Origin of the sequence: Chitinophaga solisilvae (assembly GCF_009928525.1) — a bacterium.
Lineage (GTDB): Bacteria > Bacteroidota > Bacteroidia > Chitinophagales > Chitinophagaceae > Chitinophaga > Chitinophaga solisilvae.
On sequence record NZ_JAABOK010000004.1, the window covers coordinates 230,686 to 346,028 of the forward strand.

Annotated in this window: 76 protein-coding genes (2 of these 76 only partly in view); 48 read left to right on the forward strand and 28 right to left on the reverse strand. The window is 50.5% G+C overall.

The features are described from left to right. The 3 genes in view from GWG06_RS09690 to GWG06_RS09700 are tightly spaced (at most 57 nt apart) and all read left to right on the forward strand, a layout consistent with a single transcriptional unit that may run on beyond the window. Nucleotides 1-2,295 carry the 3' portion of a PAS domain S-box protein gene (locus tag GWG06_RS09690; RefSeq protein WP_160712874.1) on the forward strand. 288 nt of this gene lie to the left of the window's left edge, so 2,295 of the gene's 2,583 nt are visible here — the last part of the coding sequence; its start codon lies off the left edge, out of view; its stop codon occupies nucleotides 2,293-2,295. 57 nt (nucleotides 2,296-2,352) lie between these two features. Next, entirely contained in the window at nucleotides 2,353-2,832 is a 480-nt protein-coding gene (locus GWG06_RS09695) for an inorganic diphosphatase (protein ID WP_127041265.1), read from the forward strand. Next, on the forward strand, nucleotides 2,829-3,320 hold the full coding sequence (locus GWG06_RS09700) for a DUF421 domain-containing protein (protein WP_160712876.1): 492 nt from the start codon (nucleotides 2,829-2,831) through the stop codon (nucleotides 3,318-3,320). Before GWG06_RS09695 ends, GWG06_RS09700 begins: the two co-directional genes overlap by 4 nt. Here the strand turns inward: GWG06_RS09700 and GWG06_RS09705 are convergent. The 7 genes from GWG06_RS09705 to GWG06_RS09735 form a co-directional block, all read right to left on the reverse strand. Further along, the gene (locus GWG06_RS09705) at nucleotides 3,313-3,723 is read right to left on the reverse strand and encodes a response regulator (RefSeq protein WP_127041261.1); all 411 of its coding nucleotides are present in this window, start codon (nucleotides 3,721-3,723) and stop codon (nucleotides 3,313-3,315) included. The two genes, GWG06_RS09700 and GWG06_RS09705, sit on opposite strands and share 8 nt — an antisense overlap. A gap of 251 nt (nucleotides 3,724-3,974) precedes the next feature. Next, entirely contained in the window at nucleotides 3,975-6,179 is a 2,205-nt protein-coding gene (locus GWG06_RS09710; RefSeq protein ID WP_127038440.1) for a glycosyl hydrolase family 8, read from the reverse strand. 400 nt (nucleotides 6,180-6,579) lie between these two features. Next, nucleotides 6,580-7,533 (reverse strand): endo-beta-N-acetylglucosaminidase H, encoded by a 954-nt coding sequence (locus GWG06_RS09715; protein ID WP_202182984.1) that lies wholly within the window; start codon nucleotides 7,531-7,533, stop codon nucleotides 6,580-6,582. A 283-nt stretch (nucleotides 7,534-7,816) separates the two neighbouring features. Then, the gene (locus GWG06_RS09720; protein WP_235938255.1) at nucleotides 7,817-9,448 is read right to left on the reverse strand and encodes a SusD/RagB family nutrient-binding outer membrane lipoprotein; all 1,632 of its coding nucleotides are present in this window, start codon (nucleotides 9,446-9,448) and stop codon (nucleotides 7,817-7,819) included. Nucleotides 9,449-9,477: 29 nt separating this feature from the next. Beyond that, a complete protein-coding gene (locus tag GWG06_RS09725) occupies nucleotides 9,478-12,768 on the reverse strand; it encodes a SusC/RagA family TonB-linked outer membrane protein (protein WP_160712878.1) in 3,291 nt (1,096 codons plus the stop codon). Nucleotides 12,769-13,019: 251 nt separating this feature from the next. Then, complete coding sequence (locus GWG06_RS09730; protein ID WP_160712880.1) at nucleotides 13,020-14,207, reverse strand: FecR family protein; 1,188 nt, start codon at nucleotides 14,205-14,207, stop codon at nucleotides 13,020-13,022. Between the two features lie 226 nt (nucleotides 14,208-14,433). Continuing rightward, the gene (locus tag GWG06_RS09735; RefSeq protein WP_160712882.1) at nucleotides 14,434-14,790 is read right to left on the reverse strand and encodes a winged helix-turn-helix transcriptional regulator; all 357 of its coding nucleotides are present in this window, start codon (nucleotides 14,788-14,790) and stop codon (nucleotides 14,434-14,436) included. Nucleotides 14,791-14,873: 83 nt separating this feature from the next. On the opposite strand from GWG06_RS09735, the gene GWG06_RS09740 reads away from it, so the two are divergent. Further along, nucleotides 14,874-15,686, forward strand: a complete 813-nt coding sequence (locus tag GWG06_RS09740) for an alpha/beta fold hydrolase (RefSeq protein ID WP_160712884.1) — start codon at nucleotides 14,874-14,876, stop codon at nucleotides 15,684-15,686. Nucleotides 15,687-15,778: 92 nt separating this feature from the next. Here the strand turns inward: GWG06_RS09740 and GWG06_RS09745 are convergent, their stop codons facing one another. Next, nucleotides 15,779-16,345 (reverse strand): RNA polymerase sigma factor, encoded by a 567-nt coding sequence (locus GWG06_RS09745; protein ID WP_160712886.1) that lies wholly within the window; start codon nucleotides 16,343-16,345, stop codon nucleotides 15,779-15,781. A 133-nt stretch (nucleotides 16,346-16,478) separates the two neighbouring features. Here GWG06_RS09745 and GWG06_RS09750 point away from each other — a divergent pair, with 133 nt between their 5' ends. The 3 genes from GWG06_RS09750 to GWG06_RS09760 all read left to right on the forward strand — a co-directional run bounded on the left by GWG06_RS09750 (nucleotide 16,479) and on the right by GWG06_RS09760 (nucleotide 18,774). Continuing rightward, on the forward strand, nucleotides 16,479-17,276 hold the full coding sequence (locus tag GWG06_RS09750) for a HipA family kinase (protein ID WP_127038419.1): 798 nt from the start codon (nucleotides 16,479-16,481) through the stop codon (nucleotides 17,274-17,276). Continuing rightward, nucleotides 17,254-17,637: a DUF3037 domain-containing protein gene (locus GWG06_RS09755; RefSeq protein ID WP_127038418.1), complete on the forward strand. Its 384-nt coding sequence runs from the start codon at nucleotides 17,254-17,256 to the stop codon at nucleotides 17,635-17,637. Before GWG06_RS09750 ends, GWG06_RS09755 begins: the two co-directional genes overlap by 23 nt. Before the next feature lie 138 nt (nucleotides 17,638-17,775). Next, nucleotides 17,776-18,774, forward strand: coding sequence for a helix-turn-helix transcriptional regulator (locus GWG06_RS09760; RefSeq protein ID WP_160712888.1), 999 nt, complete (start codon nucleotides 17,776-17,778; stop codon nucleotides 18,772-18,774). Between the two features lie 3 nt (nucleotides 18,775-18,777). On the opposite strand, the gene GWG06_RS09765 is transcribed toward GWG06_RS09760, so the two are convergent. From GWG06_RS09765 to GWG06_RS09775, 3 genes are read right to left on the reverse strand one after another with little or no spacing between them, the layout of a single operon-like run. Next, nucleotides 18,778-20,082 (reverse strand): lysine N(6)-hydroxylase/L-ornithine N(5)-oxygenase family protein, encoded by a 1,305-nt coding sequence (locus tag GWG06_RS09765; RefSeq protein ID WP_160712890.1) that lies wholly within the window; start codon nucleotides 20,080-20,082, stop codon nucleotides 18,778-18,780. Further along, nucleotides 20,067-21,101: a heparan-alpha-glucosaminide N-acetyltransferase domain-containing protein gene (locus GWG06_RS09770; protein WP_160712892.1), complete on the reverse strand. Its 1,035-nt coding sequence runs from the start codon at nucleotides 21,099-21,101 to the stop codon at nucleotides 20,067-20,069. Before GWG06_RS09770 ends, GWG06_RS09765 begins: the two co-directional genes overlap by 16 nt. A 21-nt stretch (nucleotides 21,102-21,122) precedes the next feature. Next, a complete protein-coding gene (locus GWG06_RS09775) occupies nucleotides 21,123-21,743 on the reverse strand; it encodes a GNAT family N-acetyltransferase (RefSeq protein ID WP_160712894.1) in 621 nt (206 codons plus the stop codon). Between the two features lie 616 nt (nucleotides 21,744-22,359). On the opposite strand from GWG06_RS09775, the gene GWG06_RS09780 reads away from it, so the two are divergent. The 7 genes from GWG06_RS09780 (at nucleotide 22,360) to GWG06_RS09810 (ending at nucleotide 33,955) form a co-directional block, all read left to right on the forward strand. Then, entirely contained in the window at nucleotides 22,360-23,166 is an 807-nt protein-coding gene (locus GWG06_RS09780) for a helix-turn-helix transcriptional regulator (RefSeq protein ID WP_160712896.1), read from the forward strand. Nucleotides 23,167-23,291: 125 nt separating this feature from the next. Next, nucleotides 23,292-23,894, forward strand: coding sequence for an RNA polymerase sigma factor (locus tag GWG06_RS09785; protein ID WP_158631462.1), 603 nt, complete (start codon nucleotides 23,292-23,294; stop codon nucleotides 23,892-23,894). A 60-nt stretch (nucleotides 23,895-23,954) separates the two neighbouring features. Next, a complete protein-coding gene (locus GWG06_RS09790) occupies nucleotides 23,955-25,109 on the forward strand; it encodes a FecR family protein (protein WP_160712898.1) in 1,155 nt (384 codons plus the stop codon). 473 nt (nucleotides 25,110-25,582) lie between these two features. Then, entirely contained in the window at nucleotides 25,583-28,828 is a 3,246-nt protein-coding gene (locus GWG06_RS09795) for a TonB-dependent receptor (protein ID WP_160712900.1), read from the forward strand. A 30-nt stretch (nucleotides 28,829-28,858) separates the two neighbouring features. Continuing rightward, nucleotides 28,859-30,442 (forward strand): RagB/SusD family nutrient uptake outer membrane protein, encoded by a 1,584-nt coding sequence (locus GWG06_RS09800; RefSeq protein WP_160712902.1) that lies wholly within the window; start codon nucleotides 28,859-28,861, stop codon nucleotides 30,440-30,442. Nucleotides 30,443-30,446: 4 nt separating this feature from the next. Continuing rightward, on the forward strand, nucleotides 30,447-32,507 hold the full coding sequence (locus GWG06_RS09805; protein WP_160712904.1) for a glycoside hydrolase family 2 protein: 2,061 nt from the start codon (nucleotides 30,447-30,449) through the stop codon (nucleotides 32,505-32,507). A gap of 11 nt (nucleotides 32,508-32,518) precedes the next feature. After that, the gene (locus tag GWG06_RS09810; protein WP_160712906.1) at nucleotides 32,519-33,955 is read left to right on the forward strand and encodes an alpha-L-fucosidase; all 1,437 of its coding nucleotides are present in this window, start codon (nucleotides 32,519-32,521) and stop codon (nucleotides 33,953-33,955) included. Between the two features lie 132 nt (nucleotides 33,956-34,087). On the opposite strand, the gene GWG06_RS09815 is transcribed toward GWG06_RS09810, so the two are convergent. Continuing rightward, nucleotides 34,088-35,083, reverse strand: a complete 996-nt coding sequence (locus GWG06_RS09815; RefSeq protein ID WP_160712908.1) for a S1C family serine protease — start codon at nucleotides 35,081-35,083, stop codon at nucleotides 34,088-34,090. A gap of 104 nt (nucleotides 35,084-35,187) precedes the next feature. Then, on the reverse strand, nucleotides 35,188-35,610 hold the full coding sequence (locus GWG06_RS09820) for a VOC family protein (RefSeq protein ID WP_127041453.1): 423 nt from the start codon (nucleotides 35,608-35,610) through the stop codon (nucleotides 35,188-35,190). A 136-nt stretch (nucleotides 35,611-35,746) separates the two neighbouring features. On the opposite strand from GWG06_RS09820, the gene GWG06_RS09825 reads away from it, so the two are divergent. Then, complete coding sequence (locus GWG06_RS09825; RefSeq protein WP_160712910.1) at nucleotides 35,747-38,218, forward strand: YfhO family protein; 2,472 nt, start codon at nucleotides 35,747-35,749, stop codon at nucleotides 38,216-38,218. 32 nt (nucleotides 38,219-38,250) lie between these two features. Further along, nucleotides 38,251-39,228: a hypothetical protein gene (locus GWG06_RS09830; protein ID WP_160712912.1), complete on the forward strand. Its 978-nt coding sequence runs from the start codon at nucleotides 38,251-38,253 to the stop codon at nucleotides 39,226-39,228. 118 nt (nucleotides 39,229-39,346) lie between these two features. On the opposite strand, the gene GWG06_RS09835 is transcribed toward GWG06_RS09830, so the two are convergent. Beyond that, complete coding sequence (locus GWG06_RS09835; protein WP_160712914.1) at nucleotides 39,347-40,279, reverse strand: FliH/SctL family protein; 933 nt, start codon at nucleotides 40,277-40,279, stop codon at nucleotides 39,347-39,349. 62 nt (nucleotides 40,280-40,341) lie between these two features. Further along, the gene (locus tag GWG06_RS09840; RefSeq protein ID WP_160712916.1) at nucleotides 40,342-41,277 is read right to left on the reverse strand and encodes a hypothetical protein; all 936 of its coding nucleotides are present in this window, start codon (nucleotides 41,275-41,277) and stop codon (nucleotides 40,342-40,344) included. Nucleotides 41,278-41,395: 118 nt separating this feature from the next. Here GWG06_RS09840 and GWG06_RS09845 point away from each other — a divergent pair, with 118 nt between their 5' ends. Continuing rightward, complete coding sequence (locus GWG06_RS09845; RefSeq protein ID WP_160712918.1) at nucleotides 41,396-42,352, forward strand: hypothetical protein; 957 nt, start codon at nucleotides 41,396-41,398, stop codon at nucleotides 42,350-42,352. Between the two features lie 117 nt (nucleotides 42,353-42,469). Here GWG06_RS09845 and GWG06_RS09850 read toward each other — a convergent pair whose 3' ends face one another. Beyond that, nucleotides 42,470-43,351, reverse strand: a complete 882-nt coding sequence (locus GWG06_RS09850) for an SDR family oxidoreductase (protein ID WP_160712920.1) — start codon at nucleotides 43,349-43,351, stop codon at nucleotides 42,470-42,472. 187 nt (nucleotides 43,352-43,538) lie between these two features. Beyond that, a complete protein-coding gene (locus GWG06_RS09855; protein ID WP_160712922.1) occupies nucleotides 43,539-46,655 on the reverse strand; it encodes a lantibiotic dehydratase in 3,117 nt (1,038 codons plus the stop codon). A 430-nt stretch (nucleotides 46,656-47,085) separates the two neighbouring features. Here GWG06_RS09855 and GWG06_RS09860 point away from each other — a divergent pair, with 430 nt between their 5' ends. The 4 genes from GWG06_RS09860 to GWG06_RS09875 all read left to right on the forward strand — a co-directional run bounded on the left by GWG06_RS09860 (nucleotide 47,086) and on the right by GWG06_RS09875 (nucleotide 50,677). Then, on the forward strand, nucleotides 47,086-47,256 hold the full coding sequence (locus GWG06_RS09860; RefSeq protein WP_158631549.1) for a hypothetical protein: 171 nt from the start codon (nucleotides 47,086-47,088) through the stop codon (nucleotides 47,254-47,256). A 162-nt stretch (nucleotides 47,257-47,418) separates the two neighbouring features. Next, nucleotides 47,419-48,630: a lanthionine synthetase C family protein gene (locus tag GWG06_RS09865; RefSeq protein ID WP_160712924.1), complete on the forward strand. Its 1,212-nt coding sequence runs from the start codon at nucleotides 47,419-47,421 to the stop codon at nucleotides 48,628-48,630. A 127-nt stretch (nucleotides 48,631-48,757) separates the two neighbouring features. After that, nucleotides 48,758-49,396, forward strand: coding sequence for a response regulator (locus tag GWG06_RS09870; protein WP_202182985.1), 639 nt, complete (start codon nucleotides 48,758-48,760; stop codon nucleotides 49,394-49,396). A gap of 438 nt (nucleotides 49,397-49,834) precedes the next feature. Continuing rightward, nucleotides 49,835-50,677: a hypothetical protein gene (locus GWG06_RS09875; protein WP_160712926.1), complete on the forward strand. Its 843-nt coding sequence runs from the start codon at nucleotides 49,835-49,837 to the stop codon at nucleotides 50,675-50,677. A 171-nt stretch (nucleotides 50,678-50,848) separates the two neighbouring features. Here the strand turns inward: GWG06_RS09875 and GWG06_RS09880 are convergent, their stop codons facing one another. After that, complete coding sequence (locus tag GWG06_RS09880) at nucleotides 50,849-51,169, reverse strand: winged helix-turn-helix transcriptional regulator (RefSeq protein WP_160712928.1); 321 nt, start codon at nucleotides 51,167-51,169, stop codon at nucleotides 50,849-50,851. 137 nt (nucleotides 51,170-51,306) lie between these two features. Here GWG06_RS09880 and GWG06_RS09885 point away from each other — a divergent pair, with 137 nt between their 5' ends. The 21 genes from GWG06_RS09885 (at nucleotide 51,307) to GWG06_RS09985 (ending at nucleotide 84,568) form a co-directional block, all read left to right on the forward strand. After that, nucleotides 51,307-52,209, forward strand: coding sequence for an SDR family oxidoreductase (locus tag GWG06_RS09885; protein ID WP_160712930.1), 903 nt, complete (start codon nucleotides 51,307-51,309; stop codon nucleotides 52,207-52,209). A gap of 25 nt (nucleotides 52,210-52,234) precedes the next feature. Further along, nucleotides 52,235-52,975 (forward strand): DsbA family protein, encoded by a 741-nt coding sequence (locus GWG06_RS09890; RefSeq protein WP_160712932.1) that lies wholly within the window; start codon nucleotides 52,235-52,237, stop codon nucleotides 52,973-52,975. Nucleotides 52,976-53,133: 158 nt separating this feature from the next. Continuing rightward, nucleotides 53,134-56,394 carry a cytochrome b5 domain-containing protein gene (locus GWG06_RS09895; protein WP_160712934.1) on the forward strand — a complete coding sequence of 1,087 codons (3,261 nt, stop codon included), beginning with the start codon at nucleotides 53,134-53,136 and terminating at the stop codon, nucleotides 56,392-56,394. 38 nt (nucleotides 56,395-56,432) lie between these two features. Continuing rightward, complete coding sequence (locus tag GWG06_RS09900; RefSeq protein WP_160712936.1) at nucleotides 56,433-57,836, forward strand: anthranilate synthase component I family protein; 1,404 nt, start codon at nucleotides 56,433-56,435, stop codon at nucleotides 57,834-57,836. A gap of 10 nt (nucleotides 57,837-57,846) precedes the next feature. Continuing rightward, a complete protein-coding gene (locus tag GWG06_RS09905) occupies nucleotides 57,847-58,494 on the forward strand; it encodes an anthranilate synthase component II (RefSeq protein ID WP_160712938.1) in 648 nt (215 codons plus the stop codon). A 21-nt stretch (nucleotides 58,495-58,515) separates the two neighbouring features. Next, nucleotides 58,516-59,511 (forward strand): anthranilate phosphoribosyltransferase, encoded by a 996-nt coding sequence (gene trpD, locus GWG06_RS09910; protein ID WP_160712940.1) that lies wholly within the window; start codon nucleotides 58,516-58,518, stop codon nucleotides 59,509-59,511. Next, nucleotides 59,508-60,326, forward strand: coding sequence for an indole-3-glycerol phosphate synthase TrpC (trpC, locus tag GWG06_RS09915; RefSeq protein ID WP_160712942.1), 819 nt, complete (start codon nucleotides 59,508-59,510; stop codon nucleotides 60,324-60,326). Before trpD ends, trpC begins: the two co-directional genes overlap by 4 nt. After that, a complete protein-coding gene (gene trpB, locus GWG06_RS09920) occupies nucleotides 60,323-61,507 on the forward strand; it encodes a tryptophan synthase subunit beta (protein ID WP_127035088.1) in 1,185 nt (394 codons plus the stop codon). The genes trpC and trpB overlap by 4 nt, the downstream gene beginning before the upstream one ends. 25 nt (nucleotides 61,508-61,532) lie before the next feature. Then, a complete protein-coding gene (trpA, locus tag GWG06_RS09925) occupies nucleotides 61,533-62,351 on the forward strand; it encodes a tryptophan synthase subunit alpha (RefSeq protein ID WP_160712944.1) in 819 nt (272 codons plus the stop codon). Nucleotides 62,352-62,432: 81 nt separating this feature from the next. Continuing rightward, on the forward strand, nucleotides 62,433-64,358 hold the full coding sequence (locus GWG06_RS09930; RefSeq protein WP_127035086.1) for a hypothetical protein: 1,926 nt from the start codon (nucleotides 62,433-62,435) through the stop codon (nucleotides 64,356-64,358). A gap of 36 nt (nucleotides 64,359-64,394) precedes the next feature. Beyond that, nucleotides 64,395-65,423: a ferritin-like domain-containing protein gene (locus GWG06_RS09935; protein WP_160712946.1), complete on the forward strand. Its 1,029-nt coding sequence runs from the start codon at nucleotides 64,395-64,397 to the stop codon at nucleotides 65,421-65,423. 21 nt (nucleotides 65,424-65,444) lie between these two features. Then, entirely contained in the window at nucleotides 65,445-68,474 is a 3,030-nt protein-coding gene (locus tag GWG06_RS09940; protein ID WP_160712948.1) for a DPP IV N-terminal domain-containing protein, read from the forward strand. A gap of 39 nt (nucleotides 68,475-68,513) precedes the next feature. Continuing rightward, a complete protein-coding gene (locus tag GWG06_RS09945) occupies nucleotides 68,514-69,794 on the forward strand; it encodes a TlpA family protein disulfide reductase (protein ID WP_160712950.1) in 1,281 nt (426 codons plus the stop codon). Between the two features lie 35 nt (nucleotides 69,795-69,829). Beyond that, nucleotides 69,830-72,778 carry a SusC/RagA family TonB-linked outer membrane protein gene (locus GWG06_RS09950; RefSeq protein WP_160712952.1) on the forward strand — a complete coding sequence of 983 codons (2,949 nt, stop codon included), beginning with the start codon at nucleotides 69,830-69,832 and terminating at the stop codon, nucleotides 72,776-72,778. A gap of 9 nt (nucleotides 72,779-72,787) precedes the next feature. Beyond that, entirely contained in the window at nucleotides 72,788-74,098 is a 1,311-nt protein-coding gene (locus GWG06_RS09955) for a RagB/SusD family nutrient uptake outer membrane protein (protein WP_160712954.1), read from the forward strand. Between the two features lie 3 nt (nucleotides 74,099-74,101). After that, entirely contained in the window at nucleotides 74,102-75,370 is a 1,269-nt protein-coding gene (locus GWG06_RS09960; protein WP_160712956.1) for an NAD(P)/FAD-dependent oxidoreductase, read from the forward strand. A 202-nt stretch (nucleotides 75,371-75,572) separates the two neighbouring features. Then, nucleotides 75,573-76,169, forward strand: coding sequence for an RNA polymerase sigma factor (locus GWG06_RS09965; RefSeq protein ID WP_160712958.1), 597 nt, complete (start codon nucleotides 75,573-75,575; stop codon nucleotides 76,167-76,169). A gap of 129 nt (nucleotides 76,170-76,298) precedes the next feature. Continuing rightward, the gene (locus tag GWG06_RS09970; RefSeq protein ID WP_160712960.1) at nucleotides 76,299-77,333 is read left to right on the forward strand and encodes a FecR family protein; all 1,035 of its coding nucleotides are present in this window, start codon (nucleotides 76,299-76,301) and stop codon (nucleotides 77,331-77,333) included. A 32-nt stretch (nucleotides 77,334-77,365) separates the two neighbouring features. After that, nucleotides 77,366-80,794, forward strand: a complete 3,429-nt coding sequence (locus GWG06_RS09975; protein WP_160712962.1) for a SusC/RagA family TonB-linked outer membrane protein — start codon at nucleotides 77,366-77,368, stop codon at nucleotides 80,792-80,794. A gap of 17 nt (nucleotides 80,795-80,811) precedes the next feature. Beyond that, nucleotides 80,812-82,473 (forward strand): RagB/SusD family nutrient uptake outer membrane protein, encoded by a 1,662-nt coding sequence (locus GWG06_RS09980; protein WP_160712964.1) that lies wholly within the window; start codon nucleotides 80,812-80,814, stop codon nucleotides 82,471-82,473. Between the two features lies 1 nt (nucleotide 82,474). Next, nucleotides 82,475-84,568: a S9 family peptidase gene (locus GWG06_RS09985; protein ID WP_160712966.1), complete on the forward strand. Its 2,094-nt coding sequence runs from the start codon at nucleotides 82,475-82,477 to the stop codon at nucleotides 84,566-84,568. Between the two features lie 716 nt (nucleotides 84,569-85,284). Here GWG06_RS09985 and GWG06_RS09990 read toward each other — a convergent pair. The 7 genes from GWG06_RS09990 to GWG06_RS10020 all read right to left on the reverse strand — a co-directional run bounded on the left by GWG06_RS09990 (nucleotide 85,285) and on the right by GWG06_RS10020 (nucleotide 95,832). Further along, nucleotides 85,285-87,180, reverse strand: coding sequence for a phytanoyl-CoA dioxygenase family protein (locus tag GWG06_RS09990; RefSeq protein WP_160712968.1), 1,896 nt, complete (start codon nucleotides 87,178-87,180; stop codon nucleotides 85,285-85,287). Between the two features lie 4 nt (nucleotides 87,181-87,184). Next, nucleotides 87,185-88,234: a hypothetical protein gene (locus tag GWG06_RS09995; protein ID WP_160712970.1), complete on the reverse strand. Its 1,050-nt coding sequence runs from the start codon at nucleotides 88,232-88,234 to the stop codon at nucleotides 87,185-87,187. 76 nt (nucleotides 88,235-88,310) lie between these two features. Further along, the gene (locus GWG06_RS10000; RefSeq protein WP_160712972.1) at nucleotides 88,311-88,520 is read right to left on the reverse strand and encodes a Nif11 family protein; all 210 of its coding nucleotides are present in this window, start codon (nucleotides 88,518-88,520) and stop codon (nucleotides 88,311-88,313) included. A 72-nt stretch (nucleotides 88,521-88,592) separates the two neighbouring features. Continuing rightward, entirely contained in the window at nucleotides 88,593-92,738 is a 4,146-nt protein-coding gene (locus GWG06_RS10005) for a hypothetical protein (RefSeq protein ID WP_160712974.1), read from the reverse strand. A gap of 36 nt (nucleotides 92,739-92,774) precedes the next feature. Beyond that, the gene (locus tag GWG06_RS10010) at nucleotides 92,775-93,800 is read right to left on the reverse strand and encodes a hypothetical protein (protein ID WP_160712976.1); all 1,026 of its coding nucleotides are present in this window, start codon (nucleotides 93,798-93,800) and stop codon (nucleotides 92,775-92,777) included. Between the two features lie 79 nt (nucleotides 93,801-93,879). Next, nucleotides 93,880-94,914 carry a hypothetical protein gene (locus GWG06_RS10015; protein ID WP_160712978.1) on the reverse strand — a complete coding sequence of 345 codons (1,035 nt, stop codon included), beginning with the start codon at nucleotides 94,912-94,914 and terminating at the stop codon, nucleotides 93,880-93,882. 267 nt (nucleotides 94,915-95,181) lie between these two features. Then, the gene (locus GWG06_RS10020) at nucleotides 95,182-95,832 is read right to left on the reverse strand and encodes a hypothetical protein (RefSeq protein ID WP_160712980.1); all 651 of its coding nucleotides are present in this window, start codon (nucleotides 95,830-95,832) and stop codon (nucleotides 95,182-95,184) included. A gap of 397 nt (nucleotides 95,833-96,229) precedes the next feature. Between GWG06_RS10020 and GWG06_RS10025 the strand changes: the two genes are divergently transcribed. Further along, the gene (locus GWG06_RS10025) at nucleotides 96,230-97,342 is read left to right on the forward strand and encodes a terpene synthase family protein (protein ID WP_160712982.1); all 1,113 of its coding nucleotides are present in this window, start codon (nucleotides 96,230-96,232) and stop codon (nucleotides 97,340-97,342) included. Nucleotides 97,343-97,377: 35 nt separating this feature from the next. On the opposite strand, the gene GWG06_RS10030 is transcribed toward GWG06_RS10025, so the two are convergent. Both GWG06_RS10030 and GWG06_RS10035 read right to left on the reverse strand, forming a co-directional pair. Further along, complete coding sequence (locus GWG06_RS10030; RefSeq protein ID WP_158631327.1) at nucleotides 97,378-99,009, reverse strand: hybrid sensor histidine kinase/response regulator; 1,632 nt, start codon at nucleotides 99,007-99,009, stop codon at nucleotides 97,378-97,380. Nucleotides 99,010-99,318: 309 nt separating this feature from the next. After that, on the reverse strand, nucleotides 99,319-99,900 hold the full coding sequence (locus GWG06_RS10035; RefSeq protein WP_127035046.1) for a Crp/Fnr family transcriptional regulator: 582 nt from the start codon (nucleotides 99,898-99,900) through the stop codon (nucleotides 99,319-99,321). A 96-nt stretch (nucleotides 99,901-99,996) separates the two neighbouring features. On the opposite strand from GWG06_RS10035, the gene GWG06_RS10040 reads away from it, so the two are divergent. The 5 genes from GWG06_RS10040 (at nucleotide 99,997) to GWG06_RS10060 (ending at nucleotide 112,436) form a co-directional block, all read left to right on the forward strand. Further along, nucleotides 99,997-100,929 carry a SphA family protein gene (locus tag GWG06_RS10040; RefSeq protein ID WP_127035044.1) on the forward strand — a complete coding sequence of 311 codons (933 nt, stop codon included), beginning with the start codon at nucleotides 99,997-99,999 and terminating at the stop codon, nucleotides 100,927-100,929. A 3-nt stretch (nucleotides 100,930-100,932) separates the two neighbouring features. After that, the gene (locus GWG06_RS10045) at nucleotides 100,933-101,229 is read left to right on the forward strand and encodes a hypothetical protein (protein WP_160712984.1); all 297 of its coding nucleotides are present in this window, start codon (nucleotides 100,933-100,935) and stop codon (nucleotides 101,227-101,229) included. Between the two features lie 357 nt (nucleotides 101,230-101,586). Further along, nucleotides 101,587-102,165 (forward strand): hypothetical protein, encoded by a 579-nt coding sequence (locus tag GWG06_RS10050; RefSeq protein WP_127035040.1) that lies wholly within the window; start codon nucleotides 101,587-101,589, stop codon nucleotides 102,163-102,165. 333 nt (nucleotides 102,166-102,498) lie between these two features. Then, entirely contained in the window at nucleotides 102,499-111,888 is a 9,390-nt protein-coding gene (locus tag GWG06_RS10055; RefSeq protein ID WP_160712986.1) for a non-ribosomal peptide synthetase, read from the forward strand. A gap of 221 nt (nucleotides 111,889-112,109) precedes the next feature. Beyond that, on the forward strand, nucleotides 112,110-112,436 hold the full coding sequence (locus GWG06_RS10060) for a YegP family protein (RefSeq protein WP_127035036.1): 327 nt from the start codon (nucleotides 112,110-112,112) through the stop codon (nucleotides 112,434-112,436). Between the two features lie 159 nt (nucleotides 112,437-112,595). On the opposite strand, the gene GWG06_RS10065 is transcribed toward GWG06_RS10060, so the two are convergent. Then, nucleotides 112,596-115,343 carry the end of a non-ribosomal peptide synthetase gene (locus GWG06_RS10065; protein ID WP_160712988.1) on the reverse strand. The gene runs 8,046 nt beyond the window's last position, so 2,748 of the gene's 10,794 nt are visible here — the last part of the coding sequence; the start codon falls outside the window, past its right edge; it ends in the stop codon at nucleotides 112,596-112,598.

The following is a 115,343-nucleotide window of genomic DNA, read 5'->3' on the forward strand; positions in this document are numbered from 1 at the left end:
GAACAACTGCATTCCCTGCTGGAAACCCCGCCGGAGCAACAGATTCCTTTCTCTGCCAGGGCTCTGCTATCCCTGACACAGCAATATGAACAGTACTTTACTTTCACCGCAACGCCGGTTCCCGGCGAGCAGGGAACAACTGCCGGCATGTTGTGTACGCTGACAGATATAACTGCAGAAATCTTATCAGAACGGCAGCTGGAAACGCTTGATGCCTTGTCGGCCGCCGGTTTCAGCAGTTCAGCATTAGATGGACTGTATACCTCCTTCATGGAGGCCTTGCATAAAAACCAGTTTGATTTTCCTTTTGCCTTTTACTATGCCGTTGAAAAGAACGGTAACCTGACCGGCTATACCGCAGCGGCATTGTCAGAAGCGATGTTCCCGCGTACGGCCGCACTGCAGGATGCCAGCCTGCAATGGGCGGTAAAGGAGGCGCTGGAAAAAAATGATATTGTCATCACTACCCAGCTGCAGCAGAAATGCGGATGGCTGCCGGCCGGTGCGTGGCCGCAGCCGCCGGATGCGGCATTCATTGTGCCCGTAGCGGCTGCCGGTACCGGTAAGACTTACGGCGTGCTGATAACCGGTATGCATCCCTGGCAGCGGCCCGACGGGCGTTTTCAACGTTTCCTCCGGCTGGTGGCTGGTCGTATCGGCGCGGGCATCTCGGGAATGAAAAATTATGAAGAAAGTGAACGGTGGCCCGCCAGTATACATAATGAAGAAGAACATTTCCGGCACCTGCTGCATGGCCTGCCCGCGGCCATTTATACCTGTGATAAGGATGGCAGGGTGATGTTATATAATGAAGCCGCCGTTAAACTCTGGGGCAGAGAACCGGTGTCAGGAAAGGATATGTGGTGCGGATCCCTGAGATTATATGCACCTGACGGTGTTACCATAATGCCACCGGAAGCCAGCCCGATGGCCGTAGCTATTAAAACCAGCCATGCGGTCAGGGGGGCAGAAATCATCGTGGAAAGACCGGATGGCAGCCGCAGAAATGTACAGCCATACCCCGATCCGATCCTCGATGCGCAAGGGCAGGTAACAGGTGCGGTGAATATGCTGATAGATATTACCGACTTGAAAGTAGCCGAGGAGCAGCTGGTGCGGCTTGCCTCCATTGTGACTTATTCAGATGATGCCATCATCAGTAAAACGCTGGAAGGATTTATTACCAGCTGGAATCCGGCAGCAGAAAGGCTTTTCGGCTATACGAGCGAAGAGATGATCGGGCAGCATATCACGAAACTGATACCGCCGGACCGCCTGGATGAAGAACCTGCCATTATGGAACGGCTGAAGGCCGGCGAAAATGTGGATCATTTTGAAACCAGGCGTATCACCAAAGACGGGCAGATGCTGGATATATCGCTGACCATCTCACCGCTGAAAAATGCCGCCGGCAGAATCATCGGGGCATCCAAGATAGCCAGAGATATTACTGAACAGCGCAAGCTGTTCAACGCCCTGCAGGAGAGCGAAGCCAGGTATATGCAGGTAGCCATGGAAATGGAAGCGATCGTGAACCAGCGCACCCGGGAGCTGACGGAAGCCAACTACTCACTGGAGAAATCAAACCGGGAACTGGAACAATTTGCCTTTGTTACCAGCCATGACCTGCAGGAACCTTTGCGTAAGATACATACCTTTGCAGGATTGCTCTGCGATTCAGAAGAAGATAAACTGAGCGAAGTTTCAAAAATATATGTGGAGAAGATGATGCTGAGCGCCAAACGTATGTCGCAGCTCATTCATGATCTGCTCAACTTTTCCAGGCTCAACAGGACGGAAGACGTTTTCAGACCCACCAACCTGAATGCCTTGCTGGAAGAGGTCCTCAGCGATTTTGAAATCACCATCGCCCAGAAAGGGGCTGTCATAGAGGTAGGGGAACTGCCTGTAATAGATGCCATACCGCTGCAGATGAACCAGCTGTTGTATAATCTGCTGGGGAATGCGCTGAAGTTTACTGCCTGCGACCGCACGCCGCATATCAGTATCAGCGCGCGGCCGCTGGGAGCAGAGGATTTCATCGCTTATCCCGAACTGGATACCTCCGGTAATTATGTGGAGATACAGGTGAAAGACAACGGTATCGGCTTTAACCAGATGTATGAAGACAAAATCTTCCAGATATTCCAGCGGCTCAATACGCGCAGTGCCTATGAAGGCACGGGCATAGGGCTGGCCCTTTGCAATAAAATAGCGCTGAACCACAAAGGATGCATCCGCGGTATCGGTCAGCCGGAAGAAGGCGCCACCTTTCTGGTGCTATTACCCGTATAGGCGTCCCCGTTATGGCTCCTTATTTATCTCCCTATATCAAACAGATAAATAGTAACCATGATTATTAAAGAGTTGAATGTTGTCATTGAAACGCCGAAGGGCAGTACAGAAAAATATGATTTTGATCCGGAGACCCGCTTTTTTGTATTAAGCAAGTTATTACCGGCCGGTATGATGTTTCCCTATGATTTCGGTTTTATACCCGGTACCCGCGGGGAAGACGGAGATCCGCTGGATGTGCTGGTACTGTCTGAATTCAGGAGCTTCCCCGGCTGCATGATGAAATGCAGGCTGATAGGCGCTATCAGAGCCACGCAGAAGGAAAGGGGACATGATCCCGTGCGGAACGACCGCTACATTGCGGTACCATTTGCATCCAGGCAGTACAAGGAGATGGATGTGGCGCCGGATAGCCTGGTGCGGGAGCTGGAGCAGTTTTTTATCACCTACAATGAGCTGCAGGGCAGGCACTTCAAACCGATGGGCTATATTGATGCTGCGCCTGCCTACGAACAGATCCGCTTCATTGAAAAATGACCTGGGTAACCACCATATGGGGAGAAGGAGAACAGCTGGACATCCTGCAGATGTCAGTAAGGGCCTTCGTAATGTTTTTTATCATGCTGGCACTGATACGCCTGGGCGGGATGAGGATCTTCGGGAAGAAATCCGCTTTTGACACGATCGTCATTATTATGCTGGGAGCTATTCTGGCAAGGGGAGTGGTAGGCGCCTCGCCCTTTTTCTCTACTGTTGCAGCGGCTACTGTGCTGGTGGTCACAGACCGTTTCCTGGCATGGCTCTCAGAAAGAAACAAAACGATTAATAACCTGCTGAAAGGTAAGCATCTGCTGTTGTATAAAGACGGACATATCATCCGGAGGAACATGCGGAAGGCATCGCTCAGTCAGTCAGATCTCCTGGAAAGCCTGCGGCTGGAAACAAAGTGTGCAGATTTCGATAAAGTAGATAAAGTATATATGGAAACAAACGGACGTCTTAGTTTTATTATGAAGGCTACCTGAGAAAATATTTCTGCCATTTTTCCTCCAGTACATCTTTGAGAATATTACACAATGCTTCGAAAGAATCCGGTTTGGTAACGAAGAGCCTTGCTCCCAGATTGATGGAGTCCTGCATGTCTTCCACGAGGTCGGAAGTACTCATGACAATAATTTTGGTTAACCCCCGGTGAATAATTTTACGCAATTCCTGTAAGCACTCCCGGCCATTCATGGCAGGCATGTTCAGATCAAGAAAAATAAAATCCGGGCTGATAATTTTTTTATTGAAGAGCAGGTCAATCGCTTCAGTACCACTTTCACAAAGGTGTGTATGTATTTCGGGAGAAATTGTTTTCATGGCTTCGCTGAAGAAAGTCCTGTCATCTGCATCATCGTCAATCACTAAGACAGTTTGTGGTTTCATGTAAATATGGTTAAATAAGGTTTGCAAAGAATCCCGGCTTTCCGTTCTGAGTTAGTATCTTTTTTTCAAGGACTTATAAATATCGGTAAATAAAAGGGTAATGTCAAATAGGATAATATTTAATATTTATTATTTTATTATTTGGTTATTTGAGATTTTGCGCCCCATCATGATTTTTCTTCTACTGATAAGTTCAGTAGTACATCATGATGGGGCACAAAATCTCAAATAACCAAATAATAAAATGTTTTTTATTCTTTCACGATACGTTTGATGACCACGTTGCCCTGTTGTACCAGTTTCAGGATGTATACGCCTCCGGGGTGTCTGCCGGCCTGGAAGGTGGCCTGGTGGGTACCTGCGGAGAGCTGGCCGTTGGCCAGAATAGCAATGGGTTGGCCGGAAACGTTGTATACGGTGAGGCTGCCGGGGCCGGAGCGTTGTACGTTATAGGTGATCGTAAGGTTGTCGCGGAACGGGTTCGGGAAAGCGTTAACGGAAAGAGTGTTTGCTTTGGCGGGAGCGTCGTCCACGGCATTGAGGCCGGCTGTTCTGGCCAGCTGGGTGGTTGTTTTCACTTTCACTTCCGTATAGCTGTTCCAGGCGTTGACGTTGTTGCCATGTCCGAGAATTCGTACATACTTGGCCGTTACACCTGTGAAGTTAAAGGATTCGAAGGCATTGGAAGTACCGCTGCTTTGTTTGCCGGTAGCGACATTTGTCCAGCTGGCGCCATCCTGGCTGATCTGTATATCGAACGACGCTTTGCGGGTATCTCCTTTATAGAAGGCGATATCAACACCGGTAACTGTCTGGGCGGAGCCGAGGCAGAACCTGAGCCATTGTTCGCCGCTGGCAGACCAGCGGGTGTTGAGGTCATTATCGAGTACGTTGGCAGCTACGTTGCCGTCGTCACCGCTGGCATCTACCGGAGTGCAGCCGGGGGCGGCAGCTACGGAGATGTTGACAGCTGCTGAAGTAGTGGCCGCGTTGCCATTATCGGTAGCTTTTGCGGTGAGGGAGTAGGAACCGGCCGCAACGTTGTTCCAGGTATAGCTGTAGGGGCTGGTGGTATCTTCTCCGAGTTTAGTGGCGCCGTTGAAGAATTCCACCTTCTTTACGGTGCCGTCGCTGTCAGCCGCTGTAGCGTTGATAGTTACGGTAGCAGGTGCAGTGAAGGAAGCATTAGCGGCAGGGGAGGTGATGCTGACAGTGGGTGGGTTGTTTACCGGGCCACCGCCGGCGCCCGGAATCCACCAGTTACCGGAGATGAAGAGCTGGCATAACAGGCCGTAAGAGTCGCTGTAATAGCCGCTTTTGGCGGATTTAAGATAATTCCAGCCGCTGTTCAGGAAAGCCTGGTTGCCGCTGTTGACAACCGAAGCTGCCACGAAAGGTCCGATGAATACGGCTTCCTGGCCGGAGCCGGTATTACCGCCGTTGAGTTTGTAGCCATCGATGATCGCAGTAGGATTGCTGTTTGTTTTTGTTTTCACCCAGTTCACCAGCTTGTTGCAGACGTTGAGTGCGGGCGTACTGCCGTACATGGCGTAGTCCATTACAATCCTGAGCGGCACGCGGCAGGCGTTGTAGTTGTATTCATCTGTTTCCGGGAATTCTTCCAGGTAGTTGCGGGGTGCGGGTTTTGGCGGATTGGCCACCACGAAGTCAGAAATAAGACCGGTAGAAGAGGAGTAGGAAGCCGTAAACTGGCTGTATACATTATACAGGTTGTTGATCAGGGATGTCCAGGTGTTATCATTGGTTTCCTGGGCGAAGGCGCGCATATGGTCCATCATCCAGTCGGAAGGTCTTGTATTGAGCGCGCTTTTGGAATCGTTGTCGCTGAGATTGAGCCTGTTGGTAGTGGTGACATTGCTGGATTTAATGGCAGCGATCACTTTTTTGGCTTCACTGAGATAGTTGATGGTGCCGCCGGACCCCCATTGGTAGTGGGCCAGGAGGAGAGAATAGGCGATGTCCATATCGCCGTCGGTGGCAGAGTCAAAGTGTCCCTGTGCGCTGGAGGCATCAGCTACCACCCATCCCATCAGGTTACTGTTTACACTGCTGTGGTAGGCCCTGAATGTTTTGAAGAGGCCATCGAAAATTGTTCTGGCGTTGGGATCGTGGCCGGCCATGAGGGCAACGATGACCATGCCGTAGCCTTGTCCTTCGGAGGAGCCTAACGGCGTATAGCCGTCAGCTTTACCGGTGATGTCGCCCTTTACGTAGTAGCCTCCGGGCAGGGAGGAGAGATTGTTTTTCAGGTACTGGGATTTCCAGTAATCATAATAGCTGGCTACACTGGTGTTCATGGCCGCCTGCGTAACGTTGCTGGGCTTGATACATCCGGGATAGCTGATAGCTTGCGGGAAAGGTTTGTTCTGTGCCTTTACTGCAAAACTGCAAACGTTTGCAATAAAAACCAGTAGTAGGGAATAACGTTTGATCATACGGGTTTTGTTTAAGGGGTGAAATATATATTTAGGAAAGCGGTCATTCGGGTTATCATACGCGCTGCAGAACTATAGGTCATCAATCGATTGCGATTGCGGTGCTCACACTCAGAATAAATTCAGGTATTAAGATAAGATGAATTTGCAAAATTTTCAATGGGTATTCCAGTCTAAAAGAGCAAGTATTTGATAATTAATCTCTTCAAAAAACAAATTTTGATAAAATCTGATAGAAATTTTGGGATTTTTTGATTTTCGGATATAAAAATGTGTAAATGCTGCAAAATCCGCAAATAATTTCCAGGCACGGCTGCTGCATTTATACTCCCCATATCCGAAAATCAAAAAATCCCAAAATCAGGCAATCAAATAATAAAATGATAAAATAACAAAATGGTTACGGGGTGTAGGTTACATTGCTGCCGTACAGAATGCTGGATACACCGGAGAAGTAGCTGGCTTTGTTGGTGCTGGTGAGGTTATACCAGAGGTAGATGCCGTAGCCGTTGTTCTTGGTCTGCGTAGCCAGTGATTTGGCGGTAGTCAGGCTGGTGCTTTGTATATCTACCGCAGCAGGGCCGAGGTTGGATTTAGGCAGACCGGCCACATTCGGAACGGAGTAGCTGCCATAGATAGCATTCCAGCTGTAGTTAACAAAATCGCCTGCTTTCTTACCTCCCCAGGAAAGGCGGGAAGCGGCAGGGCCATAGTAATAGAAGGAAATAATTTTGCTGGGCATCAGCTTACGCAGTTCATCCAGCAGCATTACAAAGGAGCTGTCATTCGGCTGGCCGGTGCCGTTATTGCCGTATTCTGCATATTCATCATCGAAGTCTATACCATCCAGTCCGTAGTAGTTGGCGGTATCGGCGAGCTGCTGTGCAAACGCCCTTGCAGACGCTCTGCTGGTAAAGTTACAGAACCCTGCGCCCTGGTGGTTTCCCAGGATGGAGAGCAGCACTTTCATGCCTTTGTTCTGCAGTGGTACAATCTGTGTGGCTTTGTTCACCAGCACGCTGGTTACCTGTGGGTTGTTGTACAGCACTGCTTTTTGCGTAGCGGTATTGTAGTTGATGTTCGCCGCAAAAATGATGGCAATATCAAAGAGCTGTTGTCCGCCGGTGGTTAGCGTGTATTTACCTGTATTGAGCAGGCTGTTACTGTTTACTTCCACGTAGCAGACGGATTTACCGCCGCTTTTGGTAACGGATTCGGTGGCTGCATCGGCTTTAGCGGGAACATCTTCTTTTTGCCGGGCCGTTTCCTTTTTGCAGGAAGCATGAAGGAGCAGCATGATGCATACGGTCAGCATAGCGGCAAGGGGCCGCATGCGATGGAATTGTGGTTTCATACCGGAATTTTTAAAGGTTTGAAATGGGTTGACTGTTTCCCCTGGTTAACGGTATTACAATGATGGTTCAGATCCTGGTTGAAGGGGCTAATGCCGGGCTAATGTGGAATCTTATCATTTTATTATTTTATTATTTGAGATTTTATTTTTGCAATATTTCTTTCGCGGAAATAAAACCTCAAATAATAAAATAATAAAATATCCCTGTTTTATGATTACCTGTTTATTTCAGTATAAGCTGTCTCGCAGCAACAAAATCTCAAATAACCAAATAATAAAATAATCACGGTTTGTCCCACCACAGCCGGGTTGCAGGGCTGTCGCCGCCAGCGCCGAGCAGTTGCACAGCTTTGGCTACTTCAGCGCTGTTGGTGTTGTATTCGTTCTGTGGGAACGGGAGTCTTCTGATCTGGATTTTAGAATCGATTACGTTATTACTGAAGTTATTGGCAACCGGAAACAGTTTCGGGTAGCCGGTACGGCGGAATTCAGTCCAGGCTTCCTGTCCTTCCGGGAACATGGCGAGCCATTTCTGGGTGATGATACGTTCCAGTTTTACCTGTGTCTGATCGCTTTCCATCCATTTGATGGTGATGTCTGACGGTGCTTTGATGGTATCGGTGATGTTGTTCGGATCAACGTAGTATTCCGGTTTGTTGGTGCTGTTGTTAGCGTATGCGCCATCAGCTACGTGCCACTGGTCCAGGGAGGTGTTGATACCGTTTTCATACATGGCCTGTGCGGCGCCTGCATTTTTCCAGCCGTAGAGAGCAGCTTCTGCGCGGAGGAAATAAACTTCCGCAGCGGTCATCAGCTGCACGGGTGAGTTGAGTGTAAATACGTCCTCTCTCCAGTTGATCGCGGAGAAGCCGTTGTATTTTTCTGTCAGTGATTTATCGGTTACGATACCGAGGCGGATGCCCAGGTATTTTCCGGGATAGGCTGTGGAAGGGCTGATATACTTTTGGGTACGCGGATCCTTGTAGCCGGTAAGGTAAACCTGCAGGGAGGCGTTGATAAGGATATCGTTCCAGTTTTTAGCGATGAAGATGAGCGGATTCGTATAGCCGGCCCCGATAACCTTTACATTCATGTTACCGTCGTTACCGGTGATCAGTCCGCCGTTGGCAGGGTCCATGGCTTTTTCTGCCTGGAGCTGTGCGGTGGTGCGGTCTGCTTTTACAATATGCATGGCCAGCCGGAGGCGGAGGGAGTTGGCATATTGCAGCCACTGTGTGAAGTTGCCGTTGTATACCAGGTCGAAATCCGCGAATTTAAACGGCAGCTGCTTACCGCTGCTGATGAAGGTACGGAGTGCTGCGGTGGCCTCATCCAGTTCCTTGAAGAAAGACATGTAAATGTCCTGCTGGCTGTCGTATACGGAGAAGGCCTTGTCCAGTCCGGCGCGGCTGTACGGAACAGGGCCGTAAATGTCTGTCACACGGTGCATGGCAGAGATTTTTACAATCTGTGCTACTGCCCATACTGCGGGGAAGTCTTTGGGAATATTGGACTGTCCCAGTTTAAACAGCTGTCCCATTACGTTCAGGTAACCTACTTTAAAGGCTTCCTGGTTCCAGCCGGACACCATCAGGTAATTCTGGTTATTTCGCCCGCTGCCGAAAGAGTTGGCAGAGGCGAAATAACCGGAATAGCAATCAGCATTCAGATTCTGTTGTACCTGGAAGGAGTTGGGATCACCTCCTCCGGAAAAGTTGTAAATGGCCATCTGTGCGGTTTTGAGATAGCCGAGTATGTTGAAGTCAGGTTGCAGTTCGGCATCAGTGATACCTGTTCTGTCAGTATTATATAGTTCGAAATTCTTCGTGCAGGCGCTCAAGCCGAGTGCCAGCGCAGCGGCCAGGAGCGGTTTGCGGCATTTGTTACTGAGCATTTTTATATAAGAATGTTCCATGTTTATCGATTTAGCAGAATAACAAAAAGTTAGAAAGTGGCATTCAGTGTAAGTCCGTAGCTGCGGGTAGCAGGCGGCATGAATATATCTGCGCCGGAAAGGTCGTTGGCGGTAGACATAGACAGTTCCGGATCAAACGGCGCTTTCTTGTAGAAATAGATCAGGTTGCGGCCGGTCAGGGACAGGCGCAGTGCTTTGACCACGTTATTGTTCATCGGGAAGGTATAACCCAGTGACAACTCACGTAAACGCACGGTAGTGGCGCTGTACATATATTCACTGGAGATGCCTTCACGACCGCCAACTACAGCATACCAGTTCTTCGGATCAACGGAGGTAACAGCTTTGTTATCGGGGCTAATACCGTTTACCGGAATACCGCCTGCATCGCGCGCATCGCCGCTGGCTTTGGAAACGCCGTACTGGTCCATCAGGGCCTGGGTCACAGACATTACCTGTCCGCCGAATCTGCCGTCAATCAGGAATGACAAGGTGAAACCGCCCAGGGCGAAGTTGTTGTTCCATCCCATCTGCCATTTTGAATTGGAGTTGCCCAGGTATACATAATCGCCGCCCTGCCGGTTGATGTTGCCTTTATCATCTACCATAACACGGCCTTGTGCATCTTTCTGCAGCGTAGTGCCGTAGATATCGCCATAGGAACCACCCACTTTGAATTTGGAAATGAAGTTGGTTCCGGATGCTCCACTCAGTATGAACTCAGGATTGGAAGCAGACAGCTCCACGATACGGTTGTCATTTACGGAATAGTTGATACCGGTGTTCCACTGTAGTTTACGGTGTCTGAATACATCAAAGCGTACAATGGCTTCCACTCCCTTGTTCTGGATATTACCGGCATTGATGTAATAGTATTCCCAGAAGCTGGCCCATGGAGCCACTACTTTCATAGTCTGGTTTAAGGTATTGATTTTATAGAAAGTGATATCTGCAGTCAGCCTGTTGTCGAGGAAACGCCATTCTGTACCGAATTCCAGCGATTTGCTTTTTTCCGGTTTCAGCTCAGTGAACGGACCGGTGTTATTCTTCTGGAAGTTGGTGCCTACGAATGTATTGTTGGCCGGGTTGGTTCTGTAAGGATCAGGAGAATTACCTACTTCCGCATAGGAACCTCTTACTTTCGCAAAAGAAACAAATGCAGGGAATTTAATCATCTGGCTGAGGATCGCATTTGCTCCTACAGAGGAATAGAAATAGCTGCCGTTGGGCGTATAGGACAGGTTGGAGGACCAGTCGTTGCGCGCTGTCAGATCCAGGAAGATCATGTCTTTCCAGGAAGCGGTGGCACTACCGAAGGCTGACTGGAACTGCCCGTGATCTTCCGGCAATGCGCCGGTATTGGCCGGGTTCATGGTACTGAAGTTCTGCAGTGTGAAAATGTTGGGGAATTTCAGTCCGTCTTGTCCGGAGCCGAATTTTTCACCATTGGTTTTAATATCACGGATACTTCCTCCCAATATACCTGTCAGGCGGAAATCCTTATCAACCGGGATATTGAAGTTGGCCAACAGGTCACCGTACTGTTGCGTAATGACGCTGTTTCTTTTGGAATAGGCGCCATTGGGGGGCGTCAGTACCTTGTAGGTGCCGGCATAAAGTTTTTGTTCGTAAATGTCGTTGATGCGGTCAATGCTACCTCTGGCCTGGATATTCAGCCAGGAATTTACTTCATATTTCAGTCTGGCATTCAGGAGTATCCTGTTACGGGAGAGAGAGTTGGTGTTGCGGTTAACGATCCACCAGGGGTTCTGCTGAATATCTTCCAGGAATCCCCAGTTCTGTACCGGCAGGAAGTTACGGGCCGGATCAGGAATTTCAAACTGATCTTTATAGGGCTGAATGTCTACGCCGCGGGGGAAGAGATACAAACCTATCAGCGGGTTGAAATACAATCCTGATAAAGGAGTATTGTCAATCGTCTGCGTCATGTAGTTGACATCTCCTTCAGCGGTGAGTTTATTATTCAGGAAATGTCCTGTTTCCTTGAAGTTGATATTATGACGTCCCAGTTTATTATTCGGCTGGATGCCTTTGCCGCTGGTATTGGCGTATGAGAAGTAGGTCTGCATCTGCTCAGTACCGCCGGAGAGGCTGATGGCGTTGGTCCAGGTCTGGCCGGTCTGAAAATAGTTATTCAGGTTGTTAGCCGCCGGTGTGCTGAGTTTAGCTCCCCAGCTCTGTGCGCTGTTGGGGGCTGTCTGGCCGTAGGTGTTCTGAAATTCAGGTTTGTAGGCTGCCTGCGTCAGGTTTAGTCCGGACGAGAAATTGATCTGTGTTTTCCCTGTCTTACCGCTTTTGGTGGTGATGAGGATAACGCCGTTGGCGCCCTGGCTGCCATAGAGAGCAGCGGCGGAAGCGCCTTTCAGGACGGAGATGCTTTCAATATCTTCCGGGTTCATATTGGAGATAGGATCGCCGCCGTCGTAGGCATTGGTACCGCCATAGGCGCTGTTAGGCTGATTGGTGATGGCATTGTTCATAGGAACGCCATCAATCACATACAGGGCCTGGTTGCTGCCAAGCGCTGATTTACTGCCACGGAGAACAACTTTTGCAGAACCGCCGATACCGGAGGCACTGGGGGAGATGGAAAGGCCGGCTACTTTACCGCTGAGGGTATTGATCAGGTTGGGGTCTTTGGCTTTCACCAGTTCACCGCCACCGATCTGCTGCATCGCGTAGGTAATTGCTTTTTCTGATTTTTTGATACCCAGCGCTGTTACTACCACGCCGGTGAGCTGGCTGTTGGATTGGGTAAGTTGTACGCTGATATTGGTATTTCCGCCTACAGGTACTTCCTTGTTATCATAGCCGAGATAGCTGAACACGAGCATGTCTTTGCTGTCGGCCTGAATGGTAAAGGCCCCTTTTTCATTGGTAAGGGTGCCGCGGGTAGTGCCTTTTACCTGCACGCTCACATTGAACAGCGGGAGGTTGTCTGCGCCGGTAACGATACCCTGCACCGTGGCAGCGGGGCGCCGGGTGGTGCTGATACTGGTTTCAGCCGGTTTCGGGCTGATAACGATTATTTTGTTGACAATCTCAAAGTTCAGCGATTTATCTTTCAGACATTTACTGAGTACGTCTGTAAGGGAGGCATTACTGACATTCACATTGACATGACCTGCGCGCTGGAGTAATTTTTCATCGTACACGAATTCATAACCTGTTTGTTTACTGATATTATCAAAAACATCGTACAAGGCCAGGCGCTTACCTTTCAGGGTAACGTTCTGGGAGTAGGATTTGGCGCTCAGGTGAAGGGAGACGGCCAGCATTAAAATGGCAGTTAATTTCATAACCAACAGTAATTTTCGTTGCAAGGGCCCGCGTACCGCGCGCGCTTTGCCGGAAGTAAGTTGTTGCATACTTTTGTGTTCGTGGCTTTAAAAGTTCAGTTTTCTAATGTCTAAGAGAATTGGTAGCCATTTTGCTGCCGGGTCCTGACTGCAATCGGGGCCCGGCTTTTTACTACCTGCATAGTTGGTTGCCTACGTCTGGTTCATAACTGGAATCGCTTTAATTGTTACATAAATACATCACAGGTATATCATGGAGCTACTGCTTTTACGGTGACAGTTTTACCATTCACATCAAATTTTACGCGCTGGGTGGTTTCCAGTGCTTTCAGCAGGGCATCTGCATTTTCGCGGCGGGAGATGACCCCGGTGAGGTCCACGTCCGACAGGTTGCCTTCATAGACCACATCGATATCATACCAGCGTGCCAGCTGCCGCATAATGGCCCTGATATTGGTATTGCGGAACCTGAACCGGCCTTCCTTCCAGGCGAGGGTCTGTTCTATATCAGCTGAGGACACTTCAAAGTCGCTGTCTGCATCGGTCAGGCTGGCCTGGAAGCCGGGTTTCAGCAGGGTCTGTGCCTGCGGGGTGCTGAGTTTCACCGCTCCGTCTACCAGGGTGGTACGGATGCTCTGTTCATCCTGATAGGCCATTACATTGAAGCTGGTACCCAGTACAGCAATATCTGCTGCTTTGTTACCGGCGGCTTTAACCTTTACGAGGAAAGGCATGGCGGCATTTTTTGCGATCTCGAAATAAACTTCCCCGGTGATCTCCACTTTTCGTTCACTGCCTTTAAACGCTGCCGGGAAACGGATGCTGCTGGCGGCATTCAGCCATACGCGGCTGCCGTCGGCCAGGGTGAGCTGGTATTGCCCGCCATGGGGAGTTGCTACAGTATTATAGGTCAGAGGTGTGTGATCATCGCCGCCTTTATAGGTAAGTGCGCCATTGCTGTTCACGATCTGTGCGCCGCCCTGTGTTGCCAGCGCTCCGCTGTTACTGCTGTCCAGCGATATTGCGCTGTTATCTGCCAGTATCAGTACCGCTTTGCTGGAACCGGGAGCGAGCGGATTACGGGGAACCTGTACTACCGCTGTTGCAGGCGTATCCCTGCGCAACACCAGCATGGTAATACCACCGGCAATGCCCAGCGCTACCACTGCGGCAGCGGCATAACGCCACCGGCTGCGCGCCTGTATTTTCGGATATACCGGAGTTTCCTGCGCCAGGATATGCTGCAATAACGCCTCCATATCCTCCCGCTGCCACCCGGCATCCGGCGCACTGTTACGCAGGCTGTCCAGTATATCTTCCCGGATCTCTTCCTCAAAATGCCCTTCTTCCACCACCCGCTGTAACAGCTGCAGCCCCTCTGCATTCAATGTGCCTTGCTTATATTGTTCAAGCAGTGTTCTGATTTCAGTTGCTGTCATGTACGTGGACAATTAACATGGAATAATACAGGTAAAGACGAACGGAGAGGGTGGAGGGAGTATTCGGGAGGGAAATTTTTTTTTAATTGCGAATTACGAATTACGAATTGCGAATGAAAGCGGAGAGCCGGGCGGAGATTATAATAACGCAGGGTGGATTCCATCCGGTATAATGACCGGTGGATGGGAGTATAATAATGCAGTATAATAATGGGGGGATATTATGTTATTTCCATTCCTTGTTTCCCCATACATGCAGCTGCCGTAATATCTGAACCAGGGCCGTTGCTTTATCGGTAGGTCTGTAAATGGTTTGTGGCGGTACTGTTTCGGGGATATGTTCCTTCACCAGTATTCCTTCACTTACCATTTCCGACAATCGTTTACCCAATATCTGATCTGACAGGGACGGGAATTTTTCTTTCAGCCGGCTGAACTGATTCACACCGATGGTTATGTTGCAGAGAATTTCCATTTTCCACCGGGCACTGATCGTCCTCAATATATCGTTCACATCATGGGCCTCCGCCAATAACCGGCGGTTATGGGCATTTGATGAACTTGCTTTAATCCTGCTTGACATATCTCTGATTTAATGACTCACTTTCGGGTGATATATAGGTCACCGTATAAGGCAAAGGTAAATTTGCAAAAAAGTATTTCAAAATGGATTACAGAAAAATCAGACAGGCGCTTATATGGACGCTGTTATCCCTGCTGGTATTCCAGGGAAGTTATGCACAGGCAACATCAGAAAAGAACAAGCCGCCGGTATATGTGCTGGTACATGGCGCCTGGCACGGCGGCTGGTGCTGGCAGCAGGTAAGTACTATCCTGCGTGGAAGCGGAGCCGTCGTATATACACCTACGCTCAGCGGTCAGGGAGAACACAAAAATGTAATCACCGCGGACATCAATCTGGAAACACATATTTCAGACATCGTTAACCTGATAGAAATGGAGGACCTGCACGATGTGATACTGGTAGGCCACAGTTATGCCGGCGCCGTTATCGGGGGTGTTGCGGACAGGATACCGGGCAGGCTGCGTAAACTGGTGTTTCTGGATCCGGTACTGGTAAAAAGCGGACAGAGTGTATTATCGGCCATCAATGCGCCAGCCATAACAGCGGAGGTTACACAGTCTGCAGCCATGAACGGCGGACTGACCATTCCCGCATGGCCCGTTCCGATATACGGTGTAAAGGATTCCGCAAATACCCGCTGGATGCGCCCCAGGCTTACAGGACAGCCTTTCCGGACGTTTACCCAGCAACTGACCTTACAACATCCCTACGGTAATCATCTGCCCCTCATCTTTATTGCCTGCACAGCAGAAATCAATCCTGCATTTGCACACTTCGCCAAAAGCGCTAAAAACAATAAGGATTGGGAATACCATGAACTGGTTACCGGGCATGATGCCATGATACTGGTTCCCAAGGAAACCGCCGCTTTGCTGGAAACCTTTGCAGATTAATACACTATTATTAAGAAGGCCTTGAAATCCGGAGTTGAAGGCTTTATGTAAAGTGTTATCAGTATGGGGGCATTCGCCATTCGTAATTCCTGCTAAAGCAACCAATTCTGAATGCTCTCCCGTATAAACGCTCTTACTGATTGCATGGCCAGCTGCATTTGTTTTTTTACCGTGTGGATGGAAATATTAAGCTGGTGAGAGATTTCTTCGTTGGTAAGCCCTTCCTTGCGGGCGAGGTAGATTTTTTTGCGGCCAGGGGGGAGGGCAGCAATGGCTTTATCCAGCAGTTGCGCGTAAAGCCGCTCCTGTACAGGGTGATCGGTATCGTTTGGGTGAACCGGTTCCTGCGTCTTCAGGTAGGAGAAAACCTTTTGTTTTACCAGTTGTTTTTTGAAACCATCGTATATATAGTTACGGGTGAGGATAAAGAGGTAGTCGGACAGATCTGCTATATCAGTGAGAGATGTTCTTTTGAGCCACAGCTTCATGAATATTTCCTGTACGGTTTCACGGGCGGCATTTTCATCTTTGAGATACAGCATGGCAACATTATACACCTGTTTGCTGTAGGTGTAAAAGATACGCGTGTAGGCGGCCTCGTTACCGCCGGCAACTTGTCTTAGCAGCTCTCGTTCATCTGGCAAGGATAAGAATGGCAATGCCTCTCGGTTTAAATACCTGCTCAATATAATAAACTTCGGCGGAACTGCTGCATAAGTCCTGCAAATAGCCGCTGATCCTGATTTCTGGAAAAAATGATCTATATTTCAAGCCATCTTTGAAAGAATATTTATGCAGAATAATCACGTACAACTCAGGACCGTCCGGGTGATGCGCTACGTTACTCCCCTGCGGGAAGGCGGATCGCTGCCGGCCATTGCAGAAGCGGATGACGGCTTCCTGTATGTTTTGAAATTCCGTGGAGCCGGTCAGGGCGTAAAAGCGCTGATAGCAGAGCTGATAGGTGGCGAGATTGCCAGGGCGCTCGGATTGAAGGTGCCGGAAATTGTGTTCGCGGAGCTGGACAGCGATTTCGGGCGCACAGAGGGCGATGAAGAAATTCAGGACCTGCTGAAAGCCAGCGTAGGACTCAATCTGGCGCTACACTACCTGCAGGGCGCCATCACCTACGATCCGGTGGTGACTACCATTGATGAAACGCTGGCATCAAAAATAGTATGGCTGGATTGCCTGCTGACTAATGTAGACCGTACCGTGCGTAATACCAATATGCTGATGTGGCATCAGGAGCTGTGGCTGATAGATCATGGCGCCTCGCTGTACTTCCATCACTCGTGGCAGAACTGGGAAGAGCAGGCGGTGCGCCCGTTTGCACAGGTGAAAGACCATGTGCTGCTGCCCCAGGCAACAAGGCTGGAAGAAACAGATGCCGCTTTCCGCGCCATCCTGACACCGGAACGTATACAGTCAATCGTGGACCTGGTGCCCGACGAATGGCTGGCAGCCGGTGCGGAAGATATTCCGCCGGCAGAAAAAAGAGCGGTCTACGCACAGTTTTTAAATACCAGGATTGCATCATCAGAAATTTTTGTAAAAGCAGCAGTATATGCCGGAAAATCACTTATATGAGTATGCAGTCATCCGCGTAGTGCCGCGGGTGGAGCGGGAAGAGTTTCTCAATGTAGGTGTGATTCTCTATTGCAGGAAACATCGTTATTTACAGGTAATATATACGCTGGACGAGCAGCGGCTCCGCGCCCTGTATGCGGAAATCAATATCCCTGCGCTGGCAGCTTCACTGGAAGCGATCGCCAAAATATGCCGTGGCGGCGCTGCCGGAGGCCCTATCGGGCTGCTGGATGTAGCCTCCCGCTTCCGCTGGCTGACCGCCACCAGAAGCACCGTTATCCAGACATCAAAAACGCATGCCGGCTTCAGCTGTAATGTGGAAGAAACCCTGACACGCCTTCATCAGCAGCTGGTAGGCTGATATAACATACCTGACCAATGATGCAGCGAAGATTAACCATATGGTAATCCCGCTGCATTTTTTTATCCCGCAGGCGGCAGTATTGCAGTGCTGTAGCAGCCCTCCGCCGTATTTTCGTGTCAGTATTCCACCACCGTTATGAGTTTACTGCTGACTACAGAAAGTAAGGAGCAGATCATTTGTTGCAATCATCTTCCGGAACCATTCGCACAACTGAGTATTAGCGATGCTGAAGTATATGCTGCTTCAGGAGATTACGGCACTTTAATTTTTCAGGAAATCCCGGGCGAACATTTCAGTATATGGTATTCTGCCTATATCATGCAACAAACCACCTGCCTGTATGGCTCCGGCGATATTCAGAGCCTGGAGCTTCATTTTACATTGCTGGACGAGCAAGTGTGCCTGCTGGATGGCCTGGGAAAAGTGGTAGTGCCCGCCTGGCGCTATAACCTTACCTATCTTCCGTTCATAGATAACAGGGCTTCTTTCCGGGAGGGCAGCATCTGCACTAGTTTCGACATACATTTTTCGATGGATTACCTGCTGGGGCTGTTGCCCTTTATGCCTGCGCTGGGGCCTTTTCTGGAGCAGGCAGATAAAGGTATTGCCTGTTCCCTGCACCCGGAGGCGGCAGTGGCTTCTTCCCGGATGATTGCTATCATCAACAAAATATTGTACAGCGATTATACCGGTATCATGAAACGCGTATACCTGGAAAACAAGGTGCAGGAGTTGCTGACGCTGGCGTTGGAACGGATTACATTTGAGGCATTCATCCCCGCCGGCCTGAACCTCCATCCGGGAGATATTGAAAGATTACAGGAAGCGCGCGACTGGCTGCTGAAAAATATGGATGACCCCTGTACGTTGCGGGAGCTGGCGCAGAAAGTTTTTATGAATGAATTCAAACTGAAGAAAGGATTCCGTCAGCTGTTCGGTACCTCTGTATTCGATTTCCTGCTGGAAGCCCGTATGGAAAAGGCTTACCAGCTGCTGTTCTCCACGGATACGCCGGTACGGGAAATCGCGATGATGACCGGTTATAAAAGTATCCCGGCGTTTACGGCTGCATTCAGAAGCCGTTACGGCGAACCGCCGGGTATCCTGCGGGTAAAGAGAGTCCGCAGGTGGTGATTATTATTCCGGCTTGCCGAAATGCTGGAATACAGGATTGTCCTCTGTTTTATAATACGTATAACCGAGCACGTTATTGATGATGACAGCGTTACGATGTGGCCCCAGCCCCAGGTCAGGCGCCGAAAAGCCATGGGTGTGCAGCTCTGCATTCTGTACAAATACTTCTCCTGCCGGCCGGCTGACAGCATAATTTTCCCCGACAATGTAACGTGCTTGTTCATCCGTCATAATCCTTTCCCGTACCGGCTGCAGAAATGCCGGTAGCGTATAGGCGTAGCCGGTAGCCAGTATACAGGCGGCGGTATCATGATGAAAATATTGCTGTTGTTCTGTCTGATGAAAATATAAACGGCAGGCATCCTGTTGCAGTTCCATATTTTCCAGGGAGCAGGCGGTGCGGACAGCAGGTTGCCATACGCCTGCAACACTACGCTGATACAATGTTTCATAGATGGCGTGCAGCAACTCGCGGTTAATACCTTTATATAGCAGCGCCTGTTCGGGCAGTATTTTTTTCTTTTGTTCTTCCGGCAGATGATAAAAGTAACGGATATAGGCGGGGGAGGTCAATTCAAAAGAGAAAGCGCCGGTATCCATTGGATGTATCCTGCCGGAGCGGGTGAACCAGTGCAGGCCACGGGGAAACCGGCCGGGGTATTGCAGCAGGTCATAAAATATTTCAGCGGCGCTTTGTCCCGACCCGATGAGCGTAACATCCGGCTTTTGCAGCAACCCTTCTTTTTCAAAGAGGTAGCGGCCGGAGTGAAAGTAGCGGGAAGTATTCTCTGCCGCCGGCAGGAAGTCCGGTATGGAAGGAACAGATCCTGTTCCCAGCACCAGTTTCCGGGCATAGAGGAGAAGCCGTCGGTGATCGCGGTGACGCAGGGTATGTATGGTATAGCAAGCCAGCTGCGTATTCCAGGTAACGTCCGTGACTTCATGACCAAAGCGCAGGTTACCAAGTTGCGCAGCTACCCAGCAGCAATAGTCGTTGTATTCCCGGCGGCTGATATAATTATTTTCCCGGATGGCGAAACGTATAATGCGGCCCATAGCTTTCAGGTAACAGAGGAAACTGAAGCTGCTGGCAGGATTGGTAAGTGTTACCAGGTCAGCATAGAAGGGTACCTGCACGGTGGTGAAGTCCATCATCAGCCCCGGATGCCAGCTGAAGCAGGGTTTGCTGTCCAGGAATATGCAGGACAGGCTGGCAACGGGTTGCGCCAGGGCTGCCAGTCCCAGGTTGAAAGGCCCTATGCCGATACCGGCCAGGTCATAGATTCGCGGAGCTAGGTAGCTTTCCATCGTATTCTTTTTAAAAGCAGTAACACACCCATCACCAGCAAAGTCATCATTATCATGCTGAGCCATGTCTGCCAGCCATTCAGCTGCCGGTAGCCGGCCACGGGCAGCATCCAGAAAATCAGCGTCCACTGCAGGAGATAGATAGAAGTAATATTTTTACTGAGCCAGCCCAGGAGGTGAAAGAACGGATGGGCGGGTATCCATCTCACAGCGAGGTGCCAGCCATAAAGCCAGCAGAGCACAAAGCCGGCATAATACAAGGTACCGCCCTGTGCTGCCCGGTAAAAATCTCCACGGTGATATTCCGGATGCCGGGCACTGATGACCATTCCGGCGATCATCAGCAGCAGTCCCGCATTCCTGCACCAGATAAAGGCTTTCGCCGGATGATGCTGCAGGTAATATCCCACGGTAAGGCCCAGCAGGGGATAGGTAAGCCATGGAAATACGGGGAAGAATACACGCGAATCATTTCCCCACAGCAATGCCAGCAAATAGTCCGATACCGGATCCTCACTGCGGATGCCCCATAGCAGCGGCGCGGTGAGCGCCACCGCAAACGCCAGTATTGCTGCCATATAAGCGTAGTGCGGTAGCCGGTATACCAGGGAAAGTACAACCAGTGAGATAGCTGCCAGGTGGAGTATATCACCCATCAGCAGAAAATGCCATACCGCTGCGGAGCCGGAAGGAATGCCAAAGTCAGCCAGCAATGCCGGTGGCATACTGCCGGCAGCAACCGGCACCAGGAACTTCAGCGTGTTGAGCAGGTAGCCCAGCATCAGCAGTATCGCGGCCCTGCGGCAGGCGGAACGGATATGACGCTGCGAAGAAAATACAAAGGAGACGCCCATGGCAGTCATAAAAACGGGGGCTCCCGGCGCTTCCGACAGGAACGTAAAGAGCCGCCCGGTGGCAGCCGAAAATACTGCCGGTTCACTGTATAACAGTAACGTATGTACGGCGGTCATAATGAACACAGTAAAACCGCGCGCCATGTCGATTGCCGGAATTCTCATCGGAACTGCTTGTCGTCGGGGTTATATGTGCTGTAAAGTCTCTCTGGTACAGTAATACAGGTTAGCCCTTTTATAGGACATCGTAACAGCCTGCTGCCATACAAATCCTGCTTTCTGTACCAGGCGGTTGGCCCGTTCATTTTCAATATCCGGTTCGCCTATAATGCGTCTGATCTCCGGAAAGGAGAACATGAATTCCAGGCAGGCGGTAAATACACTGATTGTCAGTCCGCTGATCGTGCTCCGCTTCGGCGCCATCAGCAGGTGGATACCATAATCGCCTGGCTGAGCTTCATAGCAGCGGCTGATTTCATCGTATTGCGCCTGGTATATTTCTATCTGGCTGACGGGATGATCGTTCAGCAGGCAGAGGTAAGAGGTGGCAATATCTCCGGACTGAATACGGGTGTAAATATCGGAGAGTTGTTCTCTGCTCATGTTCATCTGCCAGAAACGGCGGGCATAGGGCAGGTTCACCCAGTGATGAATAAGCGGCAGATCGGTAGCCAGGCATAGGGGCCGCAGGGAAACAGTAAAACCCTTCGCAGGAAACTCTTTAAAAAAAAACGCTGGTTCGGGAGTATTACCGGTAACGGGCTGGCATATGGATGAACGGGCTATAGGGGATTTCAACGTTCGCATAGCAGCTTCTCTTTTAATGGTTATACCGGAAATGTAGCGCTTTCTTCCTTTATGGATTTATGAAAAAGGGAGTAATATTTTATGTGAGCGGGAGTGTAACAGGGAAATTTTTTTTAATAGTTCTTTAGTCACAATTTAATTATCCTTATTTCATACGTTTATGCCTGCAATTACATCTAACTTGTAATTCATTGGATAGGTATTGTTTTATAACCCAGATTATTAAAATAGGTTATTTTGAGTAAATGGGAACGCCTCCTGTTCAGGAGGGGTAGCTGAACTTGCCGCAACGCGATTGTGGCAAGTTCTTTTTATGGCAGGTCTGATTATAGACAGCTGGTTTATAAATGAAAGTCGGTGGTTACGTTAGCCAAATCCCTGCGTGCCAGCCGGTACTATATCCTGTAGCAGCTGTTTATACGTGGAATTAACGCCAACGACTATACGATTGTTGTATCCGGCTTCAGATTGCGAGCGATAAGGATTTATCAAGGCGCTGGCAGTGGAAGCGGATAGATGAATTATTGCGTATATTAGATGAAAATTACGCATGCGGAGCGGAGATGTTGGAAAGCGAGAAGCGTAGGTTTTTATTCAGGAAGATTTGTGTGAATATATGTACCAGCTCGAAAAAGGGAACTATTTTGGGGTACTGCAGCAGGTATTGCAGGAAAGGAATATTATCCTGACGGATATTGACTATGTACATGACCAGGTGGACTGGCATTACCATGCCAATCCCTATTTTACCTACCTGATTGCCGGCGGCCTGTTTGAGGCCAACCGGAAAGAGGATTACTACCTGACCCCCGGTAAGCTGGTATACCATAACTGGCAGGATGCTCATTATAACCGCAAGCAACCGGGCTATGCCAGAGGGTTTCATGTGGAGGTAGAACAATGCTGGTTTGAAAGGCATATGCTACCGCTGCATATTGTGGAAGGCAGTTTACAACTGGAGCACCCGGAACAAAAAACATTGTTTGATAAAATATACCTGGAAACTAAAATCTGCGATCAGCATAGTTTTATTACAATAGAGATGTTGCTGGTACAGCTGCTGGATAATATGCAGCATGGCGGGAAGCATGCTGACCGCCATCCTGCGTGGGTGAAAACAATCCGGGAAATATTGCACGAAGCGCCGGCAGACAGCTACTCGCTATTATCGCTGGCCGGAGCAGCACAGGTGCATCCGGTACATCTTTCCAGGGAGTTCCCCCGGTATTTTTCCACCACACTCGGCGATTACCTGCGGAGAATAAAGGTTACCGCCGCGACTGTCCTGCTGAAGGATAATGCCCTGACGCTTACAGACATCAGCTACCGTTGCGGCTTCGCGGATCAGAGTCATTTTATCCGCTGCTTCCGCCGCTACTACCAGATGGCCCCGTTACAATACCGCCGGCTGATGGGATGTTAGGTATATTCCGGCAATACCGGAATGGACGCACACGGCAACCGGAAACTATTATAACACAATTTCCTCCGGCGATCTGTGGATTTGTTATTATATTAGTCGCCGGGAACGAAAATCTGGAACGCACTGTGAATTTATCTGAGGACAGGATACTTTTTTCGCGGATCGCAGGTGGTGATGAAGCAGCATTCCGTACACTGTATCATCGTTACAATGCGGTGCTGCGGGGATCTGTGAGAAAACTGCTCAAAACCGGTGAGGCAGCGGAAGAAGTATTGCAGGAAGTTTTTCTCAAAGTCTGGATACAGCGGGAAACACTGGAAGAAATAGAAAATCCCGCCGGATGGATGTACACCATAGCTGCCAACCTTTCGCTTTCCCAGCTGCGGAAACATGCACGCGAGAAAATCCGCCGGGAGATTTCCGCTACAGAAGATATACAGGATCATCACGACTTCTCCGAAGGCTTTTACGCCAAAGAACTACAGGGGCTTATCCGGCTGGCCGTTGATAAACTGCCCGCTTCCCGCAGGGAAGTATTTATGCTGAATACCCAGGAAGGAAAATCCCGCCGCGAAATAGCCCAGGCGCTGGATATTTCAGAACATACCGTCAAAAATCAACTCGTTACCGCCCGCAAATTTATCCGGGAATATCTGGAAAAGCATACTGGTCATAGTTTTCCGCTCATTATTGTCATGATGCTGCTGAATTATTCAAAAATTTTTTAAGGGCGCATAGTACAGTGAACAAATTCTGGCGTCTATCATGCTAAAGCCTAATCCGAGAACGTGGAAGCAAAAGAATATTACAGGTTTTTACTGCAACGATATTATGATGGTACTGCTACTGAGGCAGAGACGGAAGAGCTGTTTGCAGAACTGCGGAAGGAAGCGGATGAAGACACGTGGACGGAACTGATCAGCGAACTGCATAGCCAGGCTCCTGCTGATCCGGCATATAATGCCGCAGCCTATGAGCAGGATTTAGCGCGGATATTGCAGCCGCAGCAACAGCCGCCGTTGCGGATATGGTGGCGTTATGCCGCAGCTGCCGCAGCAACAGCCGCATTGCTGATAGGAGGAATATGGTATTTCACGCGGCCGGTACGTCAGGCGGAAACCACTCCTGCAGGCGGTTTTGCAGATGTAAAGCCAGGCACCAGCGGTGCGGTACTCACCCTGGCCGACGGTTCGCAGATAGTGCTGGATAGCCTGCAGAACGGCGTAGTTACGCAACAGCAGGGAACTACCGTGCTGCTGCAGAATGGCCAGCTGGCCTATCAGGCTTCCGGCAACAGCGCGGCCGGTAATAATACCATGACCACGCCGAGAGGCCGCCGGTTCAGGCTACAACTGCCGGATGGCACCCTCGTATGGCTCAATGCTGCCAGCGCCATCAGCTTCCCGACCGCTTTTTCCCGTACGGAAAGAAAAGTGAGGCTGACAGGGGAAGCCTACTTTGAAGTGACACCGGATAAGGCTGCGCCTTTCATTGTAACACTGAACAACCAGACTGCAGTGCAGGTGCTGGGCACGCATTTCAATATCAGCGCGTATCCCGACGAACCGCAAATCCGTACCACCCTGATGGAAGGAGCCGTGAAGGTAAAACTGCAGCAACAGGAACAGGTGCTGAAACCCGGTCAACAGCTGCAGATAAATAATGCCGGCGGACCAATGCAATTGCAGCAACACGTAGATACCTCCGCTGTTATCGGATGGAAAAACGGTATCCTGCATTTCGACAATAAAAAACTAACAGAAGTCATCAATATGATTGCCCGCTGGTATGATATTGAAGTCGTCTATAAAACAGTGCCGGCGGACATTTCCTTTGTAGGGGAAACCGGTAGTGACGTAAATCTGTCTTCCGTATTAAATTTTCTAAAAGAATCCGGTATTCATTTCAGGATGGAAGGGAAGACGCTTGTTGTTGGGGAGTGAATGGTGAATTAGGAATTACGAATTACGAATTGCGAATTACGAATGGGAGTGGAGATGGGAGCGGAGATCAAATCAGGGAGCGGAATCGGGGGAGGTGAAGGAAAATTATTTGGCGGATAAACTATTAGTAAGATATAAACAGTAACAACTTTTTAACAGTGGACTTTAATGAACGTAATGAACTGTCAACCGATGAAATGTAGACCGGTAGACGTTATGAACAAAAGTGAACAGTAATTTCAGATAAAAATTTATTGTATTGCCTGTAATAAAAACCGAAGGTGCTTCGACCCACCTCCGGTTACATTGTTCCGGCTATGCAAAAGTAAGCGACAACTAGATACACCATTTTTTACAAGCCAAACTGATACAAAGCTATGCAAAAAAATGCTCTTTGTAACCGCCCCCTTTATGTACCTATGTTAAGTAAGGTTCGTAACAGGAGCTGGTTTCCAACCAAAATGCTGTTAGTAATGAAATTGACATTTTTCTTTCTTACTGCTGTTTTTCTCCAGGTGCAGGCTGCCGGATATGCCCAGCTGATAACCTGGTCAGGTAAAAATGTTTCCGTGGAAAAAGTATTTTCAGTAATACGTAAACAGTCAGGATACCTGGTAGTAGCCAGCCGCGAGGTACTGGAAAAGTCACGCCCCATAACGCTGCAGGTGGAAAATGTGGACGTCGGTACCTTCCTGGATATGGCGCTGAAAGATCAGCCATTGAAGTATGTAATTGAGAACAAATCTATTTTTATATCCCCCAAAGCCTTGCCAGCCGCGCCATCACAACAGCTGGTGGCGGTGGCAGGCATAGATGTGAAAGGTAAAATCACGGATGAAACAGGCGGTCCGCTGCCCGGTGCATCTATCCGCGTGAAAGGTACTTCACAGGGCGTAAGCGCCGGTACAGACGGTACCTATACCCTGCATATCAATGGCGAGGGGCCACAGGTACTCATCATTTCCTACCTCGGAATGACGCCGCAGGAAATAACCGTTACCGGCAATACCACACTGAACATCACCCTGAAACCCGCTGTGGAACAGCAGAGTGAAGTAGTGGTAGTCGGTTACGGCAGCAAAAAGAGAAGCGATGTAACCGGTTCTATCTCATCTGTTCCGAAAGAAAGACTGAAAAACCTGCCTGTTACCAATGTGCTGCAAGCCTTGCAGGGTGCAGTAGTAGGCGTGAATATCGTCAGCAACAGCAGTAAACCCGGCAGTTCTCCGGCTTTCTATTTGCGCGGACTAAAATCCATCACGGCCAGCAACGCACCGCTTATCGTACTGGACGGTATTCCCTTCAGCGGTAGTTACAATGATATCAACCCTAATGATATTGCTTCCATCGATGTACTGAAAGATGTCTCTGCATCCGCTATCTACGGCGCCCGTGGCGCGAATGGCGTTATCATGGTTACTACCAAAAGAGGTAAAACCGGCAAGCCCGTAATATCCTATAATGCTTACGGCGGACCAGAATTTCAATCGAATGTAATGAAGCAGATGAACGGGGAACAATACCGTACCAAGAACCACTGGTATAATATTCAGGCAGGAAGACCTACCGCGCCGGACCTTCCTTATCTGTCTGAACAGCAGAACTTTGCCAACGGTGTTCCGGAAGTGGACTGGCAGAAGGAAATCAGCCAGCAGGGCTATATCCAGAGCCATGAGCTGAGCATCTCCGGAGGTACGGACAACGTGAAATATTATATATCGGGTACCTATCTCAAGCAGAACGGCACCATCAGGGGATTTCAGTATAACAGGGCCAGTATCCGCGCCAATATGGATGCTAACGTTACTTCCTGGATGAAAACAGGCGTGAACCTGTTCCTCGTCAATAACAACGAAGATGGCGGCCGCGCCACCCTTTTCGATGCCAACGCCCTTAGCCCGTACGGCACCCTGTCTAACGCGAAGGGGGACTACGAAGTATACCCCATTGCACCGCAAACACTGTATACCAGCCCGCTGGTAAACACCTACAACCCCGGCCTGAACCGCAATAAAAATATGACCGCCAGCGGTTATGCGGAAATAGCACCCGGTTTCCTGAAAGGACTGAAATACCGCGTGAATGGTTCCTATTCCTTCCGGCCTAAACGCACCAGCGATTACTACGGCCGCAAATCCGGCGATATGCTGGGTTCCGCAGAAGTCTACAACGAAGAGAACAGGCAATGGATCGTGGAAAACCTGCTGAGCTATGCCACGCATATCAAAAAGCACGGACTGGATTTCACCGCACTCTACAGCGCCCAGAAAGAAGAACGCTTCACCACAAGGCTGAAAGCAAACACCTTTGTGAATGATAATCTCGACTTTAATAACCTGAATGCCGCACAGGTTCAGAAAACAGAATCTGAATATACCGGTAACAGCCTCCTGTCACAGATGTTCAGGGCTAACTATACCTACGACAGCAGGTACCTGTTTACCGCCACTATCCGCCGCGATGGCTACTCCGGTTTCGGTGCAGACGATAAATACGGCGTCTTCCCTTCCATTGCTGCCGGCTGGAATATTCACAATGAAAAATTTATGCAGCACATCCCGCAGATCACACAGCTGAAGCTGCGCGCTTCATACGGCAAATCGGGCAATCAGGCTGTAGACGCCTATCAGACGCTTACCCGTCTCAAAGCGGCCCAATACATCTATGACGGTACTACCGGCATCGGCTTAATTCCCGATAAGCTGGGCAACGCCAGACTGAAATGGGAAACCACGAAGGGATTGAATATCGGCATCGATTTCGGATTGTGGAACAACCGCCTGAGCGGCAGTGTGGAAGCCTATTCCACCAATACCTACGACCTGCTGCTGAAACGTAAGATACCAGCTATCTCCGGCTACACAGAAGTGTATGACAACATCGGAAAAACCGCCAACAAAGGGCTTGAGATCATGTTGAACAGCCGCAATATTGAATCGGATAAATTCACGTGGCAGACATCCTTCAATATCTCTTTCAACAAAAACAAAGTAGTATCCCTCTATGGCGACAATAAAGATGATATCGGCAACAACCTGTTCATCGGCCGTCCTTTGCTGGGTGTCTATGATTACACCATGACCGGTATCTGGCAGGTAGGAGAGGATTCCAAAATTGATCCGGGTGCAAAGCCAGGCTACATCAAGTTTGCAGACACCGACGGCAACGGTAAGATTGATGCCAGCGACCGCAGCTACCTCGGTACGCAGTTGCCAAAATATCTGGCGGGCCTGACAAATACTTTCACGTATAAAAATTTCTCGCTGAATATCTTCATTCAGAATGTACATGGTTCGCTGCGTCCGAACAATATACTGGACAACCGCGATCAGGCAGGTGTTATCAACCTGCCTGCAGATGTGCCTTACTGGACATCGGAGAATAAGATCAATACTAACCCGGCGTTGTTTTATACCAACCCCAAGAACTATAAATATGCGCAGGATGCCTCTTTCATCCGTATCAAAGATGTTACACTCAGCTACAATTTTGATAAAGCCATGTTACAGCGATATAAGATTTCCAACCTGATGATGTATGTGAGCGGCCGTAACCTGGCCACCTTTACAAAATGGCAGGGCTGGGATCCTGAAACAGCGCCGTCTTCCATCACTTCCAGCACAACGCGCCTGAGCAACGGACAGGGAGCGGGGCAGCAGAGTTCTGATTTTTATCCGCTGACAGCTACCATCGTTTTCGGGGTAAATATCAGCCTGTAATTTTTTGACAGAAAGAAAAATGATATTGCAATGAAGAAGATCAAACATATATATAGTCTGATGCTGGCAACGCTTGTCATCGCCGGCGCTGCCTCCTGCAGCAGGAGTTTTCTGGATGAAGAACTGAAATCCAGCTATGCACCGGATAATACCCTTGTAGATGAACTGGGGTTTGAAGCTGCCAGCACCGGTATGCTCACCATCATGCGTAATGATTACAGCAATACGCAGGGATTGCTGGCTACCTTTTATGTAGGTACAGACATGGCCATCACCGGCCAGCCCAACTCACTGCAGGCGCCGTATGAAGATTACCGCAACCTGAATCCGCAGACAGGCAGTCTGCTGAGCATGTGGACCTGGGGCTATAAGCTGATCAATGCCGCCAACTATATCATCAGTGCCGCCAATAATCCCAAGGTACTGCTGACACCGGAGCAGCGTAATTTCTATATGGCAGAAGCATCTTTCTTCCGGGCATATGCCTATAATCATCTGTCGCTTTTGTTTGGCGGCGTACCGCTTGTTACTGAGCCGGTAACCGTACCACGCACGGATTATACACGCGCCGGAGAAGAGGAGGTCATCAGCCTGATGATAAAGGATTTACAGCTCGCCGAAAAATATCTGCCTGATCCGGCCAATGTAAAAAAACAGGGAAGGATCAATAAATATGTGGCCACACAGCTGCTGGCAGAAGTGATGCTCCGCGCCAAACGCTACCCTGAAGCGGAAGCTGCAGCCAACCGTATTATTGACAGTAAGTTCTTTACACTGGTAACGGCACGTTACGGGGTGAAAGCTACTGCGCCCGGCGATCCGTTTGCCGATATGTTTATCTATGGCAACATGCGCCGCAGTCAGGGCAATACAGAAGCGCTCTGGGTAATAGAACAGCAGTATAATGTTATTGGCGGCGCCGCAGATTTTGACCAGCACCGCCGCGAATGGGGGCCTTTCTATGTGAATGTTTCCGGTATGAAAATCGCAGACTCCCTGGGTGGCCGCGGTATCGGAAGAATCAGGCCAACCAACTGGTGGACGTATGAACTTTACGAAAAGGATGATATGCGCAATTCCCGTTTCAACATCCGCCGCAATTATTATTACAACGATCCGGCTTCTCCTAAATACGGCCAGCCGGTAATAGTAAAGGATTTCGATACCTTACAGAACATCTACGCCCATACTACCAAGTGGTATGAGTTCCAGCCCCAGGACCTGCAGGGCGCGCAATCCTACAAGGACAGGATACAGATGCGACTGGGAGAAACCTACCTGCTGCTGGCAGAAGCACAGCTGTTACAGGGTAAAACAGGAGAGGCAGCCGCCAGTATCAACGTTATCCGTAACAGAGCCAAAGCCGCGCCGGTACAGGCTGCAGATGTTACAATAGATTATATTCTCGATGAAAGAGCCCGGGAACTGACAGCAGAAGAACTGAGAAGACTGACGCTGGTGAGAACGAAAAAACTGGTGGAGCGTGTAAGAAAATACAATCCGAAAGTAGCGCCTACCATCAGCGATTTCAATAACTTACTGCCCGTTCCGCAATCGGAAATTGATGTAAACAAAGACGCCGAGCTGAAACAGAATCCCGGCTACATAAAATAACCGCATGAAAAGAAATTTCGTTTTGTCCGCCCTCGCCATGCTCCTGTTTTCACAGGGGCATGCGCAGGAGGGTAGAAAAATTCTTCCGTTTAACGATGGCTGGTCTTTCAGAAAAGGACCGCTGACTGCTGACAGCAATCTTACTGACACCAGCTGGGAACAGGTTACGGTGCCGCATACCTGGAATAGCAAGGATATGCAGGAAGGAAAAAATTTTTATGCCGGAGAAGCCTGTTACCGGAAAACATTTACCGTAGATCCGCAGCTCAAGGGAAAGCGGTTGTTCCTGCGTTTTGAAGGCGTGGGATCTGTCGCCGGATTGTACGTGAATAACCGTTTCATCGGGGAGCATAAGGGTTCCTATGCTGCTTTCTGTTATGAAATCACCCATTCCGTGAAGTATGGAGAAGCGAATACCATTGTGGTGAAAGCGAATAACAGTCAGCGGGAAGATGTGATTCCCATCAATCATTTTCTCTTCGGCATCTTCGGCGGTATTTACCGGCCGGTGCAGCTGATCGTTACCAATGATATTAATATCACTACCACCGACTACGCTTCTCCCGGTATTTATATCCGGCAACGGGAGGTGAGTGATAGGAAAGCGGTAGTGACCGTGACAGCGAAGATAGAGAACAAACAGGCGCATCACCGCGATATTGTGGTGAAGACGGTTATCAGGGACCATCAGGGTAAACTGGTGAACCAGGTTTCAGGAAAAGTGAAGGTAAGTCCGCAGGGCATCAATAAGGTGGAGCAGCAGCTGACAGTCAGTCTGCCGCATTTATGGAACGGGCAGCGGGATCCTTATCTCTATTCCCTGACCACCAGTATCCTTACTGACGGCAAGGAAACCGATGCCGTGACGCAGCCGCTGGGTATCCGCCGTTTTGAAGCGGTAGCCGGCAAAGGCTTCTTCCTTAACGGTAAAGCCTATACGATGCACGGCGTTACGCGGCATCAGGAGTGGCAGGATTATGGCAACGCGCTGAGCAATGAGCAGCATCGTGCCGACCTCGCGCTGATCCGTGAAATGGGCGCTACCACCATCCGCTTTGCACATTATCAGCAGTCGGACTACATGTATGCGCTCTGCGACAGTACCGGATTTGTGATCTGGGCAGAAATCCCTTTTGTGAATGCCTCCTCCGGCAAAGAAGGGGAGAATGCGCGCCAGCAGATGACGGAGCTGATCCGGCAGAACTTCAACCATCCTTCCGTTTATGTGTGGGGCCTGCACAACGAAGTATATGCCAAAACACCTGATGAACATGTTGCCGTACTTTCGCGGCAGCTGAATGATATTGCCAAAACTGAAGATCCGGACAGGTATACCGTTGCTGTCAGCGGTTACGGAGAAATGAACCGGCCTGCCAACCTGGCCGCAGATATACAGGGTATGAACCGCTACTATGGCTGGTATGAAGGACATATCGGGGATCTGGAAGACTGGGCTTCCGGCCTGGAGAAAAAGTATCCTGACTATAAAGTGATGCTGACAGAATATGGCGCAGATGGAAATATCAATCAGCATGCAGATTCCCTGTCGGAAAATTTTGATCCTGTGAGCGGACAGTTTTTCCCGGAAACATATCAGACGGCCACGCATGTAAAGCAGTGGTCCATCATAGAAAAGCACCCGTATATTCTGGCTTCCTATCTCTGGAACACCTTTGAATTTGCCGTGCCGATGTGGAACCGCGGTGGTGTTAATGCGCGCAACCTGAAAGGACTGATAACCTACGACCGCAAACAGAAGAAGGATGCCTTCTACTGGTACAAGGCCAACTGGAATCCGGAGCCGCTGATATACATTGCGGAGCGCCGTAATAACATACGCCGGTCGGCAAAGGTACAGGTAGAAGTATTCAGTAACCTGTTGCAGGTAACGCTTAGCGTTAACGGCAGCGCGCCGGTGTCCGGCCATGCCGGCGCTAACCGCTGTGATTTCCTTTTTGATAACATCCTGCTGAAGCCGGGCAGCAATACCATCACGGCAACGGGTACACGTAACGGTAAAACCTTTACCGATACCATCACCTGGCAGCTGCAGGCAGCAGAATAAAAAATACTATCATGATATTTAACAAGAAGAGCAGGATATTCATTACCGGCGTTAGCCTGTTATTTTCCCTGCAGGCAGCCGCTGCAGCGGCCCCGCCGGAAGATACCGTATCGCTGCAGCATGGCGCACACCGCAGCGGTAACCGTACCGACGCGGACATGGAACGCTGGCGCTCCCACCGCCTCGGACAATTCATTCACTGGGGACTATACGCTATTCCGGGCGGAGAGTGGAACGGCAAAGTGTACAATGGCGCAGCAGAGTGGATACGCTCCTGGAAGGAAATGCCGCACGAAGCATATGATAACCTGTACAAACAATTCAATCCTGCCGGCTATAACCCGCAGCAATGGGCACGCCAGGCAAAGGATATGGGCGCCAGGTACATGATTATTACCACCAAACATCATGATGGCTTCTGTTTGTGGCCCAGCAAATACAGCAAATATACCGTGGCCTCCACGCCCTGGAAGAAAGATATCATAGGCCCCATGGTGGAAGCCTATAATAAAGAAGGCATCGATGTGGTATTGTATTTCTCCATCATAGACTGGAACCATCCGGACTGGCGTACGTCTTTAAAAACTAAGGAAGATACTGTTGCCTACGGCCGTTTTAAAGTGTTTGTGAAAAATCAGCTGAAAGAACTACTGACTAAATACCCCACCGTAAAAGGTTTCTGGTTTGACGGCACCTGGGACGAGTCCTGGAAAACAGATGGCGCATTCAGCGACGAGCTGGAGCAATATCTGCAATCCCTGCATCCGGGGCTGATTATCGGCAGCCGCCTCCGCGCAGATGAGAAAGGCTCCCGTCATTTCGACTCCAACGGCCGGCTCATGGGCGACTATGAGCAGGGCTGGGAACGCAAGCTGCCGGAGAAAATCGAAGATGTACACCATAACGACTGGGAAGGGGTGATGACAATACCGGAAAATCAATGGGGATACCATGCCCGCTGGACCGGCCATATCAAAACCGCCAATGAGCTGATAGAAATGCTCGCGAGGTCTGCATCCCTCGGCGGGAACTTCGTCATCAACTTCGGACCTAAAGCCGATGGCGCCTACCGCGCAGAAGAACAGCAACTCGCCGCACAGATTGGTCAGTGGATGAAAACCAATGGAGCGGCCATTTATGGCGGCGGCTACGCCGGCCTGGAAAAGCAGGACTGGGGCTACTATATCCGCAAAGGCAATACCGACACGGTTTATATGGTTGTCTGCAACATCCCCGTATCCGGCTACCTCCGTGTAAAAATACCACCGCAGCAATCCCTGCAGTCCGCCACCGGACTGGAAAGCGGCCAGCCAATACCCACCACGCAAACCGGCAGAAATGAATACCTGCTGCAGCTGGAAAATAAAAAATATGATGCCCCCGTAGTGATACAGCTGGAGGTGAAGAAAGGTAAGGAGAGAGGGGAGTTTGAGAAGGCGCGGACCTAATACTATTTAGTTATTTTATTATTTGAGATTTGGTCATTTAAAATGCAGCGGAGATCTAAGCAAACTTATATATGCTTAGATCTCCGCTGCATTTTAAATGACCAAATCTCAAATAATAAAATAACTAAATGTCTAGGTGTGGGTCTCCCCCGGAATCACCATCACCGTTGTCTTGTGGCCACCGCGCAGCACTTCCAGGGCTACCCTGCGGCCTATTTGTTTTTCGGTGAGAAGCTGGTGCATGTCGTCTACGGTGGCGGTGGGCTGCTGATCGAAGGAGATGATGATGTCTCCGATATGCAGTTCGCTGTTGTAGAAGTTACCGTCCGGAATGATTTCAAAGACGTATACGCCGGTGGGAGTGTTGATTTTGTTGGCAGCCATCATGCGGGTGGTGAGTTGTACGGGCTGGGCGGCGATGCCAAGCTGGGCTCTGCGCACTTTACCGTGCAGGATCAGCTGTCCGGCGATCTGGGCGGCGAGATTAGCGGAAATAGCGAAGCAGAGTCCCTGTGCGGAAGGGATCATCGCGGTATTTACGCCGATTATCTGCCCGTGCGAATTAACGAGCGGGCCGCCGCTGTTGCCTGGATTAAGGGCGGCATCTGTTTGTATGACATTGTCTATCAACCTGCCGTTGCTGGCGCGGAGAGTACGGCCCAACGCACTGACCACGCCGGCTGTAACCGTATATTGTAAGCCCATAGGGTTACCGATGGCGATAGCAATCTGTCCTACCAGCAGGGCAGACGAATCGGCGAAAGACATAGCCTTTAGTCCGGATTCATCAATTTTCAGCACGGCGATATCCGTGGAAGGATCTGTTCCTTTTATTTCTGCTTTCACTTTCCTGCCATCCACAAAGGATACCTTTATTTGTTCGGCGCCTTCCACCACGTGGTTGTTGGTGATGATAAAGCCATCAGAAGAAATGATGAATCCCGACCCGCTGCCGGACTGTGTTTTCCGTTGCGGCTGCCGGCTGTCATTCACTTTACGCTGTACCTCTATGTGTACAACCGACTCTGCAACCGTACCTGCCACCCCGGCAACGGTTTGCGAGTATGCATCCAGTAAACTGGCATCATTTACCGGATGATGTGCCAGAAATGATATTGAGTTTTCCATGCCCGTGGTAGCTCAAATATATTTCCAGTTTATTTTAATGTCGTTTTGACAAGCCACGCCTGTTTTTTCTGTCAATTCCGGCAGTGCAGCTGCCATCCGGTCGTTTATTTATCCGCTTTGCCGTTGTGATAATAGAACAGCCAGCTGAAACCATACTTATCTACCATAGCGCCGATTTTGCCGGCGTAGAAATCATGTATCGGATGCGTGATTTTAGCGCCTTCTGACAGGCGGGAGAAACTGTTACTTAATTCTTCTTCTGAAGTACAACTGAAAGATATGCTGACGCGGGTACCGTTGAGGTTTGTGCCCGGCGCTCCCATATCAGAGCCGAGCAGCAGGATTTTGTCGCCTGCCCACAGGGTAGCATGCAGTACCTGGTCCTGCACGGCAGGCGGCCATTCGCCGGACATAGGAGAATCCCTGACTACCTGCATCTCCAGTTCACCACCCAGGCAGGACTTGTAAAATGTCATTGCCTCTCTGCAATTGCCGTTGAAGGTAAGGTAGGCATCGATGTTAATCATGATAAAATACGTTTACTGCAAAGCTAGGATGATCCGCCTGATCGGGCCGGGTGCAGGTGCGACAATGTCAGGGAGGTATTGCGACAAAATAATAAGATATTTGTACCTTTTTGATTCAATATTATCGTCGTATCTCATGCAACAATCCTGGCAGAAATCCCTGCTGTATCATCTCGGAGCAGTTATCCTCTTTGTGTCGCTGGCACTTGTTTTTTGCAGCCCTGTGCTGGAAGGCAGGCAGCTGTTTCAGTCGGACATGATGCATGTGAAAGGCATGGAAAAGGAAGCGGTGGACTACTACAAGACCACCGGTAATGCGCCGCTGTGGTCCAATAATATGTTTGGCGGTATGCCCACCTACGTGATCTATACCGGACCCACCACCAACAGGGTGTACTGGCTAAACCGCATCTCCACGCTCTTCCTGCCCAACCCGGCAGATATGTTGTTTGTGATGATGCTGGGCATGTATATCCTGCTCAGCGTGATGGACTTTAAGTACTGGATACGCATTCTGGGCGCTGTAGCTTATGGCTTTGCCACCTTCTCCATCGTCAGTATGGAAGTAGGGCATATCACCAAGGTATTGAGTATGGCGTGGCTGGCGCCGGTGCTGGCAGGTATTATTCTTACCTACCGGGGTAAGCTGCTTACCGGCGGAGCGTTGACAGCGCTGGCCGCCGCCCTGCTGGTGTATAACAACCATGTGCAGATTGCTTATTACGGCTTAATCATGGTTGCTTTCCTGGGGCTGGGTACGTTCCTGGTTGCCTGGCGGGAACATCGCCTGCCAGCTTTTTTCAAAGCCTCCCTGGTATTGCTGTTTGCAGGTATTATTGCAGTATTACCTGCCATGGACAACCTGCTGATTATGAAAGAATATACCCGCTATACCATGCGGGGCAGCCAGTCGGAACTAACGCTGGGAAATAAAAAGTCAGGGCAGCAGACCTCCGGACTGGATGTAGGATATGCTTTTCAGTGGAGCTACGGCCCGCGGGAAACATTCACCCTGTTACTCCCGGAACTGGCCGGAGGGGCCAGCTCCCGCCAGCTGCCATCCGGCTCGCATACCTATGCCGCGCTGGTAAAAGCAGGCATTCCGCCGGAAAAGGCCGCCACCTGGGCCACACAAAAGAGCTGGCCCCTCTACTGGGCTGCACAGCCCAATACCGCCGGCCCCGTTTATGTTGGCGCTATCATCTGTTTCCTTTTCGTACTGGCGTTACTGATAGTACAACACTGGTACAAATGGTGGCTGCTGGGTGTTACCATACTGGCCGTTATCCTCAGCTGGGGGGCCAACCTGCCGGCGGTCAACAATTTTATTTTCTATCATCTTCCCCTGTATAATAAATTCCGCTCGCCTACCATGATCCTGGCGATACCACAGATAACCTTCGTGTTCCTCGCCTGCTGGGCGTTACAGACCCTGCTGACTACCGCCGACCGGAAAATATTTTTACTGGAGCAGCTGAAGAAGGCTTTCGCCGTAACAGCCGGCCTGATTATCGCACTGGCCTTCCTCGGTGCGGCAGTGTATACTTTCAGCAGCCCGAATGATATGTTTTACGCCGGCAGCTACCAACGCATTTTGGGGAGCCGCGAGGCAGCAGACAGTATCATGCACGCCCTGAGAAAAGACCGCAGCGCCCTCCTGATAAAAGATGGTATACGGGCGCTGGCGCTGGTTTCACTCGCCTTCGGACTATGCTGGCTGCTGCTGAAAGATAAAATCAAAGCCACCGTATGTGTTATCGCACTGGCGGTATTATCGCTGGCAGATCTTTACCAGGTAGATAAAATCTATATGAGCAATGATGATTTCGTAGCGGCGTCACTGATAGATAACTATAATGCACCAACCCCGGCAGATAAACAGATCCTGCAGGATAAATCCCTTTACTACCGGGTGCTGAATACTACCGTGAGCCCTTTCCTGGATGCGAATACTTCTTACTATCATAAGTCAATAGGCGGACAAAGCCCGGCTAAATTATGGATCTACCAGGATCTGATAGAACACCAGCTGAGCAGGAACAACCAGGCAGTATTCAATATGCTGAATACAAAATATTTCATTGTAACGGATACTGTGCAGAAAACACCGGTGGCCAGGCTCAACCCGGACGCCCTGGGCAATGCCTGGTTTGTAAAAGGCATCAGGTGGGCGCCGGACGCAAATGCTGAAATGCGCGCACTGGATCATTTTAACCCTGCTGATACGGCGGTAATTGACCAGCGCTTTAAACAGCAACTCGGCAGTTTCATCCCGGTGAGAGACAGCGCCGCCCGTATTATCCTGACACATTATGATATTCATCAGCTGACCTATACCTCACAAAACGCCGCAGATGGCTTTGCTGTCTTCTCGGATATTTATTATCCTGCAGGCTGGAAAGCCTTTATTGACGGAAAGGAAACCGCTATTATCCGCGTGAACTATGCCTTGCGCGGACTGAAAATTCCTGCCGGAAAGCATGAGATAACATTTATCTTTCATCCGGATACCTATTTCCTGGGACAGCAGATATCTCTGGCTACCTCCTGGGTACTGATGGTGCTGGTACTGGCGGGATTTGTGGCGGGCGCTATATGGCGTAAATAAAACTGTTGATTTAAATAAAACCTATACTGAAGATGAAAAAGTTTTTATTTGTTTGTTTATCCCTGATGCCTTTCGCTTTAAAGGCACAGAAATGGGATGGTCCTGTCGGCATTGGCCTTAAAGCTGTGGAAACACCTTTTTCCGCACTGGATGTTAGCGGCGGCATTGCCGAAGGCAGACCCGGAAGAGTATTTGTAGCGCCGTATGTTATAGGATGGAGCAATGATGTAACCGCCGGGCAACCGGATCAGTACTTATTATTAATGCCACTGGCAGATGCCGGAACCGGTCATCCGGTGGCGGGGCTGAGCGGCACGTTATATATGTCCCGCGGTACTGCCACCTCTTACAATTTTAACGGAGAATACAGGATTTCCATGCAGCGGGCCTATAACAATAATATTTCCCTCACGCTGGTGCCGCAAAATGATTACAGCAGGTTCCTGAAAATCTACAGTGTGAAATACCAGGGCGTACCTTATGCTGCAGTTAAGATTTCAGAAATCCTGATTTCTTCCTGCTTAATCAGTTTTTCCGGGCATTGGTGGAATCAGCTGAACGGAGAAAAGCCGAGGCTGGTAGCTGCAACCGATGTTACAGAAACGACCGTGTTCAAAAGTACGCAGCCGGTATTCGGGCAATTTATATCTGCAGATGCATCAGGTAATATCGGTATCGGCACTACCGATACGAAAGGATATAAACTGGCAGTAGGAGGCGCCATCATTGCCGAAAGGATGAGAGTAAAGGCCATGGCTTCTTGGCCGGACTATGTATTTGAGAACAGTTATCAGCGTCCTTCCCTCGCTGCACTGGACCGCTATATCAAGGAGCACAAACATCTTCCTGAAATTCCTGCCGCCACAGAAGTAGCTGCCAAAGGAATAGATGTAGCAGAAATGAATGCTCTTTTACTGAAAAAAATCGAAGAACTAACGTTATACCTTATTGAAGAACACAAAAGGAATAATGAGCTGGAAGCACAGGTGAAGAAACTTCTGGTGAAGTAATTGCGAATTACGAATTGCGAATTACGAATGAGGAGCGAAGATGTAAGCGGATAAAGAGAAATTAATCTCCGCTTACATCTTCGCTCCTCATTCGTAATTCGCAATTCGTAATTCGTAATTACTTCATCAGAAGTTTCTTCATCTCTTCCATCTCCACCCTTTGCTGCTCCAGCTTTTTATTCAGTGAAATGATGTAAAGCATTAATTCCTCTATCTTCTGCATTTGTTGCTGCTGCATGTTGCCGAGGTCCAGTCCTTTTTCCGCAATTTCTTTTTCAGAAGGGATGCCTGGCAGGTGATAGTTGGTTTTGATGAAAGCTTCTACTTCAGATAGTGAAGGTAAAGTATAGTCTGATTTGAAGACATAATCAGCCCAGCCCTGATCGGTGACTTTCACTTTCTTCGCGCCGATAGTGCCGGATACAGCGAGCTTGAATTCAGGCTGCTTTTGCGGATATATGCCTATACCAACATTACCGTTGAAATAGCTGGGGGTAGTGCTGGTAAAGTAGGCGCTTTTCTGAAAGGAAAGGCCATCGCCGTTAACATATGGTTCCGGGGCGGTCAGTGGATTATGTGTATAGGAGGTACCATCGTGATCCTGTATATAGGGTTGTGTGTCGAATACAGCGGGATTTACAGGGCCATTGGCACTATAGTAGTAGGGAAGACTACCGCCACGGAGGAAGATAATGATGCGGGAAGAACCGTTGGCGGCAGTTACATCACGCCAACCTCCTACCAGCGGAGTACCGGCCGTATTCGGGAATTGTTTTATGTCCGCATCAATAAAGTGGGAGGCATTACCCCATGCCGTTACGTGATAGCGGAATCTGGCAATGATAGAACCTTCCCAGTATTTAGGCGGATTGTGCACATTGGATCTGCCCAGGTTCAGTTCAGTAGCTATGTTACTTCCCCAGCCGCAGTCAGTAAAGGCCACCGGATAAAATTTGCTTGCATCTCCTCCTACAACAAATGAGCCGCTTGACTGGGCATGGAGAGAAAAGCTGAAAGTAAGCAGTAATGCAAACAGGTATAGGGTACGCATATTAAAAAATGTTTTTTGCTTTTCGTTGGCAGATTTTGTGATGATGTTGAAAAAAGGTTCTTTTAATTAACATCGCATTTCCTGGTCAGCTTTTCAATTAGTTTTTCCTGTTGTTCCAGTTTTTTATTCAGGGAGATGATGTAAAGCATTAATTCCTCTATCTTCTGCATTTGTTGCTGCTGCATGTTGCCGAGGTCCAGTCCTTTTTCCGCAATTTCTTTTTCAGAAGGGATGCCTGGCAGGTGATAGTTGGTTTTGATGAAAGCTTCTACTTCAGAGAGAGAAGGTAAAGTATAGTCTGATTTGAAGACATAATCAGCCCAACCCTGATCGGTGACTTTCACTTTCTTTGCGCCAATGGTGCCGGATACTGCCAGCTTTAACTCGGGTTGCTTTTGCGGGAATACACCTATTCCGACACTGCCGTAGAAGTAACTGGGCGCACTGCTGTTAAAGTAAACGCTTTTCTGAAAAGCAAGTCCTTCTCCGTTTACACCAGCTTCCACGGCGGTCAGCGGACCACGGGTAATGGGAGTGCCGTTGTTGTCTTCAATATAAGGCTGAGTATCATACACTACAGGAGTCACCGTACAACTGGCAGTATAATAGTAAGGAAGGGCGCCGCCGCGCAGGTAGATGATTATACGTGCGGATGCGTTGCCATAGGTGACATCACGCCATCCTCCTACCAGCGGAGTGCCTTTCGTATTGGGGTATTGCTTTATATCCGCATCAATAAAATTGGAAGCACTTCCCCAGCCTGTTACGTGAAAACGGAATTTGGCAATGATAGATCCTTCCCAGTTTTTAGGAGGATTGTGCACAAGAGATCTGCCTATGTGCAATTCAGTGGCGATGTTACTATTCCAGCCACAGTCGGTAAAGGCTACCGGGTAAAATTTGTCGGCATCTCCGCCGACAACAAATGAGCCGGTTACCTGGGCATGCATGGAAAAGCTGGAAAAGAGCAGTGCTACAAACAGATACAGGGTACGCATAGTAAAAAATGTTTTTGACTTCCGTCAAATTTTGCGATGATGTAATAAGATGGTTTCTTTGTTATTAACAGCTGCAAATATAGTTTACACATCTATTTAATAAATTAAACCTATACTCATGAGAAGATTACTTTCTTTACTGGCCTTTGCGTTCCTGTTATTGATGTATCCGCGATCCGCGTCTGCCATGCCTCCGGGAGGAGAAGAAGATTTTTATGCCAGTGTTAGTTTTCCTGCCGGATTTAAAGTGGGGGATTATGCAGAATTTGTCAAGTGTGGTCCCATCAGCGCCTGGGCTTCCGGGTACTATGAAATTTCCATTTCCTATACACGTGGAAATATTGCTGCTGCTGCTGCTACTTATCTTGTCAGCATACCTCATGCCGCTCCGGATTTGTGGCGGGAAGCAGGGCGTATTAACAGCAATGGATACATAGCAGCGGGGCTTCATAATTTTACAATAGATGCAAATGCGGCGTATGGCAATCCCCGCCTGCGTGTAAGGGCTATAGCCACACACGGTGTTCAGGAGAGTGGTATCATCGTAGAAATCAAAGTGCACGCAATTAACCGCAATATTGCCTGGACTGCCCTGGATGTACGTGGTAATGATGTTGCCATCAACAAATTAATGCCGATGACAAATGACTGGGCGTTGTATGTGGGAAATACCGTGATGCCTAATTCTGCTTCCGTTGCCATCAAGGCGACCATGGATGGCAACGTGGGCATCGGCACCGCCAATCCGCAGTCAAAGCTGGCGGTAGCCGGCGTAGTTACCGCACAGAAAGTAAAAGTAACTATGAATGCCTCAGAGTGGCCTGACTATGTCTTCTCCGACAACTACCCGCTTCCTGACCTTACTGATCTGGCAGCCTATATCAAGGAAAAGAAACACTTGCCAGATATTCCTTCCGCTACTGAAATAGCCGCAAATGGTCATGATCTCGGAGAAATGAATAAACAGTTGCTTAAAAAAGTCGAAGAACTGACCCTCTACCTGCTCCGGGAACACCAACGCAATAATGAGCTGGAAGCAAAATTGGAAACCGTGCTGCAAAAGCTGTCGCAGTAATTATTGGAGATTTAATTATTTAGTTATTTGAGATTTTGTAGCCAATCCTTGTTTCTCTTGTACCTGCAAGTGAAAGGGACGCAAGGATTGGCTACAAAATCTCAAATAACCAAATAATCAAATAGTAAAGTATTCCTGCGCGAAGTCTTCGAAGTTACGTGCAGGCGTGCCTGTTATGGCGGCTACGGTGCCGGTGATGAAGGCGGCTTCGTGGCGGGCGTAGTGGGCGTAGTCTTCGATGAGCCCTGCTGCCTGCCAGGAGGGGAAGCCTACGGAAAGTACGGCCTGTTGCATTTCTTCAGGGGTGATGTCCACGAACTTTATCCGTTTGCCGGTGCTGGCCGAAAGTATGTCTGCTATCTGTGCATGTGTCAGCGCTGCGGGGCCGGTAAGTGTGTAGGTTTTATTTTCATGGCCGGGCTGCGTCAGGGCAGCGAGGGCTACGTCAGCAATATCCCTTATATCGATTACGCTCACGGGAGCGTTGCCGATAGCGGCAATGAACATATTTTTATTGAGTATCATATCCCTGAAGCTGAGGAAGCCCTGCATAAAAAGATTCGGACGCAGAAAAGTGTAGGCTATGCCGGAATTGATAATTGCTTCTTCCACCGCTGCATGATACCGCAGGAAGCGTACCGGCGATTGTTTGTCCGCTGCCAGCTGGGAGAGTTTTACAATATGTTGTACTCCTGCCTCTTTTGCGGCCGCTACAAAATTCAGTTGCAGCTCCTCTGCCTGTGCGGAAGAATTGGTCAGCAGGAAGGCATGTGTGATCCCCTGCAAGGCTGCAAGGACAGACGCTTTGTCCGCCAGATCGCCGGTAACCAGCTCCGCACCGGGAAGACCGGCAATTTTTTCTGCATTGTCGGATGACCTCACCAGTGCCCTGAAAGGTACGCCCTGTGCGGCCAGTCTGCCTGCCAGTATACTACCGATATTACCTGTTGCCCCGGTAATTAAAATGCTGCTATTGCTGTTGTTAGATGCTGTAGTCATAAAGAATAATTTTATGACCCAAAATTATCCCCGTTGTCCCCGTCCTCCTTGTAAGAAAACGAAAGCCGGATATTTTATTATTTTATTATTTGAGATTTTGCAGCTAATCCTTATTTCTCTTGTACCTGAAAGTATAAGTGAAATAAGGATTAGCTGCAAAATCTCAAATAACCTAATAATAAAATATTTACGTGGTTAGTTTTTTCTGTTTGGCCAGACTGGATTCGTAGTATCTGGAGAGGAAGTGGTAGATGACCAGTTCGTGTTTGCGCTGGTTGGACAGCAGGGTGCGGTTCAGGAACATGTGGATGTAGCTGGGGAGCAGGTCGTAGCGGTTGGGGAGCGGGCCGTGCTGGGCAAGGGCTGCTGCTATCTTTTCGGAGCGGATGCCAAAGAAGGCGGTCGCTTCACCGATGCCGTTGTCTGCGTCCTGTGCCGGGTCCAGGAAGCTGCCTACCTTGCGCATTTCCTGCCGGTATTTGTCGTTAAGCTGCACGAGGAGCTGTTTACCTCCGCCAAATTCCTCATAGAATCCTTTCTGCAGCTGTTGCAGCAGGAGTGATTTTTCCCGCAGCGTATAGCCGAAGTCGTTAAGGAGCTCGTCTACTCCTCTTACTGCCAGCGGCCAGCGGTAGTTTTCCCCTTCCTCTTCTTCCAGCAGATCAATGATATTGACCACCGCTTCGCTGTCAAAACAGAATATTTCTTCGCTGAGCGCCATGGTGGCGGCGCCGTAGCGTTCTATTTCACGCTGGTAGGTATCTGTCTGTATGCGGTATACGGCATCTTTGTCCTGAAATTCCTGCATGGCCTGATACAATCTGTTCAGTACCTCCTGCCAGAACAGGGGATGCGCTCCGTGATGGAAGCGGACCCGCAGATGATGTTCAGGGTCAGTATAGCGGATGAAGAACCAGCTGTCTGTAATACCTTCTTCCTGCAGGGTTTGGGCCAGCGGACGTATCACTTCGCGGAGAATGGACTCTGCGCTGCGGGTGCCGCAGTAAATTTTTACGTATAGCCATTCGCTGCCGGTAAAGAACTGGCGGACGGGCATTTCCGGAGCTTCCGTCAGGTCGGCGGAAGGGATGGCCGTTGCAGGAACCGTGGTATGGAGGGGGAAGATAAATTCGTTGGTATGTCTGCCGGCAGCGCTCTCTATCCAGCAGTTTTCTGCTGTGGACAGGAACTCCTGCAGGGTGAGCTGATCTTTTTTAAGCAGGTTGTCTGCCAGCAGTTGTATGGCAGCAGGGCATTCCATATCGATCAGCAGCTCATTGTCGCCCTCCACGATAACCACGTGGCGGGGAAGTTCCAGTTGTTCCCTGATACCTGCGAATATGCCGGCAAATGTTTCAGGGGAAGACTTTTCCAGTGCGGGATAATCTTTTTTACGCAGCTTCCAGGTGCTTTTGCTGAGCAGCAGTTTACCGTAGCGTACGCGGGGCAGGAAGGAGTCGTCCGTTTGCCATTGCCAGCTGATGCCGGCCTGGTAGCCCTGGTATTGCAGGTCGCACAGGAATTTATAGATAGGGAGCCCGTTGCGGTAGTTGTGGGCGGTGCTCATACGCGGCACTATTATTTTGTTGAGGCGGCGGGAGCGCAACATAATCTTGCCGCGTTGTACGCTCACCATCAGATCGTCTGCCGGCAGTTGAAAATTGGCAGGGGCCTGTGTGTTGGCGAGATATACTATTTCGTGGCTGCGTAGCCGCGGGCGCATGAGGATATTACCTGTACGTGATTCCGGCAGGTGAATGATTTCAGCGTAGATTTTTTCCGGTTCCTGCGCTTCTTCTGCAGCGAGGCTTTCCTTTACAAGTTGCTGCAGCCGTTCATCGCCATGGCAGAACCTGCCCAGCAGGTTGGCGGAAGAGGGGCCGGAGCAGCCGTTCATATCAAAGAGGTAGTCGCCGGCGTCGATAGCAGCTGCGCTGCTTCCCAGGATGCTGCCCATGAGGTACATGCTGTAGGGGAGGGTAGGAGCCTCCTGTTCTTTCAGTTCTTCCAGGTGCTGTTCTGTGAGCACAATTTCTTTTTTACGCTGGCGCAGGCATTCATGTAGCTGCTGTAGCTGGAATTCCATCATTTTACTGCGGGGAGGGCCCTGCGCTCTGCCGCCGGGGGTAGGGTAGATGTCGTCCAGTAGTGGCGTGTGATCGCTGCTGCTGTTGGTATGACTGCCATAGCCGATACCGGCTTCCGTATCGAGGGCCAGGTTGAGTGGGATTTCCTGTTCTTCGTAGCGGGTGCTGAAGGCGGTGATGAAGTCCTGCAGGTCGCTGTTGGGGTTAACCCTGGCCAGCTTCCACAGCGCGGATACCTGTGTGGTGATATCATTGATGAGTTGGGTACTGAGCGTGTTTTCGGTGGTGGCGAGGAACAGGTCCGTCTGTACCAGGTCTTTGTTGCTGGTAGCGTTGAGTATGGCTTTCACCAGCTCATGAATGGCGTAATATTTTTCCGTGCCTGTCTGCTGTTCGCTGAGTAGCTGTTGTATGCGGCTGAGTGGTGTGGTGAAGGCTTCGGTATGTTGCAGCTGTTGCAGGCGGCGCAGGAGATTGCTGAAGAATTCTTCTCCGGTGACGGTGGGTTCCAGTTCACTTACCAGCAGCTGGTTGCTGACCAGTTCTTCCGTAAATTCTGCGGCTTCTTCTTCCGTGATATCTTCATCTATCTCCATAATACTATTACGTATATCCGTCAGCGTTGCCCCGTTTCTGGCTGTTTCCAGCATACAGTCGAGGTATGCGCTGCGGTTCACGGCGGTGAGGTAGTAGTTACGGAATTTGTTCTTTACCGCGTAGGCGGCATAACGGTATCTGCTGCCTGTTTCGTAGAGGGAGTTGTTGGGATAGAACAGCAGCTGGGCTTTTATTTCAGGTATGCCGGTGATGGCGGCAGCCAGTTCCGCTACATAGTTCATGTCGAGGCGTGCATGTTTTTTATGCGCTTCAGGAGGCTGCAGTAATATAGCGGTATGATCGGCAGGCGCGCCGGTGGCGCATCCGGCGAAAAGGCCGTAGGGCGTACATCTGCTGCTCATGCGTAACAGGTATCTGTACAGGGAAAAAGCGAGTTTGCGGATGTCTTTTTCCTGCGTGATGGTTCCCTGTAACCATTTATGCAGTTCCTGGTATAACTCCGGGGAGGCAATATATATAGCTTCTTTCAGGTAGTTGTCTGTATATATTTCTTTGATCGTTCCGGCGAGCGTGGCAGGGGTAATGGTACGTAACTGTTCGTGGATGTTGACTGGTAAAAGCGGTGTTCTTACAACGTAGTAGTTTTCTGACTGGATCATGGCTTCAGGCGCGTCTTTAAATGTTTGAAGGTAACGGTTTAGCTGGCGATGACGTATCCCGTTTTTACGGGATTATCTAAGTTATCACATATACTTTGAAAAAAAATCACGCTTTTCCGTGAGCTTCATTTTCCAACAATCTGCTTACATTTATAAACGATCCTGTAATTGAGAAAAAACCTTATTAATGTCCACATTTATAATATAACAGTCACTTACCACAAGCAGATTATTTTCAACCTATAAAAATTGTATTATGAGAAAAACAACAGAAAAAAAACTCGTGCTCAACAAAGTGAAAGTTTCCAAGTTGAACAATGTTAAACAAGAAGTTAATGCAGACAAAAAACCAACGTACACTGGTTGCAGCCTGTTTGCAAAATGCACACCTCCGATTTCTTTTAACAACTGCTGAGAATTAAGGTAGCTTATGAAAAAGATCACTGAAAAAAAACTCAGCCTCGGTAAAATCAAGGTAGCGGATTTAAGCGCTAAAACGGTTACTGCTGAAGCGCTGAAATCAGCACAGTGCAACTCTTTTCCGATTGCCTGTCTGAGCCAGGGTGCGCCATTATGCAGCGTTGATTCCTGCCGCTTCTGATTTGATTTTACTGCATATATACCGCGTTCTGGCATACCTGTCTGCAGCATGTATACCCGCCGCTGTAAAAATGTATTAAATCATTTATTATTGCATGGCAAAACATGTACGCTTTGTTGCAGTACATGTTTTGCCATTATATGTTTATAAACGGCTAATAGTATGGATTACAAAAAGGAAGCTGCCGCCATGGCAGCCAAGATCAGTACTGCGCTTAACGAATTTGTTGTTAACGACACCAATACAGGATTACTGGGCGGCTATACAGGAAGCGCCCTGTTCTATGCCTATTATTATCAGCTGACTTCCAGCGATGAGCACCTGGATAAGGCGCATGCCATCATAGAGAAAAGTATTGAGTCGCTGGGGCAGGAAGCTACCAACGGTTCTCACTGCAGCGGTGTTGCAGGGGTGGCGTGGACTATCCAGCATCTGATAGATATGGGTTTTATTGAAGAAGATGAGCTGGTAGATGCTTTTGCAGACATCGATGATATCGTTGGCGAGTTTATGCTGAATTCGCTGGAAGAATCGCAGCTGGATTTCCTTCATCAGGGTACCGGACCAGCGTTGTATTTCCTCGGCAGGCCGGCTCATATTGCAGAGAAGTACCTGGTGCCTATGGTAACGCACCTGGAGCAGCAGGCGGTGATTCTGCCTACCGGTATTTCCTGGAGAGATGAGTTTGCCCGGAGCAACAAGCCCGAATATGCGGGTAAGGAAGTGTTTAACCTGGGGCTGGCGCATGGCGTGCCTTCCATCATTGCCTTGCTGGCCAGGCTGTACGAAAAGGGTATTGCGAAGGAACGCGCTGCGGTATTGGCGCATGACAGTATTCAGTGGTTGCTGTCAGCCAAAAAGCCACAGAGCGGCGGTGGTGAATCCTGGTACCCGACACTCGTGGATGCGGCCAATGTTCCGTCAGGTGACCGGCATAGCCGTCTGGGCTGGTGCTACGGCGACCTGGGTATCGCCACCATGCTGATGGGAGCGGGGGAGCGTTTGCAGCGCAATGATTACAAAACGGAAGCCCACCAGATGATGCGCGATATTGCCCAGCACCGCGACCTGAAGAACGGCGCTGTTTTCGATGCCTGCCTCTGCCATGGCAGTGCGGGTATTGCCCATATCTTTCAGCGTGGGGCTGCTTCCACCGGCGATCCGCTGCTGGCCCAGGCTACAGATCAGTGGATACAGCATACGCTGGCGTTAAGCAACCGCCCCGGCCCCGTTGGATACCAGTTCTATCATATGCCGGATTGGGTAGACAGTTATAATATGCTGGAAGGGATTACCGGTATCGGGCTGGCACTGGTCAGTTACATGGAACCGGGAATCAGACCTGACTGGGGTAATGGCATGCTGATATCCTAAACTTACCTAGTTGTATTCCGCATCCGAATTTTTTATATATTACAGGAGAAGTAAATGAAAATCTAAATTGTGTTCACCCGAGATTGCTATGCCAAGCATTCCATCGTTACAGCAAACCTGAATAACCATGATCCGATTATATTTCGTCGATGATCATCCGTTGATACTCGAAGGGCTGCGATCATTACTAAGCCTGGAAAAAGACATAGAGCTGGTCGGGGAAACCCGTACCGGCGCTTCCTGTCTTAATTTCCTGGTGCGCGGCTCCGCCGATGTTATTTTACTGGATACAATGCTGCCCGATATCAGCGGGGCAGCATTGTGTGATATCATCAAAAAACTATACCCCGACGTAATGGTCCTGGGGCTGAGTTATCACAAGGATTACAGCGGCATCGCCGGTATGCTGGACAGCGGCGCCAGCGGATGCCTGATGAAAAACGCTGACAAACAGGAGCTGCTACGGGCCATCCACGAGGTCCATGCAGGGCAGACCTATCTTTCTGCCGAACTGAAAGAAATACTGAATGAAGAAAAAGGCCATTCCCGGCTACGCCAGCTGCACATTACCAAAAGGGAAAAAGAAGTGCTGTGGCTCATCGCCAACGGTCATACCAATCATGAAATAGCTGAAAAACTGTTTATCAGCAGCGATACAGTAGACAGCCACCGGAGAAACCTGCTTGGAAAACTGAAAGCCCGAAATACTGCCATGCTGATCAAATGCGCTGTTGACCATCAGTTGCTGGTGCCTGGTCAAACCTGATCCGCTCTCTGCCCACTGTTAATCTTGACACTGTCACTAATGCTAAAACTATCAGTAAAGCTGGTACAGGCATAGGTTTGCCGTTTCGGTACGTCAATAACGCCTACGCCTGTACGAAGATGCTGAAGGCATTAACTGCTGCTGGTTAACAGGGATGTTTTTATTGGCTGCAGTTGTTGTATAACATAACAACTGCAGCTTTAATATTTTAGAAAAAAATATCTGTAGGACCCTGCGATGTATTTGCAGTGGAAATTCCCTACTTTTGCCCTTCATCGACCCCGATTTTTTGTTTTTACGATAGTACAGGATTTCATCAGCCAACATAAGACAGATCAAACCGCGGGAAAGATGAAGGATGCGTTTTGTTGTCAGCATATGATAGTTATGTTGATATGTGATTAAATTCAGTTTCCCTCAAACTGTAAAGCCATTTGTATGCAACTTAGACTCCTTGTGACGACCCTTGTCATCATGCTGGGCTATGGCCGTGCCCTGGCTCAGATAAGTATTCCCTATCAGGCGCTTGCTGCGAATATCAGTATGGACATGACTACTGATGCTGTTACCTTTGCGCCAGCCCCTGCTCCCGCACCTGACAGTATACAGGCCACCGCTATTTGGTCCTTTGCTACTGCCGCCGCTGAAATGCCTGCCTTTATGGTAGAAGGCAGCCATCTGGAAGTAAAGCAGATCAATGACGCCCTGGCCCTCATTCAAAGGACCAACCCCGCCATTTATGCTACTGTTACTGCCGCCAGGGGAGGGTTGCGTATCTACATCGGTGAACTGATTCCCAAAAATCTGAATACCACCCTCTCCAACCATGGTATCACCTGGTTTGAAGAAGCAGACATCACCCATGAACTGACCGGCGAATTCAATATTGATATGACCCGCAGCAACGATCTGCGCGCAGAAGCCAATGGTCAGTATTCCCGCGGACGACGCAACGGGGCGGAGCCGGAAAGGGTCCTCATCTCCGAAGCGGAAGCCAATAGTATGATTACCTTTCAGCATCCTGAAATAACGATCGATAACAGCCTGTCCGGAAAGGCATTTGCCAGAGTACTGGCCCATGAACTGGGACACGTAGCCTATCGTATGAACAACAAGGCCAGATCCGTTTTCTTTCCGGTAGATGCCGCCCTGAAAGGCCACGATGCCGGCAACCCCGACGGAGAAGCCGCCGATAAGGCCGGCCGTGAATTCGACCGGAACTACCGCAAAGCCAAACGAGCCATCAAAGCAGAGAAGAGACGCCTGATGGCGAAACAGTAAGGAGTATTTTATAATTTGGCTATTTGAGATTTGGTTATTTAAAATGCAGCGGAGACAGAAAGCGGATAAACAAGCTAATGATTCTGTTTTTGTCTCCGCTGCATTTTAAATAACCAAATCTCAAATAGCCAAATTGTCATTTAATAACGTAAACGTATATACGAAAATTGGTTACTCCCCCAGAAAGTTCATCCCTATCTGTGCCAGCATTTTAATCAGCGGCAGCACTTCCTTTCCTTTTTTGGTCAGGGTGTATTCAACGCGCAGGGTATTTTCAAGGTAAGACCGCTTCTCCAGTATTTTATTTTCTACCAGGGAGCGTAATTCCTGCAGTAACATTTTCTCACTGATCTCCGGTATGTAGCGGCGCAGCTCACCGTAACGCACCGGCTTGTCTTCCACGATATGATAGATGATGCGCAGTTTCCATTTCCCGCCGAGTACTTCAAGGGCTTTCGTGATGGGGCAATTTTTTACAGAAATTATTTCCATAGTTAACCTATTGATTTTGTAGGGTTTGAACCTTTTGGTAAGTACTGTACCAATTGGTAAGTTCTTGACCCGTATTTAGTTGTGATTTAAATTTACAGTATTAACCACAAAAAACTAAAAATTAATACCTCAATATTATGGCTACAATCTTAGTTACAACGGCGACCGGGCTTCAGGGAACAGCAGTTGCGCAGGAGCTGGTAAAGGCAAATTTTTCAGTTAAAGTGTTAACAAGAGATCCTTCAAAAATCGCATCAGGGGATTACCAGGTGGCTGAGGGTAGCTTTGATGATCCTGATAGTCTCAGGGAGGCGCTCACTGGTGTTGATGGCGTTTACTTCAAATTACCGTTGATTTTTGATAAAGATCTGTTGCTCAAATATACCAAAAACTTTGTTGAAGCAGCAAAAAATGCATCGCTGAAACTGATCGTGTTTAACAGCAGCATCCTGGTACCGGAGCAACCTTCCGGCTTTGTTGCTTTCGACTCCAAACTGGAAGCGGAGCAATTACTGAAGCAATCAGGATTACCGGTGGTTTATCTGCATCCGCGTATTTATCTTGATAACCTCGCTGCGCCATGGTCTGTTCCCGCTATCATTGAGCAGGGCGTACTGCCGGTGCCGGTACCCGGCGGTCAGCAGGTTTCCTGGATCAGCCTGTACGACCTCGCGCGTTACACCGTGGCCGCCTTCCAGCGTCCTGAACTGGCAGGCCGCACCTTCGAAGTGGGCGCTGCGCCGGTGAATGCCCAGGACCTCACTGCCGGTTTATCTTCCCTGCTCAACAAAACCATCCAGTACGTTTACGTTACCCCGGATGAATTTGAAGCCGGCCTCAAAGGCGCCTTCGGTGACCTGACGGCGAAAAGCATTTCAGATATTTACCGTCACCTCCGCGATAAACCGGAAGACTTTGTGGTGAACAACAACGACGCCGTGAAAGCGCTTGGCGTGGAACCATTAACATTTGCCCAATGGGTAGCCAATGTGCCCTGGGAACAACTTAATCAACAATACGCCGGCGCTATAGCCGGTTAATAATCTGGTTTATTAATACTTAGCTATGGAGAATAAAGTGAACTGTGATGTAACCGGTATGTGCAGTCATGAACAGGCTTTCACCCCATCAGGCGCCGGGCGCACTGATACTGTGGAAATCATTTACGGATACGATCCGCTCTGCGGCTGGTGCTACGGCTTTTCGGCGCACCTGCAGCAGATACGTGCGGCATTCCGGGATAAAGTCCTGTTCACTTTACTCAACGGCGGCATATTTGCCAATACCCGGCAAACGCCGATGGAATTTATCAGCGCACATATCAACAGAAGCATGCCGTATGTAACGGAACGTACGGGAGCTGTATTCGGTGCGCATTTCAGGCAACTGCTGCTGAAAAAGGAATATCCGTACGACTCTGAGAAGGCTTCCGTAGCAGTGACGGTGTTCCGGGAACTGCTGCCCGGAAAGGTGTTCGAGTTCGCCGCTGCGGTACAAACCGCCTTCTTCTATAACGGAATGGATATTCATGCAGACAGCACCTACCTGGAACTGATCCGGCCTTTTGACATTGATCCACCCCTGTTTTTGTCAAAGCTGCAATCTGCTGCCAGCCGGCAACTGACACATGAGGAATACAGCGCCGCTGCCAGGTACCGGCTGGCCTATCCTTCCTCTCTGATCATCAGCCCGCTGGGCACAGAAATGCTGCATGAAGGCTTTGAACCTGCTTCCCAGGTCATCGCAAAAATTGAACGGAAACTGTTGCAGTTGCAACAAACATCGGTAGTAACAGGTCACACCTGATTCAGTAACTGTTAATTTTATCTTACTATGCTGTGTTGTAAGTAAGGAATGCCAACAAGAAAATCCCACCAACGGATAACCACCCCGATCATTAAACATTTTTCATGTAAAGCATGGACAGCCTGCTTTATGCCCAAACCCTAATATCCGGATAAATAATGAAAGCAGATATCCAGCAGACACGCGTCACTGCGCCATCGTATGATGCAGTGATACGCGCGGAAGAAGTGAATGCCGAAGCAGGACACGAAAACCTGGGATTCCTCTCTTTTAGTCATGGCTTTATGCCTAAAGAACCGCCTTTGCTGCGCCTGCCTGAAAAATTCAGCGCATGGGACGAGCTGGCGGCAGACCTTCCGCGCCATTATATGAACCAGTCGTTACGACAGGCTTTTCAGGCATTGCCGGTACTCATCCCCGATGAGGAGAGTCTGCCGGAACCCTTTCTCTGCCGCGCTTCTGTATTAATGAGCATGTTCGCGCATGCCTACGTACGCTGCGAAAGAGAAGAAGATCTGAATATCCCTGCTGCCATACAACAGCCGTGGGAGCTCATTACCAGCCGCCTCAAAAGACCGGTGCCCTTCCTTTCCTACATTGATCTTATTGTTTACAACTGGAAACTGCAGCAGCCCGAAGGCCCCGTAGAAGTAGAGAACCTGCTGCTGCTCGTGCCTACGGTAGATAATAATGAAGAAAGAATTTTTTATCTCACACAAACAGAAATCCTCGCGAAAGCAGCTCCCGTCATCTCTGCCGTAACAGATGTGCAGAATGCCATCCTGATGGAAGATACACCACTCGTGATTGCCGGACTGCAACGTATACAGGAAACCATTGAAGCGCTGACAGAAAAATCTTTTCTCAAAATAAATCCGAACCCGCGCAGCAGTACCTATGTAGACCCTATCGTCTGGGCCAAAACAGTAGCGCCTTTTGCCGTACCCCTGAAGGAAGGGGTGCAGGGCCCCAGTGGTACTTCATCTCCCATATTTCACCTGATCGACACTTTTATTGAAAGAGCCAGGTACGATACCATCCTGGGGGAAGAAGCCCTGTTCATCCGTCGCTGGTATCCGGAGCACTGGCGCAATTTCCTGTCAGCAGTAGAACAGGTGTCTCTATCCGCTTATGTGGAGAAAGCCGGCAGCGATGAACTGCACGGCGCCTACTATTCCCTGGTGGAGAGCTATGCAGGCCGGCAGGGATTCCTGGGTGTGCATAAACGTAAAGTCTACGGTTACCTGCAGATGGCTTTTAAAGTGGGCCGCTCCGTTACTATCGGCGGTTTCAGCGGACTGTTCAAAGAGCGTACCTGGGAAGAGGTGGATGATGAACTGGAGAGCACCCGCCTGGAACGCTATGCAGACAAGAGCCTCAAGTGCCCTTTCGCTACCATCAGCGGCCGCCGTCCTGCCGGCTCCCTGGATGTACAGAACATTCAGCTGGATATCCGCGATAAGGGCGTCAGCTACAGGCCCGGCGACCGTGTGGCTATCCTGCCCTCCAACAACGAGCAGGAGGTGGCGCAACTGTTACAGCTGCTGCAGCTGCCGCCGGAACTGCCGGTGAAGATCAATGAGCGCTGGCGGGAACATGCGGCAAAGTATTTTCATGTTTTCAATGATGAATTGCCCCTGAAGCGCATCCTGCAATCAGCGCAGCTGCACCGCGTGTATCCGTCGAAGTTAGCGGAACCGCCTGCGGCATTGCATGCCTGCCTGCAGGGTATTCAACGCGCCAATATCCATATCGGCCTGAAGGATTTTATCGACATCGTTACAGGTCACGGTATCGCTACGGATATTTTTGCATCCGGGCATTTCCTCACGGATCTGCTGGAAGTGGAGAAGGAAAGACTTTACAGCATCTCTTCCGGCGACCTGGCAGATAAAAAAGGAGTACTGGAACTGACAGTAGGTAAGGTGAAGGCGCAGCGTAATGGCAAACCTGCTGCCGGCGTGGCTTCAGGGTATCTGCATGACGCCCCCGTGTCGGCAGACAACCGTATTCCGTTCCGCATTGTACGCCCTTTACGGTTTAAGTTGCCGGAACACCCGGACCGCCCGGTGATTATGTTTGCAGGCGGTACCGGTATCTCTCCCTTCAAGGCTTTCTGGGAACACCTGTCCGCCGGAAACCGCGCCCATAAAGGATGGCTTTTCCTCAGCATCCGGGAACAGAAAGACCTGCCATACCGGGAAGAACTGGAAGAACTGGTGTTTGAAAAGGGATTCCGTGTAGACGTAGCCGTTACCAGGGAGCCTGTGCGCTTCAATAAAACACTCAGCCACCTCGGAAAGCAATTTGTGTTTGAACCGGCGCAGCCAGCCCGTATCGGACAGCTGCTGGCAGATGAATCCTACCAGGAACGCCTGTACGAATACCTGAAATCCGAACACCGGGGCGGTAAGCAGGCCAACATTTATGTATGCGGAAAGGCCGGCTTTGCCAAATCCGTGATGGATGCATTACGCCGTATCATCAAAATACAGGCGGAAAAAGAAGGCGCAGACGCCAGAGAGCTTTTCTACGAGCTGTTTTCGGCAGACCGTTACATGCAGGATATTTTCACGGATCAGGAGCCGGCAGGGCAGCAGCCTACTCATTATCATATCTCTGATGTTATCAAACGCAATAACGACCAGTATGGCTATTGGGTTATCGTGAATAATAAGATATTCGACCTGACAGAATTTAAAGAGATACACCCCGGCGGAGAGAAGATTGTGCTGGATAACGCCGGACGGGACGGTACCCATGAATTCAGGCGGGCAGAGCATCATCATAATCCCGAAATCATGTCGCTGCTCAGTATGTATTATGTGGGAGAGGTGATAGTACCACAGTTCGAATCAGCAGAAATTGCCGTGAAATACCACCGGTGGTTATCTGCCGTACATCTCAGCACAGAAATGCAGAATACCCTGTATACAGATTATACTTTTACCGGGAAACAAACCACCCGCGCTGATCACAGCGGATCGCCCACCGCCTATAAACGGTCGCTGATCCTGGAAAACCACCTGCGGTTTAATGAAGAGTATATTCCGTTGCTGACAGAAAGCCTGCTGGAACAATATACCACCGATACGCCGCTGACAGCAGCACTGGCAGAAATCAGCGCCCGCAGCCGCCAGGAAGCCGCGTTTATCGAAGGCGTTTTTGAAGCCTATCAGCATACCGCCGATGCTGCCCTGCTGCAGGTGCTGCAGGAGATAGAGCAGGCAGACAAAGCGCTGATCCTGGATATCCGCCGGCTGTTCCGCGCCGGGCTGAAATATTTCGAAGGCTATGAAACGGAGCTGCATCAGCTGTTTGACCAGAACCTGCAGACGATCCTGCAGCATACCGTAGATAAACTGCGGCAGTATAACAACGCTACCAGCAGCCGTAACGGCCGTTTCCGTTTTTTTTGATCTTATATACTACTTAGTCTATAGAAATAACATAGAATATGATAGTCAACTTTAACACCCGCAGCGTACAACTACTGGGCGACACCCTGACACCGGTAGAAATATACCTGCGGGTAAGGGATGAATTTCCCAACAGCATTATTCTCGAAAGCTCGGATTATCATCAGCGTCAGCACAGCTATTCCTATATCTGCTGCGATCCGGTATCGTCCTTTGAAGTAAAGGAGGAACAGATCACTATCGCATTTCCCGGTGAAGACCCGGAAACAACGCCGGTTACCGCGCACCGGCAGGTATTGGCCGCCCTGCAGCGCTATACGGCCTCTTTTTCGTATAGCCATCCCCGTACACCGTATGTCACACACGGATTATTCGGTTTTACCAGTTACAATGCAGTCAGGTATTTCGAGGAAGCAGACATTCATGATTTTGAAAATGAAGACAGAAGTATCCCTGACCTGTTCTACCAGGTGTACCGCTACGTTATCATCTACAGTCATCATAACGACGAGGTATGGCTGTATGAGCATACCCCGCAGGGAGAAACATCTAACCTGGACGGTATGCAGCACCTCATCAGCCGTAAGAGCTACCCGCATTACCCCTTCCACTCATCGCCGGAAGAAACCTCCAACTTTACTGATGAGGAATTCCTGCAGGTAGTGCAGAAAGGTATTGACCACTGCTACCGCGGCGACGTATTCCAGGTGGTGCTTTCCCGCCGCTTCAGCAGGCGTTACCGCGGAGACGACTTCATGGTATACCGTGCGCTGCGGCATATTAATCCTTCACCTTATCTCTTCTACTTCGATGCCGGCAGCTTCCGCATTTTCGGCTCCTCACCGGAAGCGCAGATAGTGGTGAAGGACGGCATAGCCACCGTTTTTCCTATAGCCGGTACCGTTAAACGCACCGGAAACGCGGAGGAGGACCGGCAGCTGACAGATCGCCTGCTGCAGGACCCCAAGGAAAATGCGGAACATATCATGCTGGTAGACCTTGCCCGCAATGATCTCAGCACCCACGGATCTTCCGTGGCAGTGGAAACCTTCCGGGAAGTGCAATATTATTCCCACGTCATCCACCTCGTATCCAAAGTTACCGGCAAACTCGATGACCCGCAGGGGAGTCTGCAGATGCTGGCTAATACCTTTCCCGCAGGCACGCTCTCCGGCGCGCCCAAACATAAAGCCCTGCAGCTGATTAATACCTATGAACGGCAATGCCGTGGTTACTACGGCGGTGCTATCGGTTATATCAGCTTCCATGGTGAAGTGGATCACGCCATCATGATACGTACTGTGCTCAGCAAGGACAATCATCTTTACTACCAGGCGGGAGCCGGAGTGGTAGCGCGTTCCAACGTGCAAAGCGAATTACAGGAAGTTAATAATAAACTGATGGCGCTCAAAAGGGCCATCGAATATGCAGCAACCTTTTAATCATCATGAAATGAAAATTCTGGTATTGGATAACTACGATTCATTTACCTATAATCTGGTACACATCATCCGGGAACTCGGATATGGTGCACAGACCAGCGTGGTTCGCAACCGTAAAATATCGCTGGAAGAAGTGGATGCTTTCGATAAAATTTTACTGTCACCCGGCCCCGGCGTTCCGGCAGAAGCCGGCATTATGATGGACCTGATCCGCCGTTACGCTCCCGTGAAAAGCATACTGGGCATATGTCTGGGCCATCAGGGTATCTGTGAGGCCTTTGGCGCTACCCTGACCAATATGCATGATGTGGTGCATGGGGTGGGGCTGCCTACTACTATCACACAACCGGACGACTATCTCTTTCAGCATATCCCGGAACAGTTTGTCACCGGCCGCTATCACAGCTGGGTGGCGGATCTGGACAGTATCCGGCATCCGCTGGAAGTGACTGCTGTGAGTGAAGATAACTACCTGATGGGCGTGCGGCATCACAGCTACGACGTGCGTGGATTGCAGTTTCACCCGGAATCCGTGCTGACAGCCGGTGGAAAACAGCTGATCGCCAACTGGCTGGAATCTCCGCCGGTAAAGGATACCAGCCGGGAAGACCGGATAGCCAACATCAGTCAGCTGGCCTATGCCGGATATTTTCAGTAAACCCAATTAACGCTACCTATTGTGAAAACATTACTGGGAAATTTATTCAGACAGGAAACGCTTTCCTATACCGCTGCCCGCGAAACGCTGCAGGAGATAGGAGAAGGGAGGTATCAGCCTGCACAGATAGCCGCTTTCCTCACCATCTTCAATATGCGCAGCATCACGCCGGATGAACTGGCGGGTTTCCGCGACGCCATGCTGGAGCTGTGTGTGAAAACGGATCTTTCTTCCTGGGATCCCATCGATATTGTAGGTACCGGCGGCGATGGAAAGGATACTTTCAATATATCCACTACGGCCGCGCTGGTGGTGGCGGGTGCGGGATTTAAGGTGGCCAAGCACGGGAACTACGGTGTTTCTTCTACCAGCGGCTCTTCTGATGTGCTGCAATACCTGGGACTGAAGTTCAGCCATGATCCGGGGGTATTGCAACGCAGTCTGCACAGCGCAGGCATCTGTATCCTGCATGCACCGCTGTTTCATCCGGCCATGAAGCATGTGGCAGCCATCCGCAAGGAACTGCAGGTGCGCACTTTTTTCAACATTATAGGGCCTGTTATTAATCCTGCGTCGCCGAGGTACCAGCTGCTCGGTGTATACAGCCTGGAGCTGGCGCGGCTTTACGGGCATCTGTATCAGCATACGGAAGTGCATTACAAAATTGTTCACTCCCTGGACGTGTACGATGAAGTATCCCTTACCGGCCCGGTGAAGCTGATCGGCAACCGGGGAACCCGATTGCTGCAGCCGGCCGACTTCGGCAGTACGCGTGTGCTGCCGGAGGAGCTGCAGGGCGGCGGCTCTGTCAGAGCTGCTGCCGGTATTCTCACCGCCGTACTAACGGGAAAGGCTACACGTGCGCAGACAGACGCGGTGCTGGCTAACGCCGGACTGGCTATTCAGCTGCTCCGGCCGGAGCTACCCCTTCCTGATGCGGTAGGCATCGCCCGCGAGTCCATCGACTCCGGCCGCGCCTATTTATCTCTCAAAAATTTAATCCATTCCGGAACATGAGCATACTTGATAATATCATCAGCAATACCCGGGCAGAGGTGGCGCAACGCCGGGAACAAACGCCGGTAAGCCGGCTGGAAAAATATCCGCTGTTTGACCGCACGCCGCTGCGTGCGGCCGATTACCTGCGCGCTCCGGGGAAACTGGGCATCATTGCGGAAGTAAAAAGGCAGTCGCCTTCCAAAGGAATTATCAATGCTGACTTCGACGCGCCGGAAGTAGCGCGGGGATATGAAGCAGCAGGCGCTTCCTGCATTTCCGTGCTGACGGACCAGAAATATTTTGGCGGCAGCCTGACTGATTTATCCCGCGTAAAGGCAGCCGTAGAGCTGCCTGTGCTGCGCAAGGATTTTATCATCAGCGAATACCAGATAACAGAAGCTAAAGCCATTGGTGCAGATATCATCCTGCTGATAGCCGCGGCGCTGCCGCCGGCTACGGTGGCCTCCCTGGCGCGTTTTGCACAGCAGCTGGGGCTCAGCGTGCTGCTCGAGGTGCATACGCTGGAAGAACTGCAGGAAAACCTGCATCCGGAGGTAGACCTTATTGGTGTCAACAACCGTGACCTGCACAGCTTTGAAATATCGGTAAAACACTCGCTGCAGCTGGCGCCGCATATACCTGCGCAGTTCCTCCGCGTGTCGGAAAGCGGGCTTACCAACTACGAAGTGGTGCCTGCATTGAAACAGGCAGGCTATGAAGGTTTTCTCATCGGTGAAACGTTTATGCGTGAACGTGATCCCGGCCTGGCGCTGGCAACATACTCGCAGGAACTGAGAAAGGCATTGTCCAACGCGCAAACAGTGGCCTTATGAGTAAGTATAATATTACGGAAGATGGCTACTATGGCAGGTATGGTGGCGCATATGTTCCGGAGATGCTATATCCGAATGTGGAGGAACTGCGGCAGCAGTATGTATCCATTATCGAATCGCCTTCTTTCCGGGCGGAGTTTGAAAAGCTGCTGACAGATTATGTGGGCCGTCCGACCCCGCTGTACCTGGCTTCCAGGCTGTCTGAAAAATATAACGCTACTATCTATCTGAAACGGGAAGATCTTAATCACACCGGCGCGCACAAGGTGAATAATACGCTTGGCCAGATACTGCTGGCGAAGCGCCTGGGCAAGACCCGCATCATTGCTGAAACAGGCGCCGGTCAGCACGGCGTTGCCACTGCTACAATGTGCGCGCTGATGAACCTGCCCTGCGTGGTGTATATGGGCGAAACGGATATCGCACGACAAAGACCTAATGTAGAAAGAATGAAGCTGCTGGGCGCAGAAGTACGCCCGGCGCTGAGCGGCAGCAGAACCCTGAAAGACGCTACCAACGAAGCTATCCGTGACTGGATCAATCATCCGTCAGACACCTATTATATCATCGGCTCCGTAGTGGGCCCACATCCTTATCCTGATATGGTAGCGAGATTTCAATCTGTTATCAGCCGGGAAATCAGGCAGCAGCTGCTGAAAGAAACAGGCCATGAAAACCCTGACTACCTGGTGGCATGCGTTGGCGGTGGTAGTAATGCGGCCGGCACCTTTTATCATTACCTGCAGGAAGAACAGGTAAAACTGGTGGCGGTGGAAGCAGGCGGACTGGGTGTGCACACGGGGAAAACTGCAGCCACTACCACTGTCGGCACACCAGGTATTATTCATGGCAGCAAAACATTGCTCATGCAAACCCGCGATGGCCAGATCATTGAGCCACACTCGATTTCAGCAGGACTCGATTACCCCGGTATCGGGCCGCTGCATGCCTGGCTGTTTGAATCAGGCCGCGGGAAGTTTTACAGCGCTACGGACGAAGAGGCTTACCAGGCAGGTATTCAGCTCAGCAGACTGGAGGGCATCATTCCTGCCCTGGAATCGGCGCATGCACTGGCAGCGCTGGCCTTTCTGCCGCTTATCCCTTCGGATACCGTAGTGGTAACCCTTTCCGGCCGGGGAGACAAAGATCTGCAAACCTATATCGACAGAGGCGGATATTAAAATCATCTGCAAAAAAATAAGGAAGATGAACAGAATAACATCCTTGTTCCGTCAGAAAAAAGAACAGGTACTCAGCGTATTTTTTACCGCCGGCTTTCCTGCCCTGCAGGATACGGTGCCTGTACTCACTGCATTGCAGGAAGCCGGCGCAGATCTCGTGGAAATAGGCATGCCCTATTCCGATCCCATGGCCGACGGGCCCGTGATACAGGCCAGCAATACCCGCGCCCTCGGCAATGGCATGTCTGTGGAACTGCTCTTCGAACAGCTGAAAGATATACGCACCCACATACATATTCCCATACTGCTGATGGGATATTATAACCCGGTACTGCAATACGGTGTGGAGCAATTTGTGACGCAGGCCGCCGCAGCGGGCATTGACGGCATCATTATTCCTGACCTTCCCCTGCAGGAATATGAACAGCAATACCAGCAACTGTTCCAGGCCCATAAGCTATCCAACGTTTTCCTGGTAACGCCGCAAACGCCGGAAGACAGACTGTTACATATTGACCGGCTGTCAACCGGATTTATCTATATCGTTTCTTCCAGCAGTACTACCGGAAATCAGCAGCAGCAGCAGGGCCATGACAGCTATTTTTCACGGATACGGCAAACGCCGCTGCAGAACCCTGCGCTGATAGGATTCAATATCAAAGATCAGGAGAGTTTCCGGTATGCCTGTCAGTATGCCGCCGGCGCTATCATCGGCAGCGCTTTTATCCGTGTGCTGGAACAGGCGGATGATCTCCGGCCGGCTATTCATGCTTTTATACAACAGCTGCGGGGTGCAGCAGAACCGTTACCGTCCGTACCGCACCGGCAGACGGCTACACTGTAGCTTTCCGGGAACGTACCCGGAATAAAATTTCAGGAGGTCAGATCTCACATAAAAAGTTTCACCAAATCCCATCACTCGTTTATGTCTTATTTAAACAGTCTGCGACTCGTATTTTCAGGCGATTTTCAGGCGGATGTAGCCACCGCCAACAATGATGTGCGACACTTCGACAATGATAATTTCCAGGCGCGCTTTCAGTTGCCGGGAGAGAACAATGTCAACGGCGCCTATAATCCCGATGGAGGCTCCTCCTTTTTGTTGCAGCATACCTATGTACAGCAGGTCAGCTATCCTGATGGCCGCGTGCTGACGAATACTGCCGATGATATTGTGATCGGCACTGCCGTCACCAGTCCGGCGGATCGCCTCAGCGGTAAGCTGGTAGACCTTGATCCGCAGATGCAGCTATCTACGGAGCCCTGGGGTGTTAAACTACGTTTACTTGCTCCCGATGGCGAGCTGCTGCTCGAAGGAGATGTGGAACCTTCCGGCTTCCGCGACCTGCAGGTGCGCCAGTTTCAGCCACCGCCGAACGGTTTGCCGCTGGGCGCCAGCTGGATTACCGTCCTCACCAATCTGCACTGGACAGATAAAGCGAAACAATCACCTTTCCTGAAAGAGCTGAAGGCAAAGACAGATGACGATAAGCTCAGTCTGAATCTCACCAGCTTCGCCTATTACACCGGGCATACCGATGGCCGTTTTACCATCGGGAAAATCATTGGCACACTGGGGCCCTGGATAGAAGGGGAACCGGAGCAGTTCGTGCCGGGCAGAAGATTATTCGGTATCTCTAACGTCGGCGCAGATACGAATCCTGCCATTCCGTTCAACTACAGCAATTTTATTGTGGAAGAAGAACACAAAAGGTTACTGCTGGATCTTGGCGGTTCCTTCCCGGTAGCGGATACGCAGGGAAATATTGACCCGATATACCTGAAGCTGGGTGTAGCAAAAGCGGCATTTAACCAGCCGGTGAGCACTGCTCCGCTACTCATCACACCGGCGGAATACCTGGAGATTGGCGTTATCAGCAATACACATCAGCCGGGATGGCTGCTGAAAACCGGTGGTGTAGTGAGTTTTCAGCTGAGCCAGCCGGTATTCCAGCTGCTGAAAGATCATCAGCTGCTACTCATAGGAAAAACCCCGGAAGGGCAGGAGCGGGTGATCGCGCGTGAATCTGTCGGAGGATACTTACTGCGGGCAGATGCGCACGTTTTCCGCCTGGATCCCGGAGATGAAGAGCGCAGCAAAATATATGCTTACCGATGGGGTAAACCGCTGCCACAGGCAAAAATATCGCTTGTATTGCAGCCGCCTGTACCGATTGATATATTTTCTGACCCTACACTGCAAGGCCCTATACCGCTGACAGGCACGCCTCCGGAGGCTTTGCTGTTCCCTGCGGAACTGACCACCAACAACAAGGGATTTGCCCGCATCACTATCGGTGGTAATGATCCCGGTTCTCCCCGCGGATATGTAGACGGCCAGGTATATTATCTCAACTACAGTCTTGCAGAAGTACCGGTGCAGGATAAATATCCGTTCGATCAGTTCCATGTGCATCTCCGCGATGAATTCGATATTCCGCAAAACCCTGCCTGGCAGGACATCGCCTATACGCTGAAACAGTATGGCAACCTGTTCCCGCTGATGAGCCGGTTTATTGTGGACTTAGGTTCGGAAGAAGCGGTGAAGAAACGCCGTGATATTTTACTCTTTGCCTTTACGCGCAAGATCAAGGACCCCAACTATATGCCGGTTACCCGCGACCTGTCTGCCGCCAAACGGAAGACGATCGTGAAATGGCTTAAACGTCTGGATGATGACAGTATCCAGGACATCGCAGCTGCGGAAAGTGAAGCGGCCAAAGTGAAAAAGGAACCGGTGGTTGCTGCTGCCGGAGACCTGGACCTGGACGATTACCAGAAAAACATGGCCCGTTCCAAAAGTGGCGGTAAGCTGTCCTTCAACATTGTACTGCCTTTCGCGGCAGAGTAACATTTCACCTGAACCTATACTTTACAATTCTTCCTTATGATAAGAATACAAACAGCCATTTTAGATAAAGTAAAAAATGCCACACAACTGGATCAGCTGCATGAATTTCTGCAGTACGCCATTGAGCTGGAACACTCCACCATTCCACCCTATCTCACTGCCATGATTTCACTGAAACCGGAGAAGAACCGGGAGATATGGAACATCATTCATTCCGTGGTGGTGGAAGAAATGTTGCATATGACCATTGCCGCCAATATCCTGAATGCCCTGAAAGGTAAGCCTGTGGTAAATAAGGAAGGATTCGTGCCGGCGTATCCGGGGCCGCTGCCACTGGGCATCCGCGACGGCTTGATTGTAGGACTGGAAGCATATTCGACGCGTGTAGTGAAAGACGTGTTTATGGAGATAGAAGAGCCGGAGAACCCTTTGAACTTCCCTGTGAAAAGCGCTGCAGCGGACAATACTTACGCCACCATCGGCCTGTTCTATAAAGCTATCCAGGAAAAGATTGCGGAGCTGGCAGATCATCATCTGCCCGGTAATCCCAAATATCAGGTAACCGGTTTCTTTGATGAAGACCTGCTGTTCCCCATCAAAACAAAACAGCAGGCGATTGCAGCCATCGATATTATCGTGGAGCAGGGAGAGGGCACAGAGACATCTCCGCTGGACGGAGAAGACGAGCTTGCGCACTATTATCTCTTTGCAGAATTATATCATGGCAAGCGGCTGGTGAAGGATGGCAGCAGCTTCTCCTATTCCGGTGCGCCTATTCCCTTTGATGCGGCAGCGGTGTATCCGCTGGCGCCCAATACTAAAGTAGCAGACCTGCCGGCAGGATCTGAAGCGCGGCGCCGTGCACATGAATTCAATGTTGCCTACAGCAAACTGCTGAACGCCCTGCACAGAACTTACAACGGAGAACCTGATTTCGTGAAGCATAGCATAGGATTGATGTTCGACGTGAAGCTGAAAGGAGAAAGACTTGCGGAAATACCTTTTCCGGGAAAAGCCGGATTTACAGTAGGGCCTCCGTTTGAGTTTGTTGATGTCACTTTTTAATGCCCGTAAATATTTGTTTTAATGATCCGGAAAGCAATATATATCATCATTATTGCCATTATCAACGGCGGCTGCTTTCAAGCAGCCGCACAACTTCCTGTGCAGCTGCGTATAGCCGTGCGGGAAGGTACCAATATGATGGCCGCCCTGTCACCTGATGGCCGGAACATTGCCATAGATCTGCAGGGGACCCTGTACCTGCTGCCCGTTACCGGTGGCGCTGCGGTGCAGCTGACCAATGGCCTGAGCGATGACCGGCAGCCTTCCTGGTCGCCGGACAGCAGGCAGCTGGTATTCCAGTCCTATCGCGACGGGAACTATCATCTGTGGCTGATCAATGCCGACGGCAGCGGGTTACGCCAGCTCACCTCCGGCATATACGATGACCGCGAACCGGAATGGGCTGCCGATGGCCGCCGCATCCTGTTCTCCTCTGACCGTTCCGGCAAGTATGATGTATGGCAGCTGTCGCTGAGAGATACAACGCTGCAGCAGGTAACAAACAGTCACACAGAAAATTATCAGCCGGCCCTGTCGCCCGACAGCCGGCTGCTGGCGTATGTCGCCGGCAACAGCATCCGTATCCGCCATCGCGGGCAGGAAACGGTGCTGGTAACATCCCGCGGGACAGTGTCTGCACCCGCATTTACGAAGGATGGAAAACAGGTGTCGTGGTTTGGGTATGAGAAGGGACGCAGTGGTTTGTTCCTCACCACCATCGCCACGAAAGTCACCAGGAAGCTCAGTGCATCCCGTGAAGATATTTTCCCCTTTAAGGTAAACTGGAGCAAGGAAAAAAAATTCCTGTACACTGCTGATGGGAAAATCAGGTGGGGCAGTGCAGGAAGCGCTTTAGCAGACAGCGTTTCCTTCTCCGTTACCTTACAGCTGCATCGGAGTGCATGGCCGAAGAAGCAAAGAAATTTTGATGACAGTGCCTTCCGGCAGGTGAAAGGTGTGATGGGGCCAGTGGTTTCTCCCGACGGATCCACGGTGGCTTTTACAGCGCTGGGGGATATCTGGTTGCAGGAGCAGGATACCGTCCGCCGCCTGACGAATGATGCGGCCATAGACCTGGACCCGGCCTGGTCGCCGGACGGCAGCCGGCTGGCCTTCGTGTCCGACCGCCTCGGTAAAATGGATCTCTGGATACATGACATGATAACGGGAACGGATAAACGTATTACGGATACACCGGAAGGCGTGATGTTTCCCGCCTGGTCTCCGGACGGGCAGCAGATAGCCTTCCTGCTCAGTGATGCCCGGAATGTATGGGGCACGGCAGTACCGGGTGTTGTGCGCCCGGATACCGTTCAGCAGTTGCCGGCACATAATGGTCCCCGGACAGCTTTCCCTGTACAGCCGCTGGCAGCAGTACGCAGATTGCATACGCCCCTGTCGGCCCCCGGAAGACCTGCCTGGTCACCTGACGGGCAACGTATAGCCTTCTCCGTATTACAGCCTTTTTCTTCCCGTTTCCGGGAAGGCATTAGCAAAATATTACTTGTGGCCGCCGACGGGCAGCAACCTGACCGCTTTATATCCCCGCTGCTGAACCGTACGCTGGCTACCCGCGGTAAAAACGGACCCGTATGGTCGCCCGATGGAAAACAGATGGCCTATGTGCAGAACGGCGTTTTATGGACCGTGCCGGTACAGCCGGATGGCACGCCGGCAGGCCCTCCGCGGCAACTCACCGCTACCCTCGCCGATGCGCCCTCCTGGACCGGAGATGCAAAAAGCATCGTATTCTGGCAGACAGATAAACTGCAACAGGTGTTTCTGTCTGACGGACATATCATAGACCGCCCGCTGCCGCTCACCTGGCAGCAGCAGGCCGGAAAAGATGAATGGATACTGCATGCAGGCCGCCTCTTCGATGGCCGGCAGCATGGCTACCACTACAACGTAGATATCTTCATCAAAAATAACCGCATACAACAGGTACGGCCACACGAAAACGGGCTGCCGGGTAAAGTGATAGATGCGTCCACCAGGACGGTGATCCCCGGCCTGTTTGACATGCATGCGCATCAGTACGCCGGCGTGGGAGAGGTGCTGGGCAGGATATGGTTGTCTTACGGTATTACCTCCGTACGTGAACCCGGCGCGGATCCTTACGATGCGCTGGAACGTAAAGAGTCCTGGGCAGCAGGTGTACGCCCCGGCCCGCGGGAATTTTTTTCCGGTACGCTGACAGACGGAGAACGCATCTATTACGGCAATGCCAACAGCATAGGCAATGACACCCAATTGCAGCTGGAGCTGGAACGTGCTGTGGCGCTGGATTACGACCTTATCAAAACATATGTCCGCACATCAGACAGCCTGCAAAAGAAAATCACCGGCTTTGCGCATCGTCACGGTATGGCGGTAGCCTCGCATGAGCTATATCCTGCGGTGGCTTTCGGGGTAGATGCGGTGGAGCATATACGCGCCACCAGCCGCCGCGGCTATGGCCCTATGCAGTCTCCCCTGAACCGCAGCTATGAAGATGTAACACAGCTGCTGTCTTTATCGGGTATGAATTTCACGCCGACTATCGCATTGTCCGGCGGTTTTTTCCTGCGTATGGAGCAGGACAGCTCCCTGCTGGAAACGCCCGTTTTCCGGACCTTATATCCGCCTGGCTATGCAACGGCCTACCGGACCTTCGCCAGACAGATTAAGGCGCATATGCCCGAACTGACACAAAATTATGATGCTACGCTCAATACCATCCGCCGCCTGCATCAGGCAGGTGCGCATATCACCGCCGGAACCGATGCACCTTTTATTCCCTATGGATTAAGTCTGCATGTGGAACTGCAGGAGCTCACCGCCGCCGGACTTACGCCGGAAGATGCACTGCGTGCAGCCACTATCCACGCTGCAGAAGCATTGGGCGTTGCGGACGACCTGGGCGCCATCGAAGCCGGGAAGCTGGCTGATATGGTGGTGGTAGACGGCGATCCGCTGCAGGATATACGCGCAGCGCAGTCGGTATCTCTGGTAATTAAAAACGGGTTGCTGTATAGTGCGGATGCCTTATTACATCCATACCAGCCATAAAGGAAACCATCATTTAATCATTTACAAAAAATATCAACCATGAAAAAGATGTCAATGTTCTGTGTATTTGCCCTGTTGATTTTTCTTCCGGGTGTTTTTACAGCAGTAAACGCGCAAACTCCCGTGAAAGAAGGATTCTGGAGAGGTGTATTGTATAACCGGGATGGTTCGGAAGTGCCCTTTAACTTTGAAGTAACACCTGACCGGGTTGTGCTGATTAACGGAGAGGAGCGGCTACCGGCTTCCCGGATTACGCGCCGGCAGGATTCCCTGATTATTGCCTTTGATCAGTTTGACAATGAACTGGCGCTGGTGCTGAACAGCCCCGAAAAGGCTACAGGACTGCTGCGCCGGCAGGATGAACTGGTGACGCCCACAGATACGAAGGGACTGCCCATATCGGTAGACCGCACCGGCCTGCCTATCAAGGTAACGCTGGAGTACGGGGTGCATCACCGTTTTCAGGAAACAGGCGTAGCGCCGGTAGCAACAATTGCCGGAAAGTGGGATGTTGCCTTTTATACAGAAGACGGCCGGGAGATAAAGTCAGTCGGCATTTTCTCCCAGGAAGGCAGCAAGGTAACAGGCACCTTCCTGAAAGTCACCGGCGACACGCGTTTCCTGGAAGGCAGCCTGCAGGGCAATTCATTGCAGCTCTCCTCCTTCATCGGTACCGGCCCCAATCTTATTACCGCAACAGTAAAAGATGCGGATAACTTTAACGGCTATACGTCGGCGCCATCCGGCAAATTCCGCTTTACCGCCGTACGCAATGAAAAGGCCGCGCTACCTGACGCCTATACGATTACTCACCTGAAAAACGGCAACCGCACTTTTGATCTGTCGCTGCCGGACGTCGACGGAAAAAAGATTTCACTGAAAGACCGCCGTTTCAGCGGTAAACCGGTCATCATCACCATTACAGGTACCTGGTGTCCCAACTGTATGGACGAAGTAGCCTTCCTGGCGCCATGGTACCAGGAGAATAAACACCGCGGGGTAGAAGTGTTGTCCGTTTACTATGAGCGAAAAGATGATCCCGCCTATTTCAAAAAAGTATTGTCCCGCGTAAAGGAACAATATAACATCGGCTATCCGCAACTGGTAGGCGGACTTGCTGATAAGCAGCTGGTGGCGGCTTCCCTGCCTTCGCTGGATAAATTTACCGCATTTCCCACCACCATTTTCATCAATAAAAAAGGAGAAGTAGCAAAGATACATACCGGCTATAACGGACCGGCTACCGGGGAATACTACCAGGCCTTCATCAGGGAATTCAACCAGGAGGTGAATGAACTGCTGCAGGAGAAAGGGCAGTGAGTTTTTATCAACCAATTATTTTCCAACTTAATCAGATGTACTACAGATATTTTTTACCAGCCATTATATACCTATTGCTGACTGCAAACCCGTTGTGGGCGCAGCAACAGACTGTCACCGGAAATGTTCGTGATACAGACCATCATCCGGTGCCGGGAGCTACTGTAACAGTTGTCAATACCACCATCGGAACGGTAACAGATGCCGAGGGAAGATTTAGCCTGCAGGCGCCACCGAATGCGCGGCTGAGTATCAGCTTCACAGGTTTTAAAACACAGCAGCTGCACACCGCCACACTGAAAGGGCCTGCACAGATTACGCTGCAGGAAGACCTATCCCGCCTCGATGAAATTGTCGTAACAGGATTAGCGACCAATGTAAAAAGAAGGAACCTCGCCAATACCGTAGTAACAGTTTCCGGTAAAGACCTTTCCGGTACCGCGCCCGCTCAGACGCTGGACGCCGCCTTATCCGGCAAGGTGCCCGGCGCTTATATCAATGCCAACACCGGCGCCCCCGGCGGTGGTATATCCGTTAAGCTGCGCGGGGTTACTTCCGTGTACGGCGCCACGCAGCCACTGTATGTGGTAGATGGCGTGTTTATTGATAACAGCGCCATCTCCTCCGGCCTGACAGCTGTCACCAAAGCTGTGAAAGATCCCGGTGTGATTACTTCCAATCAGGACAATCCCTCCAACCGCATTGCGGATATAAGACCGGAAGATATAGAGAATATAGAGATCCTGAAAGGTGCTTCGGCCGCAGCGATCTACGGTTCCAGGGCATCAGCGGGCGTTATTATCATCACCACCCGGAAAGGACGGGCAGGAAAAACACAGCTCTCTCTGTCGCAGGATCTCGGCTTTAACAAAGCTACGCGCCTGCTGGGAACAAGGGAGTTTACTGCCGACAGGGCAGCAGCCTTATCTAAAGATCCTGTTGCAAGCGCCGCATTGCGGAAGCAATTCCTGGAAGCGGAAGCCCAGGGTAAAATTTATGATTACGAAAAGGAAATCTATGGTAACACCGGCTTCACCCGCAATACCGGCCTGAGTCTGAGCGGAGGCAGCGAAAAAACCGACTTCTTTATTTCGGCCGCCCAGAAGGATGAAAGCGGTATTGTAAAGAATACCGGCTACCGGCATAACAGCATCCGGCTGAATGTAAATCATCGTGTTAACGACGATATTAAAATAGGTGTCAGTACAAACTTTATTAATTCATCCGCAGACAGAGGTATTTCGAATAATGATAACACCGGAGTATCGCTGGGGTGGGCGCTCGCTTACACACCTTCCTTCGCGGAACTGCATCCTGATGAAAAAGGTAAGTATCCAGACAATCCCTTCAGCAGCTCCAACCCGTTGCAGACAGTAGCGTTGATGCGTAACAACGAATCAGTGAACCGCGTAATTATCGGTGGTAATGCAGAAGCTACGTGGCAGCGCAGCCGTATCAGCACCACAAAGCTGGTAGCGCGTGGCGGTATTGACTTTTACAACCTGCAGACAGATGTACTGTTTCCCGGCATCCTGCAGTCGCAGGCAGTGAACAAAGGCACCTCTGTGCAGGGCTTCACCCGTAACCTCAATACGAACTTTATTCTGTCCCTGGTAAATACACTTACGCCTTCTTCCGCGCTATCGCTCACTACCTCTGCGGGCGTAACGCAGGAGACAGGAGATTTCAACAATGCGATAGATGTAGCCACACAGGTCATTACCGGGCAGTCGAACATTAGCCAGGCTGGTGCGCTGACAGCCTCCCAGTCTCGTTTTCAGTTTCAGAATGACGGCTGGTTCATTCAGGAAGAAGTGTTGATTGCGAATGCGCTGAGCCTTAATGCTGGTCTGCGTTTCGACCGCTCTTCCAACAATGGCGATGCCGGTAAGTTTTATCTGTATCCCAAAGGTGGTATTGCTTTCAATTTCACGAAAGCGGGTGTGATACGGGAAGGTTTTTTTGAAGATGTGAAATGGCGGGCCGCCTACGGACAGGCTACCAACGTGCCTGCCTACGGCAGCAAGTTTACCTCCCTGGGAATCGCCAACATAGCGGGTTTGCCGGGATCGCTGGTGAACCCGCAGCAGGGGCAGCCGGGCATACAACCGGAGCGGCAGACAGAATTTGAAACCGGTATAGACCTGGTGCTGCTGCATGGTCGTTTAGGCGTACAGGTGACCTGGTATAATAAAAATATTTATGATTTCCTGATGCTGAGCAGTCCGCCGGCATCTACCGGTTTCGCCTCCGCCTGGAAGAACGCCGGCAACCTGCGTAACCAGGGCATAGAGCTGGGCCTCAATGCCAGACCGGTTGATACGAGAGTGGTTACCTGGAATACCGGAATAAATCTGTGGCTGAACCGCTCGGAAGTCACCAGGCTGACTACGCCGGCAGTACCACAGGGCGCTTTCGGATACCTCGGCGGCACCTTCCAGATAGAACAGGGTAAATCCGCCACGCAGATACTGGGACTAACGCCAACGGGTATAGGAAGATTCGGCGATGCCGAACCGGAGTTCCAGGTGAGCAGCACCAATGAAGTAACCGTAGCGCGTAATCTGAGCATCCGTTTTTTACTGCACTGGAAGAAGGGAGGACAGAATATCAATTTCACGCGGCTGACAGCTGATCTGGGTGGTACCACCAAAGACTATGATGAAGTAGCGCCGGGCAATAAACTGCCGAATGGTCCCAATCGTCTTTCCAAGCTGGGTAAGACTTCCGAAGAATTTATTGAAGACGCTGATTATTTTAAGATAAGGGAGATAGGGGTGTATTATACATTCGATAAATTCCGTCCGAAGCTGATCCGCTCGCTGACGCTGGGGCTTTCACTCAACAACTATTTTACCATTACGCCCTACAGTTCCTATGATCCGGAAGTCTCCAATTTCGGGACCGGTTTCTCCGGTGGAGTAGAGCTGGTGCCATACCCCGCAGCCAAACGCGCCAGGTTTCACTTATCCGTTAATTTTTAAATCAGCCGTATGAAAACATTATTTTATCTCAACCTTTTGCTGTTAATGCTTTCGCTGGCTGTCGGACTGAACTCCTGCCAGCGTAATTTTGGTGATCTGAATAATCCTACCGTAGAAAAATATCTGGAGAATGCCAGTCAGCAGCAGTTGAATAACCTGGTAAACGGTACCGTTTCCGGTGCGCGGAACTCCATTGATCTCTATCTGGATGTTACCGGTGTGATAGGGCGGGAGATCTATCGCTTTGCCGATCCGCGCTATACTACCGAGCTGCTGGGGGCAGATGACAATGAGCTGCTGAACAGTAATTTCTATATCACGCTCAACTGGGCAGCGCGTTACCGGGTGGTGAAGAATACCAATGTGCTGATAGCCGCAGCAACGAGATCCACACTGATCAGTGATGCGCAGCGCAAGGGTTACCTGGGTTTCGCCAAAACCTTCCAGGCGCATGAGCTGCTGCTGAACCTGAATCTCACTTACAAAAACGGGATACGCGCCGATGTGTCCGACCCTGATAAGCCTGGTCCGGTGCTGGATTATGCGAAGAGCCTGGCAGCTATTGCAGCGTTGCTGGACCAGGGAAAGACTGACCTGGAAGGCGCTGTGCTGGCCTTTCCGTTGTCACCGGGATTTAACGGTTTCCAGGATGCCGCCGGGCTGATACAGTTCAACCGGGCGCTGGCAGCGAGGGTAGCTGTATACCGGGAAGACTGGCCTTCCGCAAAAGCAGCGCTGGAAGCCTCCTTCCTGGATCTGGAGGGAGATCTTTACAGGGGTATAAGCCATGTGTATGGCACCGGTACCGGCGATCAGCTGAATGGCGCCTTTACACCGCCGCAGCAGAACGGCGATGTGCGGTTGGCGCATCCGTCGTATGCCACCGGGATAGAAGCCGGCGATGACCGTATAACTAAAACGAATATACGAAATATAGCTGCCTCTCTGAACGGGTTAAGCGGTAACCGCGACGTATGGGTGTATACTTCTGGTACAGCGCCTGTTTACCTGGTGCGTAATGAAGAGCTGATACTGTTGTATGCAGAAGTGAATATCCGCACACAGCACTTTACCGAGGCGGTGAGGGCGCTGGACAGGATACGGACAGCGCATCGCCTGCGGCCCTACAGTGGTCTGGAGGAAGAGGAGCCGCTGATAGATGAGTTGCTGCAGCAGCGCCGGTATTCACTTTTCTTTGAAGGACACCGCTGGATAGATGTCCGCCGGTATCGCCGGTTGCAGCAGCTGCCGCTGGACCGCCCGGCAGATAATGTATGGGAGCAGCTGCCCCTGCCCGTTTCAGAAACCGTAGCCTTATAGCCGATGCGTAAAAAAATCAGCCGCCGCGAGGCGATCCGGCAAACGCTGCGCGCCGCCGCTATTACGGCTGCGGGCAGCGTACTGCCGGCTATGCATGTCAGCAGCACATCCGGTTTTTCGTATAATCGTCAAAGTTACAGCAGACTTCGTGTCGCCGTTATCGGCGCGGGAGCTTTTGGCGGCTGGACAGCCCTGCATCTGCTGCGGGAAGGCTATGCCGTTACGTTGGCCGATCAGTACGGCGCAGGCAACAACCAATCCGCTTCCGGTGGTGAAACACGCCTGATACGGCCTTTCTATGGCAACCAGCAGCTGTACTTTGATATGGCGCTGCGTTCCCTCAGCCACTGGAAAAAGCTGGAAGCACAGACCCGTAAGCAGATATATTATCCGCAGGGGCTGCTGCTCCTGCAGCATGAAGGTGCTGTTATACCGGGCGATATGGCGGCAGCCGCCATGTACCGGCACGCCGGTATACAGCTGGAACAGCTGTCGCCCTCCGCTGCCGCCCTCCGCTGGCCCCTGATAGATACAACCGGGCTGGCGAAAGTATGGTATGACCCCGCATCAGGATTCCTTTCCGCACGCGAAGGCTGTAAAACAGTGCTGGAGCAGTTTATAAAGGAAGGCGGCCATTTTGTGCAGGCGCAGGCATCGCTGCCTGGCCATATAGACGGCCGTTTGCAGGCGCTCTCTCTTTCAAACGGGCAACGCCTGGAGGCAGATGTATTCGTTTTTGCCGGCGGCCCCTGGCTGCTGCGGCTGTTCCCCAACCTGGCCCCGCTGAAAGTAACAAGACAGGGCTACTTCTATTTTGCACCTCCTGCCAGCCTGCACACCGCATTCGCGCAGCTGCCCACCTGGGTGAACTGGCCGGCAGACGGCCAGCTGAGCTACGGCGTACCCGCATTCGACGGCAGAGGGTTTAAGATAGCCATCACCATTCAGGAAGATATCAGCGACCGCTTTGATACCTACGCCCGCTACCTGCGGCCGGAAGAATTACAACAGGCACAGGAAGTGATACAACGCCGCTTTCCGGTGATGGCCGGCAGGCCATTGATAGAGCAACGCATATGCCAGTACACGGAAACGCCGGATAAAGATTTTATTCTCGACAGGCACCCGCAGGCAGACAACGTATGGATTGCCGGCGGCGGCTCAGGACATGGCTACAAACATGGCGCAGCCATGGGAGAACTGGCAGCAGCCAACATCTCCGGCCGCCTGCCTGTGGAACCTCGCTTCCGGATTAACCGCTGGCAACCATAAAGCAGGAAGTATTTTATTATTTTATTATTTTATTATTTGAGATTTGTATCCAATCTTGGTTTACTGCTGAACCTCACTGTACAAAGGGAACAATGACTGGATATAAATCTCAAATAATCAAATAATAAAATGAAAAATATTTGTTGAAATCGGTAAAATGGTTGTAATTTTTCCGCTGCTTTTGTCGAAATGAGTTTGATGTATGGAGGAATGGGCTGATGATCCGGAGCTGTGGCGGGAGATAGTTAATGGGAACGAAACCGCTTTTCAGCATTTATACCGTTTTCACTTTACAATGTTGTACGAATATGGGATGCGTCTTTGCGCCGATGAAGAATTGGTGAGGGAGAGCATACAGCAGCTTTTTGTGAAGCTGTGGACCAACAGAACGGGACTGGATACGGTAAAACGTGTGCGGCCATACCTGCTGGTTTCCCTGCGGGGTATGATCTATAATAAGATAAGAGATGCAAAGCGCAGAAGGGTGACCACCCTGGAAGATGATTATGATTTCGAACTGGTATTTTCTCCCGAATCTGTTTATATAGAAAAAGAAAGCCGGCATGAGCAGCTGGCAGCCCTGCAGCTGGCTATGGAGCAGCTGACAGCACGGCAAAAAGAAATTATTTACCTGCGTTATTTTCAGGAATTATCCTATGATGATATTGCTGCGATGATGAATATCAGTGTGAAGGGTGCTTATAAATTAACGGCCCGCGCATTGCTGACATTACGTGAAATCCTTCACCTGTCTGTTATTACGGTGATATTGCTGCTGAAAACAGCCGCCGCAAAGTAGTTACCTGTCTGCCTGAATTCCCTCTTTAGTTTACACTCATCCTTACCCGGAAAAAAATATTTGTTTCCATGGGGTGTTTCTTCCCATGACGGTGTCCTGTGATTAATCGCCCTGTTGTAAAGGTTGCTGATGAATGACATGCGAGAACAGTATAAGCATTTTGATAAACAGGATTTCCTGGAAGATGATTCCTTCATCAGCTGGGTGAAAGGAACATCTGTTGCTGCCACTGCTTTGTGGACAGCCTACATAGCTGGCGCTCCAGCCAATATAGCGGCGTTACGGGTTGCAGAACAGGCGTTGCGGCTGATATTATCTGCTGAAAGAATACTTCCTCCGCAAGGTATGGAAGATACTATCTGGCACAGTATACAGGCGGGAGTACAGCTCGCAGGGCAGCGCCGTGCGCGTATCCGCAGACTGAGAGTGATAGGGGTATCTGCCGCCGCGGTGTTGTTGCTGATGATCATCAGCACCGGTATATGGCTGTTTACCGGTAACCGTACCGTTTCCACAGGCTATGGCGAAACTACGCGCCTTCTGCTGGCAGATCAGTCGCGGGTGATACTGAATGCCAACTCTGCGCTTACCTGGGCCAGACGCTGGCCCAGGGGGGAAAGCCGGGAAGTGTGGCTGCGTGGTGAAGCCTACTTTGAAGTTAACCACCTGAAGCAGGATCAGCAGCCGGTACGCAACGGGGAACGGTTTATTGTACATACCGCCGGTCTGGATGTGGAAGTATTGGGTACCGCCTTTAATGTAAAAGCCCGCAGAGGGTTTACCACCGTTGGCCTCAGCGCAGGTAGGGTAAAGATTCACCTTCCCGGGAAAGCAGGAGAGATGCAGCTGCTGCCCGGACAATCCGCTGTGTACAATGAGCAGACAGGCATCCTGCAAAAACAGGAAGCAGATATTACTGCCATCAGCGCGTGGAAGGAAAATAAACTGATGATGAATAACACCAGCGTGGGAGAGATCATTCAGGTACTCGAAGATACCTATGGATACAGGGTTATACTGGAGGATACAACTGTCATACATAAGCGCATACAAGGTACTATACCCGTGAAAAACGAGGATAATATCATTTTTATACTTTCCGGAATTTTAAAAGTGAACATAGAGAAAAAGGGCAATCAGCTTTTATTCAGACAAGGTAACTGATACCTGCAAACCAACCAGACCAAAGTTTAATTATGCAGAAAACAGCTATGAAATTATTGCTGCTGCTGTTATGCAGCATGCTCACCGCGGGCGTATATGCCCAGGTGGAAAACGGCAGACAGGCCATCCCGCTGTCACAGGCCCTGGAAGAGATTACCAGGAAATATGATACGAAGTTTGTATTTGATACAGAACTGATTAAGCGCAGATCAACCCAGGTAGTAGTAGGCAATCTGAAAAACCTGCCGCTGGAAGAAGTGCTGAAACGGGTATTGTATCCTGCCAATCTGTTGTTCGTATATGTGAGCGAGAATAATTATATGCTGATACAACGTCCGGTGCAGGCGAAGCCTGGCGCGGCTCCGGTAGCCAATGCCAAGGCCGTTGCTGCGGAAGCTGTTACAACAGCAAATCATGCATTGAGGGGAATCATAACGGATGTGGCTACACGCGAAGCGCTGCCAGGTGTAACTGTCAGGCTGCTGCCTTCCGGAAAAGGCGTACTCACCGATCAGAACGGCCGCTTCGTTTTCCATGATACTGATCCCGGAGAGCATACTGTGCGCGCCAGTTTCATCGGTTACTCCACCCGTGAGATGAGCGGTAGTACCGATGCTATCATGCAGATAGGGCTGGTACAGGATACCCGCACACTGGATGAAGTGAAAGTAGTGGAAGTAGGATATGGTACCAAAAGAAAGGAAGCTATCACCGGCGCGGTTTCATCGGTCAGCAATAAAACCATTACCCAGATGCCAACGCCTGTACTGAGTACCGCCCTGATAGGAACCATACCCGGTCTGTTCGGGAAACAATCAGGAGGCTCTCCCGGAAAGGATTTCAGCCGGTTGCTGATCCGCAGTTCCTCTTTCCTCAATTCGCCGCTGGTAGTCATTGACGGCGTGCCCTTGAATGATGCCAGTTACGGCGGCATGCTGGGCAGCCAGGCCGGTCTGAATGATATTGACCCTATGGATGTAGAGTCGGTAACCGTACTGAAAGACGCGGCTTCTACCGCTATCTATGGTTCACGCGGCGGGAACGGCGTTATCCTGGTAACTACCAAACGGGGAAAAATAGGAAAACCTAAATTTACTTTCGCAGCCAGCACTACCTATTCCAGACCTACGCAGCGCCCGAAGTTTGTTGATAACCACACGCAGGCCCTGCTGGAAAATGAATATGCACAGAACTCAGGCAGGGGAACGATTTACAGCGATGCGGTACTGGACACCATCCGTCTTGGCCTGAACCCCGACAAGTACGCAAATACCAACTGGTACAACGCCGTATTGCGTGATTTCTCCAACGGACAGAATTATAACCTGAATGTGAATGGCGGAACGGAAGGCATCCGCTACAATGTTTCAGGAGGCTTTAACAACCAGCGCTCGCTGCTGGCGGCAATGGGAGGTATGAAACGTTATTCCATCGCTTCCAACCTGGATACCAGGCTGTCCAAACATTTTACAGTAGGAGTAGACCTGTCTTACCGTTATGAGCAGGTAGAAGAACCGCCTACCGGCGCCAACACCGTGATGTCCGGCGTATTTGGCATGTCGCCCCTGCAGCCGGTCTATTTCTCTAACGGATTGCCGGCGGCGCATTACACCGGAACGGTGTCCAATCCGGCTGTACAGGCAGGGAACAGCGGGTATAGCCGCACTTTCGGCAATTACCTGAATGCCAAACTGAAAGCGGAGTATGCTATCCCGTTTGTAAAAGGGCTGGCAGCCCGCGCTATGACATCTTTTGACAGAAACAGCTATGGCAGCAAAGATTTTAAGGTGCCGTATAAACTGTATCGCGCCAACAGCCTGGGTGCTTACACCGCCGTTGCCGGTGTTGATAACAGAGGCGCTGATCTGAAACCGACCCTGTTGCAGAATGAATCGCGCGCCAGCTTCACCACTATGGAGTTTGGCCTGAACTATGACCGTTCCTTCGGCCTGCATCATCTTTCCGGAATGGCATTATATACCACCAATGAAAGCATGGTCACCTTTCTCAGCGCCGGCCGCAACAATATTTTTACGCCTTCAACCGATGAACTGTTTGCCGGAAATGCCAGTGTGAATTCCACGAATAATGGCTATACCAGGGAGTTTGGCAGAGTAGGATATGTTGGCCGCCTGGCATATTCCTACAATGCCAGATACTACCTGGAAGGCAGCTTCCGTTCTGAAGCATCCGTAAATTATGCGGATGGACATCGCTGGGGCTTCTTCCCGTCGGTATCTGCAGGCTGGCGTTTGTCAGAAGAACACTTCCTGAAAGACCACGCCTCCTGGCTGGATGAGCTGAAACTAAAAGCATCCTACGGTATGGCCGGCGATGAATCAGGCGCCGGTTTCTCTTCTTACCTCAACAACTTCTCGGTTGGACAGAATACAGGCAATCTTAATTCCACCACGGGAAAAATGGCTTACATCTTCGGTGGTGTGTTTGCTCCGTCGCTGTATACCAGGGACGTGATACCCAATACCAACATCACCTGGGGCGTGATGAGATCCGTGAACGCAGGGGTAAATATGAGTGTGCTGAAAGGATTGTTTGCTGCGGAGCTGGAAGTGTACAGAAAGAATAATTCCAATATACTCATCTCCGTTACGGATGATGTGCCGCTGACTTTCGGCGCGGTAACACCTATGCTGAACATGGGAAAAACACATACCACCGGTTTTGAACTCACGCTGATGCATAATAATACGGTAGGCAAAAATTTCTCTTACTCGGTGAAGAGCATGATTTCCCGGACCAAAACCATCACTGATTTTTCCGGTGAACAGGCGGGGCTGCCGGCATGGAACGAAGGACAGTACAATGGATGGAGCCCTAATGTCAGCCGCATTTACAAGTCCCTGGGATTGTTTCAATCACAGGCGGAAATTGACGCCTGGGCAGTACAGGACGGCAGAAACAACAAGACCCTTCATCCGGGAGATATCAGGTTTGCTGACCTGAACGGAGATCATATCATCGATCAGCAGGATGTGATTGTGAAAGATAATGTGGCAATACCGCTGTTGAACTACAGCCTGACGCTGGGCGCAGCCTGGAAGCAACTGAGTATGGACGCTACCTTCCAGGGTATCGGAGATTATACCAATCTGGTAGGCTACAAGATATGGTCAAATTATGATGCACGTCAGCTGGACCGCTGGACGCCGGATAATCCTGATGCTACCTGGCCACGGCTGGGGGCGCAGCCTTCCAACTCCAGGACTTCAGATTTTTACAGCATGAACGGGAACTACCTGCGCCTGCGCAGTCTGCGGCTGGCTTATAACGTGCAGCCACTATGGCTCAAGCGCTATGGGCTGGAAGCGGTTTCCTTTAACGTGCAGGGCGGCAACCTGTTTGTCATCTCAAAAATTAAATTCATCGATCCGGAGAATGACAGTGTTAATTCCTATGGTGTACAGAAAACTTTCAGCGCCGGCGCTGTCGTGAAATTTTAATCTTCAACATGCAGATCATGACCAGAAATATAACCACCGCTTTTATTGCAGGATGTATGCTGTTAACCAGCTCCTGTACAAAAGATATTCTCGGTAAAAAACCTAAAGACAGCATCTCTGAGCTGGATGTCTGGAAAGATATGAGTCTGGTAAGCAATTACGCTACCTACTTTTATTCTACCCTGCAGAGTGGCTACAGCAGGAACTTCTACCTGTGTGAGGCTACTGATGACGCAATTGCTGCGTTGGATAATGATCCTTATACCATTGTTCCGCTGACCACCGATGCCAGCTGGACGCCGGTCAATGCGCCTTTCAATGATTACTATGAAAGGCTGTATAAGAGCATCCGTAAAGCCAACGATTTTCTGGAACGCATTGATGCGGTTCCCGGAGATGCTGATCAGCGGAAACAGCTGAAGGCAGAAATCCGTTTCTTCCGCGCGTATTATTATGCAGAGCTGATTAATTATTTCAGCGATGATCCGGTTACTGCTGCAGGCATATTACCATCCGGCGCAGTGCGCGATGCGGAAAAGGCATGGGGCGTGGTGCTGCTGGACAAAACGCAGGTATTCGGCGAGGATGATCTCTCTGTACCCCGCAGCACCAAAGGCGCCTGTATCGATTTTGTGGTGAAGGAGCTGCATGAAGCCGCAACCGCTTTTGCACAGTTGCCTGCGTCTTATACCAAAGATGCCGGTCGCCTCACGCAGGGCGCGGCGCTGGGCCTGAAAGTACGGGTTCTCCTGTATGCAGGGCGCTTCAAAGATGCCGCCGCTGCTGCCAGGGAAGTGATGAGCCTGAATAAATATCAGCTCTATCCTGATTACAAAACATTATTTACCGTTAAGAATAACCAGGAATGCATTATCTCCGTACAGCACAATAATATCGCTCTGGAAAGAGCGCATACGCTTGATAAATCCGTGGCTCCCGGCTCTATGAGCGGCCAGAATGCGATGTGTCCCACACAGAACCTGGTAGACGAATATGAAATGACGGATGGCAAATTGCCTGCACAGTCGCCGCTTTACAACGCCAATGATCCCTATACCGGCAGGGATAAGCGTTTTTACGCCACCATCGCCTACGACGGCAGCAGCTACCGCGGCCGCATGCTGCAATTGTCCGAAGGCGGTTTCGATATCGTTAACAGTGGCGCTTTCAAACCCAGAACCCGTTATATGATGAGGAAAGGTATCAACGAAGGTTTTAATTTTCTCGGTGATGCCAGCCTGGGCAGCGACCAGAACTGGCAGCTGCTGCGGTATGCTGAAATCCTGCTGAACTATGCAGAAGCGCAGAATGAAGATGCCGGACCTGATAACAGCGTATATGAAGCAGTAAATGCTATCCGCCGCCGCGCGGGCCAGCCGGACTTGTCCGCCGGCCTTTCGCAGGAACAGATGCGCGCAGCCATCCGTCACGAACGCCGCATAGAATTTGCCTTTGAAGACCAGCGCTTCTGGGACCTGCGCCGCTGGCATATTGCGCACCTGCCGGCTGCCAAAGAAATCTATGGAACCATCATCCGTAAATCAGCAGATGGAACTACTGCTTACAGCCGGCAAACTGTACAAAGCCGGTATTTCGAACTTAAAAATTATTGCTTCCCCATTCCCAACGCGGACGTGCTCAGCAACAGAAGAATGGAACAGAATACCTTGTGGAAATAATATGACGACAGCAAATATCATTCGCGGTTTTCTCATAGCAGCAGGACTGTCTGCCGCTATGAGCGCCCTCTCCCAGGACAAGGGGAAAAAGTACGTAGTGCCGTTGCCGGTAGTAGGCAGCTGGACAGATAATCATCATTTTGTGCTCCTGCACCGCGACGGACCATTGAAAGGTAAGAACATACTGACAGACGCCGCTACCGGAAAACAGACCGGTGAAGCGCCGGCACGGCCATACGGTAAACAGCATCAGCTTATTGTCAGCAATAACGATATATATATCGTTAACGGACGTACGAAAAAACAGCTGACGCATGACAGCACCCCGGAATATAATCCGGTGTTTTCGCCGGACAGTAACTACATTGCCTTCACCCGTTACAATAACCTGTATACCCTGGAGCTGGCCACCGGTAAGGAAGTACAGCTGACACACGATGGCAGCGACGTGATTATGAATGGCTATGCTTCCTGGGTATATATGGAAGAGATACTGGGAAGGGATCTGGAATACCGTGCTTTCTGGTGGAGCCCCGACAGTAAGTCACTGGCATTCTTCAGGACTGATGACAGCAAAGTGCCACTGTTTACCCTCACGGATGTCAGCAACGGAAAAAGCATACTGGAAACCCAACGTTATCCCTGTCCGGGTGATACCAACCCATCCGTAAAAATCGGCATGGTAGCCGCTGCCGGCGGTCCCATTACCTGGGCAGCCTTTGATGAAAATACCGATCAGTATTTCGGTACGCCTTACTGGTATCCTGACAGCAAATCACTGATGGTACAATGGCTCAACCGGGGCCAGGATCATTATCAGCTGTACCGCGTAGCTGCTGCTACCGGCAGCAGACAGCTGGCATACGAAGAAAGACAGCCGTCATGGATAAATCTCGATGAAGCACAGCGGCTCACTTTTGTCAATGGTGGTAAAGCATTGCTGCTTATCAGCGATCAGTCAGGCTACCGGCAGATATACCTGCACCGTGCTGATGGCGTGTTGCTCAATCGCGTCACCAGCGGAGATTTTGTGGTGAAGGAAATACTGTATGTGGATGAAAGAAAACAGGTAGTATATTTTACCGGCAATAAAGAAGGATTGAACCGGCAGGATCTCTACCGGGTGGATTTCAACGGCAGAAACCAGCAGCGCCTGACCTTCGGTCCCTATTCCCACCAGGCAACAATGTCGCCGGATGCATCGTATTTCATTACCCGGTATGGCAATGCCGGCACACCGGAGCGGCTGGCACTGATGAACAACCGTGGAAAAATACTGCAGGAGCTGGCTAACAGCCAGGGGCCGGATTATGACAGCACCATCCCGAAGGCGTCCTCACTTGTGTACGTTCCTTCAGAAGATAATAAATTTCGTTTACCCATGCGCGTTACCCTGCCGGCAAATTTGCAGCCAGGGAAAAAATATCCGGTAATCATCGCGGTGTATGGCGGACCTGCCAGCTCCAACGTATCGGATACCTGGTCGCCCTTACTGGCTTACCCTGACTGGCAGGATAGAATTATTGTGTATATGGATCACCGCGGCAGCGAAGAATTCGGAAAGGCCGGCCAGCAATACATGCACCGGGACCTTGCCCGGTGGCCTGTCCGCGACTGGACGCAGTGCGTAAAATGGCTGCTTGCCAACACGCCTGCCGATCCGGAAAAGATAATAATTACTGGTCACAGCTTCGGCGGATACATCACCTGCCATGCGCTGATGCAGGCGCCTGAATATTTTAAGTTTGGCATCGCCGGCGGCACTGTAGCAGACTGGCGCATGTACGACAGTCACTATACCGAACGTTACATGGATACTCCAGCCGAAAACCCGGAAGGATACCGCAGCAGCTCCGTATTAACGTATACGGATAAACTGAAAGGCAAACTGCTGCTGATACATGGTATGTCCGATGATAATGTACACGCCATCAATACACTGGAACTGGCAGACCAGCTGCAACGCAAACGTAATATGAACTTCAGCATGATGCTGTATCCCGGCGCACGGCACAGCATGTTTGGACCGGGCGTGGAACACTACAGTAAACTGACCAGTCAGTATCAGGACCAATGGCTTTCTCAAAAACCATAAGGCATACTGCATACACCAAAAACCGAAAAAGCAGGCATCAATTACCAACCATTAACCATTAACGTCGAAAACCAGCAACCGCGCTTCTGTATTCCTGCAGAAGCGCATTTATTTTATTATTTTTTTATTTGAGATTTTGTGGCTCATCATTGTTCTCCTTGAAACTTGCAGATTTCATTTACACCATGATGGGAATCAAATCTCAAATAACCAAATCTCAAATAATCAAATCTCAAATAATCAAATCTTTCGTTTTGTTATTCCTGGTTGCCCAAAAAAATATGGATCTTTTATTAACCTTTCTATCTTCCTTAGTGTTAATAATACAAACGGTAACCAGCGTTAAATAACTATCCGATATGAAACCGAATAATAATCCGGGAACTTAATGGTATTGCTATGGGTGTGTTTGCCCGGCTGTAAAGGCTGGCTGCAGGATGCGTTTCCTGTTGCAGGGAGAGATTATGCAGAATAGTTGTATACTGTCAGGCGGATAATACGGTAGCTGTTATCGATCATCACTCATGCTTCTGTCGTTAATTCCTGTCATAGCTGTTTCATCCTTATACAGCTATGAACTTCATGCCTGTATTTCCTCATCAAAGATATTTGCACCACACTGCATAACGGTTCTACAATAGTTGGCAAAACAATCCTATGTAACCGGCAGGGAGTTTTCTCCCTGCCATTTTATTGGATGACTATTGCGAGGAGCGTTATGGGTATGACAGCGGCGTTCTCAGGCTGATGGCGAAGTCGCCATAGGTACAACCGGGAAAACGTAAACGGAGATCTTCATCGCGCAGCCAGGCGGCCTGTTTTTCCGCATCAGAGGATGGTGTTGCAGGAGTAATACCTGCAAGTCTTGCTCCGTCTGCAAAGTAAACGATCGTCAGGCTCTTCCTCGTACGTGCAGATGTATTGGGAGCTGCGCCATGAATAGTCCAGCCGTGATGAATCAGTACGTCACCTGCTGGTATGTTGTCTGCGGAGTAAACAGACAGGCCGTTGCTGTCTGTAAAGTCTGCCAGCGCCTGGGGGGAATTGTTGAGGTAATCAATATCTCCCAGATAGCCTTTCTGATGTGAGCCTGCTACGTATCTCATCCCGCCCATATCGGGCGCTATATCTTCCAGCGGAATCCAGATAGTAAGCATCTGATCGGTATCTACAGGCCAGTAGGTATGATCCTGATGCCAGGGTGTAGCGTTGTTACCGGGAAGTTTGAAAAACGCCTGGTCATGGTATAATCTTACCGCATCTGTCTGCAGCAGCCGGGCGGCGATAGCAGCCAGTACAGGCTGCCGGATAAAGGCATGGATCTCTTCATCCGTATCTCCGGTATCGGTTGCCCGCAGGAAGGAGCGGATATCCCTGCTACTGCGTCCGGAGTGTTCCTGTTGTCCGGCATGCGCTACCAGCGCCGTAATACGATCCTTGCAATGATGTATGCTTTCCCTGTCAAATACCTGTCGCAGCTGTATCATACCGTCCCGGCTGAAAGCGGCTATGTTTGCGGCAGACAGGGAATAATCTTCCCGGATGCCGGAAGAAACAGGCGTATAGTGCGTCTGCTGCGGATGGTATAACTGCAGCGTTTTCAGTACGGTGGCTGTAGTGAAGTAATGGTGCTGGTCAACGGAGAAGATGTGGAAAGTGCCTGCCAGTTTTTCTGCGGTGGTATGCATGGGCTGTGCTGCGCCAAACCAGCGTTGCCATGGTGTTGTCATATCCGGTACCAGATCGTCGGGGCGGGGAATGCGTAACCATGCCCCTGCCTTCCAGCAACCGTTTTCCTGCTGCAGCTGCAGCAGCTGTTGCAGCCCTTTGCGGATGACTGTTTCCGAATGCAGTCCGGCTGACAAGCCTATGTTTAACAGTAGGGCAAGGGAGAAGGCGGAGAGTTGGCCGCTTTCATCCGTCAGCCGCTGTAAAGCCATCGCGCCGGCGCGTTTAACAGCGGTGTGGGCTTGCGGTGAGGGATCGGCAGACAGGCATTCCACTGCAAGGGCAGTGGTGTAGGCTGTTTCAAACCACCAGTAGGCCGGCCAGCTACCATCAGGCTGCTGATTGTTCAGTAGTACGGCTGAAAGTTGTTCCCGGAACGGCGGCAGGAGTGCGGTTGCTGCTGTCACGCACATATGTGCCTGTGTCCATCCTTCAAAGTGAGGATAATCTGCTATGCCCATAAAGCCTGCGATAGCAGCCGGCTGCAGATAGGTGGCAACGCCCTGCTCATTTATATGCGGGCGCAGCGCCTGCAATGCCAGCTGATACCTTTTGCTGTGCTGCTGTCCCAGCCGGGTTGCCAGCAAAAGCCCCCATGTGGTGGAATCTGCATCCATAGGTACGGTATGGCCGTAGCTCCATCCCCCGGTATGATATTGCGTACACTCCAGGATGCTCCAGGCACGGAAGGCCAGCGTCTGCGCTTCCTTGCACGGAATACCTGCCAGTATGCTGCCGGTATAGGCCGTCACCCATGCATCGCTGACGCCGGCGGGCGTCCAGAAATCTTTCCATCCTGTTGCCGGATGAAAGCCCGCTTGCAGGAACTGCAGCGCTTTCCCGGCGGACTGACTGCAGTCATGCTCAGTAAGTATTGTATGCATATGCTCAATCATTTTCAACATAATGGGAACAGCATCCGAAGTAAGATTTTACGGATATTTTCCGGGGTGATAACTTGAATTTGATGTGCTGGATACCCTGGTTTAAAGTGTAGTCTGTTGTTGCCGGAGAAGGCAATGAGGTGTCCAGGCTGGCCAGCAGTTTTTCAACGATACTGCTTTGGTGTGTTGTTTGCCTGGGCCATGCCATCAGGAAATGGTAATTCTCCTGTGTGATATAATTATCTGCTTTCAGCTGTGTGAAAATATGTTGCCATCTCGGCTCAAATGCAGGCTGCCAGTGCCACGGGTTGGCCTGATCAAAAAGCAGCTCGATGCCAAGTGTGGGATAAATGGTTTCGCCGATGTCTAGATGTATACACAGCGAATCAGTATAACACGCATATTTTTCCAGCAGCAGCGCTACCTGTCCGACATCTCCCGGCCAGTTTATTTTTCCCAGTAAAGGCAGTACATCTGCCGCCTGTATCTGGAAGAAGCAGAGACGTAGTGCGGTAACGGGTCTGGCTATCATTAAACCAGCCTGTATACGCCGGGTATGCGGCGGACACTGTTCAAAGCATACCGCCAGCCGTTGTATCAGCTGCGGGGATAACGGCCCGCCGGTTAATACCGGCAACAGAGATGAGGTCAGCCAGCAGAAATCACTGAACCCCTGGTCTGCTGATGTGGGAAACCCGAAGAAAACATTCGGATCATGCAGCGGATTGAAATTTTTATCTGCCGTATCAAATTCCAGCCATACTGCACCATTTTCGGAAGAATGAAAATAAGGAGAGGATTGCCATAACCGTAGAAATGTTTGCAGGCGGATCCAGGGCAGTTGCTGATCCCTGCTCATATGTTCCACCCCTTCGCGGGATATGTTAAACGCAAAGTCATAGTTCCCGAAATCTGTTTCGCAGGCCGCTTCAAATCCTGCATAGGCCATTGCGGATGCCGGAATGAACGGCAGCAGCCGGGTGAAAGGAGTAAGCAGCGTTTCATGGCAGGGCAGTTGTGATACGACGGATGTCAGTACTTGTGATGGTATCATGATAATAGGTTTTGAGAGACTGTCTCTCCGGAAGAAATAAATTCTTCTGTTGAGACAGTCTTTTTTTTCAGAGATCTCATGACCAGCCGATAGCTCCCTGTTCCCCGGCAGTATGAGGTTTGTTGTGGTTGGCAATGATTGCCTGTAATGTGCTTACGGAAACATTGTAACCATGCTGACTTCCCGCAGCCGCTATGTCATCCAGTGATGCGCCTGCAAGTTTGCTTTTAACAGCCGGCTGATCGTTCAGCCATGTCAGAAATTGTTTGGTCTGGTCTTGTGCCATGATGTAAATTTTTAAAAGATGAAGAATAGGTATGTGAAAAAACAGATGAAATCATTTGAGCGTAGTGCCGGATTACCAGTTACCCCCACCGGGTACACCGCCGCCGCCACCAGGTACGCCGCCGCCACCGCCGGGTGTAAAGCCACTTAACTCTTTTTCCATGGCGGATAGAATATCTCCCAGACTAAACTGACCCGTGTTCTGAAGCAGGCTCTGAATACTGCCGGCAGATTGTCCCGCACCATTCAATACGGTTACCAGGTTATCCAGGTTATATTGCAGGTGCTGTTGCGTAAGAGATATAATATCATTGCCGGACAAATTGAAAGTTGTATGCAGGAGGTTGCCGATTGTTTTAATATCCTGTATGCTGTTCAGTTTGTTGAAAATAGTGTCGAGCCAGTGGCCTACATTATTGTGGAAATCTGTTGACAGCGATAGAGATACGTTGCCTTCGATAATATTAACCAGGTCTGTCAGCATCGCTGTATTTACATCCAGTGTGACAGAGCCGGTATGGGTGTAGCTACTGATATAGACCTCGTAATGTAATACTGCACTGGCGTCAGTACCATTCCAACCGATGGTTAGGGTACAACTTATACCGGCGGTAAGTTTGATAATACCGAGTATATTTAAATCAGCAGAACCGATACTGATAGATGCGCTGCCGGAAACAGACAGATTGTTCAGGCCCTGGAAATTGCCCGTCAGGCTGAGTTGTACCAGGGGAATAGCGGTTGTACTCAGACTAAAATATCCGCCTGATTTAGAGGCTGCAATACTGATACTTTCTTTGAGGCCCATCAGTTCCATCTGTCCGGAACAAATCAGCCCCGGCGCTGAGGAAGAGGAAGTCTGATAGGAAGAAAAAGACAGGCTGGGTCCTTTGTTGCCGGAGGTATCTGTGATGCTGAAGAATGCCTGTTTCCAGACAATGATGGGCGCCATTTCCGCCTGTATGTTTATGCCCTGACTGCTCACGCACGTCACATCCACATCCAGGTCGAGGAAAAGGAAATTCAGTCTGCCGGAGAGCATCATGCCCTGCGGATAATAAAAGTTGCCGATATTGCTGCCCGCCGGATCCGGAACAAAGTAAAACTGAATCTCCTTTGAAACATTTACGCAGTTGCCGGTAGTATCCTGCACCAGCTGGTAATGCGTGATAAGGGAACTATTCCCGGAGCCTGTCAGGCTCGTGATATACCAGCGTGCGTTGGCTGCATCAGCAAAAATGATTAATGTGCTGCTGTCTGCCGGAAAGCTGCTCAGGTGGCCATATTGCATGAACAGTTTACTGACGGTGGCAGTATCATTGCTGTTGAGTGCTGTTACCAGGTTGCCGGTATCGTTGCCGGTTACGGCAAAGCTGCCGGCGGGGCTGCCGGTTAAACTGATGTCTGACAGCAGATCTGCTACCGGAGCTGGCAGGTTGCCGGCGTTGGTGAAATGATTGACGATGTCGATTAAGCGCAGGTCGCTGATAGCTCCGGCCACCATGCATTTGGCAGGGTCGGTACTGTCCAGCAGTACCGCAATGGAACTATCGAACAGTCCGGCTGCGGCTACTTCTGCCGTGAATCCGAGGCTGGGCAATCCTTCCAGGGAAATACCCAGCTGCAGCCCTACGTTGGCCAGCTGCACCGGCCCGATGGTGATGGGAACGGTGTTCTTCATGGTACCATATGCGAAGAAGCCGTTGGGTACCATGGCTAAGGTAACGTTGAAGGTAACAGGCGTCTGCTGTATAAGTGTCTGCACGGTAGCGGCCAACCCCAGTGTGAAGCCGTCGGCGCCGCCGGCGGTGACAAACAGGGTGCCGCTGAGCGTTGTATTACTGTAGGCCAGACTGCCCGCAGCGCTGATCTGCGACGGGTCTTGTGCCGGCGTAAGAAATGTCTGTAAGGTAATACCCAGCTGAAATTGTTCTTTATCTGCCAGGTATGCCAGCAATACATCCAGTTGAGTGTTGGCGGGGATTTTGAGCAGCTGCATGAGGGCAGCGAGTAGGTTGTTGTCTGTTGTGAAACTGGTGGTGGTATAGAGATAGAAGCCTTTGCTGACGCCGTTTGCACTGGCCGGCAACTGAATCTTTGCATTGTTCAGCGCTGTATTGTTAAACTGCTGAAATCCCGGAAAGGAAAACTGCTGGTCGGCAATAGAAGAAACGATCAGTACGAGATCATCGAACGGAAACCATTTTTCAAATGTCGTTATTGCCTGAGATGCAGGCAGATTGGCGAGCATCCCTTTATCGATCGCAATGCCTGCAGCAAAGCCCCAGTTACCTGCCGCCGTTTTTTCTATGGCGAAAAGCAGGCAGCCCAGTTGTGCAATGGCAGTAGCCAGCTGGAAATTATAAACGCCGTTGGTTTGCAGCAACAGTACACTGTTATTCGTCAGCGTAATATCAAAGCCCTGCGGCAGGGTAACAGCGGACGGTGCAAAAGTCTGTATCAGCTGACTGAGCTGGATCTGAGGGACGAAGGAGCGGATGATAATATTGCCGGGAGTTGCATAATACAGGTTCAGGGAGAAGTAGTCGTTTAATTGGATAATACCGCCGATACTGCCGGAGATGGCGCTGTTCTGATAGGTACATGCCAGCGACACATCCGAAACAGTGAGCGTTTCTGAACCTACGGTGATACTCCAGGGATTGGGCGCAGCAGCCATCAGCATAGCGAAGGAGTAGGACTGGCCGGGTGTTGCGCTGACGCGGAAAGTATCTACGGTAAGGTCCGACGGAGCGGGGATCTGCGGGGCATAAGCCTGCAGTATCTGCTGTAGCGGGATGGTTTCCTGTTCTGCCATCTGTGCATATATGGTAAAATTGTTGCCGGAAGATGCGGTTACGGTAAACGGAACATTTTCAATTTCCAGTGTGGCGTTGACGGTTACTGTGTAGTTGTTGTCCCCGTATAGCTCCGGTGCAATGCTGAAAGGATTGTCGATTGAAAAGGTGCAGGAGATGCTGTCAAGTTCCAGGTGGCTGCTGTTATGATCGCCCGGCCAGATGTTCCAGTTAAGGCCCGGCATACCAATGGTAAAAGATGTGTTGGTCAGCGCGATGCTGTCAGTATAGCTGTAATCCAGCGCCAGGCTGAGGTTCATCAGTTGCAGATCCTTTACGGCATGTTGTATTCCGTCAGGCAGCAGTTGCAGGGGATCATCGGCCGACCCGGTGATACCTGCCAGCTGCGTTAAGTTGCCGATGCTGAGTCCCTCAAAGGTAGTGTAGAGCACAAGCTCGTCGATACCATACTGCACAGGCGCGGTAATATCCGCTTTAATGGCGCTGTTGTCAATACTGATACTGCCGGTATATGCCTGTAGGGGAATAAGTGCCGGGCTGGTATCTTCCATTATCCAGGTGTCATCAGGCGGTGTATAAAAGTAAATGCTTTCTGCCGCAAAGGCAGCGAGAGAAGTATTGTTCTGCTGAATGTTGTAGCAGAGTTGAAGGGGTATCTGCAGGCAGATTCCCGGAATACGGTTAAAGCCATCAGCCGCTATCTCCCACGGATATACGACTTTTCCCGGTATGAAGGGATGTTGAGCAGCATAGCTGGCAGGAGTGGTGATGCTGTTGGGAAACCAGATAGTACCGAAGATGACCAGGTCTGTGGTGGATTGGAAGATCGTTTCCACCAGTGCCAGTATGGTATCGGGTTTCACGTTGGCGGTAAAATTAAGTCCCCATTGCAGCGGTACATGAAAGGAGGTGTCCTGCTGTGGCTCGCTGGTCACTACGAAGTATGCGTTGTAAATGGTCAGTGTATCCAACGGGGTTATGTACATGGGTGTAACCTGTTCCGTCACCCTGTCGAAGTTGATAGGCTGTGTATTATCCAGCACCTGCGGTAATCCGGGAAAGCTGTTGGAGAAGCGCCATTTCCCCTGGCCGGGATTTATTTCCGGCAGCTGATAACGGATAAGCAGCTGCGCATCTCCGTTGGCATCGGTATAGAAGGTAGCAGATACCGGTAATGCAGCTATCTGCTGATAGGTAGCGGTGCCGGTGATGATGAAGGAGTTGGTATCGCCGGCGGTGTACTTCGCGCCGGCGATCTGCAATGGCTGGTTATTGTAGCAGTATTGAAGAATGTTGTCGATGTTGCTGCTCAGTTTACCGCTTGCCAGCACAATTTCCCCGGAAGGAATGCTGTAGTCTGCGGCGATACCTAATGCGGCGGCGATATCAGATAATTGCATAAAATAACGTTGAGAGATGAATGAATAGTAGCAGTGTTATTGTGCAAGAGGGAGCGGGTTGTAAATATGCAGTTCCTGGGCAAAGAAATAGCCGGGTCTGCAGCCAGGGTCCGGCAGTTGCAGGTTTGCAGGTAACGAAACTGTTCTTTGTGGTGAAACCGGGACAGAAGAGCTGTTGGCGCGGCGGAGCTCTACCTGAATACCATTTCCCAGGCCGTCAGTTCTGAGAATGTATCCTTGTGGAATTGCAGCCACCTTATCCGGCTCAATGGGCATGCCTCCGGCAACCAGCAGTTGCAGAGAAATGGGAGGAGTGGAATATACCAGTTTATTTAAAACGCTATATTGCTTTTTTAATACGCCTAATGCATGTTCCAGGCATATCTCCATTCCGCAGTTAATGCCGTTGAAATTGAATATGTGTTTTCGTTTCTTTGACTGTGTGGAGTAGGTGGTCCATATATCTGAGGGGGCAACTCCGTTATTGTTACCGGGAAATCCCCGGTAAACCTTTGTAGGTAAGCCGTCAATATGAGAGGCTACCACTTTTTCATTAGTAATATAATTACTTTCAAATAATTTGCATATGGCTGTATTAAAAAACACATTTTCCTGAGTATCCGGTCTGTCGCCTATAGTTCCGGTGCTTTGCCACATGATGCTTCCGGGAATTATTAACCAGTCATTAAAGCGTGTGTCCTCCATTAGTAAGGAGAAGCTGAATTTCAGAGACTGATATTCTGTATAGGAGTATGCCGGCCAGTCTGAAGTATTGGGTAGTGCATAAGGTCTGAAATAAAACTCCGGCGCCAGAAAAACCTTCAGTACGTTGCTGTTATCAGAACTTTGAATTGCCTGGTATGCCTGCAATAGTACCATATACAATCTGGCCAGTCTGCATCTTGCGTCCTGATTGCTCACTCTGTTAAGAATTTCATTTATCACCGGATCATTTGCCGGCAGATCGGGCGTATCGCCAGGTGCTATGGGAAGGAAACCATTCTGGCCATATCCGACGGTTGGTACCTGATAGCCGATATATCGAAAATGAGTGTATGCCATAGCGTTAATATTTTACAGGGTTTTAATTGTTTTTTCAGGGTTGGCTGTAAGGGTTGCAGGTGCAATACCTGCAATGGTTTTATGATAAAGGCAGTTCAGGATAAATGTTCAGCGCCTGCGGAAAGGAGTAGCCGGCATTACATCCTGGAGGGTCTTGTACTGCCATGCTATCGGTTAGTTTCCATGTTTGCTGTATAGGAAAAGATTGACCGTTTGGATGGATAAGTTGTGTCTGAGGCACGCTTGGGTTATACAAACCATCATTGCGTAGTACGTATGCATTGTTTGTGACAGCTATGTTGCTGGGTTGAATAGTCATTCCACCGGCAATAAGTAGCTGCAGCTGAATAGGGATAGCTGTAGAACCTGAAGGGATACTTGCTATGTATTGCTGATAGGCCGTTTTCAAAACTCCCATATGATGTTCCAGACATATTTCCATTCCACATTTCACTTCATGGAAATTAAATATATGCTTCGCCAGTTTTTGATTGCTTTTGTATCTGGAAGTTGTGTTGGTAAATACCGTATTCGTGAGTGTTGAAATGGGGGTGCCGTTAGCGTCTAGTAATGGCATTCCATCAATGATGGAGGGATAAGCCTTTTCATTAACCTTATATTCAGAAGCTCCGCAGAGAGCAGTATTATAAAACAGTTGCCAGTCCTTTGGCTCTCTTTTACCTATGCTATTTACGTCACTCCAGATAACACTTCCTGGTATAATCAGCCAGTGCTGAAACCGGTCGTCTTCAATAAATTCACCAAATGCCTCTTTCAGATTGCAATAGTCAGCATAGTTATATGCAGGAGGCAGACCTGCAATTGTACTTTGATATGGACGGAAGTAAAATTCTGGTGCAAGAAATACATTCATGGTCACATCATCAGCAGGAATGTTCTTCTGTGCATACAATAATACACTGAAAAGCCTGGCCATTCTGATTTTTGCATCGGTATTACTTATGCTACCCAGATACTGTATAGCCTGATTGCAGTAGGACGTATTCGGAGCTAAAACGGGCTCATTCCCTGGCAACATGCCGCAAAGCTGCTTCCCTATCAAACCCACAGTGGGTACCTGGTAAGCTATGTATCGAAAATGCGTATAAGCCATAACGTTATATTTTATATCAGGGCATTTAACATTGCACTGATTGATGGTGGCTGCAAATTCAATTTTTACCGGCACGTTATGGCAGGCAGAAACACCTGTTTTAAATCAGGTGTTTTTACCTGGGGAAAAGTCAGGGAGATAATGTAAGACATATGCTTTTTGATACCGGAGAAGTAGGAGGTGTATCCCTGCAGGCGATACAGAGCATGCTGCGGTCTAGGGGAGTGGAGTAACGCTGTCGGTTGTCTGCTCCGCCTCATTATCATTTCAGTGGTTATAATACAGGGGCCAGAAGGCGGTATCAAAGTATGACGGGCCGCCCTGCAGCGTTTTATCGGTAACGATGGCGGCGCCTTCGCGGTGATACCAGGAAGTGGTCATGTAACGGGGATCGGAGCAGTCCAGGCGCACCCCTCTTTTCAGCAGCAGTGTATCCAGCCGCCAGCTGTATTCTTCTTTCAGGTGTATCCCGTTGGCGCCTGCCTGATAAAAACTACGCACCAGGCCGGAAAGACTGTCATACCGGGCTTCGCAGGCATTACGCGGAATGATGGCCGTCCGGAAGCTGTCTCCCCGCTGCAGATAAATATGCGTGGTGCGCATACCGTATACATCTGCCATGCCGGTGGCTGCAATATCCGGCTGCCGGTCGCCGTTGATGTCAGCCTGCAGGAACTGGCTGGCCTCAAAGCCGCTGTCAGCCAGCTGCCAACGGGTATGCCGCAGAAAGGTATATACCTGCGTATCTGTTTTCATCATCATCACAGAAACACCTTTCAGCGGAAAGGAATCCAGTGTGATAATACTCCCGCGGGGCAGTCCGGCCATTTCTTCCAGCTGCGTGCGGAGCGCAGGGGGAGGAGTGCAGGCGCACCAGCAGACAAGCAGCATCGCGATATAACGGTAACCTTTTCCCATAAGCAGGAACATTTTGAAGGAATACATCTGCAATATAGCTGCAGTTATGATTTACCAAAATGTTACATCTAAAATATTGCAAATTTGTCCAATTTAGCTAAATTAGAAATACCAGCATCATTTCGTGAATGCAAAACAGGTGATGCACGTAGTAATTGATGCCAATATCCGAAGTAACCATTTTGCCGCACATTTAGCCGGATACTCCTATTAGAAACAAGCAACGAAAGTAATGTGAACGCATGTTTGAATGTGATTTTTCCTCCGGGCAGTGCCCATTTCATCCACCGGTACAGGATAACCATTGAGCAATGGTTGTTACACTTCCGCACGGTATAAGACTGAATGCCCACAGACACAGCCGCTTCAGGTATTTTCTAACCAATAATATAACAGTATGCAAACAACTAAAACTGCCGCAGCAGCGGGTATCGCCCGGCTGCGGAAAAGCTATTCCGGCTTGCTGGCTTCCGGAAAAAAATTATCCCTCCTCAATCTGCTCGACGGTCCTCATCCCAGTATTGCCGACTATTGCAGAAGCTATCATCCCAATGCTGCCAACGATCAGCTGACTTCAGCCGTTAAAAACTGGAGTCACAGCTACGGCATCTGGCTACAGTCAGGCGAACATTATCTTACCTGCGCTACTTACCTCTTCCCGGCGGCCGACTATCAGCGAGGGGTATACGTAGTTAAAAACTGCGCCGTGGATTATTACCTGAACGAAACCATCGGCAGGGATGTATTCCGGAAATTATCGCCGGCACGTCAGCAGGAAGCGGCACGCATGATCCGGCGTATGGCTTCCCTGTCAGACAACTTTCAGCTGCCTGCCCTTCCGCTGCCCGTGGAAAGCGCCAACTATGAAATGCTTTGCGAAATCCGTGATACTTCTCCCGATGCCTGGTTCCGCGAATTCCTGAAAATGTATTCCTACCATATAGGTATTACCCACCGGGACACCACTTCCGGCGGATTGCAAAAGGTGCTTAACGTGAACGAATATATTAATTTACGGCTGCACACCTCCGGTATGCCGCATATTCTGCTGCTGATAGAATATGCCACCGGCAGGTTCCTGGACTGGAAATGGCTGGAACGGCAGGGAATGAAAGCAGACATGGAACAGTTACAGCGGGATACTGCCTTGTTCGGCGCGCTCTCCAACGACCTGTTCAGCTTTGAGAAAGAAGTGATCGATTGTCATACAGATACCAATCTGGTGGCCGTGTATGCGCTGAATAACCCCGAACTCCCGCTGCCGGCCGTTATTAGACAGGTGGCCGCTATCGTGAATAAATGCCTCTCCGGATATTTTGAAACCGTGAGCCGCATGGAGAACAGGCTGCGTATGCTGGAAACCACCCATGCCCCCGAGGTGGAAGATATGAATGTGTGCCTGCATGGTATCAGGCAGTGTGTGCAGGCTTCCTGGATATGGCAGGTGTACACCCGCCGCTACAAACGTATGGACTCCATTTTCAGGGAAACAACCCTGCAGGAGGCATGAAGTAAAGCAGAAAAAACGTATATAGGGTAGCGTTATTACCGTATATGCTCTACCGGAGCAGGTATTACTTTATGGAGCAGTGCGCGCAGGTCTTTCATGGTATAAGGCTTTGTCAGCACGCCATCAACGCCTGCTTCGGTCAGTTCGTTTTCCATACTGCCGGCATCCATACCGCTGGCGATCACCACGGGAATATGCCGGGTATCAGGATGCTGTTTCAGCAGGCGGCAGGTTTCTATACCATTGAGCCGCGGCATGTAATAGTCCAGCACAATGACATCTGGGGATTCTTTCTGTGCTTTTTCTATGACCTCTATGCCGTTCTCTGCGCCGCTGACACGGCATCCTGCAATGGCCAGGTTTTTTTCCATCACCTTGCGGCTGAACTCATCATCATCCGCTACCAGTATATGATAGGGCATGGGCGCCATGCCGGATTCCGTGGTGTTGTCCCGCAGATCCGCGGTGGTGCCTTCCTGCAGGGGCAGGGTCAGCGTGAACGTGGTGAGGTTGCTGGCGCTGGATACCTGTATGCTGCCTTGTAACATGCGCACGGAATTGGCGCAGATGAACAGCCCCAGCCCGGTGCCTTCTATCCTGGCGCTCTTGTTGGTGATGAAGGGATTGAAGATATTACGCTGTATATCTGCCGGAATCGTATCCCCGGTGTTACTTACCCTGATCGTGTAATTCCGGATGCCCGTACGTACCTCCACCTGAATAACGGTATGCTTATACGAATACTTCAGGGCATTGCTGGTAAGATTGGTGAATATCTCCCGGAAGCGGAAGAGGTCTGTATAAATGACTGTGGGAAAGGAAGGGTCAATGTTCAGTTCTATTTTCAGGTTCCTGGACTGTGCGGACATTCTGTCCAGTGCAATAATTTTCTGCAGGTATTCCCGGAAATCCACCGGTTCAATGTTATTGTCTACTTCCCTGCCGGATTCTTCGCTGGCGGTGTTCAGTACGGTATTCACCACGGTGGTGGCATTGAGGGCTACCTGCTGCAGGTGGTCCACCATCGGTTCTATGGTTTTAATATTTCTGCCCAATGCTATTTCTCTTTTAATATAGCCAACCAGGTTACCTATTTTGAACAGGTCGTTCCGTAACTCATGCGATACTACGCTGTACAGCATTGTCTTGAAGCGGTTAGCCCGGGTCAGTTCCTTATTGGCGTCGTTGCTTTTCACATAGCTGGGCTTGGCAATGACGAGTACGAGGAACATGGCGCCGCTGATAGCCATGCTCTGGATAATCATGGCGGCGGTATTGGAAACCGTGAGGTGATTGGTATAGAAGTAGCTGACCTGTAATCCTGCCAGGGTGATGATGGCGGCCACCAGGCAGATATTGCGGTAGATTTTTTCTTTCTTCAGAAATATCAGGTAGTTGATGGAGATGAGAAACAGTACCATGAAATGTAACTGCAGCATGGACCCCATGATGGCGCCGAAGTAGCTGATGGCGGTGCATTGAAGAAAGAACAGCACCAGCCCGGCCTGTTTGTGTTTTTTATAGTGATTCAGTACCAGCACCAGGTTATTGATCAGGAATTCCAGCGCAACGGCCAGCAGAATGGTGGTGCTGTCTGTCAGGAAATATACGATCGGTGCAATGATAAGAATACAGAAGCTGATACCGGCAGCAATGCGGTTTACCATAACGACTCTGTTGATCTGTTCGTCATCGGTGAGGTATCGGGTTCCTATGTTAAACAATCGATTTAGCCACGGGAACATGGAATGGTTTGCCTGAGGGTTCATAGTTTTAGTCATGTTGGTCCTGATAATCTTGCAGGTATTCTATTTTAACTGGGGCGTATGCAAATCCGGAATAAGTCTGATTCTTTAAATTTCTTCAGTTGTAATCGCTTGCAGTGTAACAGGAGTGCAGGCCCGGTAATAACAGTGTACTATATGCAATATACGTTAAAAAATGGTTAATTGGATTTCTCTCCGTCAGGTTAATAGTTATTCTTTTTTCAGCACCTGTGACCTGACGGTATTGAAAAATTCCGGCGTAAGTCCGAGGAAGGAAGCGATGTATTTCTGTGGAATACGCCGGTCAAATTCCGGGTATTTATTCCTGAAATACCGGTAACGTTCTGCTGCGGTCAGCTGATGCGCCTGCAGCAGTTTTTCCTGATAAACGGCAACTGAATACTGGAACAGCTTACGGTAGAAATGCTCCATGCAGGGTACTTTCGCCAGAAATGCTTCGAGGGCTTCATCTCTTATCAGGAAAACTTCAGCGTCTTCCAGCGCCACTACTTCATACCGGGAAGGGGTTTTATAAATACGGCTGTTCAGATCTGAAATCCACCAGTCTTCAATAGCCAGGTAAACGGTATGTTCTGCGCCTTCAGGATCTTTAAAAAAAGTACGGAGACTGCCTTTGTTGACGTATCCTTCGTAATCGCAGATTTCACCGTACCGGATGAGGTGCGCTCTTTTCTTTACCTGTTTTACTTCCAGCAGCGAGCAGAATTCATCGGCTTCTTCACTGGTTAATGTAACGTGTCGGGCAATATTTTTCAGTATTTGCTGGAACATGGTGGTATTGTCTGCCTGTCTGATTTCTAAAGGTACCTTAATTTTTTGAAGGGTAGCCGCCGGTTAATTTTGTCACATAAACTTACACACTGTGCTATGTGGCAATTACGTATTCAACTGACACTCCTGCTGTTGCTGGGAATAACCGCTGCGGGCCTGGCTCAGGACCCGGTACTGCCGGCCGCCAATTTCGGAATGGCTAATATCCAGGACGGCGTTTCTCCCGGTCCCGGATTATATTATGTGCAATACCTGCAGATTTATCAAGCCCGTGAATGGAGAAATGCTCACGGCGAACAGCAGGAGGATGCCGCCGGCATCAGCTCCCTGTTATCCATGCATCAGCTGATATATGAAACCAACCGGAAGGTACTGGGCGGAAATCTTGCTTTCAGCGCCTTGCTACCGGTGGTGAAGTTATCATCATCCGGTGGAAATCATGCGCCCACCATCAATCCCGGCGTTATCGGGGGATTCATTTTCGGCCCGGTGATACAATGGTCCGACAGAAAGTTGCTGGGCCTGTCTTACTGGCACCGGGCGGAAATAGATCTGGCTGTTCCTGCAGGTGCGTACAATACACAATATGCGGTCAATCCTTCTTCCCGTTTTTTTACACTCACCGGCTATTATGCCTTTACGCTGTTTTTCACCAAAGACCTGAGCGTAAGCATGCGGCATCATGTTAACTATAACTTCAGGAAGATAGATGCGGATACCCGTGCGGGCATGTTCTACAATATGAACTATTCGCTGGAGCAGCGTATTGCCGGCTCGCTGCGCGCAGCGGTAGCAGGTTATTACCTGCGGCAGTTCACGCAGGATGACTATCGCGGCGACCGGCATTACTATCAGCGGACCTACGGTATTGCCGATACGCGGGAGCAGGTGCTGGGCATCGGCCCGGGTATCAGTTATGTGACAAAGGGCGGCTTGGCGGCAGAGGCGAAGGTATTTTTTGAAACGGCAGCGCGTAACCGTACTGCCGGCGTGCGGCCTACGCTGAAAGTGGCCTATAAATTAAACTGACGTATGAAGAAAGGGTTTATCACGGCCATCGGGTGTGTGATGGCGGGGGCGGTCAGCTTTGGCATTCTCGGCACTTTTGTGAAGCTGGCCCGCGGAGACGGATATGATGTACCTGCCATCACTTTTGCGCAGGTATTTACCGGGCTGGTATTCCTGTTGTTGCTGAATGCATTGCCGCCAGGCAGGCGGGAGGCAACACGGTATTTCACCGGCAGGGAGAAGCTGCTGGTAATATTGCACGGTGGCTGTGTGGGCCTTATCAGCACAGAACCCTGTACCTGGGCATCGGTTGTGTACTGATGGTTTGGATTAATATCAGGAATTACGAATTACGAATTGCGAATTACGAATGAAGAAGCGAAGACATAAGCGGATAAAGAATGGATATTTTATAGTTATCCACTTTAATCTTCGCTTCTTCATTCGCAATTCGTAATTCTTTGCTAACTTACTGCCTTGAATGGATATTTTATAGTTATCCACTTTAATCTTCGCTTCTTCATTCGCAATTCGTAATTCGTAATTCGCAATTCTTTGCTAACTTACTGCCTTGAATGGATATTTTATGGTTATCCACTTTAATCTTCGCTTCTTCATTCGTAATTCGCAATTCGTAATTCGCAATTCTTTGCTAACTTACTGCCTTATTCCAAAACTATGCTCCGTTATTTCAAACTATCCCTCTTACTGTTTATCTGCCTGCCGGCTGTAGCCCAGAAACCGCGCAATGAATTACATTTTACCAGCAGTATTCAGCAAATGATTACCGTGTATAAGGGTACTATTTTCGTGAATGGAAAAAAGGCATTCCAGTTTGCGGCCGACAGTATTAATTACAATAGTAAACGCAACCGCCTGGTGGAAAGTGATAAGTCTGTTTTCCTGTTCCTGGAGGTGAGTAACCGCCCGCAGAAAGACCGGCTGATCGTGTTTAATGTTGAGTATTCACGCGCTGATTCTATACTGAGCGCAGTAAGTTCTGATATCAAGGACTGGGATCGCGACGGTAACAGCGAGTTCGGCGGCAGCGAGCTGACGGCTACCTATCCTGCAGCTGATTCCATGTATTATGTGCCGTCTAAATTCTATGAAATCAGGAAAGGGAAAATTACCTATGATGCTGAGCTGACTACCGCCACCGATCAAAAGGTAAACGGTGTTTACCTCGCTTCGCCATCAGATAAAAATGGTAAATGCTGCCAGGTGATTCCCAAACCTAAAAAGCGCGCCCACTAGTATTGTACAGCATATTATTTATACCGTAAAGGCTTCGGGTAAACAGGCCCGGAGCTTTTTTATTTTAGTACCCCGATTATCATTTCTTCAGCAATATTTTCTTTACCTTCAGGTTACGGTTATTTACTGCTTGCGGTCACTCATTTTCTCCGTAGACATTTAAGCCCGAACGCAAATACTTTGATTGTTAAACCATGATAACGGAAAACCATATATCCGGATAATTGCTATTCCTGCGAATGATAGATGTATATGATGCATGATCCGTCAGGCCTGCACTGTGCATGCTTTTCATTCCTATGATACTTTATTAAGCCACTAAACCTCACACATATGCCACATGAATTGCTGGATAGCCAACGCCAGTATACTGCCACCCCGTTTGTTGACGAGAAAAAAACACCCGGCGCCCCCGTCCGCGAAGACGTAATCACTATGTTTGAACTGCAGGCCGATCGTACGCCGGACGCTATCGCTGTAGTTTTCCACGGACAACAGCTCACTTACCGGCAGCTGAATGAACAAGCCAATCAGCTGGCCCGTTATCTGCAGCAGCAAGGCATTACAGCGGAATCGCCGGTGCCTGTATGCCTCCACCGCTCGCCTGCGCTGATTATGGCAGTACTGGCGGTGCTGAAAGCCGGCGCCGCCTACGTGCCGCTGGATCCGGACTACCCGCAGGCACGCCTGCTGCATATCCTGCACGATACGCAATACACACTGATGATTACGGATGAACAAAGCCGGCATCAGCTGCCGGCGGCAGACAAGGTTATTATTCCGCTGAATGCCCCGGAAATACAGGAACGATTGTCCGTATTGTCTGCCGCCAATCAGGAACATCATTATCATCCGGACAGATGTACCTACATCATCTACACATCCGGATCTACCGGCACGCCCAAAGGTATTCAGATGCCTGACAGTGCATTGTCTAACCTGCTGCTGTGGCAGAGGGACCAGGTAGATTACACGCTGCCGCACCACGTGCTCCAGTTTGCCAGCATCAATTTCGATGTCAGCTTCCAGGAGATATTCTTCGCACTGTGCTTCGGCGGCTGTCTGCACCTGATTACAGAAGAGGAGCGAAAAGATATGGCTATCCTCAGCCGGAAAATTATCTCCGGTCAGATCAACTGTTTATTTCTTCCGTATATCGTGTTGCAAAGCCTGGCGGTATATGCGGCAGACAGCAGCCTGTATCCCGGCGCGTTGCTGGATGTATTTACAGCAGGTGAACAGCTGAAGCTGGGCGCTGATCTGCAGCAATTCATGGAGCAGACAGGCGCGCGGCTGCACAACCAGTACGGCCCTTCAGAAGCGCATGTAGTAACGTCCTATACCGTGCAGGCAGCTGATTACCAGCATCGGCCGCTGCCGCCGGTAGGCCGGCCCGTATACAATACCGTACTGTATATTGTAGATGAACAGGGGCATCTGTGCCCGGCAGGCACACCGGGAGAACTGTATATCGGCGGTGTACAGGTAGCGCGCGGATACCTTCACCGGCCGGAGCTTACAGCCGACCGATTCATTGCGGATCCCTTTACACCTGGAGGCGGCAGACTCTATAAAAGCGGCGATATATGCTGCCTGCTGCCGGATGGAAATATTGAGTACATCAGCCGTAAAGATGACCAGGTAAAGATCCGCGGATACCGGATAGAACCAGGAGAGATAGAGAGCGTAATCGGACAGTCTGGTCTGGTTACCCAGGCAGTAGTTATGGTAAAGGAAGATGTACTGACCGGGAAGAAAATCGTAGCATATGTGGTGCTGAAAGAGCAAGCCGGTACAGCAGCCCTGCGGGCTTTTCTGGCAGACAGGCTGCCGGATTACATGATGCCTGCCGTATTTATGGCGTTGCCGCATATACCGGTGACCAGCAACGGTAAAGCAGATAAACGGGCATTGCCGGAGCCGGATGCGGCAGCCTTCCGCCGCAATGCCTATACCGCACCGCGTACAGCCACGGAAGAAACGCTGGCGCAATTATGGACCTCCCTGTTGCAGCTGCCTGCTCCTGGTATCCACGATCATTTTTTTGAACTGGGCGGTCATTCCCTGCTGGCTATGCGCCTGCAATCCCTCATACGCAGGCATCTGCAGAAGGAAATATCCGTAAAGGAATTGTTTGCACATCCTACCATCGCGCAGATGGCAGAGTTGACAGACCTGCGGGAACACTGTGCACAGCACATGATCGGTACAGAAGACAGGCCCGCGCTGATGCCGTTGTCATTCAGCCAGGAAAGGCTGTTCTTCATCGATCAGCTGGAAGGCAGCGTACAATACCATATGCCACTGATCTTGCGGCTGAAAGGTAATCTGAATACACCGGCGCTGGAACAGGCTTTACAGTACATCACCGACCGGCATGAAGTGCTGCGCACAGTCATACATACCACCGGTACACAACATTACCAGCATATACTGGAGAAAGGACAATGGCGTGCTACGGTCATGGATATACGTAATAATCCCGGCGAGGCCGGCGTTATCCTGTCATCACTTATTGAAAAGCCATTCAACCTCTCGCAAGACCACCCGCTGCGTGCGCACATCATCCGGGTAGAGGACGCGGATCACCTGCTGCTGCTGACGATGCATCATATTGCATCAGACGGCTGGTCGCTGCAGGTGCTGACTACTGAGCTGAAGACCTGCTATGAGACGTTCTGTGCGGGTGGCATACCAGAGCTGCCTATGCTGGAAATCCAGTATGCGGATTATGCCCGCTGGCAGCAGACCTATCTCACCCCCGCCCGGCAGGAAGCGCAGCTGCAATACTGGCGTAGCCAGCTGGCGGAAGCAGTGCCGCTGCAACTCCCGGCAGATTTTCCGCGCGCTGCCATACAACGCAGACGTGGTGCAACCGTGCCGGTGAATATAGATAAAACGTTAACCGCACAGCTGCAGCAATTATCACAGGCAGAAGGCGCTACGCTGTTTATGACGCTGCTGACCGCTTTCAATGTATTGTTGCATCGCTACAGCGGACAGCAAGATATATGCGTAGGCATTCCTGTGTCCGGCAGGCTAAGGCAGGAAACGGAAAGTCTCATCGGCTTCTTTATCAACTCCCTGGCGCTGCGCAGCGATGTGCAGCCGGACCTGTCTTTCCGTGCATTGCTGTCACAGGTGAAGCAAACCACGCTCGATGCCTACGCCTGGCAAGAGGTGCCGTTTGAAAAGGTGGTGGAGGCGGTGGTGAAGGAACGTGATGCCAGCCGCAGCCCGCTGTTCCAGGTGATGTTTGTATTACAGAATATGCCTGAATCAGCACTGACGGCGTTGGGAGAGATGACCGTTACAACAGAGCAGCCGGTATCTTCCACTTCCAAATTTGATCTTACTTTTCAGCTGGAAGAAAGTGCCGGTGGGCTGATCGGTAGGCTGGAATATTGTACGGATTTATTTCTGCCGGAAACGGTATTGCGTATGGCCGCGCATTTCCAGGCGCTGCTGCAGGCCATCGTGCTTACGCCTGACAGCGTCGTAGCTGCGTTACCGTTATCTGCTGAAACAGATATGCCACCCCTGCAGGGAGCCTGGAATGCTACCGCTGCCGATTTCCCCCGTGATAGAACCGTGGTACAGCTGTTTCGTGAACAGGCTGCCCTGTCTCCGTCTGCCGCCGCGATAATGACAGATGATATTACGTTGTCTTACGCCATGCTGGACCATCTATCCGATCAGGCAGCACAGCAGCTGCATGCTGCAGGATGTGGCAGCGGCGGGCATATCGGATTGTTGTCCCGGCGCGGGCCGGAGATGATAATCGCCATGATGGGTATTCTGAAAAGCGGAAATGCCTATGTGCCGTTTCACATCGATTATCCCGCAGCGCGGCTACGCACGATGATGGAAGATGCGGGGATAAAACATATATTTTATACAGATGAAAAACTGTTTGCCGCCAGCGAAGTGCCGGCAGATGCCGGTATTGCGCTGTCAGCTGCAGCAACGTTCCCGCAGGCGCCTTTGCCGGTAACGGCAGACAGTAACGCGACCGCCTATATTATGTATACATCGGGTACCAGCGGCCGTCCTAAAGGAATTGCCGTGAGCCACCGGAATATAGCGAAGCTGGCATATGAAACAGGCCCGGTTGCCTTGCAGCCCGGCGACGTATTGCTGCAATGGTCCAACTACGCATTCGACGGATCCGTGTACGAAATTTTCGGTACGCTGCTGCAGGGCGCTGCGATGTGCCTTATCAGGGACGAAGAGGCCGCGGATATTGCCGCTTTATCGCGTTACATCAGGCAGTACCAGGTGACACACTGCTTCATGACCACCGCGTTGTTCAACAGCTTCGCAGATACCGGTCTGCCTGCGCTGCAATGCCTCCGCCGGCTGATGTTTGGCGGAGAAGCTGTATCTGTGCCGCATGTACACAAAGCATTCGACGCCCTGGGACCCGGAAAGCTGGTGCATGTGTACGGCCCCACAGAAACTACGGTTTTTGCTACCTGGCACCTGGTTAATAACGTAAACGACTATACGTGTATTCCAATCGGCCGGCCGTTGTCCAACACGCAGGTGCTGGTGCTGGATCAGCTGGAGCAGCCTGTGCCCGCCGGTATTCCGGGCGAACTGTATATCGGTGGTGAAGGGGTTACCGCAGGATATGTCAGCAATCCGGAGCTGAGCGCCGCTAAATTCCGTACGCCTGCCTGCGCTGCCGGCCGTTGGTATAAAACCGGCGATATTGTGCGGCAGCACGCGGATGGCGCGCTGGAATATATCAGCCGTAAAGACGACCAGGTAAAGATCCGTGGTTACCGTATTGAAACCGGCGAAATAGAACAGGCATTGCTGCAATGTGCGGCTGTCACAGCCGCGCTGGTAGTAGCCCCCACCGGCGCTGACGGCGTGCGGTGGCTGCTGGCCTACGTTATTCCTGCTGGCCCGTTTGATGCCGCGGTGCTGACCGCACAGCTGGAAAGCAGGTTGCCGGCCTATATGATTCCGGCTGTTATCATGCCGGTGGAAAAATGGCCGCTGACCGTCAACGGTAAAATAGACCGTAAAGCCTTGCCACAGCCGGAGCAACCGGCAGCACAGCGCAGTTACACCGCTCCTGTTACGCATGCGGAAACAGTGCTGACAGCCATATGGGAGTCCCTGTTGCCGGTAAAACCCATAGGCATACACGATAATTTCTTTTCCCTCGGCGGGCACTCCCTGCTGGTAACACGGGTAGTCGCCGCCATCCGCCAGCAACTGGAAACAGAGCTGACCATCCAGGATGTATTTACGCATCCTACCATACATACGCTGGCAGCCTATATGGAAGGATTGCAGAAAGGCCGTGCACTGCCGCCGCTCACCGTGCAGCCACGCCCGGAAAAAATTCCGCTGTCCTTCGCACAGGCGCGCCTGTGGTTCCTGGACCGCATGCAGGGCAGCGTCAACTATCATATTCCTGACATGCTGCTGCTGGAAGGAGAACTCGATATATCCGCACTGGAACAGGCGTTGCAGGCAGTAGTAGAAAGACATGAAGTATTGCGTACCGTATTCAGCGCTGATGAAGATGGCTCCTGGCAACAGGTGCTGCCGGCGGCTGACTGGCAGCTGCAACACGTTACAGCATCTTTTGAAAATATGGAAGCCGTGACCCGCTACGCGGAGATGGCTACGGTACAACCGTTTGACCTGACCGCCGATTACCTCTTCCGCGCACAGCTGATAAGGCTTCCGGAAGACAGACATGTGTTGTTACTGGTCATGCACCATATAGCCGCCGACGGCTGGTCGCTGTCCGTACTGGCTGCCTCTTTCATGGAACTGTACCGGGCATTTCATCTGCAGCAGCCACCGGCATTGCCTTTGCCGCCGGTGCAGTATGCAGACTATACCCTGTGGCAATCGCAGCACATAAGAGGTACTTTGCTGGACACGCAGCTGCAATACTGGAAGCAGCAGTTACAGGATGTATCTGTGCTACAGCTGCCGGCAGATTTTACAAGACCAGGCATACAAAGTACTGCCGGCAATACGCTCTTTTATACCATCCCCGTACCTGTATTGGGGCAGCTGGAACAGTTGTCCAGGCAGGAAGGCACGACGCTGTTTATGACCTTGCTGGCCGCCTTTAAAGTGTTGCTGTTCCGTTATACGCAGCAGGAAGATATCTGCGTAGGCAGTCCGGTAGCACATCGTACCCACCAGGAAACAGAGCAGCTGATAGGCTTCTTTGTCAATACGCTGGCGCTGCGCAGTGACCTGAGCGGTGATCCGGCATTCCGTACCTTGCTGGCCGCCGTGAAAGCTACCTTACTGGATGCCTACATGCACCAGGATGCGCCTTTTGAACAGGTAGTAGATGCCGTAGCAGGAGGGGAGCGCGACAGAAGCCGTACGCCGCTGTTTCAGGTGATGTTTATCCAGCAGAATCTTCCTGATATACCAGACCTGGCATTGCAGGATCTGAGGGTATCCCGTCTGCCGGTACCTATCATCACCTCCAAATTCGACCTGACGGTTGAAACTACCGCCACACCGGCAGGATTACAGCTGCGCGTGGAATATTGCAGCGACCTCTATGAAGCAGATACCATCCTGCGGATGATGCAGCAGTATGAACAACTGCTGCTGGCCATTATTGCAGCACCGGAAAGCCGTATCGGATCATTGCCGCTGCTCACGCCGGCAGCCACACAACAGGTGCTGCATACCTTCAATGATACCTGCAGGGACCGCAGTCCGCAGCCCCCGGTAATAACGCTCTTTGAAATGCAGGCTGCACGCACACCGGACGCTGTTGCGCTCAGTTTTGGTGCAGAACGTATGACCTACCGCACACTGAATGAAAAAGCGAACAGGATAGCGCATTACCTGCAGCAGCAGGGAGTAAGGGAACATACCTTCATTCCTGTATGTATGCAGCGTTCCATGGATCTGATCGTAGCCATTACTGCGATACTGAAAACCGGCGCCGCCTATGTGCCGGTAGATCCGGGATATCCGGCTGCCCGCATCCGGCACATATTGCAGGACACGGCTTATCCGGTACTCCTCACAGATGAAAGCTGTTATGCCATCATTGCTGCAGAAGTGGACGCGGAAAAACTGCTGATACCCGCCGCCACAGACTTTTCCGGACAGACGACAGATAACCCCCTGCGCACGGATGCGCCTCACCGGTGCACTTATCTGATCTATACTTCCGGTTCCACAGGTACTCCCAAAGGCGTGCAGATGCCCGACAGCGCACTGTCAAACCTCTTGCTGTGGCAGCGTGATCAGGCAGGTTATGAAAAGGCTTATACCGTCCTGCAATTTGCCAGTATCAATTTTGATGTGAGTTTCCAGGAGATATTTTTCACACTCTGTTTCGGCGGAGAACTACGGCTCATTGCAGAGCAGGAACGTAAAGATATGCCTGCGCTGATGAAGGTTATTCATGATGCCGGCGTAACCAGCCTGTTTCTGCCTTATGTAGTGCTGCAAAGCCTGGCTGTATATGCGGTAGAAAACAATGACTATCCTCAACGGCTATACGACGTATTTACTGCCGGTGAACAGCTGAAGCTAGGCAGGGATATAGAACAGCTGATGACGGCCTGTGGTGCGGCGTTGCATAACCAGTACGGTCCGTCTGAAACACATGTGGTGACAGCTTACACCATCCGGCCGGAAGACTACCGTCTGCGGCCGCTGCCACCGATAGGCAAGCCGGTAGACAATACGATGATTTATATATTGTCGCCTGATGGAAACGTATGTCCGGTAGGTGTTCCGGGAGAATTATACATCGGCGGCGCCCAGGTGGCGCTGGGCTATCTGCACCTGCCGGAGCTGACAGCCGGCCGTTTCATGGATAACCCGTTTCACGCCGGCGGCCGTCTTTACAGGAGCGGCGACATCTGCCGGTGGCTTGCGGATGGCAATATAGAATACATAGGCCGCCGGGACGAACAGGTGAAGATCCGCGGTTACCGCATAGAACCGGGTGAAATTGAAAAGGTGCTGCAGGCTAGTCCGCAGGTAAAGCACGCCTGTGTAACCGTTCACGGTACCGATACCGCCAGCAGGATCCTGGTAGCGTATATCGTGCCAGACGGGCCTTTCCACCGGGAGGCTATCATGGAACACCTGCGGGAACAGCTGCCCGCACACATGATTCCGGCCTTGCTGATGGAGCTGGAACAGTTGCCTGTTACCCCCAACGGAAAAGTCAACAAAAGAGCGCTGCCGGCGCCCGACTGGAATGCGCAGGTATCGCAACAGCCACAGGAGCCGCGCAGCAAAGAAGAAGCGCTGCTGACAGATATCTGGAAAAGTGTGCTGCAGCTGGAAAACATCGGTATACATCAGGGCTTTTTTGAATCGGGTGGGAACTCTATCATAGCTATACGGCTCATCGCTAAGATGCAGGCGCATTTTCAGGTATCCATCAACGACCTGTTCATGTATCCTACCATTGCCGGCATTGCCAGGCATGTTGTTTACCGGAAGGATTATTTCAGCGAAAAGCTGGCAGCATTGGCTGCCATGGAAGATACCGCCGGTGCGGCGCCCGCAGATATAACCACGGAGGAGCTGTGCAAACAGGAACAGGCTTATGCAGATCAGTTCCGTCATCTGCAGGATCTCCCGCTGGATGAAAAGCTGACAACCCATCATGTACTGCTGCTGGGGGCTACCGGCTTCCTTGGCATCTACCTGCTGCGGGAATTGCTGCAACGTTCTTCCTGTACTATCCATACCATTGTAAGGGCCGGAGCAGATGCCTTTGAGCGCCTGTCTGAAAAGTATGCCTTCTATTTCGGTGAAACGCTGGATGCATACCGGCAACGGCTACACGTAATGAAGGGCGATCTGTCGCAACCCTGCCTGGGGCTGGAGCAGCCAGCACTGGATGCCTGTCTGCAACAGGTAGACAGCATCATTAACGCTGCTGCCAATGTGAAGCACTACGGCAGCTATGCTTCCTTCGAAGCGGCCAACATACATCCGGTAGAAGTGATCCTGCAGCATTATCCGCAGCACCGCAACATCGTTATACATCATATGTCCACCACTGGTATTGCCGGCGCAGCATCCGGCAGCGGACATCTCTTTACCGAAGCAGATATGGATAGAGGGCAGCCGCTCTCCAACTTTTACCTGAAGAGTAAAATGGCAGCAGAACGGCTCCTGGCAGAAGCCCGTAACAAGGGCATACCGGTGAATATTTACCGGGTAGGGCATCTTTCGTTTGACAGCGTCTCCGGCATTTTCCAGGAGAACATAGAGAACAATGCCTTCTGTCATGAGATAAAGGGGTATGTTACGCTGGGCGCTATGCCTGGCGGCCAGGGTCTGGAAATGTCGAACATCGATCAGGTGGCCGCCGCCATCCTGCTGATATCTGAAAGGAAGGCGCTGCTGAACGGCAACTACCACGTGCTGAACAGCCGCCCGTTGCCTGCCGCCACCTTTGCCGCCGCTCTGAGCAGCTACGGCTATCCGCTGACAGCCGTCCCTGCCGGCGCCTATTATACGCGCATGCTGGCAATGTATGATACACACCGGGATATGATTAACCGCCTGCTGCTGGATGCCAGTATCTTCAATGAAGAACCGGTATCGCAAGGCTACTGTCAGCTGCGCAACGATGCCACAGACCTCATATTGCAACGACTGGGCTTTCACTGGCCTGAAATAAACGAGCAGCAGATTCACCTGATGCTGGATTATTTGAGGCAGATAGCGTTTATGACGGAGTAATTACGAATTACGAATTGCGAATTACGAATGAAGAAGCGAAGAGCTAACCGAAGATTAAAGAGAGATAACTGTCAAATGTCCTCCTTTAATCTTCGGTTAGCTCTTCGCTTCTTCATTCGTAATTCGCAATTCGTAATTATTTTTATAACCAGCTGAACAATTCACCAGCTCAACTGGTTACATAATAGCACGATTGTAAATCTCCTTTAAATCTACAAATCATGGGAAAGTTTCACCTCAAAATTGCCAAAGATGGCCAGTTTTATTTTAATCTGAAGGCAGATAACAACCAGGTTATTCTATCCAGCGAAATGTACACCACGAAAGCTGCCTGTTTAAATGGTATTGAATCCGTAAAAACCAATTCCTCCCAGGATGGCCGTTACGACAGCCTTACCGCGAAGAACGGGAAATTCTATTTCACCCTGAAAGCCGCCAACGGACAGGTAATCGGGACAAGTGAGATGTATGAAAGTGAGGCCGCGAGAGATAACGGTATTGCATCCGTTAAGAAGAACGGACCGGATGCGGGTGTGGTAGAGGATTGAGTGTTAATTAGGAATTACAAATTACGAATTGCGAATTACGAATGTAGAAGCGAAGCGCTAACCGAAGATGAAAGGAGGACATTTAATAGTTATCTCTCTATCATCTTCGGTTAGCGCTTCGCTTCTACATTCGTAATTCGCAATTCGCAATTCGTAATTCTATTGCATCACGTGTTCCTGCATCTCAGCTCTTTGCTGAATTTGTTGCATAATACCGGCAATCACCCCTGCGTTGTGGGTAATAAATTCCGGATTAAACATCTCAGGATGCAGGCCGGTGCCATCGTAGGTATGGAAGCCGGAGGTACTGTTTTCGCTCCAGTTGCGCGATACTTCGGCAGCTTTCCATTCTTCTTTTGACATCAGCAGATGAATGTGGGCATTGGTAGTACCGTCATCTGTTTTACCGTTCATATAGGTGGTATAGCCGGCAATTTTGCTCATCGTATTTTTCTTCAGCGTTTCCAGGTAGTCAGGTGTTACGGAGAAGATAGACCAGTCTACAATTCTGTAGTAGGCCTCTACGGTGGCATCCAGCTCTTCTTTTGTTTTGGCCTTTGCTATATGCCTGCAATAGCTGTCAATCATGATGAGATCGGAAACTTCCCTGCCGGCGGCTTCTGTGTCCTTTGTTATTTCGAAGGCAAAGTTACCGCCCGCGGAATATCCTGCGAAGGTAAGCGGTCCTTCCGGCTGTAGTTCCTGCATCACCTGGATGTATTGCGCTGTTCTGTCTTCCTGTTCAAAGAAGTGGAAGCAGCAGAGGGTATAGTCAGGGAAATACTCTGCCAGTGCGGTGTAGATGAAGGAATAACCAATGGCGGGCGGGAAGAAGAAGATCGTTTTTTCTTTTCCGGGATTTACAACGGAATAGAATTCTTCTGCAGAGACGCTGCCAAATTCATTGATCATCGTTATCTTCTCTGCCAGCGCTTTGATGGTCGGGTAGGTGAATGCGGTTGTCAGCGGTATATTCACGTCCAGCTCCTTCTTGATCCGGTTCAATACCTGAATCAGTTTGATGGAATTGCCACCCAGCTCGAAGAAGTTATCGGTTGTGCCGACACGTTCCAGCTGCAGGGCATCCTTCCAGATGGCGGCCAGTGCTTTCTGAATGGGCCCTGCGGGTTCTTCAAACGGCCGTTCAGCGGCCTGCTGCTGTTGCGCCAGCACATCCAGCGCTTTCCGGTCTATTTTACCGCTGCTGGTCAGCGGCATTTTCTCTACACGGATACAGAACAGCGGCAGCATATAGCTGGGCAAAAGATCCGCCAGGAATGCGCGCACGGTGGAGTAGCCGTATTCCCGCTCTGATTCATAGAAGGTAGCAATCTGTTTTTCACCGTTGACGGTGGTGATGATGGCAGCGGTTACCCGGATGTTTTCCATCTTTGCCAGTGCATTTTCAATTTCTCCCAGTTCTATACGATAGCCTTTCAGCTTTATCTGTGTATCTTTTCTGCCGATACATTCAATACGTCCGTCTGCCAGCCATCTGCCGAGATCTCCGGATTTATATATTCTTTCTGTAGAAAGATTTTCATCCCGGAAAAACTTCTCTGCCGTCAGCGCTTCCTGGTTGCAATAGCCTCTGCCTACACCGGAACCGGCGATATAAATTTCGCCGACTACATTGACAGGCTGCAGCTGGCCATGGTCGCCGACGATGAGCACCTGTTCGTTCAGCAGCGGTTTACCGATGGTGATACGGTCGTCCTTTACTTCATCGGTGGTGCTGTAAATAGTGGTTTCCGTCGGGCCGCAGCTGGTGAATACGCGCAGGTGTTTATATCTCCTCAGTCCCCTGAATAATTCGCGTGGCACCGGCTCTCCGCCTGTGACCACCGTTTTCACACTATGCAGGAAACTCAGGCCGGTAGATTGCAGGAACAGCAGGAAGCGGGATGGCGTCATCTGTACGATGTTCACCTGGCGCGTGCGTATCATATCTACTATCTTCGGGAAGTCATTCAGCTCCTCATCGCCTGCAAGCAGTACACATACTCCGGTGAGCAGGCTGCCCAGTATTTCCATGACGGAGAGGTCGAAGGTGATATTACTGATGGCCAGCATTTTGTCGCCGGGACGGAAGCCGTATACCGGTTCCAGGTTGCGGACAAAGCTGGTCAGGTTCACATGTTCCAGCATAGCGCCTTTGGGTACCCCGGTGGAACCGGAGGTATAAATGATATAGGCGAGGTCGTCAGGCGAAATGTTTACCGGCAGCAGTTCCTGACGGTGCGTAGCTTCCCGCGCGGTGTGAATATTCAGCAATGGTAAGTTGTAGCTGTAGTCCTTGTCAGCTACGATCATGGTACAGCCGCTGTTGCTGAGAATGTATTCAATACGCTGTGCCGGGAACTGCGGATCTACCGGCACATAGGCGGCGCCGGTTTTCAGTATAGCCATGAGCGTTACCGGCATGTCGGTCGTACGCTGCAGCATCAGCGCTACTTTATCGCCGGTTTTTACCTGATATGTTTCCTGCAGGCAGATCGCAAGTGCGGTGGATTTTTCATCCAGTTCCCCGAAGGTGATGCTGCCGCTGGTAGTTTCCACGGCGGTGGCGGCGGCATGTTGCTGCACGATCTCTTTCCATACTTCAGGAATGGTAAGCCGCGGCGCATTAACATCCGGACTGCCGCCAAAGGCTTTCAGCAGGAGGGTTTCCGCTTCATCAGCCAGCACAATCTGTTTCAGCTGTTGCTGCGGAGCTGCCAGCACCTGTGTCAGGATATGCCTGAAATGATGCGCCAGCCGCTGCATAGAGGCTTCGGTAAACAGATTGGTGTTGTAGTTGAGCATCAGCGCGATATTACTGCCGGATTGAACGGTAAAGAAAGTAAGATCAAATTTGGCAATATTCACCTGCATCGGATGCGGCCTGAATGACAGCGCACCCTGGCT

Coding starts and splice junctions, on each gene's coding strand:
- GWG06_RS09715 (WP_202182984.1), bottom strand. CDS start 7,533: ATGAAACCACAATTCCATCGCATGCGGCCCCTTGCCGCTATGCTGACC.
- GWG06_RS09705 (WP_127041261.1), bottom strand. CDS start 3,723: ATGAAACCACAAACTGTCTTAGTGATTGACGATGATGCAGATGACAGG.
- GWG06_RS09875 (WP_160712926.1), top strand. CDS start 49,835: ATGCAACTTAGACTCCTTGTGACGACCCTTGTCATCATGCTGGGCTAT.
- GWG06_RS09770 (WP_160712892.1), bottom strand. CDS start 21,101: ATGAGAATTCCGGCAATCGACATGGCGCGCGGTTTTACTGTGTTCATT.
- GWG06_RS09950 (WP_160712952.1), top strand. CDS start 69,830: ATGTACTACAGATATTTTTTACCAGCCATTATATACCTATTGCTGACT.
- GWG06_RS09725 (WP_160712878.1), bottom strand. CDS start 12,768: ATGAAATTAACTGCCATTTTAATGCTGGCCGTCTCCCTTCACCTGAGC.
- GWG06_RS09845 (WP_160712918.1), top strand. CDS start 41,396: ATGAGAAGATTACTTTCTTTACTGGCCTTTGCGTTCCTGTTATTGATG.
- GWG06_RS10040 (WP_127035044.1), top strand. CDS start 99,997: ATGTGGCAATTACGTATTCAACTGACACTCCTGCTGTTGCTGGGAATA.
- GWG06_RS09820 (WP_127041453.1), bottom strand. CDS start 35,610: ATGATTAACATCGATGCCTACCTTACCTTCAACGGCAATTGCAGAGAG.
- GWG06_RS09975 (WP_160712962.1), top strand. CDS start 77,366: ATGCAGAAAACAGCTATGAAATTATTGCTGCTGCTGTTATGCAGCATG.
- GWG06_RS09750 (WP_127038419.1), top strand. CDS start 16,479: ATGCAGAATAATCACGTACAACTCAGGACCGTCCGGGTGATGCGCTAC.
- GWG06_RS09795 (WP_160712900.1), top strand. CDS start 25,583: ATGAAATTGACATTTTTCTTTCTTACTGCTGTTTTTCTCCAGGTGCAG.
- GWG06_RS09880 (WP_160712928.1), bottom strand. CDS start 51,169: ATGGAAATAATTTCTGTAAAAAATTGCCCCATCACGAAAGCCCTTGAA.
- GWG06_RS09810 (WP_160712906.1), top strand. CDS start 32,519: ATGATATTTAACAAGAAGAGCAGGATATTCATTACCGGCGTTAGCCTG.
- GWG06_RS09905 (WP_160712938.1), top strand. CDS start 57,847: ATGAAAATTCTGGTATTGGATAACTACGATTCATTTACCTATAATCTG.
- GWG06_RS09945 (WP_160712950.1), top strand. CDS start 68,514: ATGAAAAAGATGTCAATGTTCTGTGTATTTGCCCTGTTGATTTTTCTT.
- GWG06_RS10045 (WP_160712984.1), top strand. CDS start 100,933: ATGAAGAAAGGGTTTATCACGGCCATCGGGTGTGTGATGGCGGGGGCG.
- GWG06_RS09970 (WP_160712960.1), top strand. CDS start 76,299: ATGAATGACATGCGAGAACAGTATAAGCATTTTGATAAACAGGATTTC.
- GWG06_RS09855 (WP_160712922.1), bottom strand. CDS start 46,655: ATGATCCAGTCAGAAAACTACTACGTTGTAAGAACACCGCTTTTACCA.
- GWG06_RS09830 (WP_160712912.1), top strand. CDS start 38,251: ATGAAAAAGTTTTTATTTGTTTGTTTATCCCTGATGCCTTTCGCTTTA.
- GWG06_RS09890 (WP_160712932.1), top strand. CDS start 52,235: ATGGAGAATAAAGTGAACTGTGATGTAACCGGTATGTGCAGTCATGAA.
- GWG06_RS09760 (WP_160712888.1), top strand. CDS start 17,776: ATGAGTTTACTGCTGACTACAGAAAGTAAGGAGCAGATCATTTGTTGC.
- GWG06_RS09955 (WP_160712954.1), top strand. CDS start 72,788: ATGAAAACATTATTTTATCTCAACCTTTTGCTGTTAATGCTTTCGCTG.
- GWG06_RS10025 (WP_160712982.1), top strand. CDS start 96,230: ATGCAAACAACTAAAACTGCCGCAGCAGCGGGTATCGCCCGGCTGCGG.
- GWG06_RS09700 (WP_160712876.1), top strand. CDS start 2,829: ATGACCTGGGTAACCACCATATGGGGAGAAGGAGAACAGCTGGACATC.
- GWG06_RS10010 (WP_160712976.1), bottom strand. CDS start 93,800: ATGGCATACACTCATTTTCGATATATCGGCTATCAGGTACCAACCGTC.
- GWG06_RS10055 (WP_160712986.1), top strand. CDS start 102,499: ATGCCACATGAATTGCTGGATAGCCAACGCCAGTATACTGCCACCCCG.
- GWG06_RS09780 (WP_160712896.1), top strand. CDS start 22,360: ATGTACCAGCTCGAAAAAGGGAACTATTTTGGGGTACTGCAGCAGGTA.
- GWG06_RS09710 (WP_127038440.1), bottom strand. CDS start 6,179: ATGATCAAACGTTATTCCCTACTACTGGTTTTTATTGCAAACGTTTGC.
- GWG06_RS09765 (WP_160712890.1), bottom strand. CDS start 20,082: ATGGAAAGCTACCTAGCTCCGCGAATCTATGACCTGGCCGGTATCGGC.
- GWG06_RS09740 (WP_160712884.1), top strand. CDS start 14,874: ATGGATTACAGAAAAATCAGACAGGCGCTTATATGGACGCTGTTATCC.
- GWG06_RS09755 (WP_127038418.1), top strand. CDS start 17,254: ATGCCGGAAAATCACTTATATGAGTATGCAGTCATCCGCGTAGTGCCG.
- GWG06_RS10020 (WP_160712980.1), bottom strand. CDS start 95,832: ATGGGAAAAGGTTACCGTTATATCGCGATGCTGCTTGTCTGCTGGTGC.
- trpC (WP_160712942.1), top strand. CDS start 59,508: ATGAGCATACTTGATAATATCATCAGCAATACCCGGGCAGAGGTGGCG.
- GWG06_RS09865 (WP_160712924.1), top strand. CDS start 47,419: ATGGATTACAAAAAGGAAGCTGCCGCCATGGCAGCCAAGATCAGTACT.
- GWG06_RS09815 (WP_160712908.1), bottom strand. CDS start 35,083: ATGGAAAACTCAATATCATTTCTGGCACATCATCCGGTAAATGATGCC.
- GWG06_RS09990 (WP_160712968.1), bottom strand. CDS start 87,180: ATGCATACAATACTTACTGAGCATGACTGCAGTCAGTCCGCCGGGAAA.
- GWG06_RS09965 (WP_160712958.1), top strand. CDS start 75,573: ATGGAGGAATGGGCTGATGATCCGGAGCTGTGGCGGGAGATAGTTAAT.
- GWG06_RS09835 (WP_160712914.1), bottom strand. CDS start 40,279: ATGCGTACCCTATACCTGTTTGCATTACTGCTTACTTTCAGCTTTTCT.
- GWG06_RS09995 (WP_160712970.1), bottom strand. CDS start 88,234: ATGATACCATCACAAGTACTGACATCCGTCGTATCACAACTGCCCTGC.
- GWG06_RS09800 (WP_160712902.1), top strand. CDS start 28,859: ATGAAGAAGATCAAACATATATATAGTCTGATGCTGGCAACGCTTGTC.
- GWG06_RS10015 (WP_160712978.1), bottom strand. CDS start 94,914: ATGGCTTATACGCATTTTCGATACATAGCTTACCAGGTACCCACTGTG.
- GWG06_RS09730 (WP_160712880.1), bottom strand. CDS start 14,207: ATGACAGCAACTGAAATCAGAACACTGCTTGAACAATATAAGCAAGGC.
- GWG06_RS10000 (WP_160712972.1), bottom strand. CDS start 88,520: ATGGCACAAGACCAGACCAAACAATTTCTGACATGGCTGAACGATCAG.
- GWG06_RS09735 (WP_160712882.1), bottom strand. CDS start 14,790: ATGTCAAGCAGGATTAAAGCAAGTTCATCAAATGCCCATAACCGCCGG.
- GWG06_RS09840 (WP_160712916.1), bottom strand. CDS start 41,277: ATGCGTACCCTGTATCTGTTTGTAGCACTGCTCTTTTCCAGCTTTTCC.
- GWG06_RS10060 (WP_127035036.1), top strand. CDS start 112,110: ATGGGAAAGTTTCACCTCAAAATTGCCAAAGATGGCCAGTTTTATTTT.
- GWG06_RS10050 (WP_127035040.1), top strand. CDS start 101,587: ATGCTCCGTTATTTCAAACTATCCCTCTTACTGTTTATCTGCCTGCCG.
- GWG06_RS09825 (WP_160712910.1), top strand. CDS start 35,747: ATGCAACAATCCTGGCAGAAATCCCTGCTGTATCATCTCGGAGCAGTT.
- trpB (WP_127035088.1), top strand. CDS start 60,323: ATGAGTAAGTATAATATTACGGAAGATGGCTACTATGGCAGGTATGGT.
- GWG06_RS09935 (WP_160712946.1), top strand. CDS start 64,395: ATGATAAGAATACAAACAGCCATTTTAGATAAAGTAAAAAATGCCACA.
- GWG06_RS09900 (WP_160712936.1), top strand. CDS start 56,433: ATGATAGTCAACTTTAACACCCGCAGCGTACAACTACTGGGCGACACC.
- GWG06_RS10005 (WP_160712974.1), bottom strand. CDS start 92,738: ATGCAATTATCTGATATCGCCGCCGCATTAGGTATCGCCGCAGACTAC.
- GWG06_RS09930 (WP_127035086.1), top strand. CDS start 62,433: ATGTCTTATTTAAACAGTCTGCGACTCGTATTTTCAGGCGATTTTCAG.
- GWG06_RS09850 (WP_160712920.1), bottom strand. CDS start 43,351: ATGACTACAGCATCTAACAACAGCAATAGCAGCATTTTAATTACCGGG.
- GWG06_RS09960 (WP_160712956.1), top strand. CDS start 74,102: ATGCGTAAAAAAATCAGCCGCCGCGAGGCGATCCGGCAAACGCTGCGC.
- GWG06_RS09940 (WP_160712948.1), top strand. CDS start 65,445: ATGATCCGGAAAGCAATATATATCATCATTATTGCCATTATCAACGGC.
- GWG06_RS09695 (WP_127041265.1), top strand. CDS start 2,353: ATGATTATTAAAGAGTTGAATGTTGTCATTGAAACGCCGAAGGGCAGT.
- GWG06_RS09860 (WP_158631549.1), top strand. CDS start 47,086: ATGAAAAAGATCACTGAAAAAAAACTCAGCCTCGGTAAAATCAAGGTA.
- GWG06_RS10035 (WP_127035046.1), bottom strand. CDS start 99,900: ATGTTCCAGCAAATACTGAAAAATATTGCCCGACACGTTACATTAACC.
- GWG06_RS09805 (WP_160712904.1), top strand. CDS start 30,447: ATGAAAAGAAATTTCGTTTTGTCCGCCCTCGCCATGCTCCTGTTTTCA.
- GWG06_RS09870 (WP_202182985.1), top strand. CDS start 48,758: ATGATCCGATTATATTTCGTCGATGATCATCCGTTGATACTCGAAGGG.
- GWG06_RS09895 (WP_160712934.1), top strand. CDS start 53,134: ATGAAAGCAGATATCCAGCAGACACGCGTCACTGCGCCATCGTATGAT.
- trpA (WP_160712944.1), top strand. CDS start 61,533: ATGAACAGAATAACATCCTTGTTCCGTCAGAAAAAAGAACAGGTACTC.
- GWG06_RS10030 (WP_158631327.1), bottom strand. CDS start 99,009: ATGGTAAACCGCATTGCTGCCGGTATCAGCTTCTGTATTCTTATCATT.
- GWG06_RS09720 (WP_235938255.1), bottom strand. CDS start 9,448: ATGGAACATTCTTATATAAAAATGCTCAGTAACAAATGCCGCAAACCG.
- GWG06_RS09885 (WP_160712930.1), top strand. CDS start 51,307: ATGGCTACAATCTTAGTTACAACGGCGACCGGGCTTCAGGGAACAGCA.
- GWG06_RS09985 (WP_160712966.1), top strand. CDS start 82,475: ATGACGACAGCAAATATCATTCGCGGTTTTCTCATAGCAGCAGGACTG.
- GWG06_RS09775 (WP_160712894.1), bottom strand. CDS start 21,743: ATGCGAACGTTGAAATCCCCTATAGCCCGTTCATCCATATGCCAGCCC.
- GWG06_RS09980 (WP_160712964.1), top strand. CDS start 80,812: ATGACCAGAAATATAACCACCGCTTTTATTGCAGGATGTATGCTGTTA.